This window comes from Mesorhizobium sp. M5C.F.Ca.ET.164.01.1.1, assembly GCF_004792125.1.
In the GTDB taxonomy this organism is placed as follows: Bacteria; Pseudomonadota; Alphaproteobacteria; order Rhizobiales; family Rhizobiaceae; genus Mesorhizobium; species Mesorhizobium wenxiniae.
Window position 1 is genome coordinate 1632814 of the sequence record NZ_SRTG01000001.1, and the last position, 97973, is coordinate 1730786.

98 protein-coding genes, 1 tRNA gene and 1 riboswitch (1 of these 100 running past the window's edge) are annotated in these 97973 nt (G+C 63.2%); of the genes, 57 read left to right on the forward strand and 42 right to left on the reverse strand.

Annotated features, from left to right (window positions below; all coding sequences use genetic code 11):
* The 3 genes in view from EN807_RS08030 to EN807_RS08040 are tightly spaced (at most 28 nt apart) and all read left to right on the forward strand, a layout consistent with a single transcriptional unit that may run on beyond the window.
* A protein-coding gene (locus tag EN807_RS08030) for a DUF3108 domain-containing protein (RefSeq protein ID WP_135934526.1) crosses the window boundary here: on the forward strand, nucleotides 1–664 show its 3' portion. The gene continues 125 nt to the left of window position 1, outside the view; the window shows 664 of its 789 coding nt (coding positions 126–789); the start codon falls outside the window, past its left edge; the stop codon is at nucleotides 662–664.
* A gap of 28 nt (nucleotides 665–692) precedes the next feature.
* Complete coding sequence (locus tag EN807_RS08035) at nucleotides 693–1580, forward strand: EamA family transporter (protein ID WP_135934527.1); 888 nt, start codon at nucleotides 693–695, stop codon at nucleotides 1578–1580.
* Entirely contained in the window at nucleotides 1580–2248 is a 669-nt protein-coding gene (locus tag EN807_RS08040) for a lysoplasmalogenase family protein (protein ID WP_135934528.1), read from the forward strand. The genes EN807_RS08035 and EN807_RS08040 overlap by 1 nt, the downstream gene beginning before the upstream one ends.
* A gap of 43 nt (nucleotides 2249–2291) precedes the next feature.
* Here EN807_RS08040 and EN807_RS08045 read toward each other — a convergent pair whose 3' ends face one another.
* Nucleotides 2292–2720 (reverse strand): cupin domain-containing protein, encoded by a 429-nt coding sequence (locus EN807_RS08045; RefSeq protein ID WP_127319976.1) that lies wholly within the window; start codon nucleotides 2718–2720, stop codon nucleotides 2292–2294.
* A gap of 40 nt (nucleotides 2721–2760) precedes the next feature.
* The gene (gene gloB / locus EN807_RS08050; RefSeq protein WP_135934529.1) at nucleotides 2761–3528 is read right to left on the reverse strand and encodes a hydroxyacylglutathione hydrolase; all 768 of its coding nucleotides are present in this window, start codon (nucleotides 3526–3528) and stop codon (nucleotides 2761–2763) included.
* Between the two features lie 289 nt (nucleotides 3529–3817).
* Here gloB and EN807_RS08055 point away from each other — a divergent pair, with 289 nt between their 5' ends.
* The 3 genes from EN807_RS08055 (at nucleotide 3818) to EN807_RS08065 (ending at nucleotide 7542) form a co-directional block, all read left to right on the forward strand.
* A complete protein-coding gene (locus EN807_RS08055) occupies nucleotides 3818–4594 on the forward strand; it encodes a methyltransferase domain-containing protein (protein ID WP_127319986.1) in 777 nt (258 codons plus the stop codon).
* Between the two features lie 120 nt (nucleotides 4595–4714).
* A complete protein-coding gene (locus EN807_RS08060) occupies nucleotides 4715–6541 on the forward strand; it encodes an ABC transporter ATP-binding protein/permease (RefSeq protein ID WP_135934530.1) in 1827 nt (608 codons plus the stop codon).
* 200 nt (nucleotides 6542–6741) lie between these two features.
* Complete coding sequence (locus EN807_RS08065; protein ID WP_281405201.1) at nucleotides 6742–7542, forward strand: DUF1194 domain-containing protein; 801 nt, start codon at nucleotides 6742–6744, stop codon at nucleotides 7540–7542.
* A gap of 47 nt (nucleotides 7543–7589) precedes the next feature.
* Here the strand turns inward: EN807_RS08065 and metW are convergent, their stop codons facing one another.
* Together metW and EN807_RS08075 are read right to left on the reverse strand one after the other, a co-directional pair.
* Entirely contained in the window at nucleotides 7590–8204 is a 615-nt protein-coding gene (gene metW, locus EN807_RS08070) for a methionine biosynthesis protein MetW (RefSeq protein ID WP_065008548.1), read from the reverse strand.
* Between the two features lie 115 nt (nucleotides 8205–8319).
* Nucleotides 8320–9489, reverse strand: a complete 1170-nt coding sequence (locus EN807_RS08075; protein ID WP_135934532.1) for a homoserine O-acetyltransferase — start codon at nucleotides 9487–9489, stop codon at nucleotides 8320–8322.
* Between the two features lie 119 nt (nucleotides 9490–9608).
* Nucleotides 9609–9686: riboswitch (SAM riboswitch) on the reverse strand.
* Between the two features lie 139 nt (nucleotides 9687–9825).
* On the opposite strand from EN807_RS08075, the gene hisC reads away from it, so the two are divergent.
* A complete protein-coding gene (hisC, locus tag EN807_RS08080; RefSeq protein WP_135934533.1) occupies nucleotides 9826–10935 on the forward strand; it encodes a histidinol-phosphate transaminase in 1110 nt (369 codons plus the stop codon).
* 19 nt (nucleotides 10936–10954) lie between these two features.
* Entirely contained in the window at nucleotides 10955–11890 is a 936-nt protein-coding gene (locus EN807_RS08085; protein WP_189522370.1) for a prephenate/arogenate dehydrogenase family protein, read from the forward strand.
* A 100-nt stretch (nucleotides 11891–11990) separates the two neighbouring features.
* Here the strand turns inward: EN807_RS08085 and EN807_RS08090 are convergent, their stop codons facing one another.
* Nucleotides 11991–12914, reverse strand: a complete 924-nt coding sequence (locus EN807_RS08090) for a sugar kinase (RefSeq protein WP_135934534.1) — start codon at nucleotides 12912–12914, stop codon at nucleotides 11991–11993.
* A gap of 54 nt (nucleotides 12915–12968) precedes the next feature.
* Nucleotides 12969–13967, reverse strand: coding sequence for a DUF2125 domain-containing protein (locus EN807_RS08095; RefSeq protein WP_135934535.1), 999 nt, complete (start codon nucleotides 13965–13967; stop codon nucleotides 12969–12971).
* A 119-nt stretch (nucleotides 13968–14086) separates the two neighbouring features.
* Here EN807_RS08095 and EN807_RS08100 point away from each other — a divergent pair, with 119 nt between their 5' ends.
* Nucleotides 14087–14620 carry a gamma-glutamylcyclotransferase gene (locus EN807_RS08100; protein WP_135934536.1) on the forward strand — a complete coding sequence of 178 codons (534 nt, stop codon included), beginning with the start codon at nucleotides 14087–14089 and terminating at the stop codon, nucleotides 14618–14620.
* An 87-nt stretch (nucleotides 14621–14707) separates the two neighbouring features.
* Here EN807_RS08100 and EN807_RS08105 read toward each other — a convergent pair whose 3' ends face one another.
* Complete coding sequence (locus EN807_RS08105) at nucleotides 14708–15688, reverse strand: zinc-binding dehydrogenase (RefSeq protein WP_135934537.1); 981 nt, start codon at nucleotides 15686–15688, stop codon at nucleotides 14708–14710.
* A gap of 170 nt (nucleotides 15689–15858) precedes the next feature.
* Between EN807_RS08105 and EN807_RS08110 the strand changes: the two genes are divergently transcribed.
* From EN807_RS08110 to EN807_RS08120, 3 genes are all read left to right on the forward strand, one after another.
* Entirely contained in the window at nucleotides 15859–16827 is a 969-nt protein-coding gene (locus EN807_RS08110; protein WP_135934538.1) for a helix-turn-helix domain-containing protein, read from the forward strand.
* Between the two features lie 158 nt (nucleotides 16828–16985).
* The gene (locus EN807_RS08115) at nucleotides 16986–17933 is read left to right on the forward strand and encodes an aldo/keto reductase (protein ID WP_135934539.1); all 948 of its coding nucleotides are present in this window, start codon (nucleotides 16986–16988) and stop codon (nucleotides 17931–17933) included.
* A gap of 145 nt (nucleotides 17934–18078) precedes the next feature.
* Entirely contained in the window at nucleotides 18079–18696 is a 618-nt protein-coding gene (locus EN807_RS08120; protein ID WP_135934540.1) for a LysE family translocator, read from the forward strand.
* Between the two features lie 26 nt (nucleotides 18697–18722).
* Here the strand turns inward: EN807_RS08120 and EN807_RS08125 are convergent, their stop codons facing one another.
* Both EN807_RS08125 and EN807_RS08130 read right to left on the reverse strand, forming a co-directional pair.
* On the reverse strand, nucleotides 18723–19517 hold the full coding sequence (locus EN807_RS08125; RefSeq protein ID WP_127316013.1) for a 1-acyl-sn-glycerol-3-phosphate acyltransferase: 795 nt from the start codon (nucleotides 19515–19517) through the stop codon (nucleotides 18723–18725).
* Between the two features lie 100 nt (nucleotides 19518–19617).
* On the reverse strand, nucleotides 19618–20529 hold the full coding sequence (locus EN807_RS08130; protein WP_135934541.1) for a LysR family transcriptional regulator: 912 nt from the start codon (nucleotides 20527–20529) through the stop codon (nucleotides 19618–19620).
* 107 nt (nucleotides 20530–20636) lie between these two features.
* Between EN807_RS08130 and EN807_RS08135 the strand changes: the two genes are divergently transcribed.
* The 3 genes from EN807_RS08135 to EN807_RS08145 are packed head-to-tail and all read left to right on the forward strand — an operon-like array spanning nucleotide 20637 to nucleotide 22338.
* Entirely contained in the window at nucleotides 20637–21230 is a 594-nt protein-coding gene (locus EN807_RS08135) for a carboxymuconolactone decarboxylase family protein (RefSeq protein ID WP_135935811.1), read from the forward strand.
* Nucleotides 21223–21693: a DUF1348 family protein gene (locus EN807_RS08140; RefSeq protein ID WP_065009936.1), complete on the forward strand. Its 471-nt coding sequence runs from the start codon at nucleotides 21223–21225 to the stop codon at nucleotides 21691–21693. Before EN807_RS08135 ends, EN807_RS08140 begins: the two co-directional genes overlap by 8 nt.
* Nucleotides 21694–21705: 12 nt before the next feature.
* The gene (locus EN807_RS08145) at nucleotides 21706–22338 is read left to right on the forward strand and encodes a pyridoxamine 5'-phosphate oxidase family protein (RefSeq protein ID WP_135934542.1); all 633 of its coding nucleotides are present in this window, start codon (nucleotides 21706–21708) and stop codon (nucleotides 22336–22338) included.
* Nucleotides 22339–22356: 18 nt separating this feature from the next.
* Here EN807_RS08145 and EN807_RS08150 read toward each other — a convergent pair whose 3' ends face one another.
* From EN807_RS08150 to ftsE, 3 genes are all read right to left on the reverse strand, one after another.
* On the reverse strand, nucleotides 22357–23076 hold the full coding sequence (locus tag EN807_RS08150; RefSeq protein WP_127316018.1) for a YdcF family protein: 720 nt from the start codon (nucleotides 23074–23076) through the stop codon (nucleotides 22357–22359).
* Between the two features lie 81 nt (nucleotides 23077–23157).
* A complete protein-coding gene (locus EN807_RS08155; RefSeq protein WP_135934543.1) occupies nucleotides 23158–24147 on the reverse strand; it encodes an ABC transporter permease in 990 nt (329 codons plus the stop codon).
* Nucleotides 24140–24799 (reverse strand): cell division ATP-binding protein FtsE, encoded by a 660-nt coding sequence (gene ftsE / locus EN807_RS08160; RefSeq protein WP_010911739.1) that lies wholly within the window; start codon nucleotides 24797–24799, stop codon nucleotides 24140–24142. Before ftsE ends, EN807_RS08155 begins: the two co-directional genes overlap by 8 nt.
* Nucleotides 24800–24990: 191 nt before the next feature.
* Between ftsE and EN807_RS08165 the strand changes: the two genes are divergently transcribed.
* The 3 genes from EN807_RS08165 (at nucleotide 24991) to EN807_RS08175 (ending at nucleotide 26645) form a co-directional block, all read left to right on the forward strand.
* The gene (locus EN807_RS08165; protein ID WP_135934544.1) at nucleotides 24991–25641 is read left to right on the forward strand and encodes a hypothetical protein; all 651 of its coding nucleotides are present in this window, start codon (nucleotides 24991–24993) and stop codon (nucleotides 25639–25641) included.
* Between the two features lie 27 nt (nucleotides 25642–25668).
* Nucleotides 25669–26211 (forward strand): hypoxanthine phosphoribosyltransferase, encoded by a 543-nt coding sequence (gene hpt / locus EN807_RS08170; RefSeq protein WP_127316021.1) that lies wholly within the window; start codon nucleotides 25669–25671, stop codon nucleotides 26209–26211.
* Nucleotides 26212–26273: 62 nt separating this feature from the next.
* On the forward strand, nucleotides 26274–26645 hold the full coding sequence (locus EN807_RS08175; protein ID WP_135934545.1) for a response regulator: 372 nt from the start codon (nucleotides 26274–26276) through the stop codon (nucleotides 26643–26645).
* Between the two features lie 20 nt (nucleotides 26646–26665).
* Here EN807_RS08175 and EN807_RS08180 read toward each other — a convergent pair whose 3' ends face one another.
* A complete protein-coding gene (locus EN807_RS08180) occupies nucleotides 26666–27616 on the reverse strand; it encodes a DMT family transporter (RefSeq protein ID WP_135935812.1) in 951 nt (316 codons plus the stop codon).
* A 279-nt stretch (nucleotides 27617–27895) separates the two neighbouring features.
* Here EN807_RS08180 and EN807_RS08185 point away from each other — a divergent pair, with 279 nt between their 5' ends.
* Nucleotides 27896–28753 carry a LysR substrate-binding domain-containing protein gene (locus EN807_RS08185; protein WP_135934546.1) on the forward strand — a complete coding sequence of 286 codons (858 nt, stop codon included), beginning with the start codon at nucleotides 27896–27898 and terminating at the stop codon, nucleotides 28751–28753.
* A 12-nt stretch (nucleotides 28754–28765) separates the two neighbouring features.
* Here EN807_RS08185 and EN807_RS08190 read toward each other — a convergent pair whose 3' ends face one another.
* Together EN807_RS08190 and EN807_RS08195 are read right to left on the reverse strand one after the other, a co-directional pair.
* Nucleotides 28766–31408 (reverse strand): TIGR02302 family protein, encoded by a 2643-nt coding sequence (locus tag EN807_RS08190; RefSeq protein ID WP_135934547.1) that lies wholly within the window; start codon nucleotides 31406–31408, stop codon nucleotides 28766–28768.
* A 188-nt stretch (nucleotides 31409–31596) separates the two neighbouring features.
* Complete coding sequence (locus EN807_RS08195) at nucleotides 31597–32544, reverse strand: threonine/serine dehydratase (protein WP_135934548.1); 948 nt, start codon at nucleotides 32542–32544, stop codon at nucleotides 31597–31599.
* A 50-nt stretch (nucleotides 32545–32594) separates the two neighbouring features.
* Between EN807_RS08195 and EN807_RS08200 the strand changes: the two genes are divergently transcribed.
* Complete coding sequence (locus EN807_RS08200) at nucleotides 32595–32897, forward strand: metalloregulator ArsR/SmtB family transcription factor (RefSeq protein ID WP_126104748.1); 303 nt, start codon at nucleotides 32595–32597, stop codon at nucleotides 32895–32897.
* A 92-nt stretch (nucleotides 32898–32989) separates the two neighbouring features.
* On the opposite strand, the gene lysA is transcribed toward EN807_RS08200, so the two are convergent.
* The 3 genes from lysA to argH form a co-directional block, all read right to left on the reverse strand.
* Entirely contained in the window at nucleotides 32990–34258 is a 1269-nt protein-coding gene (gene lysA, locus EN807_RS08205; RefSeq protein WP_135934549.1) for a diaminopimelate decarboxylase, read from the reverse strand.
* 52 nt (nucleotides 34259–34310) lie between these two features.
* Nucleotides 34311–34517: a hypothetical protein gene (locus EN807_RS08210; RefSeq protein WP_127316026.1), complete on the reverse strand. Its 207-nt coding sequence runs from the start codon at nucleotides 34515–34517 to the stop codon at nucleotides 34311–34313.
* Nucleotides 34518–34744: 227 nt separating this feature from the next.
* Nucleotides 34745–36145 carry an argininosuccinate lyase gene (gene argH / locus EN807_RS08215; protein WP_135934550.1) on the reverse strand — a complete coding sequence of 467 codons (1401 nt, stop codon included), beginning with the start codon at nucleotides 36143–36145 and terminating at the stop codon, nucleotides 34745–34747.
* 35 nt (nucleotides 36146–36180) lie between these two features.
* Between argH and EN807_RS08220 the strand changes: the two genes are divergently transcribed.
* The 5 genes from EN807_RS08220 (at nucleotide 36181) to EN807_RS08240 (ending at nucleotide 41288) form a co-directional block, all read left to right on the forward strand.
* Complete coding sequence (locus EN807_RS08220; protein WP_135934551.1) at nucleotides 36181–36867, forward strand: TlpA disulfide reductase family protein; 687 nt, start codon at nucleotides 36181–36183, stop codon at nucleotides 36865–36867.
* 212 nt (nucleotides 36868–37079) lie between these two features.
* Nucleotides 37080–38390 carry a sn-glycerol-3-phosphate ABC transporter substrate-binding protein UgpB gene (gene ugpB / locus EN807_RS08225; RefSeq protein WP_135934552.1) on the forward strand — a complete coding sequence of 437 codons (1311 nt, stop codon included), beginning with the start codon at nucleotides 37080–37082 and terminating at the stop codon, nucleotides 38388–38390.
* Nucleotides 38391–38471: 81 nt separating this feature from the next.
* The gene (gene ugpA / locus EN807_RS08230; protein WP_135935813.1) at nucleotides 38472–39356 is read left to right on the forward strand and encodes a sn-glycerol-3-phosphate ABC transporter permease UgpA; all 885 of its coding nucleotides are present in this window, start codon (nucleotides 38472–38474) and stop codon (nucleotides 39354–39356) included.
* Between the two features lie 8 nt (nucleotides 39357–39364).
* Nucleotides 39365–40213 (forward strand): sn-glycerol-3-phosphate ABC transporter permease UgpE, encoded by an 849-nt coding sequence (gene ugpE / locus EN807_RS08235; protein ID WP_135934553.1) that lies wholly within the window; start codon nucleotides 39365–39367, stop codon nucleotides 40211–40213.
* A gap of 7 nt (nucleotides 40214–40220) precedes the next feature.
* Nucleotides 40221–41288 (forward strand): sn-glycerol-3-phosphate import ATP-binding protein UgpC, encoded by a 1068-nt coding sequence (locus tag EN807_RS08240; RefSeq protein WP_135934554.1) that lies wholly within the window; start codon nucleotides 40221–40223, stop codon nucleotides 41286–41288.
* 48 nt (nucleotides 41289–41336) lie between these two features.
* Here EN807_RS08240 and EN807_RS08245 read toward each other — a convergent pair whose 3' ends face one another.
* From EN807_RS08245 to EN807_RS08255, 3 genes are all read right to left on the reverse strand, one after another.
* A complete protein-coding gene (locus EN807_RS08245; RefSeq protein ID WP_135934555.1) occupies nucleotides 41337–42419 on the reverse strand; it encodes an ABC transporter ATP-binding protein in 1083 nt (360 codons plus the stop codon).
* Nucleotides 42416–44002, reverse strand: coding sequence for an iron ABC transporter permease (locus EN807_RS08250; protein WP_189522371.1), 1587 nt, complete (start codon nucleotides 44000–44002; stop codon nucleotides 42416–42418). The genes EN807_RS08245 and EN807_RS08250 overlap by 4 nt, the downstream gene beginning before the upstream one ends.
* A gap of 176 nt (nucleotides 44003–44178) precedes the next feature.
* Nucleotides 44179–45186, reverse strand: coding sequence for an iron ABC transporter substrate-binding protein (locus tag EN807_RS08255; RefSeq protein ID WP_135934557.1), 1008 nt, complete (start codon nucleotides 45184–45186; stop codon nucleotides 44179–44181).
* Between the two features lie 200 nt (nucleotides 45187–45386).
* Between EN807_RS08255 and EN807_RS08260 the strand changes: the two genes are divergently transcribed.
* Both EN807_RS08260 and EN807_RS08265 read left to right on the forward strand, forming a co-directional pair.
* Nucleotides 45387–45956 (forward strand): sigma-70 family RNA polymerase sigma factor, encoded by a 570-nt coding sequence (locus EN807_RS08260; protein WP_135934558.1) that lies wholly within the window; start codon nucleotides 45387–45389, stop codon nucleotides 45954–45956.
* A 1-nt stretch (nucleotide 45957) separates the two neighbouring features.
* The gene (locus EN807_RS08265; RefSeq protein ID WP_135934559.1) at nucleotides 45958–46596 is read left to right on the forward strand and encodes an NrsF family protein; all 639 of its coding nucleotides are present in this window, start codon (nucleotides 45958–45960) and stop codon (nucleotides 46594–46596) included.
* A gap of 125 nt (nucleotides 46597–46721) precedes the next feature.
* On the opposite strand, the gene EN807_RS08270 is transcribed toward EN807_RS08265, so the two are convergent.
* From EN807_RS08270 to EN807_RS08300, 7 genes are all read right to left on the reverse strand, one after another.
* Nucleotides 46722–47600, reverse strand: coding sequence for a 3-hydroxybutyryl-CoA dehydrogenase (locus EN807_RS08270; protein WP_029348585.1), 879 nt, complete (start codon nucleotides 47598–47600; stop codon nucleotides 46722–46724).
* A 117-nt stretch (nucleotides 47601–47717) separates the two neighbouring features.
* The gene (locus EN807_RS08275) at nucleotides 47718–48647 is read right to left on the reverse strand and encodes an electron transfer flavoprotein subunit alpha/FixB family protein (protein WP_127316036.1); all 930 of its coding nucleotides are present in this window, start codon (nucleotides 48645–48647) and stop codon (nucleotides 47718–47720) included.
* A gap of 24 nt (nucleotides 48648–48671) precedes the next feature.
* Nucleotides 48672–49421, reverse strand: a complete 750-nt coding sequence (locus tag EN807_RS08280) for an electron transfer flavoprotein subunit beta/FixA family protein (protein WP_135934560.1) — start codon at nucleotides 49419–49421, stop codon at nucleotides 48672–48674.
* A gap of 212 nt (nucleotides 49422–49633) precedes the next feature.
* The gene (locus EN807_RS08285) at nucleotides 49634–50437 is read right to left on the reverse strand and encodes a rhomboid family intramembrane serine protease (protein ID WP_135934561.1); all 804 of its coding nucleotides are present in this window, start codon (nucleotides 50435–50437) and stop codon (nucleotides 49634–49636) included.
* Nucleotides 50438–50462: 25 nt separating this feature from the next.
* The gene (locus EN807_RS08290; RefSeq protein WP_135934562.1) at nucleotides 50463–51044 is read right to left on the reverse strand and encodes a cob(I)yrinic acid a,c-diamide adenosyltransferase; all 582 of its coding nucleotides are present in this window, start codon (nucleotides 51042–51044) and stop codon (nucleotides 50463–50465) included.
* A gap of 28 nt (nucleotides 51045–51072) precedes the next feature.
* Nucleotides 51073–51264, reverse strand: coding sequence for a twin transmembrane helix small protein (locus EN807_RS08295; RefSeq protein WP_127316040.1), 192 nt, complete (start codon nucleotides 51262–51264; stop codon nucleotides 51073–51075).
* 23 nt (nucleotides 51265–51287) lie between these two features.
* Nucleotides 51288–52154: an SDR family oxidoreductase gene (locus tag EN807_RS08300; RefSeq protein WP_135934563.1), complete on the reverse strand. Its 867-nt coding sequence runs from the start codon at nucleotides 52152–52154 to the stop codon at nucleotides 51288–51290.
* Nucleotides 52155–52211: 57 nt separating this feature from the next.
* Between EN807_RS08300 and EN807_RS08305 the strand changes: the two genes are divergently transcribed.
* Nucleotides 52212–53063, forward strand: a complete 852-nt coding sequence (locus EN807_RS08305; RefSeq protein ID WP_135934564.1) for a YihY/virulence factor BrkB family protein — start codon at nucleotides 52212–52214, stop codon at nucleotides 53061–53063.
* Here the strand turns inward: EN807_RS08305 and EN807_RS08310 are convergent.
* Together EN807_RS08310 and gluQRS are read right to left on the reverse strand one after the other, a co-directional pair.
* Nucleotides 53033–53935 carry an EamA family transporter gene (locus tag EN807_RS08310; RefSeq protein WP_135934565.1) on the reverse strand — a complete coding sequence of 301 codons (903 nt, stop codon included), beginning with the start codon at nucleotides 53933–53935 and terminating at the stop codon, nucleotides 53033–53035. The two genes, EN807_RS08305 and EN807_RS08310, sit on opposite strands and share 31 nt — an antisense overlap.
* Before the next feature lie 756 nt (nucleotides 53936–54691).
* A complete protein-coding gene (gene gluQRS / locus EN807_RS08320; RefSeq protein ID WP_135934566.1) occupies nucleotides 54692–55567 on the reverse strand; it encodes a tRNA glutamyl-Q(34) synthetase GluQRS in 876 nt (291 codons plus the stop codon).
* Between the two features lie 91 nt (nucleotides 55568–55658).
* Here gluQRS and EN807_RS08325 point away from each other — a divergent pair, with 91 nt between their 5' ends.
* Together EN807_RS08325 and EN807_RS08330 are read left to right on the forward strand one after the other, a co-directional pair.
* The gene (locus EN807_RS08325) at nucleotides 55659–56300 is read left to right on the forward strand and encodes a DNA-3-methyladenine glycosylase (RefSeq protein WP_135934567.1); all 642 of its coding nucleotides are present in this window, start codon (nucleotides 55659–55661) and stop codon (nucleotides 56298–56300) included.
* Nucleotides 56301–56517: 217 nt separating this feature from the next.
* Complete coding sequence (locus EN807_RS08330; protein WP_029348574.1) at nucleotides 56518–57075, forward strand: HNH endonuclease; 558 nt, start codon at nucleotides 56518–56520, stop codon at nucleotides 57073–57075.
* 250 nt (nucleotides 57076–57325) lie between these two features.
* On the opposite strand, the gene betI is transcribed toward EN807_RS08330, so the two are convergent.
* Entirely contained in the window at nucleotides 57326–57946 is a 621-nt protein-coding gene (gene betI / locus EN807_RS08335; RefSeq protein ID WP_065007974.1) for a transcriptional regulator BetI, read from the reverse strand.
* Between the two features lie 115 nt (nucleotides 57947–58061).
* Between betI and choX the strand changes: the two genes are divergently transcribed.
* Together choX and EN807_RS08345 are read left to right on the forward strand one after the other, a co-directional pair.
* Complete coding sequence (choX, locus tag EN807_RS08340) at nucleotides 58062–59003, forward strand: choline ABC transporter substrate-binding protein (protein ID WP_135934568.1); 942 nt, start codon at nucleotides 58062–58064, stop codon at nucleotides 59001–59003.
* Nucleotides 59000–59848, forward strand: a complete 849-nt coding sequence (locus EN807_RS08345; protein ID WP_189522372.1) for an alpha/beta hydrolase — start codon at nucleotides 59000–59002, stop codon at nucleotides 59846–59848. The genes choX and EN807_RS08345 overlap by 4 nt, the downstream gene beginning before the upstream one ends.
* A 410-nt stretch (nucleotides 59849–60258) precedes the next feature.
* On the opposite strand, the gene EN807_RS08350 is transcribed toward EN807_RS08345, so the two are convergent.
* Nucleotides 60259–60777, reverse strand: coding sequence for a disulfide bond formation protein B (locus tag EN807_RS08350; RefSeq protein WP_135934570.1), 519 nt, complete (start codon nucleotides 60775–60777; stop codon nucleotides 60259–60261).
* 57 nt (nucleotides 60778–60834) lie between these two features.
* Nucleotides 60835–61422, reverse strand: a complete 588-nt coding sequence (locus tag EN807_RS08355; RefSeq protein WP_065008472.1) for a YqaA family protein — start codon at nucleotides 61420–61422, stop codon at nucleotides 60835–60837.
* Nucleotides 61423–61696: 274 nt separating this feature from the next.
* On the opposite strand from EN807_RS08355, the gene EN807_RS08360 reads away from it, so the two are divergent.
* Nucleotides 61697–61781, forward strand: a tRNA-Leu gene (locus EN807_RS08360).
* A 140-nt stretch (nucleotides 61782–61921) separates the two neighbouring features.
* Here EN807_RS08360 and EN807_RS08365 read toward each other — a convergent pair.
* The 4 genes from EN807_RS08365 to secA all read right to left on the reverse strand — a co-directional run bounded on the left by EN807_RS08365 (nucleotide 61922) and on the right by secA (nucleotide 68705).
* On the reverse strand, nucleotides 61922–62530 hold the full coding sequence (locus EN807_RS08365) for a hypothetical protein (protein ID WP_135934571.1): 609 nt from the start codon (nucleotides 62528–62530) through the stop codon (nucleotides 61922–61924).
* A 190-nt stretch (nucleotides 62531–62720) separates the two neighbouring features.
* A complete protein-coding gene (locus EN807_RS08370; RefSeq protein WP_135934572.1) occupies nucleotides 62721–64001 on the reverse strand; it encodes a GNAT family N-acetyltransferase in 1281 nt (426 codons plus the stop codon).
* On the reverse strand, nucleotides 64001–65401 hold the full coding sequence (locus EN807_RS08375) for a lipopolysaccharide biosynthesis protein (protein ID WP_135934573.1): 1401 nt from the start codon (nucleotides 65399–65401) through the stop codon (nucleotides 64001–64003). Before EN807_RS08375 ends, EN807_RS08370 begins: the two co-directional genes overlap by 1 nt.
* A gap of 571 nt (nucleotides 65402–65972) precedes the next feature.
* Nucleotides 65973–68705 carry a preprotein translocase subunit SecA gene (gene secA, locus EN807_RS08380; RefSeq protein ID WP_135934574.1) on the reverse strand — a complete coding sequence of 911 codons (2733 nt, stop codon included), beginning with the start codon at nucleotides 68703–68705 and terminating at the stop codon, nucleotides 65973–65975.
* A gap of 250 nt (nucleotides 68706–68955) precedes the next feature.
* Here secA and EN807_RS08385 point away from each other — a divergent pair, with 250 nt between their 5' ends.
* The gene (locus EN807_RS08385; protein ID WP_135934575.1) at nucleotides 68956–69888 is read left to right on the forward strand and encodes a peptidylprolyl isomerase; all 933 of its coding nucleotides are present in this window, start codon (nucleotides 68956–68958) and stop codon (nucleotides 69886–69888) included.
* 205 nt (nucleotides 69889–70093) lie between these two features.
* Here the strand turns inward: EN807_RS08385 and EN807_RS08390 are convergent, their stop codons facing one another.
* A complete protein-coding gene (locus EN807_RS08390) occupies nucleotides 70094–70741 on the reverse strand; it encodes a TetR/AcrR family transcriptional regulator (RefSeq protein WP_135934576.1) in 648 nt (215 codons plus the stop codon).
* A 112-nt stretch (nucleotides 70742–70853) separates the two neighbouring features.
* On the opposite strand from EN807_RS08390, the gene EN807_RS08395 reads away from it, so the two are divergent.
* The 6 genes from EN807_RS08395 (at nucleotide 70854) to EN807_RS08420 (ending at nucleotide 74364) form a co-directional block, all read left to right on the forward strand.
* Entirely contained in the window at nucleotides 70854–71084 is a 231-nt protein-coding gene (locus EN807_RS08395; protein ID WP_065008468.1) for a hypothetical protein, read from the forward strand.
* A 119-nt stretch (nucleotides 71085–71203) separates the two neighbouring features.
* Nucleotides 71204–72445: a bifunctional glutamate N-acetyltransferase/amino-acid acetyltransferase ArgJ gene (gene argJ, locus EN807_RS08400; protein WP_135934577.1), complete on the forward strand. Its 1242-nt coding sequence runs from the start codon at nucleotides 71204–71206 to the stop codon at nucleotides 72443–72445.
* Nucleotides 72445–73224 (forward strand): GNAT family N-acetyltransferase, encoded by a 780-nt coding sequence (locus tag EN807_RS08405; RefSeq protein WP_189522373.1) that lies wholly within the window; start codon nucleotides 72445–72447, stop codon nucleotides 73222–73224. Before argJ ends, EN807_RS08405 begins: the two co-directional genes overlap by 1 nt.
* Nucleotides 73221–73643 carry a (deoxy)nucleoside triphosphate pyrophosphohydrolase gene (locus tag EN807_RS08410; RefSeq protein WP_127320173.1) on the forward strand — a complete coding sequence of 141 codons (423 nt, stop codon included), beginning with the start codon at nucleotides 73221–73223 and terminating at the stop codon, nucleotides 73641–73643. The genes EN807_RS08405 and EN807_RS08410 overlap by 4 nt, the downstream gene beginning before the upstream one ends.
* Nucleotides 73644–73756: 113 nt before the next feature.
* The gene (locus EN807_RS08415; protein ID WP_127320175.1) at nucleotides 73757–74086 is read left to right on the forward strand and encodes a hypothetical protein; all 330 of its coding nucleotides are present in this window, start codon (nucleotides 73757–73759) and stop codon (nucleotides 74084–74086) included.
* A gap of 98 nt (nucleotides 74087–74184) precedes the next feature.
* On the forward strand, nucleotides 74185–74364 hold the full coding sequence (locus EN807_RS08420; protein WP_135934578.1) for a Flp family type IVb pilin: 180 nt from the start codon (nucleotides 74185–74187) through the stop codon (nucleotides 74362–74364).
* Nucleotides 74365–74412: 48 nt separating this feature from the next.
* On the opposite strand, the gene EN807_RS08425 is transcribed toward EN807_RS08420, so the two are convergent.
* Nucleotides 74413–75285, reverse strand: a complete 873-nt coding sequence (locus EN807_RS08425; RefSeq protein WP_135934579.1) for a methyltransferase domain-containing protein — start codon at nucleotides 75283–75285, stop codon at nucleotides 74413–74415.
* Nucleotides 75286–75338: 53 nt separating this feature from the next.
* On the opposite strand from EN807_RS08425, the gene EN807_RS08430 reads away from it, so the two are divergent.
* From EN807_RS08430 to EN807_RS08445, 4 genes are read left to right on the forward strand one after another with little or no spacing between them, the layout of a single operon-like run.
* Complete coding sequence (locus EN807_RS08430) at nucleotides 75339–76124, forward strand: ComF family protein (RefSeq protein WP_135934580.1); 786 nt, start codon at nucleotides 75339–75341, stop codon at nucleotides 76122–76124.
* A gap of 27 nt (nucleotides 76125–76151) precedes the next feature.
* On the forward strand, nucleotides 76152–76421 hold the full coding sequence (gene grxC, locus EN807_RS08435; protein WP_127318257.1) for a glutaredoxin 3: 270 nt from the start codon (nucleotides 76152–76154) through the stop codon (nucleotides 76419–76421).
* Nucleotides 76422–76431: 10 nt separating this feature from the next.
* On the forward strand, nucleotides 76432–77313 hold the full coding sequence (locus EN807_RS08440; RefSeq protein ID WP_135934581.1) for a carbon-nitrogen hydrolase family protein: 882 nt from the start codon (nucleotides 76432–76434) through the stop codon (nucleotides 77311–77313).
* The gene (locus EN807_RS08445; RefSeq protein ID WP_135934582.1) at nucleotides 77310–77735 is read left to right on the forward strand and encodes a DUF1178 family protein; all 426 of its coding nucleotides are present in this window, start codon (nucleotides 77310–77312) and stop codon (nucleotides 77733–77735) included. The genes EN807_RS08440 and EN807_RS08445 overlap by 4 nt, the downstream gene beginning before the upstream one ends.
* Nucleotides 77736–77739: 4 nt before the next feature.
* Here the strand turns inward: EN807_RS08445 and EN807_RS08450 are convergent, their stop codons facing one another.
* On the reverse strand, nucleotides 77740–78225 hold the full coding sequence (locus EN807_RS08450; RefSeq protein ID WP_135934583.1) for a MarR family transcriptional regulator: 486 nt from the start codon (nucleotides 78223–78225) through the stop codon (nucleotides 77740–77742).
* A 104-nt stretch (nucleotides 78226–78329) separates the two neighbouring features.
* Between EN807_RS08450 and EN807_RS08455 the strand changes: the two genes are divergently transcribed.
* The 4 genes from EN807_RS08455 to EN807_RS08470 all read left to right on the forward strand — a co-directional run bounded on the left by EN807_RS08455 (nucleotide 78330) and on the right by EN807_RS08470 (nucleotide 80594).
* The gene (locus EN807_RS08455) at nucleotides 78330–79244 is read left to right on the forward strand and encodes a DMT family transporter (protein WP_135934584.1); all 915 of its coding nucleotides are present in this window, start codon (nucleotides 78330–78332) and stop codon (nucleotides 79242–79244) included.
* A gap of 66 nt (nucleotides 79245–79310) precedes the next feature.
* Entirely contained in the window at nucleotides 79311–79628 is a 318-nt protein-coding gene (locus EN807_RS08460; RefSeq protein ID WP_189522374.1) for a metalloregulator ArsR/SmtB family transcription factor, read from the forward strand.
* Entirely contained in the window at nucleotides 79625–80113 is a 489-nt protein-coding gene (locus tag EN807_RS08465; protein ID WP_135934586.1) for an SRPBCC family protein, read from the forward strand. The genes EN807_RS08460 and EN807_RS08465 overlap by 4 nt, the downstream gene beginning before the upstream one ends.
* Before the next feature lie 67 nt (nucleotides 80114–80180).
* Nucleotides 80181–80594, forward strand: coding sequence for an MAPEG family protein (locus EN807_RS08470; RefSeq protein WP_135934587.1), 414 nt, complete (start codon nucleotides 80181–80183; stop codon nucleotides 80592–80594).
* Nucleotides 80595–80814: 220 nt separating this feature from the next.
* Here the strand turns inward: EN807_RS08470 and ubiG are convergent, their stop codons facing one another.
* Nucleotides 80815–81564: a bifunctional 2-polyprenyl-6-hydroxyphenol methylase/3-demethylubiquinol 3-O-methyltransferase UbiG gene (gene ubiG / locus EN807_RS08475; RefSeq protein ID WP_135934588.1), complete on the reverse strand. Its 750-nt coding sequence runs from the start codon at nucleotides 81562–81564 to the stop codon at nucleotides 80815–80817.
* Nucleotides 81565–81906: 342 nt separating this feature from the next.
* On the opposite strand from ubiG, the gene EN807_RS08480 reads away from it, so the two are divergent.
* The 9 genes from EN807_RS08480 (at nucleotide 81907) to EN807_RS08520 (ending at nucleotide 95595) form a co-directional block, all read left to right on the forward strand.
* Nucleotides 81907–83160 carry an aspartate kinase gene (locus tag EN807_RS08480; RefSeq protein WP_029348549.1) on the forward strand — a complete coding sequence of 418 codons (1254 nt, stop codon included), beginning with the start codon at nucleotides 81907–81909 and terminating at the stop codon, nucleotides 83158–83160.
* Between the two features lie 180 nt (nucleotides 83161–83340).
* Nucleotides 83341–85611 (forward strand): phosphoenolpyruvate--protein phosphotransferase, encoded by a 2271-nt coding sequence (gene ptsP / locus EN807_RS08485; RefSeq protein ID WP_135934589.1) that lies wholly within the window; start codon nucleotides 83341–83343, stop codon nucleotides 85609–85611.
* A 9-nt stretch (nucleotides 85612–85620) separates the two neighbouring features.
* A complete protein-coding gene (prfA, locus tag EN807_RS08490; protein WP_127318235.1) occupies nucleotides 85621–86700 on the forward strand; it encodes a peptide chain release factor 1 in 1080 nt (359 codons plus the stop codon).
* Nucleotides 86693–87571 carry a peptide chain release factor N(5)-glutamine methyltransferase gene (gene prmC, locus EN807_RS08495; protein WP_135934590.1) on the forward strand — a complete coding sequence of 293 codons (879 nt, stop codon included), beginning with the start codon at nucleotides 86693–86695 and terminating at the stop codon, nucleotides 87569–87571. Before prfA ends, prmC begins: the two co-directional genes overlap by 8 nt.
* A 304-nt stretch (nucleotides 87572–87875) precedes the next feature.
* Nucleotides 87876–88868, forward strand: coding sequence for a DUF4167 domain-containing protein (locus EN807_RS08500; RefSeq protein WP_135934591.1), 993 nt, complete (start codon nucleotides 87876–87878; stop codon nucleotides 88866–88868).
* 226 nt (nucleotides 88869–89094) lie between these two features.
* On the forward strand, nucleotides 89095–91701 hold the full coding sequence (gene clpB, locus EN807_RS08505; protein ID WP_135934592.1) for an ATP-dependent chaperone ClpB: 2607 nt from the start codon (nucleotides 89095–89097) through the stop codon (nucleotides 91699–91701).
* 43 nt (nucleotides 91702–91744) lie between these two features.
* Nucleotides 91745–92110, forward strand: coding sequence for an MmcQ/YjbR family DNA-binding protein (locus EN807_RS08510; RefSeq protein WP_127318227.1), 366 nt, complete (start codon nucleotides 91745–91747; stop codon nucleotides 92108–92110).
* Between the two features lie 251 nt (nucleotides 92111–92361).
* Nucleotides 92362–93828, forward strand: coding sequence for a L,D-transpeptidase family protein (locus tag EN807_RS08515; protein WP_135934593.1), 1467 nt, complete (start codon nucleotides 92362–92364; stop codon nucleotides 93826–93828).
* 201 nt (nucleotides 93829–94029) lie between these two features.
* On the forward strand, nucleotides 94030–95595 hold the full coding sequence (locus EN807_RS08520; protein ID WP_135934594.1) for an MFS transporter: 1566 nt from the start codon (nucleotides 94030–94032) through the stop codon (nucleotides 95593–95595).
* A 26-nt stretch (nucleotides 95596–95621) separates the two neighbouring features.
* Here EN807_RS08520 and EN807_RS08525 read toward each other — a convergent pair whose 3' ends face one another.
* Nucleotides 95622–97583 (reverse strand): M23 family metallopeptidase, encoded by a 1962-nt coding sequence (locus EN807_RS08525; RefSeq protein ID WP_189522375.1) that lies wholly within the window; start codon nucleotides 97581–97583, stop codon nucleotides 95622–95624.
* Nucleotides 97584–97973: the final 390 nt, after the last annotated feature.

A 97973-nucleotide genomic window follows, 5' to 3' on the forward strand; every position in this document is an offset into this window, starting at 1 on the left:
GAAAGCAACCTTTTCTAGCAGTTACGAAGGCGATACCTATTCGATCGACGGTAGCGTCTCCAGCGCCGGCCTCGCCACAATCTTCGACGACACACGCGGCACGATCTCGTCAAAAGGCACGATTTCGGGCAAGCAATTGCAGCCACAAGCGTTCCGCGCCGACTACAAGTCGGGCGAGAAGGCGTCGATGATCGATATCCAGTTCGCCAATGGCACTGTTATCGCGACGAAGGTCGTGCCTGCGCCGAAGAAGCGCAATCCCAAAAATTGGATACCGCTGGGCGCCAGCCATCTCGCGTCGGTGCTCGATCCCATGGCTGCCACTGTCATCCATGCCGACAATCTCGACAAGGTCTGCGGGCGCACGGTGAAACTCTATGACGGCGAGATGCGCGCCAATCTGACGCTGACCTACGATTCGAAAGGCTCGACCTCGGTGCGCGGCTACAAGGGCGAGACCGTCACCTGCAGGCTGGGCTTTGAGCCGGTGGCGGGGTACCGCAAGAACCGCAAAGCTTTGAAGTACCTGAAGGATCGCAGCCGCATCATGGTGACATTTGCGCCGGTCGGCCAAACTGGCGTATATGCGCCGATCCACGCCACGGTCAGCACGAAAATCGGCACTCTCACCGTCAGCGCGGAGCGGTTCGAAGCAACAGAATAGGCGCGATTGCGCGCCGCCGGAGACGGACATGGCGCGCGCAACACTGATCGGCTTCTCGGCGGTCGCCATGTGGGCGCTGCTGGCGCTGCTTACGGACGCCTCCGGCGCGGTGCCGCCGTTCCTGCTTTCGGCGATCACCTTCACGATCGGCACCGGCGTCGGGCTCGTCGCGCGGCTTATCATGCCGGCCACCGACAGCCGGGAGAAAATACCGCCGCAAGTGTGGGTGATCGGTATTGCCGGCCTATTCGGCTATCACTTCTTCTACTTCACTGCGCTGCGCAACGCGCCGGCGGTGGAGGCGAGCCTCATCGCCTACCTGTGGCCGCTGCTGATCGTGCTCGGATCGGCGCTGATGCCGGGCGAGCGGCTGGCCTGGAACCATGTCGTCGGCGCACTGCTCGGGCTTGCCGGCACTTTCCTGATCGTCACCAAGGGCGGCGGGCTTGCCTTCGACGCGCGCTATGCATTCGGCTATGCGATGGCTGGCGTCTGCGCCGTGCTGTGGTCGGCCTATTCGCTGCTGTCGCGGCGTTTCCCGTCGGTGCCGACCAGCATCGTCACCTGGTTTTGTGCGGCCACGGCAGCACTTTCCCTTGTCTGCCATCTGATGCTGGAAGAGACGGTGCTGCCTGTCGGCGCCGGCCAGTGGCTGGCCGTGCTCGGCCTCGGCCTGATGCCGGTGGGCGCGGCCTTCTACGCCTGGGACATAGGCGTCAAGCGCGGCAACATCCAGGTGCTGGGCTCGGCGAGCTATGCCGCGCCGCTGCTGTCGACGCTGGTGCTGATATCAGCCGGTTTCGCCGAGCCGTCCCTGCGCATTCTCGCCGCCTGCGTGCTGATCACCGGCGGGGCAGCGCTGGCGGCGAAATCGCTGTTCTTGCGCAAGCAGGCAACGAGCGGGGCCGAGGCGTGATGCCGTTTCCCGGCGGTATCGAAGCCAACGCCAATGCGACGCTGCTGTTTTCGCTGGTGGCGGCGGTGATCTACGCCTTCATCATCGACATGCCGCCGACGCTTGCGCGTTCTGCGGTCAAGACGCTGGCCGTGGCAATGCTTGCCGTGCTGGCCTCGCTGCAGGACGGTCCGTGGCTGCTCGTAGCGGCACTGGCGCTCAGCGCCGTCGGCGACGCGTTCTTGTCGCGCGACGGTGAAACGGTTTTTCTCGGCGGGCTGGCCAGTTTTCTCGTCGCGCATGGGCTTTACATCGCGCTGTTCCTGCGTTCCGGCGGTGGGATCGGGCTGCTCTCGGCCGAGCCGTGGCGCGCGGCGATTGCCCTGGCAATGGCCGTGTTCGCGCTCGCCATGCTTTTTGCGCTCTGGCGCCGTGTCGGCCCCGCCTTGCGCCTTCCGGTCAGCGTCTATATCGCGGCAATCCTCGCCATGGCGATTTCAGCCCTGACGCTGAGCAATATCTGGGTCGTCGGCGGCGCCGTGCTGTTCATGGCGTCCGACGGGCTGCTCGCCTCGGAAAAGTTCCTGCTGACCGCCATTTCGCCACACCGCGCCTTGATGCGCCATGCGGTCTGGATTCTGTATTACGCCGCCCAGCTGGGGATCACGATGGGTTTCCTGTTGGGTTAGGTATGTCGACTTCAGGGTGATGCCGGCTGGAATCTCAACATACCTACGTCGTTCCCGGCTGCCAGCCCGGTTCGGCCAGCTCGAAGGCGGCGAAATCGAAGCCCGGAGCCACGGTGCAGCCGACCAGCGTCCACTCGCCCAGGCTGCGTGCCGACTGCCACCAACCTGCCGGCACGACGATCTGCGGCCGCTCGCCCGCCCCCAATGCCGTGCCGAGCACCTTCTCGATCACCGGCCCGTTTTCCCCATGTATCGACAGCGCCAGCGGGGCGCCGGCATAGAAGTGCCAGACCTCGGCCGCGTCCTTGACGCGGTGCCAGGCCGACACTTGCTCCTGCTCCAAAAGGAAATAGATCGCGGTCGAATGGCCGCGCGCGCCTTCCGCGCCATCGCGGAAGGTTTCGGCATACCAGCCGCCTTCCGGATGCGGTTTCAGGCCGAGCGTTGCGATGATTTCGGCGGAACTGGTCATTGGCTCCAGAACGTCACGGTTTCCAGACCATCAATGGTGCTCAGAAATTGTCCTTGCGCTTGCGAATTTCGGCGAACACTTCGGCGTCGGAGGCGTTCTCCATGCCGAGATGCTTGCGGATTGCCGGATCGTGCCAGCGCAGGAACGGATTGGTCGACAGTTCCTCGCCGATCGTGGTCGGCAGCGTCGGCTTGCCGTCGGCGCGCAGCGCCTCGATTTTCGCAGCGCGCTCCTTTAACGCCGAATTGGTCGGGTCGACGGTCAGCGCGAAGCGGGCGTTGGAAAGCGTGTATTCATGGCCGCAATAAACGACCGTCTCGGCCGGAAGTGCCGCGAGCTTTTTCAGCGAATCGTACATCACCGGCGGCTTGCATTCGAACAGCCGGCCGCAGCCGAGCGCGAACAGCGTATCGGCGGTGAACGCCACTTTCGATCCCGGCAGGTGATAGGAGACATGGCCTGCCGTGTGGCCTGGCGTGGCGATCACGTCGATCCTCTCCTCGCCGAGGTGGATGACCGAACCTTGCTCGACGGTTTCGTCGATGCCGGGGATCTTGGCCTTTTCCGCTTCCGGTCCGACGATGCGCAGCTTGAAGCGCTCCTTCAGCGCCAGATTGGCCTCGACATGGTCGACATGGTGATGGGTGGTCAGGATCATCGTCGGCGTCCAGCCGGTACGCTCGATCGCAGCCAGGATCGGCGCCTCCTCGGGCGCGTCGATGATCGCGGTCTGGCCGCTTTTGGGGTCATGCACCAGCACGCCGAAATTGTCGCTGCGGCACATGAACTGTTCGATTTCAACCGGCATAGCATCTCTCCACTAGAGCGGTTCGTCGTTTCACGGAAACGCCGAACCGCTTTATGTCTTTGTTTTTGCGCAATTCCGGACGGAAAACCGTTTCACACTTTTCCTAGAATTGCTCTAGCGCGCCGTACGTCCAGTTGGACGCACAAAGAACGCTCTAACACTTTTTATCTGCTGCATCCTGCTTTCGATTTCGGGCCGATGCAGTAGTCGCCGCAGACATAGGGCGCTTGCCCGCGGATGTCATCCGCCTTTGTTGAACTTGGACAGCATCGAAGATAGCGTGCCGCGCATGCATTCCGATATAGTCGACATTCGCTCCTTCTATTCGACCACGCTCGGGCGCTTGGCCGAACGCTCGATCACTATGGCGTTGTCCTCGATTTGGGCTGTCGTGCCCAATGAGCGGCTGGTCGGCCTGGGTTACACCTTGCCGTGGCTGGAGCGGTTCGGCACCGACGCAGAGCGTGTCTTTGCCTTCATGCCGGCGACGCAAGGCGCGGTGGTCTGGCCGGCCACGGGGCCGACCGCAACCGCGCTGGTCTTCGATGAGGAATTGCCGCTGGTCGATGCCTCCATCGACCGCATGCTGCTTGTCCATTCACTCGAACATGCCGAGAACCCGCGCGAGACGCTGAACGAAATCTGGCGGGTGCTGTCGCCCGCCGGCCGCGTCGTCATCGTCGTGCCCAACCGGCGCGGTGTCTGGGCCCGTTTCGAGCATACGCCGTTCGGCAGCGGCCGGCCCTTTTCGCGCGGCCAGCTCACCGAATTGCTGCGCGAAGCGAATTTCACGCCCGCCGCCTGGTCCGACGCCCTGTTCTTCCCGCCATCGCGGCGACGCTTCATGATGCAGTTCCACAATGTGCTGGAGCGCGCCGGCCGCAGGTTCTGGCCGATCTTTTCCGGCGTCATCGTGGTCGAGGCGCAGAAGCGGCTCTATCAGGGCGTGCCCGTCGTCCAGCGCGCCTCTCGCCGCGTCTTCGTGCCGGTTTTCTCGCCGCATGGCGCCACAAGGCTCGGCCGGATATCGCCGACCGGGAACGCGACATTGCCGAGCCGTCGATGACATTTTCGTGATCGGGATCGGGCTTTTCCTCACCTATCTGTCGAAAGCGGGTTTGCTACCCGAATGTGTCGACATGTTCACCGGTTTCAGCACCGCTTGCCAATTTCAAGGACTTCACCAATGGCTGATCATCCGGATGCAGAGGCCAGCGCCAAGCCGGTTGCCGCGTCGATCGAGGCCAGCAGCTTGCGCGACCAATTGGCGACGATCAAGCTGGCGCTGGGGACCTCGCCGATCCGCAAACACCTGCTCTGGGCCTGCGTCGGCATAGTCGCCGTCATTGTGGCAACCTCGATCGGGCAGGTTCTGCTCAATCGCTGGAACGAGCCCTTCTACGACGCGCTGGCTCGGCGCGACATGCAGGGCTTCCTGCACCAGCTTCTGGTCTTTGCCGCCATCGCCGGCGGACTTGTGGTGCTCAATGTCGGCCAGACCTGGCTCGACCAGAGGATCCGGCTGAAGCTGCGTGAGGCGTTGACCCTCGATCTGATCGGTGAATGGATGCGGCCGGCGCGCGCCTTCCGGCTCGCCAACGCCGGCGCCATCGGCGTCAACCCCGACCAGCGCCTGCAGCAGGATGCCGGACATCTCTCCGATCTTTCCACAGGCCTCGGCATAGGGCTATTGCAGTCGTTGATTCTGCTTGTTTCGTTCGTCGGCGTCTTATGGTCGCTGTCTTCTGGCTTCGTCTTCCATATCGGCGGCTATTCGCTGGCCATTCCGGGCTACATGGTGTGGGCCGCGATCCTCTATGCCGGTACCGCCTCCTGGCTGAGCTGGCTGGTCGGTCGGCCGCTCATCCGCTTCAACAGCGACCGCTACACGCGTGAAGCGGAGCTGCGCTCCTCGGTGGTCCGCGTCAACGAGAATGTCGATGCCATCGCGCTTGCGCACGGCGAAGCCGACGCGAGACGACGGCTCGAGCTCGACCTCGGCACGGTGCTGGGCGCGATGCGGCGCATCTACAGCGCCCAGATCAATCTTTCCTGGGTGACCGATACCTATGGCTGGATCACTGTCGTCGCGCCGATCCTCGTCGCCTCACCCGTCTATTTTGCCGGCGATATCAGCTTCGGCGGGCTCATGATGGCTGTCGGCGCCTTCAACCAGGTACATGCCTCGTTGCGCTGGTTCATCAACAATATCGGCGGCATCGCCGATTGGCGCGCCACGCTGATGCGCGTCGCCGATTTCCGCATAGCGCTCGTTGAAACGGACGCGCTGCACGACACCGAAGAACGCATCACGATCGGCGAAAACCCGAATGGCAGGCTGACATTCGAGAACCTCGAGGTTGCGTCGCGGGATGGATGTGCGAAGTTCGCCATGCCCCATGTCGAAATCCGCGCCGGCGAGCGCGTCATGATCACCGGAGATGCGCGCGCCGGCAAGACGCTGTTCTTTCGCGCCATTGCCGGTCTGTGGCCGTGGGGAAGCGGGCGGATCGGCATGCCGGCCGGAGAGGTGCCCGCCTTCGTGCCCCGCAAGCCCTATTTCCCGCTCGGCACGCTGCGCGAGGTGCTCAACCACGCCGATGCCGCGGTCAGCGACGCCGAGATCTCGGCGGTGCTTGCCGAGGTCGGTCTTGGGCGTCTGTCGTCCTCGCTCGACCGCTCGGCGCGCTGGGAGCGCGAATTGAGCGATGACGAGCAGCGCCTGCTTGCCGTTGCCCGGCTGGTTTTGCGGCAGCCGAAATGGGTGATCATCGACGAGGCTTTGGACACGTTCGACGGCGCGACGCTGAGTCGGGTGCTGTCGATGCTGGAGGCGCGTCTCGCCGGCGCCGCGATCCTCAACATCGGCCGGAGCCAGCAGAACATCGAATTCTTTCCGCGCTCGTTGGCGATCGTGAAAGACGTCGAGCGACCGGCTCTCAAGCCAGTCCGTGTCAGGGCCGGCGCGATCGAACCACCCCCGGCCGTCGCCGCAGCCTACCAAGAGACGTAGCCGGCGATACTCAGCCAAGCTTTATTTCGCCGTGATCGCGGCGAAAGATTGCCGGCATCGTGCCAAAGTTCGCGGCGTTGGACCCATGCTTGACGCGCTTAAAACGCGTCCCGTTGAAGAGATTCATGCGACACGCTTTAAGCCTTTGTTTCTATGCCTGTCGTTACCTCAAAACCGCTTCGCACCTTTGGGCGACATGCATCAGCCTGCTTGCCTGCCTTGACTGCGCTCAGGCAGCACCACTGGCCGCGCCTGCCGATACCATTGCAGTGGACGTCGAACTGGTGCTGGCGGTCGACATTTCGCACTCGATGAACGAAAGGGAATTCGCCCTGCAGCGCGCCGGCTACGTCGAGGCGCTGCGCCACCCCGACTTCATCAATGCGGTGCGTTCGGGTGTGACCGGCCGCATCGCGCTGGCCTATTTCGAATGGGCAGGCACCGTCCGCGACGATGCGGTCATTGCCTGGCAGGTCATCGATAACGCTGAGAGCGCCGACGCATTCGCCGACAAGATCGAGGCGCGCCCGTTCAGGAGCTTTCGCGGCACCTCCATTTCCGGTGCGCTCGGCTTCGGCGCCAAGCTTTTGGATGGAGCCGCTTTCGAGGCGACGCGCAGCGTCATCGACATTTCAGGCGATGGCCCCAACAATACCGGGATTCCCGTCACCACGACACGCGACGCCGCGGTGGCAAAGGGTATCGTCATCAACGGCCTGCCGATCCTGGTCAGCCCGTCGCCCAGCTTCAGCCATCTCGACCAATACTATGCCGATTGCGTTACCGGCGGGCCAGGCTCCTTCGTGCTGCCGGTCTATGCCGCTTCCGAATTCGTGACCGCCATACGCCGCAAGCTGATCCTAGAGGTCAGCGGTGTTGCCGGTCCCGGGGCCGATCGCGGGCCGATCCGGGTCGATGCGGCAGCACCGGTCGACTGTTTGCAAGGCGAGCGCGACCGGCGGTTTTTCTCCGATCCGTATTTTCCGGAACTTAATCGCTAGCTGGTCGGGCAGGCCGAGCGCCATATTGGCCGAAGAAGCGACGGCCGTTATCGCCTCAGCAGGAACACCGCTTGCTGGCCAAAGAAATTCCAGAACCACCATGGCATCGAGAGGCCGATTTTCTGGCCATTGGCGTCGAGCGCGGTTGCCCTTTCCACCGTTGCGCCGAGCTCCTCGCAGAGATTGACGAAGTCGCGGATGGTGCAGAAATGGATGTTGGGTGTGTCGTACCAGGAATAGGGCAGGTCCTTGGTCACCGGCATCCGCCCTTCGAGGAACAGCGAAAGGCGCACCCGCCAGTGGCCGAAATTGGGGAAGGAAACGATGGCGTGCTTGCCGATCCTGAGCAACTCGTCGAGCACCAGCTTCGGGTTGCGGGTCGCCTGCAAGGTCTGCGACAGGACGACGAAATCGAAACCCTTGTCAGGATAGAATTTGAGGTCCTTGTCGGCGTCGCCCTGGATGACGGACAGGCCGCGCGCCACGCATTCGTTGACGCCGCGCTGCGACAGTTCCATCCCGCGGCCGTCGACCTGCTTCGTCGCCTGCAGCAATTCGAGCAGCAGGCCATCGCCGGAACCGACGTCCAGCACCCGCGACTGCGGCGGGATGAGATCGGCGACGACTTCGAGGTCGACGCGCTGGGCGTGGTTGACACTCATGATCTCGCCTTTTGCCTGGCGCATGATCCTGATCCGAAAAGTCTGCAACTTTTCGGTGTCATGCGCTGATGCCTGGCTAATGATGCCGGTCCGGAAAGCCTGCAATCTTCAGGGGTCATGCGCTGAGCCCCCTGGCGCGGGCCGCCGAGGCGATGAAGCCGTTGATGGCCGCGAACAGCTCCGGCTCGTCGAGCAGGAAGGCGTCGTGGCCGCGATCGGTCTCGATCTCGACGAAGGACACCGAGGCGCCGGCTGCATTCAGCGCGTGAACGACCGAGCGGCTCTCCTCGGTCGGGAACAGCCAATCGCTTGTGAAGGAGACCAGGCAGAAACGGGTCCTGGTGCCCGCAAAGGCGTCGGCCAGTCGGCCGCCATGGTCGGCGGCGAGGTCGAAATAATCCATCGCCCGGGTCATGTAGAGATAGGAGTTGGCGTCGAAGCGGTCGACGAAGGTCATGCCCTGATGGCGCAGATAGCTCTCAATCTGGAAGTCGGCGTCGAAGCCGAAGGTGAGCGCTTCACGGTCCTGCAGGTTGCGGCCGAATTTCCGGTGCAGGGCCGCTTCCGACAGGTAGGTGATGTGAGCGGCCATACGCGCCACCGCCAGCCCCTTTTCCGGGCGCTTGCCCTGCTCGAAATATTTGCCGCCATTCCAGTCCGGATCGGCCATCACCGCTTGCCGGCCGACTTCATGGAAGGCGATGTTCTGCGAGGAATGGCGCGCGCCGGTGGCGATCGGCAGCGCCGAGAAAACGCGCTCCGGATAGCTCGACGCCCATTGCAGCACCTGCATGCCGCCCATCGAGCCGCCGAGCACTGAGAACAGTTTTTCGATGCCGAAATGGTCGACCAGCATCAACTGCGCCCGCACCATGTCGCGGATGGTGATGATCGGCAGGTCAAGCCCGTAGGGCTTGCCGGTGGCTGGATTGGTCGAGGCGGGGCCGGTCGAGCCGAGACAGCCGCCGATGACGTTTGAGCAGATTACAAAGAAGCGGCTGGTGTCGATGATCTTGCCGGGGCCGATCAGCACTTCCCACCAGCCCGGCTTGCCGGTCACCGGATTGGTGCTGGCGACATGCTGGTCGCCGGTCAGCGCATGGCAGACGAGGATGGCGTTGGAGCGGGCGTCGTTGAGCGTGCCGTAAGTCTTGTAGGCGATCTGGAACGGTGACAGCAGTGTGCCGGCGTCGAGCTTGAGCGGCTTGTCGGCACCGAAACGCAACACCGGGCTCGACGGCTCGTCGGCCTCGTTGTTGGTTTTTTTAGTGCGCAGCGCGACCATCGCATCCTCTTACATTAACCCATCGCGTTTTCCGAAAACCGATTCCGGTTTTCGGGTCGATGCGATATCCGGCCGGCTACGGATAGCAAAAAAACCGGCATTGCCCTCGCAAAGCCGGTTACAGAATGCAAACGGCCCTTTAGCGAGTTGTTTAACGTGGCTGCAAGCCGACCGGCCAAATCACCACGGGATTTCGCCTTTCTTCTAGGACCGGCGCGCCTCGGCGTCAACGGCCAGTCGCTCACCCATGATCGCCGCCTCTCGACATTCCAGGCCGCGGCTTGTATTTCCGCTGCGGCTTCCCGGGCGGAAGCGTTCTCGACGGATTTTTGCAATATGAACCAGGCATCGGATCAGGCACGTCCAACGCCCCGCGCGGGGATCATGGACATCGAAGCCTATGTGCCGGGCAAAAGCACGGCGCCGGCCGGCATCGCCAAGATCTATAAATTGTCGTCGAACGAGAACCCGCTCGGCCCCTCGCCGAAGGCGATAGAAGCCGCGCGTGACGTTGCGGCCAAACTCGACATATATCCCGACGGCACTGCCAGGCGCCTGCGGGAGGCAATCGCCGAGGTGCATGGCCTCAACCCGGCGAACATCGTCTGTTCGAATGGTTCCGACGAGATTCTGGGCCTGCTTGCGCAGACCTATCTCGCGCCCGGCGATGAAGCTGTCATCACCGAACACGCCTTCATGGTCTACAAGATCTACATCCAGTCGGCAGGTGCTGTCCCGGTGTCGATCAAGGAAACCAATGAGCGCGCCGACGTCGATGCGATCCTCGCTGCGGTGACGCCGCGGACCAGGATCATCTTCCTCGCCAATCCGAACAACCCGACCGGTACCTATCTGCCATTCCAGGAGGTGCGCCGCCTGCATGCCGGCCTGCCTGGGAACGTGCTTCTGGTGCTGGATGCAGCCTATGCCGAATATGTCCGCCGCAACGACTATGAAGCCGGCGTCGAACTGGTGGCTGGCGCAGAAAACGTGGTCATGACCCGCACCTTCTCCAAGCTCGGCCTCGGCGGCGCGCGGATCGGCTGGATGTACGCACCGATGCATATCATCGACGCGATCAACCGCGTGCGAGGTCCCTTCAACGTCAACGCGACGGCGATCGAGGCCGGCATTGCCGCGATCCGCGACCGCGCCCATGTCGAGCGCAGCGTGGCGCATAACGAGACCTGGCTGCGATGGGTGAGCGAGGAGTTGACTAAGCTCGGACTGCGGGTGACGCCGAGCGTCGGCAATTTCGTGCTCATCCACTTTCCCGAGGACCAAAAGCATTCGGCGGCGGCTGCGGACGATTACCTCTCAGCGCGCGGCTACATATTGCGGCGCGTTTCCGGCTACGGCTTCCCGAATGCACTGCGCATGAGCATCGGCACCGGAGAGGCCAATCGCGGCGTTGTCGCCGCCCTCGCGACATTTCTGAAAAGCTGAACCCCGAAAAGCTGAAACAATGACATCACCGATGTTCGAAAAGATCGCGCTGGTCGGCATCGGCCTTATCGGCTCGTCGCTGGCCCGCGTCATCCGTCGCGAAGGCCTTGCCCGCCACATTGCCATCTCGACACGCAGCGAAACGACGCTAGCGCGGGCGAGGGAACTTGGCCTCGGCTCCTCCTACACGATGGACGCGAAAGAGGCGGTCCGCAATGCCGACTTGGTCATCGTTTCGGTGCCGGTCGGCTCTTCGGGCGAGGTCGCCGCCGAAATCGCACCGGCGCTGAAGCAGGGCGCCATCCTCACCGACGTCGGCTCGACCAAGGCGTCGGTCATTGCGCAGATGCAGCCGCATGTGCCTGCCGGCGTGCATTTCATTCCCGGCCATCCGTTGGCCGGCACTGAAAAATCGGGTCCGGACGCTGGCTTTGCCGAACTGTTCGAAAACCGCTGGTGCATCTTCACGCCGTTGCCCGGCACCGATCCGGCAGCATTGGAAAATCTCTCGGAATTCTGGCGCCGCTGCGGTTCCAATATCGATACGATGGACCCCCAGCATCATGACATGACATTGGCCATCGTCTCGCATCTGCCGCACATCATCGCCTACAACATCGTCGGCACCGCCGACGACCTGGAGTCAGTGACCAAGTCCGAGGTCATCAAATATTCGGCCTCCGGCTTTCGCGACTTCACTCGCCTTGCCGCGTCCGACCCGACGATGTGGCGGGATGTCTGCCTGCACAACAAGGATGCCATCCTCGAAATGCTGGCGCGGTTCTCGGAAGATCTGGCCTCGCTGCAGCGGGCGATCCGCTGGGGCGACGGCGAAAAGCTGTTCGACCTGTTCACCCGCACCCGCGCCGTCCGCCGCTCGATCATTGAGGCCGGCCAGGACATCGATGTGCCGGACTTTGGCCGGCAGGCGGTCGAGCACCCATCCAAGGCATAGAGCATCGGACCCAAAAGTGGGTACCGGCTTTGGGGAATCCGATGCTCAAACAAAGGCAGAGCGGCGGTGGTACGATTCGATTTGAAAGCCCGCCGCTTTCTCAGGCCGGCCAATGAGCCGCCATCATCGCCAGTGTCTCGGCCCTGTCCGGCGCGCCCAGCCTGCCGCCGAACCGCAGGCATTTGAGCGCGGCGGCGGCGCTGGCAAACCGCAAGGTCTGTTCGACCGGCATCGCCTCCGCCAGCCCGACGGCAAAGGCGCCGTGAAACACGTCGCCAGCGGCAAGCGTGTCCACTGCCTTGATCCTTGGCGCCGCGACATGGCGCACGGACGCGACCGAGCGGTCGAACCACCAGCTTCCCGCCGAGCCGCCGGTCACCGCTACGAATGCATCGGTGCGTCCGGCCAACGCTTCACAGGCCTTTTGCGGGCCTTGCTCCTCGCCGCAGAGGATGAATGCCGCTGGCTCCGACGCGACGATGTGCGAGGCGAGCGGAAACAGGCGTTCCAGCACGTCTCGTGGAGCGGTGTCGGCGTCCAGTATGGCTGGACGGCCGATTGCGCGCGCCGCCGCCATGGCCAGAGCTGCTGCGCCCGGCCAGCGCACATCGACCAGGACGGCGTCGAATGGGGTGAGGTCCTGGGTGGGGAGGGCCTCGGGGTCGGCCTGGGCGAGCTTGTCATAAAAAGGAACGATGATGCGCTCGCCATGCGTATCGACCAAGATGGCCGACAGTGCCGAACGCGCGCCGGTGACGCGCCGGACAAAGCTGCAATTGACGCCTTCGGCCTCGATCCCGGCGACCAGCTGATCGCCGACGGGGTCGTCTCCCGCGCTCGCCCACAGCGATACGTCCGCGCCGAGCCGGCGTGCGGCGCAGGCCGCGCTCGAAGCCATGCCCGAGGCGATCTGGACGCCGTCGGCCGCGATGAACTTGCCCTGACGTGTCGGAAGCGTGTCGACGCGTAGGATCGTATCGAGCGTCAGCGCGCCAACACTCAGGATCTTCACCGGGCGGTTCATTTATCTTCCTGTTTGACCATGATCTTTTCCGAACTGGAGGTTCGCAATCTTGGTCTAATCGACCGGCTTGATCCTGCCCAGCGGGATAAAACCGAGCGAGGCCTTGCCCTTAACGACCTTGAGCGGCATCGACGGTTCGTTGCCTAGCAGCGCCAGCCCGGCAAAGCCTGTTTTGATCTGGCTCTTCTGCTCGGGAATGGCCTTGCCGAGGATTGCCGCCACCGCCTTCGGATCGCTGAGCTTGATCATCAAATCGGCGTCGATCAGCCCGTCGGCATCGACCGAAACCGGTCCGGAAACGGTGATACGCGCAGTTCCCGACGACAGATCGAGCTTGCCGATATCGACCGCCTGGCCGCGCAGGCTCCTTGACTGCGTGTTGATCAGCGCCACGCCGTTCTTCAGCGTCACGTCGCCGCTGCCGTCGAGCGGCGGCAGCACGCGACCATCGATGGCGTCCGGGTCGATTTGGAGATCAGTAAAACTCCCGGCATAGTCGATGTCCTGGCCGTTCGGACGCAATTGTCCGGCCGCCGTCCCGGCGCTGAACAGCTCGACCGGGTCTGTGCCATCCGCCGGATCGGTCTGGCCGGACAGGCCCTCTGCCTCCAGCGAAATGCTCCGGGGCAGCGGCCAGGACAATTTCAAGTTCGCTCGCAGATTATCCCAGTCGATCCATAGCGGGGTCATCCCCGGAACGGAGGTCCTGAGCGGTCCCCGCAGGTCGACGCCAGGCGACAGGATCTGGGTGATGTGCGTAGCCGCGTGGAGGCTGCCGAGCGAGGCGGCGACGTTCCTTGTGTCGTCTTGATAAGCCAGCCTGTCGCAGGAAACGGCGAAGCTCGAGGGATAGCCGCTGACCGTGAGATTGGCGCAGTCCGCCTCGATGCCATTGCCGTCGAGCTCGGCCACCGCTTTGCCGGCTTCGCTCTTGACCTTGTCTGCCAGGTAGAACCAGCCGGCGCTGTAGAGGCCGAACAGCACGACAATGAAAGCGCCGAGCCAGAGCAGCCGGCGGAGAAAATTCGGCGGGCGTTCGTCACTTGACGTCATGCTGCGGCTCTCGTTGGCGCGTGTTGCAGAGGGGACTGTCGTTTCCGGCAACATCAGGTAGACGGAGGAGGATCGAAAAAACACCGATTCCAGTGCGGTGCCGCAACAGGCTTGGCGATATGGGCGATTTTTGGGTTTTTGGCTACGGTTCGCTGATCTGGCGGCCGGGATTTGCGCATGTCGAGACGCGGCGCGCCCGCCTTCACGGCTACCGCCGGTCGCTGTGCGTCTACTCCTTCGTGCATCGCGGCACGCGCGAACGGCCCGGCCTGGTGCTCGGCCTCGACCGTGGGGGCTCCTGCATCGGGCTGGCTTTCCGCGTCCCCGGCGATCTGCGCAACGAGGTCATTACCTATCTGCGCGAGCGCGAGCTGGTCACCAATGTCTATCGCGAGCGCATGCTTAGCATTCGCCTCGACAGTGACGGTATGAACGGGGGCGAGATTGTCCCGGCGGTCGCCTATGTCGTCGACCGTACCCACGAGCAATATGCCGGTGCGCTCGATGCGGCCGATGCGGCGACCGTCGTTCGCGGCGCCGTCGGCCAGTCGGGAAAGAACGAGGACTACGTGCTCAGCACGCTGGAGCACCTCGAAGCGCTTGGGATCCGCGACCACTGGCTGGAAGAAGTGGCGAAACGGATTGGGTCGTGATCTTCTTTCGTTGTTTGACCATGATCTTTCCGAAAACCGGTTCCACTTTTTGCTTCGCTGACCTTCGGTTCGGGATCATGGTCCGGGCTACATCCTGAAAATCTGCTTCCCGAGATCGGCGCGATCCAGGCTGTTTGTCACGGCGAGCTCGAACTCCGCCAGCGGATGGATGCCGCCGACAGGGACATGGAAATCGGGTTGGCCGAAGATGTCAACAATCTCGCGCAACACCGGCCGGTCGGCTTCGACAGGCGGCGAAAAGAAGTAGCGGTAGATATTTGCCCTGATCTCGATGCCGCTCAGCAGCACGTCGAAATTGTGCAGTTCGAAAAGCTCGCTGCTCATGCCGCCATTGATGACCATCTGCCCGCCCATCGCGAGGGTGCGGATCAATTCGCCACTGGCGGGTCCGCCGACATTATCGATGATCCCGTTCAACCCGGCGCCGCCGGTCATGTCCATGACCGCTTCCCTGATACGGACCTTCAAATCCGACAGATCGAGGATGGCGGTGGCACCAAGCCCCTTCAGGTCCAGCCTGTCGTGAGAGCGTCGCACGACCGCGATCACGTTGATGCCGCGCCGTTGGGCGAACTGCATCACAATCGTCGAAACCGATGAATAGCCGGCCGTGACGGCCAGCCACTGTCCAGGCTGCACACGGGAATCCGCCAGCAGGTCCCAGGCGGTGATGGGGTTCACCATCTGCCCGGCGCGTTCGACCGGATAGTTGGCGGGCAGCGGGATCAGCCATTCGGCCGGAACGGCCGCATATTCGGCCCAGCTGTTGTAGTAGCTGAATGCGACAAGCGTGCCCGGTTTCAAAGCGACGTTGGCGCCCACGGCCTCGACAATGCCGGCGCCATGGTTTCCGGCGATCTGCCGGGGCAAATGCGGCTTCTTCGGTTCGGGATAGAGGTTCTGGATGAACAGGAAGTCGCCAGGGTTGACCGAGGCGGAGATCATCCTGACCAGCACCTCGCCGTCGCCAATTCGCGGCATGGGCACGTCGTGCAGATAGAGCACGTCCCGCGGCGAGCCGATTGCGTCGAACACGATTGCTTTCATCTCGGCCTCCAATAACGGGCGATCTGGTCATGCAATCTGGACGCGGCCAGATCGCAGGCACCGATGTTTGCATCGGCGTCGAGGAATCTAAGCTCGCTGGCAAAAATCGGAATTGGCAGATTTGACAATCTATGTGCTAAACTTGCCATAGCTGTTCAAAAGGAGGCATCTTGGACAATCGTTCCGTCCACGCCGTGATCTGGCTGCCGTCGACCTTTTATTCCGCCGTCGCCGCGACACTTGTCGAAATGTTCGAACTGGTGAACACCATTCGCGGCGCGCCGGCGATTTCGTTCGAATTCGTGGCGCGGCAGGCCGACGCCACTACGGCGCCTGGGATTTCCTTCGTTACCAGACGCGAACCCTCGCAGCGCATGAACCTGCTGATCCTGCTGGCCATGCCCGGCATGCAAATCCCGGAGCTGGTTGCCGCGCTGGAGGAAGAGAGCCGCCACGCCGCGCCGCTTATCGCAAGCGCGCAACGCGACGGTGCCATCATCGCCGCGCATTGCGGGGCCGGTTTCTTCCTGGCAGACGCCGGTCTTCTCGACAGAAAGCGCGCGACGATCTCCTGGTGGCTGAAAACCGATGCCCAGCGCCGCTTTCCGAAGGTGCGTTGGGACGCATCACGTGTGCTGATCGGGGACGGACGAATCTACACCTGCGGCGGCGGTTTTTCAGGCCTGGAGCTCGGCAAGGCGCTTCTGCGGGATCTTGGCTTCGCCAGGGAGGAGCGCCTGGTTCGCAAATTGCTGGTGCTGCCGCCGTCGCGGCAGATCCAGACACCCTACGAGTTCCCGCTCACCGATCTGCTGCCTTCGCAAGAACCGTTCCGCGACCGGCTCGAAGCTTTATCCAGGAAACAGCTCGGAGCGCTCGACCTTGCCTTCCTCGGCGCGCAACTAGGTCTGTCACCGCGAACGCTGGCGCGCCGGTTTTCCGATGAATTGCACACCACTCCCGGTCGATGGATCCAGGACCGGCGCCTTGAGGCCGCGAAAACACTTCTTGAAAGCACCAAACTCGGTATTTCGGAAATATGCTACCAGGTCGGCTACCGGGATACGGCCTCATTCAGCCGGCTTTTCAACCGCGTGGTCGGGCTGCCGCCTGGTGAATACCGGCGCCAGAGCCAGTAGCTCACCGGCCGGAACGTGGATCGCGCCCCCGGATCGCGCCCTTGTGAAGCACTGGTCCGTCGGAAAGGATGGCGAGGCCTTTGACCTCGGCGCGGTAAGACCTAGGTTAAGCCAGGGCCTTTCGCCCGCTCCTTTCCATTCCCCCACGGAGATCAATCGTGCAGAAACGTCGTCTCGGTCAAACCGACCTGTCCATCGCGCCGCTAGTCCTGGGCGGCAACGTCTTCGGCTGGACCGCCGACGAGAAAACCTCTTTCGACCTGCTCGACCGCTTCGTCGATGCCGGTCTCAACGCCATCGACACCGCCGATTCCTATTCCCGCTGGGTTCCCGGCAACAAAGGCGGCGAATCCGAAACCATCATCGGCAAATGGATGAAGAGCCGCGGCAACCGCGACAAGGTCGTGGTGATCACCAAGGTCGGGTCGGATATGGGTCAGGGCAGGAAAGACCTCTCCGCCGCCTATGTCGAAAAGGCCATCGATGCGTCGCTGAAGCGGCTGCAGACCGATGTCGTCGATCTCTATCTGTCGCACTGGCCGGATCCGACGACCCCCTACGAGGAAACGCTCGGCGCCTATGAAAAGCTGCTCGCCGAGGGCAAGATCCGCTACGTCGGCGCCTCCAACCTCGATGCCGGCCAGGTGCGCGCCGCGCTCGATGTGGCAAGCCTGCGGGGCCTGCCGCGCTATGCGGTGCTGCAGCCGGAGTACAACCTTTATGACCGCGCCTCCTTCGATGGGCCGCTCCGCGATCTGTGCATGGCCGAGGATATCGGCGTCATCACCTATTTCAGCCTCGCCAAGGGGTTTTTGAGCGGCAAATACCGAAGCGAGGCCGATCTTGGCCAAAGCGAGCGCGGCGAGGATGTGAAGGACTACCTTAACGCACGCGGCATGTGCATCCTGGCGGCACTCGACGCCGTGTCGGCACGTCACTCGGCCAAGCAGGCGGAAGTAGCGCTCGCCTGGATCATCGCACGGCCCGGCGTCACCGCGCCGATCGCCAGCGCCACGACACCGGACCAGGTCGACAGCCTAATCCGCGCCGCATCATTGAAGCTCAGTCCAGACGATATCGCCGAGCTCGACAGCGCGAGTGCATAGAGGCCAGCGCGAAGCGGCGGCTTGCTCAAACAGCAGCCAACGATCGTGCGCGGCCTGCCCGGAAGGCTGCCGCACGATCGTTCAAGACGCCCTGCTCTGCCCTGCCATACCATTGATCGCATCGCGTCGGGATACTGGTATACAGATGGCCGAGCAGGTCTTTTCCCATCCGGAACTATGGCGGCAATTGCTGGCGCTTATCCTGGCATCGGCGGTCGTGATGGGCAGTCCGGGGCCGGCGACGATAAGCGTCACCGCCATTGGCGCCGCCTTCGGCCTGCGCGGTTCGCTTCGCTACGCCTCGGGCATCATTCTTGGTACGGTTGCCGTGCTTTTGGTCGTGACGACCGGCATCACGGCCATGCTTTCCTCTGTGCCCAAGCTCACACCGCTCCTGGCGGTCGCGTCGGCGACCTACATCCTCTACCTCGCCTTCAAAATAGCAACGGCTCCGCCTTTGGCTGCGCGTACCGGCGGGGCGGCACGTCCCACATTCCTGGGTGGGTTTGTTCTGGCCGTCGCCAACCCCAAAGCCTATGTGGCGATCGCCGCCGTCTTCGCCGGCACGTCGTCGACCGATGAGCTCGATGCAGGACTCAAGCTTGCGGTCCTCGCCTCGATGATCGTCGCCATCCATGCCCTTTGGCTTCTCGCCGGGGCCGCGTTTGCGCGCTTTCTGCGCAAACCGCTGGCTTCGCGGATCATCAATCTGACGTTCGCGGCGATACTGGTTTTGACCACGGCGTTGGCTGTGATTCCCTAGGGGGCCCTACCGGTCAGACGGGCGGCTCAGGCCCGGGTATCGGAGGCCAATTCCCTTAGCCGCTTCACCGCCGTCGGCGGCAAGGGCGGCGGGTTCGGCGCACGGGACGCCTCGACAAGCAGCTGGTCGCAGGCGGCTTCCGTCTCGCCGATCAGCCGTTCCATGAATTCCTGTTTGTCCAACCCGGGTGGGATCGGCGGCAGGAAGCGGGCCTTGATCGTCCCGGGATAACGCAGGAATTTCCGGCGCGGCCAGTAGAGGCCGGCGACATGGGCGACCGGCACCACCGGAATGCCAAGCTGCGCATAGATCTCGACGATGCCGTATTTGTAGGCCGGCTCGTCGCCCGGCGCTCGGCGCGTACCCTCGGGATAGATGATCAGCTGGCGGGGATTGCGCGCCAGCTCCTGTTTGGTCGCGGCGACGACTGCCTTCAATGCTTTCGAGCGGCTGCCGCGGTCGACCGGGATCATCCGCATTTTCAAGATGTACCAGCCGAAGAACGGGATCCAGGTCAGTTCCCGCTTCAGGATGTAGATCGGATCCTGCAGGAGGGGGAAAAAGGCAATCGCATCCCAGAAGGATTGATGCTTGGGCGCCAGGATGAAGGAGCCTTCGGGCAGGTTTTCCTGGCCGGTGATCTCGCTTTTGGTGCCGGCGATCTTGTCATAGAGCCACATGCTTGTGCGCGACCAGAATTTCGGCACGAACCAGGCGCGGTGGCGCGGTGACAGGAAATAGTACGGGGTCCAGAGGATCATCTGGACGATCAGATTGACATAGAAGACGAAGTTGAACGCCAGCGAGCGGATAAGGAGCATGGGAGAAGTGCCCGGTGAGGAGGTGTGCGTTGGTTACACCAAGCGCGGGCAAAAAGGAAACGATGCGAAATCGATCCGACTTTGACCCGCTATCCGTTCGTCAGGCCTGCCACGTCGCTTGCATCAGCCGCTTCTTCAGGCGAGGGGCGGCGAAATCGACGAACGCACGCAGTTTCACTGGCAGCAGACCCTGGCCGGCATGCACGAGACTGACCGGCCATGGCTGCGGCTCGAATGCCTCCAGCACGGTGCAGAGTGTGCCCGCCCGCACCGCAGCTGTGATCTGGTAGGAAAGCACCCTCGTCATCCCGGCGCCGGCAACCGCGGCATCGACCGCCGCTTCCGCGGTGTTGACCCGAAGCCGTGAGCGGATCGGAACAGCGAGCTCGGTCTTGCCGGTGGCAAAAGTCCATGCGGCGGGAGCGGTGAGCCCTTCGAAGGTGATGCAGCTGTGTGCCGCGAGGTCTCTCGGGGTCTCCGGCATGCCGTGCTCGGCCAGATAGGCCGGGCTCGCGCAAACAACGCGCCGGATCGAGCCGATACGGGTGGCCACCAGGCTCGAGTCGGGAAGCTCGCCTATGCGGACGGCGAGATCGATGTGCTCCTCGCTCAACTGGGTTATCCGGTCCGCGAGCATCAGGCGGATAGCCACGTCGGGGTAGGCGGCGAGGAAGCCGGTGACGACCGGCAGCACATGCAGGCGGCCAAAGACGATCGGTGCGGTGATGATCAGTTCGCCGGTAGGGGCGATGTATTCGCCGGCGGCGGTCCGCTCGGCCTCGCCGACCTCGTCGAGAATGCGACGGCAGGCAGCGAGGTAGGCGTGACCCGCGTCGGTCAGCGTCAGCTGCCGCGTCGAGCGGTTCAGGAGACGCGCCTTCAGATGCCGCTCCAAGTCGGAGACCTTGCGGCTGACCGTTGCAAGTGGGATGCCGAAACGGCGACCGGCGGCCGAAAGGCTGCCGGCCTCCACCGCGGCGACGAAAAGCGACATGGCCTCGAGGCGATCCATGGTTCTCCCGAAAAATGGAAGGATCAATTGCAAATATGACAGCTACATCCGAAACATGGAAGGGGGCATGTTTGGTGGCGAAGCTGATCGACGAGAAGGAAGTGCCCATGCCCCGTATCTCTACACCTGCGTCCATAGAGGCGGCGCCAGCTGCGTCGCAGCCGATGTTGCATGCCGTCGAGAAGCAACTCGGCGTCGTCCCAAATCTCTTCAGGCTCGTTTCCAATAGCCCGGCTGCGCTGGAAGGCTATCTCAGTCTGTCCGGAGCGCTTGCCAAGGGCCGCCTTCCCGCGCCGACGCGCGAGCGCATCGCTCTGGCGGTCGCCGAGATCAATGGCTGCAGCTACTGCCTTTCCGCCCACACCTATCTCGGCAAGAACCTCGCCAAGCTTGACGATGCCGAGATGGTCGCCAATCGCGGCGGCGGGTCCAACGACCCCAAGGCCGCCGCAGCGGTGCGTTTCGCCGCTAAGATTGCGCGCGACCGTGGACATATCGGTGACGAGGATCTCAGCGCCGTCAGGCTCGCAGGCTACGACGATGCGCAGATTATCGAGATCGTCCAGCATGTCGCTCTCAATGTCTGGACCAATTATATCAATGAGGTTGCCAGGACGGAGATCGACTTTCCGGTCGTTTCTGCCCGCAGGGCAGCTGAATTCAGCAACCGTGAGCCCATCGCAAGGAGTTCCCATGGCTGAAAGCCGCCCGCCGCTCCCGCCATTCACCGCCGAGACCGCCGCACAGAAGGCACGCATGGCGGAGGATGCCTGGAACTCCCGTGATCCGGCACGGGTCGCGCTTGCGTACACAATCGACAGTCGCTGGCGCAACCGGGCCGAGTTCCTGCAAGGGCGCGACGCCATCCAGACCTTCCTCACACGCAAATGGGGTCGCGAACGCGACTACCGGCTCATCAAGGAGGTTTGGGCCTTCCGCGACAATCGTATCGCCGTACGTTTCGCATATGAATGGCACGACGACAGCGGCTCGTGGTTTCGCAGCTACGGCAACGAGAACTGGGAGTTCGATGAACATGGATTGATGCGCTTGCGCATCGCCAGCATCAACGACCTGCCGATCCGCGAGGCCGACCGCAAATATCATTGGCCGCTCGGCCGCCGGCCGGACGACCATCCCTCTCTGACGGAACTCGGCCTTTGAAGGAGGCTTTCCATGAACGCTCACGTCTTCACCAGCGATGTCGCCTTTACGCCAACCGTCAAGGCGATCCAGGCCCGAAAAGGCTCACGCGTGGCCTATGCCCGCGTCGAGGAGCGCGGCGGCTGGCAAGCTGATATAACGCCCGATCTCGCCGCCTTCATCGAGGCGCAGACCAGCGTCTTCCTGTCGACGGCCAATGGTGACGGCCAGCCCTACATCCAGCATCGCGGCGGGCCGGCCGGCTTTCTCAAGGTGCTCGACGAGCGGACGATCGGCTTCGCCGATTTCTCCGGCAACAGGCAATTCATCACCCAGGGCAATCTGGACGACAACCCCCGCGCTTTCCTGTTCCTGATCGACTATGCGCACCGGCAGCGCATCAAGATCTGGGGCAGTGCGCGTGTCGTCGAGGACGACGCCGAACTGATGGCGAAGCTGATGCCGGAAGGCTACAAGGCGCGCCCCGAGCAAATCATCCTGTTCACGGTTTCCGCCTGGGATTCCAATTGCCCGCAGCACATACCACAGCGGTTCGAAGCGGCCGATGTGGCGGCGGCGCTGGCCGAGAGGGACAAGCGTATCGAACGTCTCGAACAGGAGATCGCGCGCCTGCGCAGCGCCTCATGCGCCACGGTCAAGGAATGATACAGGTTCCAGATCGGCTCAGTTCGGCGCAGCAGCGTCTGCCAGCGCGATGCCGGTCGGCGTTGGCTTCACCGGCACGATGCCGCGCGCCAGCGCCAGCAGATATTTGTTATATTCGGTGAACAGCACGCGCAGCGCCCTGGGCTTGGTCAGCCAGCCGCCATTGCCGAGGTTGCTGTTGACAACCGGATAGGGCTCGAGCTTGGCCTTGTGCAGCAGCCGGCCCATTTCCAGCAGGCTGCGCGGCATGTGATAGTTGTTGGTGACGAGGATCACGGTGCCATAGGCGTGGTCTTCCACCCACTTGGCACTTTCCTCGGCATTGCCGATCGTGTCGAGCGCGGCGCGGTCGATGTCGACGCAGCAGGAAAACAATTTCTTGTCGCCGCGGGTCGCGACCTGAAGCTGGCGGCGGCTGGCGGAAGGATGCACGCCGCTGATCAGCAGCCGCTCGCCCTTGCCGGACGCAAGCAGACCCATAGCGGCATCGAGACGTGAATGGCCGCCGGTCAGCACGATGATGGCATCGGCTTTTGCCGGATTGATAGGAGTCGCGAGACGGCTGACAGTGTTGGCGAACCAACCGAAGCCGCCGGCAAACAGCGTCGCCAGCACGAGCAGAAAGAAAGCGGAGATGCGCAATGCGCCCGCCAATCGGCCGGGCTTGACGCGCTCGCTGGAAGGCGCAATCACCAAGGGTAACTGTCCAGCCGTTCCGGTCGACTCGCGCGCGTCCATCGTCTCTATCGTTAACCCCGAAATGCGGCGTTTAGTAGGTCAAAACGCACACATTACGTTACGCTAATTCTCTATTCGTGATCACCCCGCGTCCGGTTGGCGGACATCGATGTCGCTGAGATAGGTGACGACGGTGACATGGGAGGTTGCCGCCGTCAGCGCACCGATGACCAGCACCATGAGGACCACGCCGAGATAGCCCGCCGAACCGATAGCGAAATTGCCGAACAAGGCGGTCGCCTGATCGGCCTCCGGCGTTGCCATGTTGCGCGACGACCACCATGAGAAGACGATGAAGACGAGCACCGCCGCCGCACCCCCGGCGGCTGCGCCCTTCATGCCGGTGACCAGAAAGTGGTGGCGGAATTCGCGCGCGATAAAGCGCGCTTCGGCGCCGACGAAATGCAGCACCTCGATGATGTGGCCGTTGCCGGCCATGGCGCCGCGCGTTGCAAACACCACGGTCAGCACGGTTGCCGACAGCATCAGCGCCAGCACGGCAATGCCGATTGTCACCGTGGTACGGGCCATGGCCACCAGCCGGTCGACCCAGGTGCGATGGTCGTCAAGGGCTGCACTGGGCAGCTTCGGCGTGATCGCGGCGCGCATTGCGGCGAAGTCGGGCGGGTTGTTCTCGTCTATGGTGACGATGATCAGACGCGGCACCGGCAGCTCGTCGATGTTGAGACCCGAACCCAGCCACGGCTCCAGTAGCCGCGCCGTGGCATCGCGGTCGACGATCCTGGCGCTCTTCACGCCAGGAAATTCGCCGGCGATCTGCGAGGCCTGGGCAAGTGCTGCCTCCATGTCGAGGCCGTCTATCGGCTTGATCTGGATGGTTGCCTCGCGTGAGATCTGGTTCTCCCAGACCGAGGCGGTGTCGCGCACCAGCGTCACCGCGCCGAAGGTCAGGCAGGAGAGGAACGTCATGATGGCGATGACCAGGACCAGCGCCCGGCCGGCGATGTTCTGCGCCGGCACGATCGGCGCCATCTTGCGTTGAACGCGCTGCGTCGTCGCAGCCTTACCGGCGTGCTGGTCTTCGACATGGTGAACGGAAAGGTCAGTCATAGATATCCAGCCTTCCGCCGGCCAGGATCATGCGCCGTGCGTCGACCTGTTCCATCAGGCCGAGGTCGTGCGTTGCAATCACCACCGCAGTGCCCAGCCGGTTGAGTTCGATGAACAGCCGCAACAGGCGTCGCGCCAGCGGCGGATCGACATTGCCGGTCGGCTCGTCGGCAAGCAGGATCTCGGGCTGCTCGATCAGCGCCCTGGCAATTGCGGCGCGCTGCTTCTCGCCACCCGACAGCACCGGCGGCAGCACATGCATGCGCTCGCCAAGGCCGACCCATTTCAGTAACTCGGTGACGTCGGTGCGGTAGCTCGCCTCCTCGCGCCCGCGCACGCGCAGCGGCAAGGCCACATTCTCATAGGTCGTCATGTGGTCGAGCAGGCGAAAGTCCTGGAACACCACGCCGATGCGCCGCCTCAGATGCGGCAGCTCGGTGCGCGAGATGCGCGAGCGGTCCTTGCCGAAGATGGTGATCAGCCCGCGCGTCGGCTTGAGTGACATGAACAAAAGCCGCAGCAGCGTCGTCTTGCCGGCGCCCGAAGGGCCGCTCAGGAACTGAAAGGAGCGCTCCGGTATGTGCAAGGAAATGTCGCGGAGGATTTCCGGACCCATGCCATAGCGGAGGCCGACATTTTCGAAGCGGATCACGTTCGACGACCTGAAACTTGCGGCGGCGACGAGCCAGCCTTCTCTGAGAAGAGACCATCGGCCGGCATGGTTAACCGGCAGTTAATTCGGAGGTTTTTTAGGCGCGTCACAAGGGTTCCGGTGGGGAAGCGTTAACCATTTCCGTTTACGCAAAAGAAACGAAGACGAACAAGTGCCGTAGTGCTGGGGCCGTGATGGCTGACGATCGAACCGCGCGCCCGGTTTTCGGCGAATTCATGACCGATTCGGCCGCAAATCCTGCGCCGGAACGCATCTTGCGTGATCCAGCCGACGACGTCGTCGATGCCGAGTACGAGGTGCTGCCGCGCCTCACCGGCGGCATGGACCCTTCACAACCGCTTTCGCGGGTGATCGCCACGCCCTCAATCGAAGGCATGGACATGCTGCGCAAGCCCAAAGCCGCGATGGAACGGCTGCGGGCGTCGCGCGGCGGGCCGATCTTCTGGATCGCCGGCCTCAGCGCGGCGTTTGCAGCCTTCTGGATCTCGGGCGGGCACGCGCTGCTGCGCCAGGCGCCGCTTCTTCTTGCGGCACAGGAAACGGGCGCCGCCCTCACCATTTCAGGCGTCACGTCGCGTATCGATGCGTCCGGGCCGGAACCTGTCCTGTTCGTCGGTGGCGAGGCCGCGAACGACGGCGCCAGCCCGTCGCCATTGCCGCCGCTGGAAATCCGGATCACCGGCAATGACAGGCGCACAACCCGCTATAGGCTGGGGACATTCAATCGTTCGCTGGCGCCCGGCGAAAGATTTGGCTTTTCCAGCCGGCTCGACGTGCCTAGAAACGGAGTCAAGACCGTCTCGGTCACGTTCGCCAATTAGGGACGATCATTTCTGGAAAGGCAGCCAATGCCAATCGTGCGCGGCAAGGATATCGAGGTCCTGTTTTCGGCGTCGGCGATTGCCCGCCGCAATCTGGAGCTCGCCAAGGAGATCGCCGGGCACGATTATCAGGACCTTCTGGTGATTTCGGTGCTGAAAGGATCGTTCATCTTCGCCGCCGATCTTATCCGCGCCATGCACGATGTCGGCCTGTCGCCCGAGGTCGAGTTCATCTTCATTTCCAGCTACGGCGCCGGTACCACCAGCGGCGAGGTGAGGGTGCTGCGTGACATCGACAATGAAGTCGCCGGCCGCGACGTGCTGTTGATCGACGACATTCTCGAATCCGGCAAGACGCTGTCCTTCACCCGCGATCTGATGCTGTCGCGCGGCGCCAAAAGCTGCGCCATCGCCGTGCTGCTCGACAAGCGCATGCGCCGCCAGACTGCGCTCAACGCCGACTATGTCGGCTTCGACTGCCCCGACTATTTCGTCGTCGGCTACGGCATGGATGTCGCCCACGCTTTTCGCGAACTGCCGTTTGTCGGCATCGTCAAGGGCGACGCATAGATCTATCTTCGATACCGTTTGCGGTTCAGGAAAAGTCAACTTTTCCCCGCCAACATTCCGCTATGGCAAAGCTCCTGATCGTCGAGGACGATGAGTCCGTCCGCACCCTCGCCGCCCGCGCGCTCGAACGCGCCGGGCATATGATCGACATCGCCGCCGACGGCGCGCAAGGGCTTGCCCTGATCCGCGCAGCACGTGGCGGCTATGATCTTGTCGTCTCCGATATCCGGATGCCGGAAATGGACGGCATCCAAATGGCCAAAGCGGCGGCGTCGCTTTTTCCGGCGATGAAGATCTTGCTGATGACCGGCTATGCCGACCAGCGCGAACGCGCCGAGGAATTGAACGGTGTCATTGTGGACGTCGTGCAAAAGCCGTTCACGCTGGCCGAAATCCGCGCCCGTGTCGAACAGACGCTCGCCTGTTTTGTCTAGAGGCCAAAGCCTGATTGCAGTCAGGCCGGATCGCAGGTTGCCGCGATTGCCGGCGTGCTGCCCCGGCGCCGACTGGAATGGAGCGCGAACAGACCGGCGCCGATGATCAGGGCGGCGCCGATGATGGCGGTCGATCGCGGCACTTCGGCAAAGAACAGGAAACCCCACAGCGGCGACCAGATGATGCCGGTGTATTCGAAAGTGGCGACGCTGTTGGCGGGCGCCAGCCGATAGGCCTGCGACAACAGGATCATCCCGGCCGAAGCGACGAAGCCGCAGGCGGCCATCGTCAGAAAATCGATCCGCGTCGGGCAGATCCATGGCCTGACCAGGAATTCGAGGCTCGGATGCGTGGCGTGAGCTATTCCTGCCAGCCAGAACAGCACGGCGACCGCTGCAGCGCCCAGGAGGTAGACGGCGTTTTGATAGAACGCCATGACCGTGGATGATTCGGTGTCGCCGATCTTGCGGGCCATCAACTGCGAAAACCCGTACAGCACCGCCGACCCCAGCGACAGCAGTGCCGCCCAGTCGAACAGCCCGGCACCGGGCCGCAGCATTACCAGCACGCCCAGCATCCCGACCATCACTGTGACCAGCGTCTGCCACGCCACCCGTTCGCCGAGATAAGGGCCGGCAAGCGCCATGATGAACAGCGGTGCCATGAAATAGAGCGCCACCGCGTCGGCAAGCGGAAGGGCGGCGATCGCCAGATAGTAGACCGTGTAGGAGGTGAACAGGATGAAGGCGCGCGTCGTCAGCATGCGAAATCGCTTTGAAAAGATCGCCCTGAGCCCGACATCGGCATGAACCAGCACGAGAAGAATGGGCAGGGAGACGATCGAGCGGATCGCCATCACCTCGGTCACCGGATAGGTGTCCGATACGGCCTTGATCAGCGGATCCTGGAGCGAGAACACCAGAACGCCGAGGCAAAGACTTGCCATCCCGAAAACGATCCGGTTCTGCATGTCGTTCGACGGCTCCTTGCGTGCGGCCCGAGAGCCGGGCCTGATAATTTTTGGTTTATGCACGTCGTTGTCCCAAAACCGCTGCGCACTTCTGGGCGACATGCATTAAAAAGAACCCGCCACCGTTTCGGGCAGCGGGTACGAGTGAGGACTTTTGATTGGTCCGCAGCCGATTTCGCAGCCGCATATCCAATGGGTGAAGCGACTATTATCCGCCGTTTGACATGTTGCAAACGAATTGGAATGATACCAGTAATCAGAATTTCTTATGGCGGACAAATGAAGCCCACGCTCGACAGCGATCTGCTGCGCACCTTCGTAGCGGTTGCCGATACCGGCAATTTCACCAAGGCAGCGGAGCAGGCCGGCCGTACCCAATCGGCGGTTTCGATGCAGATGAAGAAGCTCGAAGATGTGGTCGGCGACAGCCTGTTCGAGCGCGGCTCGCGCGGTGTGGCGCTGACGCGCCGCGGCGGCGAACTCATCGTCAACGCCCGCCGGATCGTGTCGCTGCTGGACGAGACGGCGGCATCCATGGTCGCGGCGCCGCTTGGCGGGCCGGTTCGCATCGGCATTCCGGAGGAATATGGCCACGCGATCCTGTCGCGCGCGCTCGGCGCCTTTGCCAAGCGCCATCCTCAGGTCGACATCACCGTCCGCTACGCGCATTCCGGTGCGCAGATCGCGGCGCTCGCCGCCGGCGAGCTCGACCTGGCGGTGGTGTTCGAATGGCAGGATCTCTCCGGCGGCGAGGTGCTGATGCATGACCCGACCGTATGGGTGACGTCGGAGCTGCATCACATGCATGAGGAGCGGCCGGTGCCGATCGCGCTCTACAACCGTGCCGGCTGGTGCAAGGATTTCGCCATCAAGTCGCTGGAGCAGCGCGGTCTCGCCTATCGTGTCGCTTATACTAGCGACACCAATGGCGGCCTGCGGCTCGCCGTCACCTCCGGGCTGGCGATCGCGCCGATCTCGCGCAGCAACATCCCGGCCGGCTGCCGCGAACTTACGGCCGCCGATGGGTTCGGCGACATCGATTCCTCGAACGTGGTGCTGCGCCGCAATCCGAACGCTTCCGGCGCGGCCATCGACGGCATGGAAGAGGCGATCCGCGAGGCGTTCACCAACCGCTAGAGCGGAGCGGCTTTACTTCAGCTCCAGCAGCCGCTCCAGATAGCTGCGCTCGATATCGGGGCTGAGCGCGTTGCCGAGCCGCTTGCGGATCGCTTCTAGGATCTGGCGGGCGCGCTGCACGTCGATTTCGTCCGGCACCTTCACCGAATCGCCGAAGTCAGGGCCCTCGGTGGCGCGTGGCCGGCCAAGCGGATCGCGGTCGGCATTCTGCTGGCGGCCGCCCCGCTCGCCGTCGCCCTCGTCGCCCTGCATGGCCTGCAATTGCTTCATCATGTCCTTGGCGCCCCTGCGCAACGCTTCCAGCGCGCGGCCCTGGTGACCGACGGCCTGGTCGCCATCGCTGTCGCCAAGCGCCTGTTCGGCATTGCCCATGGATTTGCCGGCCTCGCCAAATCCTTCATTGGGCTCGAGACCCATGCCTTCGAGGCCTTTCCTCAGCTGGTCGAGGTCGCCTTGCAGCTTGCCTTGGCCTTCCTGCAACCGCTTCAGCGCGTCGGCGAATTCCTGCGGCGTCATCGGCCGGCCGAGCGGATCGCGGTCTTCACCTGGGCCGGGCTGCTCGCCCTGTTGGCCCATTTGGCCCTGCTCACCGTTCTCGCCGAGCTGCTGGTCGCGATTCTGCCCGCGCTGTTGCTGGCCGCGCTGCATCTGGTCCATGCGGAACGTCTCGTTCATCATCTCCTGCTGGCGCCGCATGATCTCGCCGAGCTTGTCCATCTGCTGGCGCATTTCGCTGTTCTGCTGGCCGCCCTGTTGCTGACGTCCGGCCTGGAGATTGTTCATCATATCCTGCAGTTGCGAAAGCAATTGCTGCGCGCTGTCGCGATCGCCTGATTTCGCCAGGTTCTCGATCTGGTCCATCATGCGTTCGATGTCGCTCTGGCGCAGTTCCTGGCCATTCTGCTGCATCTGCGGCGCGTTCGGATTCTGCTGCGCACGCTGGGCGAATTCCTGCAGGAACTGGTTCATCGCCTCGCGCAGTTCCTTCATCGCCTTGTCGATTTCTTCGTCGCTGGCGCCGTTCTTGATCGCGTCCTGCAGCGCCTGCTGCGCCTGGCGCAGCCGCCGCTCGGCCTCCGAAAGATTGCCTTCCTCGATGCCGAGCGCGATCTCCCACAGATAGGCGACCTCGTCGCGCAGCTTGTCGTCGCTGTCAGCCATCTTCAACCGGGTGCGGGCGCTCATGATGGCGAGGTAGTGCGCCATGTTGTCGAACGTATCTTCGGGCCTGAGCGTGATCGCGTCCATCAGGTCGAGCACGCGGCTCTTGGAGTTGGCGTCGAGCGCCAGCACGCGGCGCTGCTCGATCACGGCCCTCGCCAGCGGGTTGGAGAAAGGCCGCTCCGGCATCACCAGCGTCTTAGTCTCGCTGGTTGCCGTATGTCCGGCGTCGTCGGTGGCGACAAGCGTGAGCTTGATGTTGCCGCCGGCCCAGACATGCTCGGTCAGGTCCTTCGTGGTCTTGGCGGCGTTCCCCTTGGCGCCGCGGCGCGGCAGCGTCAGCGGCATTTCGGGCGGGCCATAGAGCGGATGCGCATTCGGCGCCGGTGGATCGGCCAATGCGAAATCCGCCTTGGCGGAGGCCGCGCCATAGTCGTCGTCGATCTGGTAGTTGAGTTCGAAGGAGCCGTTGACGGCGCGTTTCGGCTCGCCGACGAAGCGGATCTGTGGCGGCTTGTCCGGGATCACCGCGAAGGCCCAGTTGCCGAGTTCGTCATTGCCCGATTGCAGCGTCAGCGTGCCGTTGGTCGTCAGCTTTCCTGTGAACTGGCGCACCGTGGAGGGCGTTGCCGTCGAGGGCGTTGCCGCCGCCGGTTTGGCCGCGTCGGCCTTCTGCCCGGTCGGTTCCATGGTGCGGGCGTTGCCGTCGGCGTCGGCGTAGCTCAGCGTTTCCTCGCCCGAACCGCCGGTGACGCGCAGGGACACATCGCTGCCTTCCGGAACGGTGAAGGTGGACGCAGCCTGATTGCCATTGTCGGCGAGGGCTGGGTTGGCGAGGGCGGGGGAAGTGAGGAAGACCGGCGGCCTGCCGGTGTAGGCCGGCGGCGTCACCCAGGCGTCGATGCGCGGCGGCACAGCGTCGCGCGCCGCGTGGGCACTGAACCCGTCTGCGATGCGGCCGCCCGACGGTCCAAAGGAGAAGGCAAAGGCGGTGACCAACAAAAGCGCCGCCACGGCGCGCAGCCCCCACGGGTCGCGCTCCGGCACCCGGGTGCGGGGCAGGTCGCCGCCGAGGTTGCCGAGTTTTTCGGCCATGCGTTTCTGGTGCTCACGCCACAGCGCTTGCGAAAAAATGCTCTCCCTGCCGCTCGGCCGGTCGGTCTGCACCAGCACCGGGCTGTGCAGCAATTGGTTGGCAGCCTCGATGCGCCGGTCGATCTCGGCGCTGGTCGGCACCCGGAAGAAACGCAGGGGATAGAGCGCGGCAAGGGCTGCGATGCCGAACACTGCCATGAGGCTCATGCGCGCCGTGTCGGGCAGCAGAAGGAAGAGGCCGAGCCACGAGACGCTGAGGAACAGGCTGGCGACAATGACCAGCGGAAGCAGCAACGGCCAGCCACGCTCGACCGTCATCGAGACCCGTGTCGCCAGCCGGCTCAGAGCAAGGCGCCCGGCCAGGCTGCGATCGCTGGTGAAGGTGGGTCGTTGCGTCATCGGCCCTTCCTGATTCAGGCGGGATAACCCGAACCTCACAAATCTATCGCACCGGCCCGAAAACCGGATTCGATTTTCGGAAAGTACGATGCGAAGACTCAAAGTCGTAAATGCACGTCACTCGAAGCATAACAACAAACACGGCGAAGGCGAGGCGGTTCCCGAAAACGTGAACAGGACTGCCCCCGTTATCGTCCGAATTTAGCCGGATTGGCGTTTGCACCGCAGACCAGTACCGCGACACGCTCGCCCGCAGCCGGCGCGTAGCGGCCGGACAGGATCGCCGCGAAGGCCGCAGCGCCGCCCGGCTCGGAGATGATTCGCAGCCGGTCCCAAAGCGCCGCCTGCGCGGCGATAATCTCGTCGTCGCTGACCAGTATGGAACGCTCGACGAAGGCCTCGGCGATTGGAAACATCATTTCGCCGACGCGCTTCGGCGCCAGCGAATCGGCGGCGATGCCCTCAGTCGGCGCATCGACGGGTCGGCCGGCCTCGAAGGCGCGATGAAGCGTCGGCGCTCCCTCGGGCTCGACGGCGATGATTCTGATGCGGCCGGCGAACCAGGCGGCGATGCCGCCGATCAGGCCGCCGCCACCGACGGCGACCAGCAGCGTGTCGAGCTCAGGCAGGTCGGCCTCGATCTCGAGGCCAAGCGTGCCTTGCCCGACAAGCGTTTCCTCCTGGTTGAAGGCGTGGATCTGCAGGGCACCGGACTTTTCGGCAAAGTCTTCGCTGGCGACCAGCGCCTCGGCATAGCGCGCGCCACCGACGACCAGCTCGGCGCCGTAGCCGCGGATGCGTTCCAGCTTGGCCGGCGGGCTCACTTCGGGAACGAAGATGGTCGCCTTATGACCGAGCCGCATGGCGGCATACGCGACCGCAGCCCCGTGATTGCCGCCCGATGCCGCGACGACGCCAGCCTTGGGAACCGGCCGCTCGAGAAGATTGGTGAAGGCGCCGCGCGCCTTGAACGAGCCGGAATGCTGCAGGCATTCGAGCTTCAGGTCGACGGCAAGAGGCGGACAGCCGAAATCGGCCATGTCGACGCGCAGCACCGGCGTGTGGCGCACGAATGGCCGGATGCGCGGTTCCATTGCGGCGATGCGTTCGCGTGTGATGCTATTGCCGTTAAGCATGGCCTACTCCCAAGGATTGACATCAATTAGTAACTTAGCAAAATGGCTAAATGCAAGAGGTCGATGTCTTCAAGGCGATTGCCAACGAGCGCAGGCTGCAAATCCTCGACTGGCTGAAGGACCCGCGCGCGCATTTTCCACGCCAAGCGGATGGCGACCTGGTCGAGGACGGCGTCTGCGCGCTGCTGATCGCCGAAAAGCTGGGGATCACCCAGGCGACGCTCAGCGAGCATATGCGGGTGCTCACCCAGGCCGGCCTTCTCAGCAGCAAGCGTATCAAGCAGTGGACGTTCTATCGCCGCGACGAAGGCAGGATCGCCGAGACGAGGGCGCTCATTCAGCACCGGCTGTAGCGGTGCCGGCGATCTTTATTATTGACCATGATCGTTTCCGAAAACCGGTTGCCACTTTTCGCTGACGCGGACGTTCGGTTCGGGATCATGGTCTATCTCAGCCAATCGGGCAGCGAATCCAGTCCGATCAGCTCGTCATAGGTCTGGCGCGGGCGCACTACATGGAAACGGTCGCCGTCGACCAGCACTTCGGGCACCAGCGGCCTGGTGTTGTAGGTGCCGGCCTGCACCGCGCCATAGGCGCCGGCAGTGGCGATTGCGATAAGGTCGCCGGCCTTCAGCCGGGGCAGGTCACGGTCGAGGCCGAGATAATCGCCGGTCTCGCAGACTGGGCCGACCACGTCGACCGTCATGCGCGGCGCTGCTGCCAGCTGCTGCACCACCGGCTTGATGTCATGGAAGGCGTCGTAAAGTGTCGGCCGGATCAGATCGTTCATCGCGGCGTCGACGACCAGGAAATTCTTGGCGTCGCCCTCCTTCACGAAGATCACTTGCGAGACGAGGATGCCGGCATTGCCGACGATCAGCCGGCCCGGCTCGAACATCACCTTCAATCCAAGCTTGGCGACGTGCTTCCTGACGATCTGGGCATAAGCGTCGGGCAAGGGAGGCGGGCTGTTGTCGACGCGGTAGGGAATGCCGAGGCCGCCGCCGAGATCGATGTGCTCGATGGCGTGCCCGTCGGCACGCAGCACGCCGACCAGCTCCACCAGCAGCGCGAAGGCGTCGTCGAAGGGCTGCAATTCGGTGATCTGGCTGCCGATATGGGTGTCGATGCCGGTGATCTTGATGCCAGGCAGTTCAGCTGCGCGGGCATAGACCTTTCGCGCCTTCTGCCAGGGAATGCCGAACTTGTTCTCGGCCTTGCCGGTGGAGATCTTCTTGTGGGTCTTGGCATCGACATCCGGATTGATGCGCAGCGAGATCGGCGCCACCTTGCCAAGTGCCGTGGCGCGGGCCGACAGCAATTCAAGTTCCGGTTCGGATTCGACGTTGAAGCAGAGAATGCCGACCGAGAGCGCAAAATCCATTTCGCGGGCGGTCTTGCCGACGCCTGAAAACAGGATCTTGTTGGCCGGAATGCCGGCGGCCAGCGCGCGACGCAATTCGCCTTCCGAGACCACGTCGGCGCCGGCGCCGAGATTGGCCAGGATTGTTAGTACAGCCTGGTTGGAATTCGCCTTCATGGCGTAGCAGACCAGCGCGTCGAGCCCGGCAAAGGCCTGCGCAAACACGCGGAAATGTCGGGTCAGCGTCGACGTCGAATAGCAATAGAACGGCGTGCCGACGCTTGCGGCGATGCCTGATATCGCCACGTCCTCGGCATACAGCATGCCGTCACGGTAGTCGAAATGGTTCACAACAGTGGTTCCGGAAGTTGGAGGACGATGAGATCGACCGATCTCATCGGCTCTAGATCAGCGGGTCGAGAATAAACTTCTTGTCCTTGACCGGTTTTTCCGGCTCCGGCGGCACGGGCTGCTCGGCCTTTTGTGCGTCCTTACGCGCCTGCACGGCCGCCTCATAGGGCGTCTCGAGGCCGGCTTTCCTGCCGCAGGCCGTTACGGTTGCCAGCGCCGCCAGCAGCGTCAGCGTCACCAAAATCCTGCTTGCGGTCATCGATCCATCCATCTGAACTTTTTGCCCGCCGCTTTTAGCCGAGTTTTGCTGGCATTGCACCTAGTGTGGTGGATTTGAAGTTCCTGTCATTGATGACATTCGCGGCAAGGAACTTCAAATCCAAAACCACACTAGAATTCGTCAATTAACTCGTGCGGCTTTTGAATCCGAAATTCGCTCGCCGCGCTGCTCCAACGTGAGCGAATTTCGGATTCGCCGCACGAGCATCACGCCTTGGCGATGTGCTTTTTCCAGTACCGGATCTGCTTCCTCACCTCCGACGGCGCGGTGCCGCCGAAGCTCGTGCGGCTCCTCACCGATTTCTGTACGGCAAGCACCGAAAACACGTCCGCCGTGATGCCGGGGTGAATGGACTGCAAGTTTTCCAGCGGCAGCCTGTCGAGCCTGATTTTCTTCTCCTCGGCCAGCGCCACCGCGCGGCCGGTGACGTGGTGCGCCTCGCGGAACGGCAGGCCGAGCGTGCGCACCAGCCAGTCGGCAAGGTCGGTCGCGGTCGAATAGCCTGACCCGGCGGCCTTCTTCATGGCGGCGGCGTTCACCGTCATGTCGCGCACCATGCCGGTCATCGCCGCCAGCATCAGATCGAGCGTCTCGGCGGCGTCGAACACGGATTCCTTGTCCTCCTGCATGTCCTTGCCGTAGGTCAGCGGCATGCCCTTCATCACCGTCAGCAGGCCGACGAGATGGCCGGTGACGCGACCGGTCTTGCCGCGCACCAGCTCGGCGGCGTCGGGGTTCTTCTTCTGCGGCATGATCGAGGAGCCGGTGGAGAATGAGTCCGACAGCCTGACGAAGCCGAATTGCGGCGTCGACCAGATGATGATCTCTTCGGCCAGCCGCGACAGATGCGTCGCGCAGATCGCCGCCAGCCCCAAGAATTCCAGTGCGAAATCGCGATCCGAAACGCTGTCCAGCGAGTTGCGCATCGGTTCGCGGAAGCCGAGCGCCTTGGCAGTCTGGTGCCGGTCGATCGGAAAGCTGGTGCCGGCAAGGGCGGCCGCACCGAGCGGGTTTTCGTCCATCCGCCCGATGGCGTCGCGAACACGCGACAGGTCGCGCGAAAACATCTCGACATAAGCCATGCAGTGGTGGCCGAAGGTCACCGGCTGCGCCGCCTGCATGTGGGTAAAGCCCGGCATCACCGTCGCCGCATGCTCCTCGGCCCGCTCCAGGAACGCCGCGATCAGGCCCTTCAGCGCCTCGGCGATGCGAAAGCACTCATCCTTGACCCAAAGCCTGAGATCGACCGCCACCTGATCGTTGCGCGAACGAGCGGTGTGCAGGCGGCCGGCGGCCGCGCCGATCAGCTCGGCAAGGCGAGCTTCGACGTTCATGTGGATGTCTTCCAGCCTGGTCGAGAACTCGAACTTTCCCGCTTCGATCTCTGCCAGGATCGTGTTCAGCCCGTGAGCGATTTTTTCTTGATCGGCCGCCGAAATAATGCCCGTTTGCGCCAGCATCTCGCTATGGGCGATCGAGCCTCTGATATCCTGCGCATAGAGTTTGCGGTCGAACGAGATCGACGCGTTGATCGCTTCCATGATCGCGGCCGGACCCGAGGCAAAACGTCCGCCCCACATCTGGTTGCTGGCCTTCTTGTCGCTCATCGCTATAACCCGTGCTCCGGAGCAGTTTTTAGAAAATGGCAGACGGCAATCGATTTTTCCCGGCCCCGCGCCTCATCCTCGCCGCTTTGGTGGCGGGCGTGCTTGCGGGCGCGGTCGCGGTATATGTCAGCGAGAGCGGTTCTGGCAACAACGCGCCCGCGCCAGTCGCCGTTGGCGACAGCAAAGACGATGTCGCCTGCGCCGCCAAGGCCGACCGCGCCAAGACGGTCGCGGCGGCTGCCACCGGCCAGGTCGCAGCACTTTTGCCGGCCGATCCGCCGCAATCGCTGAAGGGCCTTGCCTTCAACGACCCTGGCGGCAAGCCGATGACGCTCGCCGACCATGCCGGCAAGACGTTGCTGCTCAATCTGTGGGCGACATGGTGCGCCCCCTGCCGCGCCGAAATGCCGGCGCTCGACGCGCTGCAGAAAGAAATGGGCAGCGACGCCTTCGAGGTCGTCGCGGTCAATGTCGATGCCGGCGATGACACCAAACCGAAGAAGTTCCTCGAGGAAACCGGCGTCGAGGCGCTCGGCTATTACCGTGATTCGACCATGGCGCTGTTCAACGATCTCAAGACGCGCGGCCTGGCGCTCGGCCTGCCGGTCACCATGCTGATCGACGGTGAAGGCTGCCTGATCGCTCACATGAACGGCCCGGCCGAGTGGTCGAGCCCCGATGCCAAGCGGCTGGTCGAGACGGCGCTCGGCAAGTCGGACTAGGCACCCGGCGATTGCCGGCCCCGTCGCTTTTGTTCGAGTGGTAAGCCGGCTTGGTAATTGCTTTCCATCTACTCTCATACCGAAGCGTGCACCACTTTACGGGGAGATCAAGTTCATCGATCCGCAACAAAACCGTTGTCCAATTGTCATGGGCGGCACATATTGGCCTTTGCGAGAGTGCCCTTTCGCCAATGACAAACGGGAGATGAAACATGAAGTTCTTCGGCTTCGCGGCCGGTGTCGCCGCCACCTTGACCCTGCTTTCCACCACGTCCGCTTTCGCCGTCACGCAGATCAGCTGGTGGCACGCCATGACCGGCGCCAACGCCGAAGTCGTCGACAAGATCTCCAAGGATTTCAACGCCAGCCAGAGCGACTATGAGCTGGTTCCGGTGTTCAAGGGCACCTACCCCGAGACGCTGAATGCCGGCATCGCTGCCTTCCGCGCTGGACAGGCGCCCGATATTCTCCAGGTGTTCGATGTCGGCACCGGCGTGATGATGGCGGCCGAGGGTGCGATCAAGCCGGTGGCCGAGGTGATGACCGGTGCCGGGATGACCTTCGACAAGAGCCAGTATCTGCCCGGCATCGTCGGCTATTATTCGAAGCCGGACGGCACCATGCTGTCCTTCCCCTACAACTCCTCCTCGCCGATCCTCTATTACAACAAGGACATCTTCCAGAAGGCGGGCCTCGATGTGAACAACCCGCCCAAGACCTGGAATGAGGTGTGGGAAGCTGCCAAGAAGATCAAGGCAAGTGGCGCCGCCTCATGCGGCTACACCTCGACCTGGCTGACCTGGATCCATCTCGAGAATTTTGCGGCGTGGAATGATGTATCGTGGGCCACCCAGCAGAACGGCCTGGCCGGCGGTGATGTCGAGCTCAAAATCAACGCGCCGATTTTCGTCAACCACTTCCAGGCGCTCGCGGACCTCGCCAAGGACGGCACCTTCAAATATGGCGGGCGCACCTCCGAAGCCAAGCAGATCTTCCTTGCCGGCGAATGCGGCATCTTCACCGAATCGTCGGGCGGTCTCGGCGATATCGTCAAGTCCGGCATGAACTATGGCATCGGCCAGCTTCCCTACGACACCGACGCCAAGGGCGCACCGCAGAACACCACGCCGGGCGGCGCCAGCCTGTGGGTCTTCGGCAACAAGTCGGACGAGCAATACAAGGGCGTCGCGACCTTCTTCGCCTATCTGTCCAAGACCGATGTGCAGGAATATCTGCACCAGAAGTCGGGATACTTGCCGGTGACGCTCGCCGCCTACGAAGCGACCAAGAAATCAGGCTTCTATGACAAGAACCCCGGCCGCGAGACGCCCATCCTGCAGATGACGGGCAAGGCGCCGACCGACAACTCGAAGGGCGTGCGCCTGCCGAATCTGCCGCAGGTGCGCGATATCCAGAACGAGGAGTTCGAGAAGATGCTGGCCGGCCAGCAAACCGCTCAACAGGCGCTCGACAATGCGGTCACGCGCGGCAACGCCGCGATCGAGGAAGCGCTAGAGAACTGACGAGATTATCTCGGTTGGTCGATTGGAATATCGCCCACGCGAGCTCGCGTGGGCGATTCCTGGATAGCGAGGGAAATCAGCCTGTCTCCACGCATCGTCTTTCCCAACAAGATCCTGCCCTACCTGCTGGTGGCGCCACAACTCGCCATAACACTGGTTTTCTTCTACTGGCCGGCCGGCCAGGCGCTTTACCAGTCGATGCTCAGGCAAGACCCGTTCGGGCTGAGGACCAGGTTCGTCTGGTTCGCCAATTTCGGCAAGGTGCTGGCCGATCCGGCCTACCTTAACTCGATCAAGGTCACCGTGGTGTTTTCGCTTGCGACCGCGATCGTTGCGATGGGCGTGGCGCTTTTGCTTGCGGTCATGGCCGAGAAGGCCGTGCGCGGCAAAGGCCTCTACCGCACACTGTTGATATGGCCCTATGCCGTGGCGCCGGCGATTGCCGGCATGCTGTGGCTGTTTCTGTTCAATCCTTCGATCGGCGCGTTGGCGTATTTGCTGAGAAGCCTCGGCATCGCATGGGACCCGCTGCTCAACGGCACCCACGCCATGATCCTGCTGGTGTCGGCGGCTGCCTGGAAGCAGATCAGCTACAATTTCCTGTTCTTCGTCGCCGGCCTGCAGGCGGTGCCGAAAACCCTGATCGAGGCGGCGGCCATGGATGGCGCCGGCGAGACCAAGCGCTTCTGGACTATCGTCTTCCCGCTGCTTGCGCCGACGACGTTTTTCCTGCTGGTCGTCAATACTGTCTATGCGCTGTTCGACACGTTCGGCATCGTTCATGCCGTCACCGGCGGCGGGCCGGGCAAGGCGACCGAGACGCTGGTCTACAAGGTCTACAATGACGGATTCGTTAATCTGATCCTGGGTGACTCGGCGGCGCAGTCGGTCATCCTGATGGCCATCGTCATTGCGCTCACCGCCATCCAGTTCCGCTACGTGGAACGCAAAGTCCATTACGGTTGAGGGCAGCGATGATCGGCCAATCCCCGCTCCGCACCTTCATCGCCCATGCCGTGCTCATCCTTGGCATATTGATCGTAGCTTTTCCGATCTACTACACTTTCGTTGCCTCGACACACACGCTGCAAACGATCCTCAGGCCGCCGCTGCCGCTCTTGCCCGGCGGCCAGCTCTGGAACAATTACAGCGAGGCGCTGTTCGGCGGTATTGGCCGCATCGGCGGTGTCAGCGTCGGCCAACTGCTCCTCAACACCACGGTCATGGCGCTCGGCGTTGCGGTGGGAAAGATATTCATCTCGATCCTGTCGGCCTACGCGATCGTGTTCTTCCGCTTTCCCCTGCGCATGATCTTCTTCTGGCTGATCTTCATCACCTTGATGCTTCCCGTGGAGGTGCGCATCCTGCCGACCTACAAGGTGATGGTCGATCTCGGCATGATCGACACCTATGCCGGCCTGATCATCCCGCTGATTGCCTCGGCCACCGCGACGCTGCTGTTCCGCCAGTTTTTCATGACCATACCGGGCGAATTGGTCGAGGCGGCACGTGTCGATGGTGCCGGGCCATGGCGCTTCTTCTTCGATATCCTCTTGCCACTGTCGCGCACCAACATCGCGGCGCTTTTCGTGATCCTCTTCATCTACGGCTGGACGCAGTATCTTTGGCCGCTGCTCGTCACCAACAGCAACGATATGAACACCATCGTCATCGCGCTGAGAAAGATGGTTTCCTTCGCCGATGCCGACACCCAATGGCACCTGGTCATGGTCACGGCGATGCTGGCCATCGTGCCGCCGATCCTGGTGGTCGTGCTGATGCAACGCTGGTTCGTGCGCGGCCTGGTCGAATCCGAAAAGTGAGAAGCCGATGGCGACCGTCGATCTGAAGGACGTGAAGAAGGTCTATCCCGGCGGCGTCGAAGCCGTGAAGGGGGTCTCCATCGCCATTCCCGACAGGGAGCTTTGCGTTCTGGTCGGCCCCTCCGGCTGCGGCAAGTCCACGCTGCTGAGGATGATCGCCGGGTTGGAGACGATTTCTGCCGGTACAGTCGCCATCGACGGCAAGGTGGTGAACGCCATTGGCCCGACCGAGCGCGACATCGCCATGGTGTTCCAGAACTACGCGCTTTACCCGCATATGAAGGTCTACGACAACATGGCCTATGGCCTGCGCAATCGCGGCACGCCGAAGGACGAGATCGACAGCAGGGTGCGCTCGACCGCCAAGGTGCTGGAGCTTTCGGCCCTGCTCGACCGGCGCCCGCGCGAGCTTTCCGGCGGCCAGCGCCAGCGCGTCGCCATGGGCCGCGCCATCGTGCGCAATCCGAAAGTCTTCCTGTTCGACGAGCCGCTCAGCAATCTTGATGCCAAATTGCGCGGTCAGATGCGGGTCGAGATCAAGAATTTGCAGCGCACGCTTGGCGTCACCTCGGTCTATGTCACCCACGACCAGCTGGAGGCGATGACGCTGGCCGACATTCTTGTTGTCATGAACGCCGGACTGGTCGAGCAAACGGGCGCGCCGCTCGACATCTACGAAAAGCCGGCCTCGATCTTCGTCGCTTCCTTCATCGGCGCGCCGCCGATGAATCTTCTGACGCTGACCGGAAGTTCCTCGGGCCCGCTGCTGCCCGACGGGACGGCGATCGGCTTTGCGGCTCGCGAAACACCAGCCGTGACACTGGGTTTTCGACCGGAAGATGCCGACGTGACCTTCAATGCGGAGGCGCTGGCCGGTGCGCTCGTCCTGCCGGCGACAGTCGAGGCAGTCGAACCGGTCGGCGCCGAAAGCTTTCTTCACTGCGCCGCAGGCGGTAGCCGTATCGTCGTGCGCGTCTCAGGGCGCGCCGCCGCAAAGCCTGGTGATCAGTTGCGTGTCGTGGCCAAAGCCGAAAAGCTGCATTGGTTCGATCAGGCCGGAAAACGGGTCGATTGAAGCCAGCCTGTCGTCCTGACTGGCGAACCGCGCGAGGCGCAACGCCGTTCAGGCAAACACATGCGCCTTGCCCGACACCGTCAGCCGGACGATCTCGCCAACCACCGGTGTGTCCATGCCCGGCTTGCGCAGAATCAACGGCGTGTTGCCGATCGCGGCTGCGTCCGGTGGATCGGGACTGTTCAAGAGCCGCACCGCGATGGTGCACATCGAACCGGCGAATTCGGACTCCGTCACTTCGCCGAACAGCATGTCCGGCGTGCCCGACATGCCTTCGCGCGATGTCCGTTTCAGCAGCACCTGTTCCGGCCGCAGCATGATGCGGACGATATCGCGCCGCTCGGTGCTGTCGACGGGGATGCGGCCGAGCGGCGAGCTGGCAAAACCGTCCGCGATCTTTGCCGGCAGGATGATGGCGTCGCCGAGGAATTCGGCGACCATCCTGTCCTTCGGTTTGAGATAGAGTTCGTGCGGCGTGCCGACCTGCGCGAATTTGCCGTCGCGCATCACCGCGACCTGGCTGGCAAAGGACAGCGCCTCGGCCTGATCGTGCGTGACCAGGATCGTGGTTATGCCGGCGGTCTCCAGAAGCTCGGCCACCGCCTTGCGCATCGAGGCGCGCAGACCGGTGTCGAGCGCCGAGAACGGCTCGTCGAGCAGCATCAGCCGCGGCTTCATGGCCATGGCGCGGGCCAGCGCCACACGCTGCTGCTGGCCGCCGGAGAGCTCGTGCGGCCGCCGTTTCAGGATCGCCTTGTCGAGCCCGACGATATAGGCGAGCTCGACGATGCGCTCGCTGCGCTTGTCCTCGTGATGTCGCAAGCCGAAGCCGATATTGGCGGCGATGGTCAGATGCGGGAACAGGGCGCCGTCCTGCGCCACCACGCCGATGCCGCGCCGATATGCGGGCACGGCGGCGCCGCCATTGGCCAATACCTCGCCGTCGAGCACGATGCGACCCCGATCCGGCGGCTCGAAGCCGGCGATCAGCCGCAGCAAGGTCGTCTTGCCGCAGCCGGACGGCCCGACGATCGCGGTGCGGCTGCCGCTGGCCACGCTGAGGTCGACACCGGCCAGTGCGGCCACCGGGCCGTAGTGCTTGTGCACACCGGTGAGTTCGAGGAAGCTCATCGTCCGGCCATCCGCTTCGACTGGACATAGAGCAGCCAGGTCAGCGGCAGCGAGATCGCCACCATGATAAGGGCGTAAGGTGCGGCGGACGCATAGTCGATCTCGCCGCTGTGGGCCCAGAACGCCATCGCCAGCGTGCGGGTGCCGTTGGGCGCCAGCATCTGCGTTGCGGTCAATTCGTTCATGATGCCGAGCGCCACCAGCGCCATGCCCGCCGCTGCCCCCGGCGCCGACAGGCGGATCGTCGTCGACCATAGCGCCTTGAGCGGCGATCGGCCGAGACTGGCGGCGGCGCGTTCGAGCTCGACCGGCGCCTGCGCGATTGAAGCCCTCAGGCTAATCAGGGCGCGCGGCAGGAACATCAGTGCATAAGCGACGAGGATCGTGAACAGGGTCTGGTAGAGTGGCAGAGCGATGCGCACGGTGATGGTGACCAGCGCCAGCGCTACGACGACGCCGGGCAGCGATCCGACGATGTAGTTGCAACCCTCCAGAAGACGCTGCAGCGGTCCCGGCGCTCGGATTGAGATCCAGGCCATCGGCATGGCGGCGATGGTGGCTAGCAGGGCGCCGGCGAGCGCCAGGAACAGGGTCTGGCCGAGCGCCAGGCCGATCTCATCGAGGCGCCAGACATCGGCACCGCCGGCCACTAGCCAGCGGCTGATGGTGACGAACGGCACGCCCAGCGCCAGCAGGGTGGTGACGATCGGCAGCAGCAGACACGGAATCGTGGCGCGGCCAAGCCTTGTGCGTTGCTGCTGCCGCGCGGCGCCCGAGCCGACGCGGGCATAACGCTCCTCGCCGCGCACGATCACTTCGATCCCGAGTAGCACGAAACAACATGTCACCAGCACCGCCGCCAGCATGTTGGCGGCGGGGCCGTTGAAGGTCGACTGGAACTGGTCGACGATCGCCGTGGTGAAGGTGTCGAAGCGGATGAACACGTAGAGGCCATACTCGGCCAGGAGATGCAGGCCAACCAGCAGCGAGCCACCGCAGATGGCGAGCCTGAGCTGCGGCAGCACGACCCGCCGGAACACGCGCCAGGGCCCGAGGCCGACGGCTGCCGCGGCATCTTCGAGAGCAGGATCAAGCCGGCGCAAAGCTGCCGCCACCGGCAGATAGAGGAACGGGAAATAGGCGACGACGGAGACCAGGACGCCGGCCCACAGGCCATGTAGTTCCGGCACCAGGGTGATCCAGGCGTAGCTGTGCACGAAGGCGGGGATGGCAAGCGGCGCCACCGACAGCCAGGCCCACAGGCGGGCACCGGGAAGATCGCTGCGTTCGGTCAGCCAGGCCAGCGCCACCGAGAGCACGATGCAGATCGGTACGGCCAGCATCACCAAAAGCAGCGTGTTGACCAGGAGCCCGCCGACGCGCGGCCGGAACACCAGTGCCGATACGGTTTCCCAGCCGATCTGCACGGCAATCCAAATGATGAAGGCGAGCGGCAGCAGGGAGAAAAGTGAGACCAGGATGGCGGCAAGCGAAATCCAGGATATGGGCCGCCGGCGCGTCCATTGCCCAGCCGCCACGCCGGTCGGCGAGCCTGAACGTGCAAGGTCGGCCGCAGATTGCATCAGCTCAGACGCCGCGCCGTTGCCGCCCGGTGGCGGAAACGATCCAAGGGCCGCAAACACGGCCAAAAACGCAGTCTGTCGTCATGGACAAATGCCATCTCGAAAAACAGAGCGCTCCTGCGGAAAGCGAATTCCCGCAGAAGCGCAGTCGGTTGCCCTTTTAGGACGAACGCCGACTAAAGCAAGCCGGCTGCCGTCATCAGGTCGGTCACTTTCTTGGAGTTCAGCGTCGTCGCATCGACCTTCGGCGCCTGCAGATCGGCCAGCGGCACGAGCGCCGGATTGGAATCCGCGCCCTTGCCGACCGCGTATTCGAAGGAATTGCCGGTCTTCAGCACGTCCTGACCACCTTTGCCGGTCACCCATTTCAGGAATGCCTGGGCTTCCTTCGGATGCTTGCTGGAGGCCAGAACGCCACCGCCGGAAACCGAGACGAATGCGCCCGGATCCTGGTTCTTGAAATAATGGAGCCCGATGTTCTTGCTGTTCTCGCCGGTCTTGGCCTGGTCGCCGTAGTAGTAATAGTGATAGATCACGCCGCCTTCGACCTCACCGGCATTGACCGCCTTCATCACCGTGCTGTTGCCCTTGTAGGCGGTGAAGTTCTCTTTCATCGCCTTCAGCCAGTCGGCCGTCGCGGCCTCACCCTTGAGCTGCACAAGCGCGCTGACGATCGCCTGGAAATCGGCGCCGGAGGGCGAAGCGGCCCAGCGTCCCTTCCAGCTCGGATCGGCGAGATCAAGCAGTGACTTGGGCAATTGCTCGGCGGTCAGCTTGGTCTTGTCGTAAACAAAGACGGTGCTGCGCGCGGCGATGCCCACCCATTTTCCGCTGGCCGGCTGGTATTCCTGCGGGACCTGCGCTTGCGTATCGGCGTCGACCGGCGCGAACAGGCCTGATGACTCGACCAGCGCCATGGCGGGTGAGTTTTCCGTCAGGAACACGTCGGCCGGCGAGGCGGCGCCTTCGGCGACGATCTGGTTGGAGAGATCGCTGTCACCGCCGTGGCGAACGGTGACCTTGATGCCGGTTTCCTTGGTGAAACCTTCAACCCAGGCCTCGGTCAGGCTCTCGTGCTGGGCATTGTAGACGACGATGCCGCCGTCCTGGGCCATCGCCGGGCCGGCGATCAGGCTGATTGCAAGTGCCGTGGCACCGGCAAGGGCGGAAAGAGCATATTTCATGGATGTCATCCCTCTCGATCTCTTTGATTTAGCACGGCTGCACCTATCAAATCCTGATCCATGTAGTCAACATTGATGAGCGGCGCAATCGGGCGCTGGAGGTGAAACCTTCGTGATATTCCCATATTTTGGCTTGGACATTATTCGCCGGCCACGTAACAAATCAGCGCCGAGGCGCGAATATCGGGGAGTGAACTCTTGTGACCGGCAACGACGAGGCCGAGCTTTCCCGGCTGATGCGGTCCGCAATCGCGGGAGATGAAAGGGCTTACGCCGACTTCCTGCGCCGGACGGCTGCTCTCGTTCGGGGCTTTATCAGGCGCAGGATCGTTCAGGGCGGTGTCGATCCCGAGGATGTCGTGCAGGAAACTTTGCTGGCCATTCATGTGAAACGGCATACCTGGCGCCAGGACTTGGCCGTGCTGCCCTGGGTCTACGCCATAGCGCGTTTCAAGCTGATCGACGCGTTCCGGCGGCGCGGGCGGCGCATCGAGATCGAGATCGATGAGATCGCCGAGACCTTTGCCGAACCGGAGGCCGAGACGGTCAGCGAGCGCGACATCAATCGGGCATTGGACGGCCTGCCGCCGGCGCAGCGTTCCGTGGTCTCGTCGGTGTCGGTCGAAGGCCGTTCCATTGGCGAGACGGCAGCGAAGTTCGGCATCAGCGAGACGGCGGTGCGGGTGTCGCTGCATCGTGGGCTCGCAACCATCGCCAAACGGTTCGGGGCCAAACAATTCGGGCGGGCCAAACAGTTCAAGCGGGAATGACATGAGGACCGACGATCTCATCAAGGCGCTCGACGCCGATGCCCGCAGCAGGGCGATGCCGCTTGGCTCGGCCTGGTGGGTGGCCGCCGGTGCGGCCACGGTGATCGCGGCGGTGGTTTTCTGGCTGGCGATCGGCCCACGCACCGATATCGCGACCGCCATGCATACGACGCGCTTCCTCGCCAAGTTCGTCTTCACGATTGCTCTGGCCGTCAGCGCCTTCGCCTTGATCCGCGCCCTGTCGACACCCGGTGCATCGACGAGCAGGGAGGCGGCCTGGATGATTGCGGCACCGCTGCTGGTGGTCATTGCGGTGGTTCTGGAACTCCTTTCCGTGCCTGCGGCCGACTGGGGCACGCGGCTGGTCGGCAGCAATCTGGTGATCTGTCTGACGTTCATTCCGCTGATCGGCATCGGTCCGCTTGCCGTCTTCCTAGCGGTGCTGCGCTATGGCGCCCCGACGCGGCCGGTGCTTGCCGGAACGGTGGCGGGCCTGCTCGCCGGTGGGCTGGCGGCAACTTTCTATGCCGCACACTGCTTCGACGACTCGCCGCTTTTCGTCGCCACCTGGTACACGATCGCGGTTGCCATCCTCGCCGCGCTCGGTGCGATCGGCGGGCGGCTTTTCGTGCGCTGGTAGTCGCGATCGGAACAATAGACCCACGGTAAGAGCATCGGCCGAAAATCGGATTCGATTTCGGAAAGCACCGATGCCTGGATAATCGTATACGAAGGTCAGCGCGTACTTTGGGCGCCAAAAATGCTCTAACGCGTCGGAACGGGATGCTCGCCGCGATAATCATAGAAGCCGCGTCCGGTCTTGCGGCCGAGCCAACCGGCCTCGACATATTTCACCAGCAGCGGGCAGGGGCGGTATTTCGAATCGGACAGGCCGTCATGCAGCACCTGCATGATCGACAGGCAGGTATCGAGGCCGATGAAATCGGCAAGCTGCAGCGGTCCCATCGGATGGTTGGCGCCGAGCCGCATGGCGGTGTCGATCGCGTCGACCGAGCCGACCCCCTCATAGAGCGTATAGATCGCCTCGTTGATCATCGGCAGCAGGATGCGGTTGACGATGAAGGCCGGAAAATCCTCCGAGACGGTGATCGTCTTGTCGAGATGGTTCACATAGGCCTTTGCCGCTTCGAAGGTCTGGTCCTCGGTGGCGATGCCGCGTACCAGTTCGACCAGCTTCATCAGTGGAACCGGATTCATGAAATGGATGCCGATGAAACGCTCCGGCCTGTCGGTCTGCGCGGCGAGACGGGTGATCGAGATAGACGAGGTGTTCGTCGCCAGGATGGCTTCCGGATTGAGCTGTGGGCAGAGCTGGGCGTAGATCTTGCGCTTGACCGTCTCGTCCTCGGTCGCCGCTTCGATCACCAGATCGGCACCCGCAAGGTCGGCCATGGTGGGCGCTGCCGAAATGCGCGCCATCGCCTCGTTGCGCAGCTTTTCCTCGAGTTTGCCGGAGCCGACCTGGCGGGCCATGTTGCCGCTGATCGTGGCGATGCCCTTTTCGATGCGGTCGGGTGAGATGTCGTAGACCAGCACCTTGTAACCCGCAAGCGCGGACACATGGGCGATGCCGCCGCCCATCTGGCCCGCGCCGATGATGCCGATCGTCTCGATCTTGTTCATTACACCGATCCCGTCAAAAGGCCTTTGCGGCCTGCTTTTTGTGCGGTGCAAACTAAGAGGGCGGGGCGACTTCGTCTACCCCGCCCTTCACAATTTAATACGCTTTGGCAGAAGGCGTCAAAGCGCCTTTTGCAGTTCCGGCAGAATGACGAAAAGGTCGCCGACGAGGCCGTAATCGGCGACCTGGAAGATCGGCGCTTCCTCGTCCTTGTTGATGGCGACGATGACCTTGGAATCCTTCATGCCGGCAAGATGCTGGATGGCACCGGAGATGCCGACGGCGATGTAAAGATCGGGTGCCACCACCTTGCCGGTCTGGCCGACCTGCCAATCGTTCGGCGCGTAGCCGGCGTCGACGGCGGCACGCGAGGCGCCGACGGCCGCACCGAGCTTGTCGGCGATCGGCAGGATGACCTCCTGGAATTTCTCCGAAGAGCCGAGCGCGCGGCCGCCCGAGATGATGATCTTGGCCGAAGTCAGCTCAGGACGATCGGTCTCGGAAAGCTTGTTCTCGACGAAGCTCGACAGGCCGGGATTGGCTGCCGCCTGAACCGCCTCGACCGGGGCGGAACCGCCCTCGGGGGCAGCCTGGAAGGATGCGGTGCGCACGGTGATGACCTTCTTGGCGTCGCTCGACTGCACCGTCTGGATGGCGTTGCCGGCATAGATCGGCCGCTTGAAGGTGTCGGGCGATACCACTTCGATGATCTCCGATACCTGCGCGACATCGAGCAGGGCTGCCACGCGCGGCGCGACATTCTTGCCCGACGAGGTCGCCGGCGCGATGATCGTGTCATAGGCATCGGCTATGCCGACGACGAGTGCCGCCAGCGGCTCGGCGAGGCGCTCGGTGAGTTCGTCGGCTTCGGCGAGCAGCACCTTGCTCACGCCCTTGAGCTTGGCGGCAGCACCGGCAGCGCCGTTTGCGCCCTTGCCGGCGACCAGCACATGCACGTCCGAGCCGATCTGCAGTGCCGCCGAAAGCGCCTTGGCGGTCTGGTCGGAAAGGGTCGCATTGTCGTGTTCTGCGATGAGGAGAATAGCCATTGTTCTTGTTCCTTTCCCGATCGCTTACAGCACGCCGGCTTCGTTCTTGAGCTTGTCAACCAATTCGGCGACGCTCTTGACCTTGACGCCCGCCTTGCGGCCGCCCGGCTCCTCGGTCTTGATCACCTTCAGCCGCGGCTTGACGTCGGCGCCGTAGTCGGCCGGGCTCTTCTCGTCGAGCGGCTTCTTCTTGGCTTTCATGATGTTGGGCAGCGAGGCATAGCGCGGCTGGTTGAGGCGAAGATCCGCGGTGACAATCGCCGGCATCTTCAGCTCCACCGTCTGCAGGCCGCCGTCGACCTCCCGCGTCACCTTGGCCTTGTCGCCATCGATAAGGACCTTGGAAGCAAAAGTGCCTTGCGCCCAGCCGAGAAGTGCGGCCAGCATCTGGCCGGTCTGGTTCGAATCGTCGTCGATCGCCTGCTTGCCGAGAATGACGAGACCGGGCTTTTCCGCCTCGACCACGCCCTTCAGCACCTTGGCGACACCCAGCGGCTCCGTCTGCTCGTCGGTCTTGACCAGGACGGCGCGGTCGGCGCCCATGGCGAGGGCGGTGCGCAAGGTCTCCTGCGCCTGCTGCGGCCCGATCGAGACAACGATGATCTCTTCCGCCTTGCCGGCCTCTTTCAGCCGGATCGCCTCTTCGACCGCGATCTCGTCGAACGGGTTCATCGCCATCTTGACGTTGGCGAGTTCCACCGCCGAACCGTCAGCTTTCACACGAACCTTCACATTCGCATCCACAACCCGCTTCACGGGCACAAGGATCTTCATTTGCCTGTCACCTCTTTCACGATAGCCACCTCTTTCAAGGTAATTGGGCGCGCTATAGCAGCGCACGCCTCTTCAGAGTTGTCGAAAGCCGACATTCCGGACGGAATTCTAGTCTCCGACCGCCTGGTGTGGGAAAGCTTCCGTAGTTGCGGCAACCCCGCACGTCAATATCCGAGGAGCGCCCAAATTATCCGTGACGCACTCAAATCGGTTCAGTCCGGACTGGAGGCGCTTCCCCGTCCCCAGCGCGGCGCCGCCTGCGCCGGCTGCGGGTCGCTTGCAGCAGGCTCGGCGGCAACAGGCACCTGGCCGGCGACCACCACTGCCTCTTCCTCAGCACCGGCAAGCAGTGGTACGGCGCGATTCCGCAAGATGAGCACCAGCACGGCTCCGGCGATAATGCCGCCGACATGGCAGGCCCAGGAAATCTGATCCTCGCCACCGGCGGCGAACATCACGATCTGAAACAGGATCCACAGGATGAGCGGGATGAAGGCCGGGATGCGCAGCGGAATGCGGGCGAAGGCCAGCACCCATACTTTCACCCTGGGATAGAGGATCAGATAGGCGGCGACCACGCCGGCGATGGCGCCCGAGGCGCCGATCAGCGGAACCTGCGAGTCCCACGCGATCAGGCCCTGGAAGAAGGCGCCGGCGATGGCGCAAAGCAGGTAGAACACGAGAAAGCGTACATGACCGAGCGCGTCCTCGACATTGTCGCCGAACACCCAGAGGAACAGCATGTTGCCGCCGAGGTGAAAAATGTCGGCATGCAGGAAGGAATAGGTGACGTAGCTCAGGCTCTCCGGGATCACGACAAACTGCGGAGCCAGTTCGACGCTGTCGTGGACGACCGACGGGATGAAGCCGAGGCCCAGCACAGCGGCGTTGGTGAACTGCTCGCCGCCAAGCGCGGTGGCGAAGTAGATCAGCGTGTTGAACGCGATCAGCCCGATCGTCACATATTGCTGCTTGATGTGGCGCAGCCGGTTGGTGTCATAAAGCGGGATGAACATCGGACCCCCTCCCGCCTCGGCAGATTCAGCGGTTCTCGCCGGGAACCCATAGCACGTCGGCGTTCCCATTGTCATTGACCGCGCGTGCGGCGACGAACAGAAAGTCCGATACGCGGTTGATGTATCTTATCGCCTCGCGGTTGACATTCTCGCTTGGGTCCTGCGTCAAAGCCACGATGATGCGCTCGGCCCGCCGCGCCACCGTGCGGGCAAGGTGAAGGGCCGCCGCCGCCGCCGTGCCGCCGTTGAGCACGAAGGATTTGAGCGGCTGCAGGTCCTTGTTGAGCAGGTCGATGTCCTTTTCGACACGGTCGGTCTGCGAGCTAATGATGCGCAGCGGCTCATAGCCGAGCGGCTTGCCATCGTCCGGCACGGCCAGATCGGCGCCGAGGTCGAAAAGGTCGTTCTGGATGCGGCCGAGCATCGCGTCGATCACCGGATATGTTGCTGCGGTATGGATGCGGGCCATGCCGATGCAGGCATTGGCCTCGTCGATCGTGCCATAGGCGTCGATGCGCAGATCGGATTTCAGCCGCCGTTCACCGGTGCCAAGGCCGGTGGTGCCGTCGTCGCCGGTGCGGGTGTAGATCTTGTTGAGCTTGACCACGCTTTGCCTCCCGATATCGTCCGTCCCATCACTTGCGGGTGAAATACACCGCCAGCAGGATCAGCACCAATGCCACGAACTGCAGCAGCACGCGCATCTGCATCAGCTTGTTGGAAGTCACGCCGTCGCCGCCGCGCATCATGTTGATGAGGCCGCGGACCAGCACGATCACCACGGCGACCATGACGAGGATAGCGAGGATGTTGAAGACGGTTGCCATGGTGTGATTCCAGTCGATTGCGTTCAGGCGCGTCTGGCAAGCAGGCGGTAGAACATTGATGCCGGCAGGATGCGTTTGAGGATAACGCCGATCCTGGCCGGCACCGTTACCACATAATGCGGACGCGGGCGCCGCGACAGAAGCGCATGGCGCAAGGCCGCATGAACCACCTCCGGCCCAGGCTTCAGCCGTGACGTGCTGCCGCCGGCCTGCAGCCGTTGCAGCTGCGCCTCGTAGGCAAGGCGGTGGACGGAATTCTCACGGTCGATATTCCTGAGAAACCACACAAGGCCGTTGCTGGCGATCTTCGATATCACCGGCCCCGGCTCGATCAGCGAGACATGGATGCCGCTGCCCTGGAGTTCCTGATGCATGCACAGCATCAGCCCTTCGATCGCGTGCTTGGACGCCGAATAGGCGCCGCGAAAGGGCAGCGGCGCCAGGCCGAGGATCGAGGAGCAGTGGACAAGACGGCCATGGCCCTGGCGGCGCATCACCGGCACGACACGGCGGGTGAGGTCATGCCAGCCGAAGACATTCGCCTCGAATTGCTCCCTGAGTGCTGCGACCGGCAGGTCCTCGACGGCGCCGGGCTGGGCGTAGGCGCCGTTGTTGAACAGCGCATCGAGCCGTCCGTCGGTCCGCTCCAGCACCGACGCCAGCAGCGTCTCAATGGATCCAGGTTCGCGGTAGTCCAGATAGAAAGCCTCGAGGCCATCGGCCTCAAGGGCAGCGATGTCCTCTGGCTTGCGCGCCGTCGCGAAGACCTGCCAGCCTTCCGCCTTCAGCGCCCGGGCGCAATAGGCGCCTATCCCGGAAGAAGCACCGGTGATGATGATGGTGCGCAATTCTTCTCCAGGAGGAAGCGTGGTTTGACCTAGGCTTGCCATTTGCCGCAATCCCTTCCCATATTCGCGGCGTCGAGACAATCGAAGGGAACGCGGTTCTTGTTGCGGAAGATCGTAGCCCTCAAACGCGTGCTCTATGACGCGTTCGGCCATTTCGATGCAGACGATGGCTGGGCGATGGCCAGTCATCTGGCGATCACGGCGCTGATGGCGCTTTTCCCCTTTCTGATTTTCGCCACGACACTGGCCAGCTTCCTCGGCGCACAGGCTTTTGCCGACACCGCAGTGCATCTCGTCTTCGACACCTGGCCCGAGCAGATCGCCAAGCCGATCGCGCGCGAAGTGCTCAATGTGCTCACCGTGCAGCGCACCGACCTGTTGACCTATGGCGTGCTGCTTGCCGCCTTCTTCGCCTCGAACGGCATCGAGGCGCTACGCACCTCGCTCAACCGCGCCTACCGCGTTTCCGAAACGCGCGGCATCATCTATCGCCGGGTGCAGAGCATCGCCTTCGTTCTGATCGCCACGGCAGGTTTTCTGGTGATCAGCGTGCTCGTGGTTTTCGCGCCCTTACTGGGGCGGCTGGCCGAGGCCAATTTCGAATCGATAAAGCCCTATATGGGCACGATCACGCTGTGGCGTTACATCATCGCCTCCGCCGTCATCGTCGGCGGGCTGTTCGCGGTGCATTACTGGCTGCCTGCGGGCAAGCGCCGCTTCGTCTCGATCATACCGGGCATCATCTTCACGCTGATTGCCTGGCTCATCGGGTCGACCATCTTCGCCGCCTATCTCGACCGTTTCTCGTCCTATGTGACGACCTATGCCGGCCTTGCCTCGATCATGGTCGCGGTCGTCTTCCTCTACATCGTCTCGGCGATCTTCATCCTCGGCGGTGAGCTCAATGCCGCGATCAGCCGCTATCTGGAGGCGCGCGCCCGCGTTGGCTGATTCTTGGTCGGCTGAGCGGTTGCCAGCCCGACGCCGAGCGTCGCGATCGCCATGCCGACGATCTGGACCAGGTTCAACTGTTCGCCGAACAATATCCAGGCGATGACCGCGGTGACCGCCGGGACCAGATAGAACAGCGAAGCGACTTTCGACATCTCGCCGCCGCGGATCATCAGCATCAACAGGAAGATGGCGCCGATCGACAGCACCAGCACCAACCATGCCATGGCGAAGATCAACTCGCCGTTGACGACGACCGTTCGCGTCTCGAAGGCGAGCGAGGCCAGGACCATCACCGATGCGCCGCCGACATATTGCCATTTGGTGGCCGCCACGAGATCGCCGCCGGAGGCGAAGCGCTTCTGCCAGATCGTGCCGGCGCTCATGCCGAGCACCGAGACAAGCGAGGCGGCCAGCGTCTCGGCCGTCACGCCGCCGCCGAGGGCACCAAGTTTCGGCCAGAGCACAATGACCACACCGACCAGGCCGATGCCGAGACCGGCCCAATGGCGCGGCAGGATGGCCTCGCCGAGAAATCGGCCGGCCATCACCGCCGTGATCAGCGGCTGCAGCCCGACGATCAGGGCCGAAAGCCCGGCCGGCATGCCCCTGTGGATGGCCCAGAACACGCCGCCGAGATAGACGCCATGCATCAGGATGCCGGCGCCGGTCGCGTGGAGCGCCTCGGCGCGGGTGGCTCTCTTCGAGCCGAGCACGATCATCAGAACGGCCAACAGGATGGCGGCCAAGACGAAACGTGCGGCGAGAAAGGTGAAGGGTTCCGCCCACGGCATGGCGTATCGCGCACCGATGAAGCCGGTCGCCCACAGGACGACAAAGGAGGCGGGGATGAACCGCTTGATGCTGTGCATTTTCGGGAGGTTGCCGCGTGATCGGTGAGGGTTGAGTGTCGCGACTGCTGTAATGCGGTTCAACCTGGCAAGCAAAACCAAACGGTTGATCCATAGGCTCATCCGAATTGAAGGGTGCGTCTGGGTCAGGGAGGTTTCAAGGCCAAAGCATGATCCAGTTCCTCTGCACAGAGGATTTGGTTCCTAGACTGAGCCTGAAAGCGACTGTGGACGGTCGCTGTCGGCGGGCCTCCAGCCGCCATCTCTGACGCTGGCGATTAGCCGTAGCCCCTGCGCCTTCGTCATCCCAGGGCGGAGCAAGGAGCGAAGCGACGCGGCGCAGACCCTGGGATCCATTCCGTTACCTCAGCCGAAGAATGCAACGGCTCAGAACTGCGCTTGCATCCGCAACGGTGCCAGCTACTCTTCCACCATGACCGGCTATGCTTATATGACCGCGAGCCAGAAGCATGGCACGATCTACATCGGTGTCACCAATGATCTTGGCCGCCGCATGCCGGAGCTTAAATCTGACGACGGCTCGCGCTTCGCCAGCGGGTGGTAGGCGTTCGGTTCTGGTCCGCTGGAGCACTGCCGCAAGGCAACGGCATGGATCCCAGGGTCTGCGCCGCGTCGCTGCGCTCCTTGCTCCGCCCTGGGATGACGAAGCAAGAGGTGTTTCGGCTAATCTGCTAGGTTTGCGATCTGCCAGTGAGATTGGCCGCTGAAAGGGGCTGTGGACGGTCGCTGACCTGTCAAAACTACTGTGTCGAGGAACTAAATCCCAATCAGCCGCCTGACGTCGGCCGGCGATGCGCCGGCCTCGCGCAAGGCGACAAGGCCGGTATCCCCAAGACTCTTCGACAGCTTTCTTCCGTCCGGGCCGAGGACGAGACGATGGTGGAAATAGCTCGGTTGCGGCAGGCCAAGAATCTCCTGGAGCAGGCGCTGCACGCCGGTGGCGGAATAGAGGTCCTGGCCGCGTACGACATGGCTGACGCCCTGCAGCGCGTCGTCGAGGACGACGGCGAGATGATAGCTGGTCGGGATTTCACGGCGCGCCACGATAACGTCGCCCCAGTCCTGCGGCCGGGCGTCTACCGTGCGCGTTGCGGAAAGCCCCTCATCCGAAAATTCCAGCCATGACAGGTCTGTGCCGACGCGCGCCATCGCAGCGCCAACGTCCAGCCGCCAGGCGAAAGGCGCATTCTCGGCGATCCGTCGCATGCGTTGCCTGGTCGGCAACGCCTTGTCGACGGCGGGATAGAGCGGCACGCCATCCGGGTCGCGCGGCCAGTCGCGCCCGCGCTTTTCGCTGTCGGCAATGAAGGCGCGGATTTCGCCACGGCTCATGAAGGCCGGGTAGACGAGTTCTTCCCTGATCAGCCGGTCGAGCACCGCCTGATAGTCCGCGAAATGCTCGGACTGGCGGCGCACCGGTTCTTCCCAGCCAAGCCCGAGCCATTTCAGATCGCGAAAAATGCCGGCCTCGAATTCCGGCGTGCAGCGCGTCGTGTCGATGTCCTCGATGCGCAGCAACAGGCGCCCGCCTGTTGCCCACGCCAATTTTTGATTGAGCAGCGCCGAATAGGCATGGCCGAGATGCAGTTCGCCATTCGGGCTCGGTGCGAAGCGGAATGTCAGGAGTATCATCGTTCGGCGGCAATCGGGTTGTGCGGCGCTTTCGCCAGTTGCTACTTTGCGCCTGATTACATCTGCCATTTTGCGCCGGGAACAAGCAGACATGCAACGCATCGCCACGCTCGACGACATCTCGCGAGGGCTCGATGCGCTTTGCCTACTCGACCCGCGTCTTGAAAAGGTGCGCGGCATGGCCGGCGAGGTACCGCTGAGGCTCTCTGAGCCGGGGTTCAGAAGCCTTGCCTCGATCATCGTTTCGCAGCAGGTTTCCCGTGCCAGCGCCGACGCCATCTTCGGGCGGCTGACAAAGCTCGTCGATCCGCTGACGCCGCAAGCGATCCTTGCCGCCGACGAAGCCATCTTTCGCGAGGCCGGACTGTCGCGGCCGAAGCAGCGCGGCCTGATCGCCGTGGCCCAGGCGGTGGTCGACGGCCTCGACCTCGATCATCTCTGCTTGCTCGATGCCGCGGAGGCGATCATGGCGATGACCAAGGTGTCGGGCATCGGCCCGTGGACGGCGGAAGTCTATCTTTTGTTCGCCGCCGGCCACCCCGACGTCTTCCCGGCACGCGACGTTGCCCTGCAGAGCGCGGTCGGCCACGCGCTCGGCATCGACCCGCGTCCGCCCGAGAAAACACTGATCCAGCTCGCCGAATCATGGAGCCCATGGCGAGGTGTCGCATCGCGGCTTTTCTGGGCCTATTATCGCGAATTGAAGGGCAGGGACGCCGCGCCTCCGGCCTGAATTCGCAAAAAAGCATTGAAATCAGGCGCCTTTGGCGTGGCGTTTGATCGACAAGCCGCTTCACATCCCTGTCATGTCGGGCTTACAGTATCCACGCCGACTGTGCATCCAACTGGATGCGCAATGGACGCAGTAGGACTTTTGAAGCTGCGCATGATCCTATCCGAAAATCGATCCGATTTTCGGGGTCATGCGCTGAACCAAGGAGGTCAATGACGTGACGGTTGCCGTATCTCCGGATGGGCTTCCAGCACTGGTGCTGAACGCGGATTACCGTCCGCTCAGCTATTATCCCCTGTCGCTCTGGTCTTGGCAGGACGCCATCAAGGCGGTGTTCCTCGAGCGGGTGAACATCGTCGCCGAATACGAGCACGCCGTGTCGTCGCCGACCTTCTCGATGAAGCTGCCGAGCGTCGTCAGCCTGAAGGCCTATGTGAAGCCATCGCGGCATCCGGCCTTCACCCGCTTCAATGTCTTCCTGCGCGACCGTTTCCAGTGCCAGTATTGCGGCACGCCGGAGGATCTGACCTTCGACCATGTCGTTCCCCGCCATCGCGGCGGCGCGACGACGTGGGAGAATGTCGTCGCCGCCTGCTCGCCGTGCAATCTGAGAAAGGGCGGCATGATGCCGGCGCACGCCAAGATGTGGCCGTTGCAGAAGCCCTATCAGCCGACGGTCCATGATCTGCACAACAATGGCCGCCTGTTCCCGCCCAACCATTTGCATGAAAGCTGGATGGATTATCTGTACTGGGATGTCGAACTCGAGCCGTAGGGTCGGCGTCAAACATTGAGCTGCTTGGCCGACGCGCCAGGTTCAGGTCCGCAAGCTGCCATCGACATAGAGCAAGAGTTTCGCATCCACCGGACTTGGCACGAGCGGCCTAGTGGTGAAAATCTGACGCTTGGTACCCGTGACAAAGGACTTGATCGGGTGGAAAGTTCACATTGCGACACAGCAGCCAAAGCCGACATTGGTGCTTCTCCGTATTGAGGGTTGGGCAAGGTGTTTGTCGGCCGGTCCCCTAGCTGGCAGCGATCTCCCTGCGCGCCGCGGCTCGACCGGAAGCAATCGCCAGCCGGCCAGCAACAAAATCCTTCACCTGCTGAATGGCCTGTTCGCCCGAAATACCACGCTTTTGTAAGCCCAGTCGCAGCCACAGCCCGTCGATCAGCGACGTAATGCCGAGCGCGATGTCTGCGGCTTCATCCGTCGCCACCATGCTTTTGAGTGCAGACATCAGATTCGAATTCATCCGCGCGTGAATGACTTCCTGAATGCGCGCAAGCTTGGCATCACGAGGCACCTCGGCACATAGCGACAGCCAAGCGTGACAGATCGACGGCCGATAGAATGCCGGCTCAAAGTTGCCTTCGATGATGGCCTCCAGCCTCTCGCGAGGCGTGCGCGCGTGTTTGAGGCGGGCGACCACGGCATCGCGCAGCGCGGTGTTGGCCTCGCGCATCGCATGCTCGAAAAGCTCCTGCTTGTTACGGAAGTAATGCAGCACGATCCCCTTCGAGGCGCCAGCCTCCGCCGCTACCTTCTCCAGCGTTGCCCCGGCAACACCTTCCCGCTGCAGGACAGCAAAAGCCGCCCGGCGCAGTTCCTTCCGCCTTATCTCGCTCAGTCGCGTGAGTTTCATCTGTAGGTGGCTTTCCGAGAGGGTTTCGTAGATATTGACAATTTTGTCTGATTAGATCAATGATTGACCGAGTGGTCAATTAGCATTCTTATTGGTCAAACACAAAGGGAACACAATGCCTCGTATCCTAAGCTGCGGTATCTCCGCCATTGCCTGCCTCATCTCCCTTTCGGCCGCAGCCGGCACCGGCGAGGCCGAAAGCTGCCGAAAAGTCCGGATGGCCGAACCGGGCTGGAACGATCTGGCATTCACGACTGGCGTTGCCACCACGCTCCTCGACGCGTTGGGCTATCACGCCGAAAGCGACCTGCTCGGCCTCGATGTCATTTATCAGAGTCTAAAGAACGGCGACCTTGACGCGTTCCTTGGGTATTGGGACCCCGCGATGACGGCCTACTACGAGCCCTACAAGGCCGATGGCTCGGTCGAGCAAGTGCGCGTCAATCTCAAGGGTGCTAAATACACATTCGCGGTGCCGACCTATGTCTGGGAAGCCGGCGTGAAGGATTTCCGCGATCTCCAGAAGTTCGCGGACCAATTCGAGAAGAAGATGTATGGCATCGAGCCTGGCTCCAATCAGCTGATGTTCGACGCGATCGCCGATCCCGAGCTTGGTCTTGAAGGCTGGGAAGTGGTCGAGTCGAGCGAAGTCGGCATGGTTTCGGAGGTCGGCCGCAAGATCAGGAATAAGGGGTTCATACTCTTCCAGGGATGGGCGCCGCATCCGATGAACGCAATGTTCGAGTTCGAATATTTGACCGGCGGCGACAAGTTCTACGGCCCGAATTTCGGCGCGGCGACGGTGAGCACGCAAGTGCGGAGAGGCTATCTGGAGGAGTGCCCGAATGTCGCGCAGTTTCTGCAGAACCTGGTCTTCGACATCAACTTCGAGAACAAGGGCATGGGCTATCTGGTCAACGATGGAATGCAGCCGGGTGAGGCAGCTCTCGAAGCGCTCAAGGCCGAATCGCAGCATCTCGACGCATGGCTCGCCAATGTAACGACCTTCGACGGAAAACCGGCGCTCGACGCGGTCAGGGCGAAACTGGGACTATGAGACTTGTCGACTGGGACGCGCGCAAGCGGAAGATCGAGACAGGCGATGGGCGCACCATCGCCTATATCGATACCGATACCCCTGGGTCGGCCGTGGTGCTTATTCACGGCTTCACGGATTCGAGCCTGAGTTTCGCGCTGCTTGAGCCCTACCTGCCCGACGTGCGTCTGATCATGCCCGATCTGCGCGGGCACGGCGCCTCGCATCGTCCGGACGACGCTTACCGGCTCGCGGACTTCGCGGAGGATATCGCGTGCCTTATGGATGGTCTTGGCCTGCGCGAGGCGTTCGTCGTGGGACACTCGCTGGGCGCCTTGACGGCGATGCAACTCGCGGCAACCCGCCCAGAGCTTGTCGGGGCGTTAGCGGTGATTTCGGGGACGTTGAGGCCTAACACCGACGAGAACGATCCGATCTGCGCAGCCATGGCAATGCTGCGGGATCCGATTGATCCCGCGCACGAATTCTTCGCCACATGGCACGCATGCGCCAGCCCCGTCGACGCGGCCTTTCTGACGATGCTCGCGCGGGACGCAGCAGCTATTCCCGCACGATTGTGGAGCCGGATCTTTCAAGAAATCCGAAGCTGTGATCTTCGCGGCATCGCTTCAAGAATTCAGCAGCCGGCGCTGATCGTCCACGGCAGCGCCGATCCACTGTTCAGCGTCTCGCAGGCCTACGCATTGAGGGCGTACCTGCGCTCCGGCGACATGATCGAACTTCCCGGCTGCGGGCACAATCCACATTGGGAACGGCCGGGCCGTGTTGCCGGTAGCCTCCAAGGATTTTTGGCGCGCCATCTCAGGCAATCCGCGTCGCGGTCAATCGCGGGCCTCTTTGAGTAATCCTTGCCCCTAAGATGGCCACCACGCAGGGTGTTTATCCGAGGAGGCCCCGAAAGTCAGGCCGCAGCGCTGGAGATGATCCTTGCGGGGCCTGCTCTTTTTTGTTCCAGCAATGAGATCGAAAGCCGAAATGTCGAATTCCAACCTCTACGAGACATTCGATTTAGGCCGGCAATGGCTGAATTGGGTCCGACTCCGGCCGTTCGATGCTGGGTACCAAGCGTCAGATTTTCACCACTAGCTGCACTTATGCCAATGGGAAACTTCCACTAATCGCACGAAATGACTTTGACGCCACGGCAAGGCCTGCTCGACGAATTCTGGGACTGTCTGGCCGCATATCTCGGAGAGCCCGGATCGATGCACATCCTTGGTGTCGAGCAGGTCTGAGGCAGCCCGAACCTGTTTGCTCAGCCGCGCGCAAACGCACCACGGAAGGCGACCACAGCCAGGACAAAGCTGGCGATGGCGTTCCAGCCGGCCAGCGACAGGCCGAGGATGCGCACAGCCGCCTTGTCGCAGGAGGGCGGGACGAATTGGTCGAGCGCGTCGAGCACGCCCTTGCCGCCGGTGTCCACCGGTCCTGCCGCCGCCGCACAATCGGTCGGCCCCGGCCACCACGCCCATTCGACGCCGGAATGATAGACGCCGAGATAGACGCCGTAGGCCATCAGCAGGCCGCCGACGGCCAGCAGGCCGCGTGTCAGCCAAGTAGGCCAGCGCAGCGCCGACGACAGCACCGCCAGCAGCATCAGCGGCACGCCGATGTAGTAGGGGGTGCGCTGCTCCAGGCAGAGCTTGCACGGGATGTAGCCGCCCAGGTGCTGGAAGGCCAGCGCCGAGCCGACGGTGGCGGCCATGGCGACGGCGAGAAACACAGCCGTCCGCATACGCTGGCGTCGAGTGTCGGCACTCACGGTCGCTGTCATCGATCTACCGTCCATTCCCGTCAGAGCAAAGGATGGGTCAATTTGAACATCCTTGCTCTAGAAGGCGTATTTGACGACGATATAGAGCGAAATCAGGGCAGCGGCGGCGGCGCCTGCGATCATGCCAAGGCGCTTTTCGATGAATTCGCGGATCGGTTCGCCATAGCGGCGCAGCAGCCAGGCCAGGAACAGGAAACGGGCGCCGCGCGCCACGATGGCCAGCACGATGAACAGCAGCAAAGGCGTTCCGATGACGCCGGACAGGATCGTCACCACCTTGATCGGCGGCAGATGGGCAAGGCCGGAGGTGATCAGCATCAGGATGATGAAGCCGGTGCCCGTCGAGACGCGCAGCGACTCGAAGTCGTCATACTTGCCGTAGAATTCGAGGATCGGCCGCGCCACCGTGTCGTAGGCATAGTGGCCGATATACCAGCCGGCGATGCCGCCCAGAACGGAGGCCAGCGTGGCGACCAGCGCGTAGCGATAGGCGCGATCCGGCCGCGACAGCGCCATCGGCAGGTAGAGCACATCGGCCGGCACCAGGAACACCGAGCTTTCGACGAAAGCGATGAAGGCCAGCCACCATTCGGCGGATTTCTTTGCCGCCAGCGACAAGGTCCAGTCGTAAAGTCCGCGAAGCATCGGCACTCCTAATGCACGTCGCCCAAAATGCGCAGCGGTTTTGGGATAACAATGCATAAAAACAAAGACCAAAAAGCGCGCCACATGAATCTCTCGAGACGCGACGCGCTTCAATGCGCTGCCTGTCTAGAAAGATTTTTCGCGCCGCACAATGGCCGTAGCTTCACGAAATCGGAAGGCTGGGGTTGAGCGAAGGCCGCATGCCGGGAATTGGCCAGTTGACGAACAGGCCTCCAACCGTATAGTCCGCGCCCATCCAGGCCGCCCGGCCTGAGCCCCTATGGCGGAATTGGTAGACGCGCTCGACTCAAAATCGAGTTCCGCAAGGAGTGCTGGTTCGATCCCGGCTAGGGGCACCATTTTCCACCCGAGACGTCTTGGAAGCTCGGCCGGGATGTGTCCCGGGAGCATCCTGGGATAATCACAATCGAGGCCGGTCCTTCCTGACAACGCGGCCGGTCCTTCCTGATTAGATCGGACTCCGTAGCTCAGGTCGCCATCACATCGGCCCCGGGACCATCTTCGTCGGCTGCTCCGGCATCGGAAACGCGTAATTGTCGCATTTCACGTCAGGGTTCGTCGGGCTGAACATTCCGAGCGGGTTGTCCTTGAACAGCCAGGCGTGAAGATCGTAGTGGTAGAACTCCGTCGGAATAAGCGGATAATGCCCCTCCATCGGCCCCTGGAACGTCTGTCCAAAGAGTTTCGGCGGCTCCTTGGTGTCAGGCGTCAACGGTGCAAGCCATTCCACGGCCACCAGGCGCAAGCCGCCGTCGACCGGCTCATAGATAAGGACATTGGGGCGCGTCGGATCTGGTGTCGGGCTGACGCTCGCGACGTTGACGAAATGAATGCCCATCGCGCCCTTAGGGTAATCCATAGCGCCAGCCACTTTTTCGCCGCTGTAATAAACGCATCCGACCGTCGACAGATAGAGGTCGCGGATGGCGGCCTTATAGTCTTCGTACTTGGATAGCGATTTTTTCAGGGCATCGATCTCGGCCTTGTCGGGCTCGGCGGCCTGACCTGCAGCCGCAGTCAGGCAGACGCCGATGAGGCCAGTCAAAGCGAGAATGCTGCGGCGCCTGAAGTAAGTTGTTTTCGTCATGCATTCCTCCCAGATTTTTTGTTCTGGCCGTGCAAGGCGGCAATGATGCTGGTTGCGCGGCCGAGATTATCGCCGATGCTAATCCTTTCCGCTGGTCGGGAGAATTAAGCCTCATGACCTAGGCCTCGACTGTGCCTTCGTCATCCTAGGGTCTGCGCCGCTGGGTCGAGGAACTAGCAGCACCACCAGCCTACCGCCGTCCCAGCAAGCTCTTCATCCGGTTGCGCAGCAGGCGCGCCATGTTGCGGGTTTCGCGGTAGAGGTGAAGCTGCGACGCCGCCTGGCGGGCGAGGCGGTCGGCGTCCGGCGTCAGGCCGATGACCAGGGTGCCGATCGGCCTGCGCTCCGTCCATAGCCGGCTCATCACCGGATGGTCGGGCACGGCACAGGAATCGGTCATCATGACGTTGGGGTCGTCGAGATGCTGCCTGGTCACCTCGATCATCAACAGCGTGCCCGGCGAATAGGCGGCGAGCGTCTCGTCATAGGCCGTCTTCCAGGTGTAGGCGACGCCGGCCTCGACGAAGACGATCAGGCTGGCGATGGTGCGGTCGTCGAGCGTCAGCGAATGGATGCGGCACAGATCCTGTTCGGCCAGCCGGTGCACGGCCTCGCGGGCGAAGGCGGCGCGGTAACGGTCGATGGCCATGGCGGTGCGCTCGCGGCCTTTCCAGCCTGCTGCTTCCAGCGTCAGGAAGCGTTCAATGGCATGGCGGATATTTGCCGGTCCGCGCGCCACGACATGCTCCAGCCTGCCGAGGTCGGCGAGGCGGCGCTTCAGGCGGCGGAACTCGCGATAATGGTGCGAGCGCAGCGAGGCCTTCAGATACTCATCGCCGTCGATCTCGCTTTCGAGCATCGGGCGTTCGGCCTTGCCGGTGGTGACCAGCGTCAGGCCGCGCGTCTCGGCGACGGTGGCCAGCAGGCTGGCCACCGGGCCGTCGAGCCTGATGTCGGGCAGGACGAAGACCTTCGGCAATTTGAGATGCGGCCGCGACAGCATCGCGAAGAAATCCTCGATGACGCCGACGGGATCGTCGTGGTCGACCAGCGGCGTGCCGATCGGGCCGAACGGGCTCGACCATGTGCGCATGACCGGGACGCCGATCGGCACGCCCGGCCGCTCCACCGAGAACGGCACCAGCAGGCGCAGCCGGTTGCGGTATTCGTCGCCGTCGCGGATGACCGCCAGCCGCACCTCGCGGTCTTCCAGCCGCGGCATGGCGGGCGCCAGGAAGCGCGGATTGAAGAAGACGTTGGGCTCGATCGTGCGGGTGCAGAGATAGTCGAGTTCCTCGACCAGATCGAAGCCGGCGGAAGCCGGGTAGACGGCCAGTTTGCGCTCGGGCCGGTCGTTGGCCAAGAGCTCGATATGGGCGGGGTCGGCTTCGCGGGCGAGCCCGGCGAGGCCGGACACCATGGCGCCGGCCGGGCCGCCGCTGGTTTCCTCGAGCAACGGGATGGCAGCCATCATGCGGCTCCTTCGGCGGCTACGAAAATGGCCATGACGATGCCGAGCTTGCGCCAGACCGTGAAGGACAGCGCGCCGGCCTCGAAGATCATGGCGAAGGCGGTGGCCATCGCCGCGCCCCACAGGCCGAAAAGCGGGATCAGCACCAGATTGAGGCCGATGTTGAAGGCCAGCGTCATGGCGTAGACGGCGGCGCAGATGTTCTGGTTGCCGCTCATTGTGAGCAGGCTTTCGCAGGGGCCGACGGCGGCGCGGGCGACGACGCCGAAGACCAGCAGGAACAACAGCGGATAGCCGGCAACGAATTCGGCGCCGAACAAGCTCAGCATCGGCTCGCCCAGCACCAGCACCAGCAGCGCCATCGCCAGCGACGGCCAGAACGTCCACGACACCGTTTCGCGGGCGAAGGCGGCGAGCTTTTCCGGCTCGCCATGGGTGAACTGCGCGTAGCGCTGGGCGACGCCCGCCTTGACCGCGAAATAGACGAAATGCACCAGCGCCAGCGTTTTCACGGTGGCGAAATAGACGGCGACGTCGTCGGGCTTCATATAGGCGCCGACCATCAGCACGTCGGCATTGGTGAGCAGGAAGAAGAAGCCTTCGACCAGGAAGATCGGCAGCGACACGAGGAACCACTGCGCGAAATGAACCTTCTTCGGCCCGGCCGGGATATTCCTGTCCATCCGCGTCGTGACGCCGATGAGCTGACCGAGCGTGGTGGCATAGGCGGCGGCGATCGAGGCGAAAATCGCGGTTGTGGCGTCCGGCGCAAAGCCGACCAGAAGCATCAGCGCCATCAGCGCCAGGATCAGCACCGGCCGCACAAGATAGGTCGGCGCCAGTGCAAACAGCGCCCATGAGTTGGCCCGCGCCAGCCCCTGCAGCAGATCGGACATGGCGATCATCGGCACGCAGATGAGGCCGAGAATGAACGGCACGACATAGTAGTTTTCGATGAAGGGCGAGAGCAGCCAGACGCCGAGCGCGCCCAGCCCGGCGATCAGCGTCGAGGCAACCAGCACGAACAGGCGGCTGGTCAGCACGATGCCGCGCAGTTCGGCCAGCATGTTGCGCTCGCGGTATTCGGGAATGAAGCGGATGACCGAGGTGTGGAAGCCGAGGCAGGCGAGATTGCCGACGATGACCATCGTCACCCAGACGAGGACGAAAATGCCGTATTCGAACGAGCCCATCCAGCGCGCCATCAGCACCTGGCTGACGAAGGCGATGACGGCGCTGACGATGCGGATGGAAAAGGCGATGAGCGACATGCGGCCGGCTTCGCCACGCTCGTCGGCAGTGAACAGCACGGCATCGATGCGGCCAAGCAGCGGCTTTACGCGCAGCGCAAGGCGCTGCGGCAGGAACCGCCCGGCTGTCGTCGCCGCGGAAAAGCGCACCCAATACTCTCCGTTTTCCGCCTCTTTTCTGGCTATGCGTCTAACGAAAACACATTAAGAAACGGTTGGGTGGGAGCTTTCTTCTCCCCGTCACTATACGGGAGAAGGTGCCGGCAGGCGGATGAGGGGCGGCGGCGACTTTCGAGAATTTTACGCTGCCCAATATTGCCTGACGTGGGTCGCGGTATCAGACAATCATGCGTTCAAGTTCATCGACGAGCGCCATTCTGCCGTAGAAACTCTGGACTATCGCCGATAGAAAAGCCTCGCAGTTCGACTGCTTCCGACCGAAATAGGTGCCTCAACCGCAAGCCGAGCAGACGGACGAAATACAGCTGCGTTCGTCCGTTCCCCTCACAATGGGTGAAGTCGGTGAAGATGGTTTGAGAAAGTGACTGTGGACGAAGTCGCTTTCGCGGGATACTAGCGGATCAAGCTGGCGGGACAGCGCCCCCTGGCCGCCTGATATCTCCCCCTCAGGTGGGGAGATTGGCTTATCGCGAAGGCCGGCGCTGCCCCTCATCCGCCTGCCGGCACCTTCTCCCCGTATAGTGACGGGGAGAAGGCAAGCTTACGCAAACGCGCCGTGGCAATGCTTGTACTTCTTGCCCGAACCACACGGGCAGGCTTCGTTGCGGCCGACCTTGCCCCAGGTCGCGGGGTTTTTCGGGTCGCGGTTTTCGGGGGCGACGATGGCATTCGTCTCCTGGCGGACCAGAAGCCCGGTCTCGCCGCCGTTAAAATCGTCCTCGCCGGTGGTGCCGTCGAGATGGCTGCCGAACATGTCGGGCGCCTCGGGCGGCGGGGCTTCAGCAGCCTGGCGGACCAGCTCGACGCGCATCAATTGCGCGGTGACGGCCTGGCGCAGATTGCCGAGCATCGCCTGGAACAGCTCGAACGCCTCGCCCTTGTATTCCTGCAGCGGGTCGCGCTGGGCGTAGCCGCGGAAGCCGACGACCGAGCGCAGATGGTCGAGGTTGACGATGTGCTCGCGCCACAGATGGTCGAGCGTCTGCAGCACCACTGAGCGCTCGACATAGGTCATCACGTCGGGGCCGAAGCGCTCGGCACGCTCTTTCGCGGCAGTCTCGGCGGCCTGGGTGATGCGCTCGCGGATGTCGTCCTCGGCAATGCCCTCTTCCTTGACCCAGTCCTCGACGGGCAGGTCGAGGTTGAGAAATTCGGCGACCTCGGCCTTGAGGCTGGCGACGTTCCACTGCTCGGCATAGGCGTTTTCGGGAATGTTCTTGGCGACGATCTCCTCGATGACGCCCTCGCGCATCTCGGCGATGGTCTCGGACAGGCCTTCACCGTCCATCAGCTCGAGGCGCTGCTCGAACACCACCTTGCGCTGATCGTTGGAGACGTCGTCATATTTCAGCAGGTTCTTGCGAATGTCGAAGTTGCGCGCCTCGACCTTCTTCTGCGCTTTTTCCAGCGCCTTGTTGATCCAGGGGTGGATGATCGCCTCGTCTTCCTTGAGGCCGAGCTTCTGCAGCATGCCGTCCATGCGCTCGGAACCGAAGATGCGCATCAGATCGTCCTGCAGCGACAGGAAGAATTTTGAGCGGCCGGGATCGCCCTGGCGGCCTGAGCGGCCGCGCAACTGGTTGTCGATGCGGCGCGACTCGTGGCGTTCGGTGGCGAGCACGTAGAGGCCGCCGGCGGCCAGCGCCTTTTCCTTCAGCCGGGCGACGTCGTCGCGGATTGCCTTTTCCCTGGCTTCGCGCTCGGGGCCGGCCGGCATATCGCCAAGCTCCTCGGCGATGCGCATGTCAGCATTGCCGCCGAGCTGGATGTCGGTGCCGCGGCCGGCCATGTTGGTGGCGATGGTGATGGCGCCGGGTTTTCCCGCCTGGGCAACGATCGCCGCCTCACGCTCGTGGTGGCGGGCGTTCAGCACCTCGAAATCCGTAAAACCTTCCTTGCGCAGACGCGCGGCCAGCTGCTCGGATTTCTCGATCGACGTGGTGCCGACCAGCGTCGGCTGGCCTTTTTCGCGCGCTTCCTTGATCTCCTTGACGATCGCCTTGTACTTCTCCTCGACGGTCCGGTAGACCTCGTCGTCCTCGTCGACACGGACCACCGGCAGATTGGTCGGGATCTCGGTGACTTCGAGGCCGTAGATATTGCCGAACTCCTCGGCCTCGGTCAGCGCTGTGCCGGTCATGCCGGCGAGCTTCTTGTAGAGGCGGAAATAGTTCTGGAAGGTGACGGAGGCGAGCGTCTGGTTCTCCGGCTGGATCGCCACATGCTCCTTGGCTTCGAGTGCCTGGTGCAGGCCTTCCGAATAGCGGCGGCCCGGCATCATGCGGCCGGTGAATTCGTCGATGATGACGATCTCGCCGTTGCGCACGATATAGTCCTTGTCCTTCTGGAACAGCTGGTGCGCCTTCAGGGCATTGTTGACGTGGTGGACGATGGCGACGTTCTCGACGTCGTAGAGCGACTCGCCCTTGAGCAGGCCGGCGTCGCGCAGAAGGTTTTCCAGCTTCTCGGTGCCCTCCTCGGTGAAGATCGAGGTCTTCTGCTTCTCATCGATCTCGTAGTCGGCCGGCTCGAGCTTCAGCATGAAGGCATCGATGGTGTTGTACATTTCCGAACGGTCCTCGAGCGGACCGGAAATGATCAGCGGCGTGCGCGCCTCGTCGACCAGGATGGAGTCGACCTCGTCGACGATCGCGTAGCTGTGGCCGCGCTGCACCATCTGGGCGCGCTCGAATTTCATGTTGTCGCGCAGATAGTCGAAGCCGAGCTCGTTGTTGGTGGCGTAGGTGACGTCGGCGGCATAGGCGGCGGCGCGTTGCTCGTCCGACAGGCCATGGACGATGACGCCGACGGTAAGGCCGAGGAATTTGTAGACGCGGCCCATCCATTCGGAGTCGCGCGTGGCAAGATAGTCGTTCACGGTGACGACATGGACGCCCTTGCCGGCGAGCGCGTTGAGATAGACCGGCAGCGTGGCGACCAGCGTCTTGCCCTCGCCGGTGCGCATCTCGGCGATGCCGCCATTATGCAGCACCATGCCGCCGATCAGCTGGACGTCGAACGGGCGCATGCCGAGCACGCGGCGCGCCGCCTCGCGCACGGTGGCGAAGGCCGGCACCAGGAGATCATCGAGGGTGGCGCCGTTGGCGACGTCCTGGCGGAATTTTTCCGTGCGGGCCGTCAGCTCGGCGTCGGAGACCGACCGCATCTCGTTTTCCATGGCGTTGATCGCTTCGACACGCGGGCGGGTCGACTTGATCCGACGATCGTTGGAGGAGCCGAAAACCTTACGGGCGAGACCGCCAAAACTGACCATTCAATGGTCCTTTCGATAGCATTCCAAGTCGTTGCGACGGGTGCCGACGGCCCCGTCAAATCCACGTGAAACGCGGATAAACGCAAAAAGCGCCCGGAAAACGGTTCTGGACGCAAAGTCGTTGGACAGATAAGAGGGGGCTCAATCGATGTCAACGGCGCGCTCGCCCTGTGGACCGTGCCAAATTCCGCCACAATCCGGCTGGTCTGGAAGCCATCCCGCTCTAGCTATCCCCATTGGAGTTAATCGTATGTCCTCATTGTTCCGCCGCGCGTCGCTCGCCAGCCTCGGCCTGGCATTCGGGCTGTCGGCTCTGTCGCTGTCGCCGCTGATGGCGCAGGACACCGCCCCCGCCCAACCAGCCCCGGCCCAACCGGCCGCCCCCGCCCAACCGGCCGCGCCGGTTGATCCGAACGCCGTGGTCGCCACGATTAACGGCCAGACGCTGACCGAGGCAGACCTTGCCCTTGCCGAAGGCGAGCTGTCGCAGCAGTTTGCGCAGATGCCGCCCGAACAGCGCCGCGCCGCAGCACTTTCGGCGGCGATCGAGATCAAGGTCATGGCTGCCCAGGCGATCACCACCGGCCTCGACAAGGATCCCGACTTCCAGCGCCGCATGGCATTCCTGCAGCAGCGCGCCCTGCATGGCGAAATGGTCGAGAAGGATATCATCGGCAAGGTCACGGATGCCGAAATTCGCGCCCGCTACGACCAGGAAATCGCCAACACGCCGCCGACCAACGAGGTGCATGCCCGTCACATCCTCGTGACGACGAAGGAAGAGGCCGAAACGATCATCAAGCAACTCGACGGCGGCGCCGATTTCCAGAAGCTCGCCAACGAGCACACCAGCGATCCGAGCGGCAAGACCAGCGGCGGCGATCTCGGCTGGTTCGGACCCGGCCAGATGGTGCCGGAGTTCGACAAGGCGGTCTTCGCGCTGGCGGTGGGCAAATACACCGAGCAGCCGGTGCAGTCGCAGTTCGGCTGGCACGTCATCCAGGTCGAGGACAAGCGCGCCAAGCAGCCGCCGGCCTTCGACCAGGTCAAGGACCAGGCCCGCCAGGCGGTTATCCGCGACAAGTACATCGCTCTGGTCAAGTCGCTGCGCGCCGAGGCCAAAGTCGAGATCCCGGACGAGAAGCTGAAGAAGACGGTCGACGCGCTGGAAAACGCCAAGTAGGCGAGGGCGAGGCTAGGGCAAGCGCGGTCGTCGATTCTTCCCTTCTCCCCTTGTGGGAGAAGGTGGCCGAGCGAAGCTCGGTCGGATGGGGGGGTTCGCTTGGCACCGACCGCACTCCGTCCAGCACCCCTCTTCCGTCTTGGCGCCGCGCTTCTTTCCTTCTCCCACAAGGGGAGAAGGAAAGAAGCGCGGCGCCGAGATCGCCCTATCCTACAATGCGTCGACGCCTTGAACGCTGCCGGATCGCCGGCGGCGAGTTTGCCGTTGGAGCGATGCCTTTTACCACATAGCCAACCGCCCTGCGCAGCGTCGCTTCGTCTTCGTCGAGGCGATTGGTCAAAAGATGAGTCCAGGCAAAGGAGGCGACCAGGTCGGCGACGAGCGTGGAATCGACGTCGGCCGCCACTTCGCCTCTTGCCTTGGCGCGTTCGATCATCTGGGCGGTATGGGCATGGCGTCCTTTCGTGTATTCGACAAGCACGGCGGCTACGGTCGCATCCGACTGGGCCTCGGCGATCAGCGATCTGAAGACGCTGCCTGAGGACGTTTCATGCCAGTGCGAGAACAGGTTCTTCAGGAAGCCGACGAGATCATCCTCGAGGTTTCCGGTATCGGGGTTGTCGACGCGCTTTAGCCGCTGATAGACGTCGAAGAGCAAAGCGGCCTTGCTCGGCCACCAGCGATAGATCGTAGGCTTTCCAGCACGCGCCCGCCGCGCCACCGCTTCGATCGAGAAGCCGGAATAACCGGCCTCGACCAGCACCGCCTCGGCGGCGTCGAGAATGGCGTCGGCGCTGTCGGGGTTGCGCCGCGCGCCAATTGATTTGCGGGCCTGATCTGCGTCCTCACCCATCTGCTTTTTTCCTTATCGGCCAAGTTTCCTCAGCATGCATATACGACATCTTGACGAAACGAAACGGTCCGTTTTATATAACGGTACGTTTCGTAACGATAAGGAGAGACCAATGACCTCGACCGCCGCCCGCTTCTCGCGCCTCCGCTTTGCGCTGCTGGTGCTTGCCGGCGTTTATCCGCTGATCACCGCCATCCTCTATGTCGTGTTCCCGCTGACCGAACAGTGGGAGATCTGGCAGCGCACGCTGGTCATCGCCCCGCTGATGGTCGCGATCATGATCTGGGGCCTCATTCCGGGCGTGCAGAAGATGTTCCGGAGGTTCCTCAATCCTGCCCAATGACGCAAGCGTGCTGCCGGCAGTTTGATATCGTCCGCAACGGTCGGGAAAACGCCCTTGCACCGGCGCCCGCTATCGGGCAAACCGGCGTTCCCCTTGCGATTTTCCCGCCCGAGGTCTTCATGTCAGCCACCATTTCGCCGCTCGCGCCGAAGAAGTACCCCAAAATGCCTGATATCGAGGGCGTCCGCATCGCCACCGCCGAGGCCGGGATAAAGTACAAGAACCGTACAGACCTGCTGACCATGGTCTTCGATGCCGGCACCAGGGTCGCCGGAGTGTTCACCAAGTCGAAATGCCCGTCGGCGCCGGTCGATTTCTGCCGGCAGAATCTCGGGCAGGGCAAGGCGCGCGTCCTGGTCGTCAATTCCGGCAACGCCAATGCCTTCACCGGCAAGAAGGGCCGTACCTCCACGGCAATGACCGGGGAGGCTGCAGCCAAGGCTGCGGGCTGCACGCCGGGCGAGGTGTTTCTGGCCTCGACCGGCGTCATCGGCGAGCCGCTGGATGCCGGCAAGTTCAGCTATCTGCTCGCCGGACTGGTCAAGGACGGCAGGCCGGACCTGTGGACCGAAGCCGCCAAGGCGATCATGACCACGGACACCTATCCGAAACTGGCAACCGCGACGGTAAAACTCGGCGACACCGACGTCACCATCAACGGTATTGCCAAGGGCGCCGGCATGATCGCGCCCGACATGGCGACGATGCTCTCCTTCATCGCCACCGACGCGCCGATCGCACCACCTGTGCTGCAGGATCTTTTGTCACGCGGCACGGCCAAAACCTTCAATGCGGTCACCGTCGACAGCGACACCTCGACCAGCGACACGCTGCTGATGTTCGCCACCGGCACGGCCGCCAGGCGCGGCGCGCCTGATATCACGGATACCGGGGATGCGCGCCTCGGCGCCTTCCGCCGCGCGCTCGGCAAGGTGCTGAAATCGCTGGCGCTGCAAGTTGTGCGCGACGGCGAGGGCGCGCGCAAGCAGGTCGAGGTCACCGTCACCGGCGCGAAATCGGCCCGCTCGGCCAAGCGCATCGCGCTGTCGATCGCCAATTCGCCGCTGGTCAAGACGGCGGTCGCCGGCGAGGATGCCAATTGGGGCCGCGTCGTCATGGCCATCGGCAAGGCCGGCGAACCGGCCGACCGTGACCTTCTGTCGATCTGGTTCGGCGATATCAGGCTGGCGCATGAGGGCGAGCGCGATGTCGCCTACTCCGAGGAGGCGACATCGGCCTACATGAAGCGCGACGAGATCCGCATCCATGCCGATATCGGCATCGGCCGCGGCAAGGCGACGGTGTGGACTTGCGACCTCACCAAGGAGTATGTCGCCATCAACGGCGATTATCGGAGCTGATGGCGTTGGTTTCCAGACATCCGGCAAGCGTGCTTGCCATCGTGCGCCGCTATGAGGCGGCCGGCTTTCGCGCCTGGCCGGCGGCGGCGGTGCATTATGACGGCACCTGGGTGGTGCGGCTGACGGCGGGCCATCCGGCCAAGCGGCTGAATTCGGTCAATCCGCTCGATCCCGGCGACATCCAGCACATCGCCGAGCGCATCGGCCGCGCCAGCCGCCGTTTCGACGCCTATGGCCGGCCGCTGACCTTCCGCATATCGCCGCTGTCGGGCCCGGTCCTTTCCAAACATCTCGACAGCGAAGGCTGGAGCACGTTCGACGAATCGCTGGTCATGCGGCTGCCGCTGGCGGACGCCCAGCTCGATGCCGCCATGGACCAGATCCCGCTGAAGGACATCAGCCGCTTCATCGGCGCGTCGCTCAAAGTAAGCGGCTCGGATGTGTCGCTGCGGCCGGGCCTGTCGGAGATCATCGGCGCCATCCAGCCGGAAGCCGGGCTGTTCGCGCTCGAAAAGGGCACCGAACCGCTGGCGACGCTGATCTGCGTCCACGATGGCGATCTTGCCGGGCTGTTCGAGATCGCCACCGACAGATCGGTACGCAACCAGGGCCACGCCCGCCACCTCATCCTGTCAGCGCTGAAATGGGCCCGGCTGCGCGGCGCCCGGGAAGCCTGGCTGCAGGTCGAGGACGACAATGCGCCGGCGCTGGCGCTTTATCGTTCGCTCGGGTTCGACGAAGTCTATCGTTACCATTATCGCCGGCCGCCTGGCGCATGACCGGCCCGAACCCTGTCGGCAAGCGCCTGCTCCTGGTCGCAGCCTGCGCGCTGGTCGATACCGACGGCCGCGTGCTGCTGGCACAGCGGCCGGAAGGCAAGCAACTCGCCGGCCTGTGGGAGTTTCCGGGCGGCAAGGTCGAGCCCGGCGAGACGCCGGAAGAATGCCTCATCCGGGAGTTGTACGAGGAGATCGGCATCGAAACCGATATTCCCTGCCTGGCGCCGTTCACCTTCGCCAGCCATTCCTACGATGATTTTCACCTGCTGATGCCGCTGTTCGTCTGCCGTCGCTTCCGCGGCATCGCGCAGCCGAAGGAAGGGCAGGTGCTGAAATGGGTGCGGCCGCGCCAGATGCGCGATTTTCCGATGCCGCCGGCCGACGCGCCGCTGATCCAGTTCCTCATCGATCTTCTCTGATTGTACCGTCCGAGACTTAGCCAACGTTAATGGAAGATTTATCTTGCCGTGAAAAATTGACGGCATGGAAATCGTGGGAAGGCGTGTTCAGGCCTTCGCCGGAGGGCGGTTGCATGAGCCTCGACAGGGACTGGGATTCGATCCGACCCGACCGCAGCTTTAGCGCTGTCCATGCCGGCATGGGCATATTGCGGATCACGCTGCTGTTCGGCTCGGCCGCGGTGGCGCTGGCCTTGATCGCGACGCCCTTGCTCGACAGCCGGACGCGATCCGCCCGCGACCATTTTGTCGGCGGCCTCGACGGAATGAGCACAGGCTCGGTCGGGAGCACGAGGTCGACCGGCCATCGTGGGACCTACACGCTGCGCAAGAGCGTGCTGCAGCCGCTGCCCAGTTCGGTCTGCGTGATACGCGACAATGGCAAACGCAGCGGCGACTGCTGAGATGGTTTAGAGCAGCCGTTTCACCGCCTGTTAAGCCTGTGCCATTAACCTTTCTTAACAAGTCGGCGCTAGGGTTCCGGCAAGCGGGATCGACGGCCATGAAAACATTGCTGCAACGATTTTGGGAAGACAAGACCGGCGCGACGGCCATCGAATATGGGCTGATCGTGACCGTGCTGTCGCTTGCCATCATAGGCGGCATCGGCCAGGCGGCTGACGCAATCTCGTGGCTGTTCAGCGACAATTCCAGCAGGCTTGTGAACGCTTTCGCGCAGTGATCGCGACCGGCCACCAGCATCCATAGAAATCCGGTCGACAGAATCCGGTCAACGCCCGCCGGGATTTTCCAGTATCGTCTTCAGCGATATTTTCGCCGAGCCCGGCTTCAGCGGTTTTTGCTGCGAGGCGTCGGGCGCCCAGCCAGACATCCAGACGATCGGAAAACTCGCCCTGATGCGACCATCGGCATCCGAAAACCGCTCGGCGTAGATTTCGGCGACGCGGGCAAACAACCTTCGTGTGCCGGGTCGCCTGCTGCGGTCGATGAGCGCGCTGGTCTCGCCCATCGCCCGCAGGTCCGCCATCAGACCGAACAGGGAATCGTAGCGCACCGTCACCGTCTCGACATCGGCGACGGGCAAGGCCAGGCCGGCGCGTTGCAAAAGCGCGCCGGCGTCGCGCACGTCGGTGAACGGGATGACGCGCGGGCTGGCGCCGCCGTAAAGCTCGGTCTCGGCGGCGAGCAGGCTTTCGCGCAGCTCGGAAAGCGTACCGGCGCCGGCAAAAGCGCCGAGGAAAAGACCGTCCGGCTTCAGCGCGCGGCGGATCTGCACCAGCATGCCGGGAATGTCGTTCATTGCCTGAAGGGACAAAAGTGACACGGCGAGGTCGAGGCTTTCCGGCTCGAACGGCACGGTCTCCAGCGGCGCCACCAGTCCTGCTGCATTGTCGAGGAACGCAGCGTCCGCCTCCACGCGTATGATGTCCGCCACCTTGCCGCTTGTCGCGAGCACGTCGACCGCCGCCGGCGTCTGGCAAAACAGCACGGCCGCTCTGTCGAATTTGCGCTCGACGGCGCCCAGCCGCTCGGCAAGCTCCTCGGCCGCCCGCCGCATCAGGAAATCCGCGCCGGCAGTGGGATAGGCGAGCGCCCGGCGCTTGTGCGCCAGCCAGAGAGAAGTGTCGACTATAGGTTGCAACTGACGGTTCCTGGTTTCCGCTGTCTGATATAGGGTGGCGGAGGAGCAACCACGTGGCCGATCCAATGCCATTTATCAAGACTATCGCTCGAAAGGCATTGGACTGGCCGGCGCGCATCCTGTTTCCGCCGGTTTGCGCCGGCTGCCGACGGCATGTCTCGCAGCCCGGCGTGCTGTGCGGCGCCTGCTGGCCGAAGCTCAGGCTTCTGGAGCGGCCATGGTGCCCGGTGATGGGCACGCCGTTCATCCATCACATGGGCGATGGGTTCCTGTCGGCCGAGGCGATCGCCGACCCGCCGCCGTTCGAGCGCGCGCGGGCCGCGGTCGCTTATTCCGGTGTCGCCCGCCAGATGGTGCAAGGGCTGAAATACCAGGATCGCACCGACCTGGCGCCGTGGATGGCGCGCTGGATGCTGCGCGCCGGTGCCGAACTGATCGCGGAAGCCGATGTGGTCGTGCCGGTGCCGCTGCACTGGCGGCGTTTTTTCAGGCGCCAGTTCAACCAGTCGGCGGAACTGGCAAGGGCGGTATCGCAACTTGGCGGCCTGCCTTTTGCGCCCTCCGCGGTCAGGCGCGTCAAACTCACCCGCCAGCAGGTCGGGCTGGAGCGGCGGGAACGCGAGGAGAATGTGCGTGCCGCATTCAGAGTGCCCGAGGAGGCCGAGATCGAGATCGCCGGCCGCCGGGTGCTCTTGATCGACGATGTCTATACCACCGGCGCCACTGTCCGCGCGGTCGCCAAGGCGCTGAAGAAGGGCGGTGCCGGGACCGTCGACGTGCTGACCTTTGCGCGCGTGCTGCCGGGGGACTTTCGGGCCGACGAGTCCGCGACTATATAGATCTGAGAAAGGCAGGATTGCTGACCGATGGTCGACGTGACGATTTATACACGGATGATGTGCGGCTATTGCACGGCGGCCAAGCGGCTGCTCGAGCGCAAGGGCGTTGCCTACACCGAGCACGACGCCTCCTTCTCGCCGGAACTGCGCCGGGAAATGATCTCCCGCGCCCATGGCCGCTCGACTTTTCCGCAGATATTCATCGGCGATACGCATGTCGGCGGCTGCGACGATCTCCATGAACTGGAGGCGGAGGGCCGGCTGGACCGTCTGCTCGCCAACGGCTCGGCGAATTAAGGATGTGACGATGGGTGCTTTCAAGGCGGCGGCGATCCAGATGCGTTCGGGCACCAGTCCCGAGCGCAATACGGTCGATCTGGAGCGGCTGGTGCGCGAGGCCGCAGGCCAGGGTGCGACCTATATCCAGTCACCGGAAATGACCGGTGCGCTGATCCGCGACAGCCAAGCGCGGGCCGCCTCCTTCACTTCCGAGGACAAGGACATCATCGTCTCGACCTCGCGCAAGCTGGCGAAAGAACTTGGCGTCTTCCTGCATATCGGCTCGACCGCCATCCTGCGCGCCGACGGCAAGCTCGCCAACCGCGCGCTTCTGTTCGGACCGGATGGCGCGACGATTGCCACCTACGACAAGATCCACATGTTCGACGTCGATCTCGACAATGGCGAAAGCTGGCGCGAATCGTCCGCCTACGAGCCGGGCACCGAGGCCGTCGTCACGAAGATAAGCGGCGCCGGGATAGATGGTGCGAGGCTGGGTTTCGCCGTCTGCTACGATCTGCGCTTTCCGCAGCTCTTCCGCGCCGAGGCGCTGGCCGGCGCCGACCTGCTTTCGGTCCCCGCCGCCTTCACCCGCCAGACCGGCGAGGCGCACTGGCATGTGCTGCTGCGGGCGCGCGCCATCGAGAACGGCGCCTATGTCGTTGCCGCGGCGCAAGGCGGACTGCACGAGGACGGCCGCGAGACCTATGGCCATTCGCTGATCGTCGATCCCTGGGGCCGCATCGTCGCCGAAGCGGCACATGACGAACCGGCGATGATCATCGCCGAGATCGACCCGGCGCAGTCGGTCGCCGCGCGCAAGAAGATCCCAAACCTGAAGAATGCGCGGGATTTTGCCGTAAACGGCGGACAGGCTGAGGCACTGCCACTCAGGGGTGCAGCATCTTGATCCGGTTTTCCCTGATCTGCGAGCACGAGCACGAATTCGAGGGCTGGTTTCGCAGCAACGACGATTTCGACACCCAGAAGAAGCGTGGCTTCGTCGATTGCCCGACCTGCGGCTCGCACAGGATAGAGAAGGCGTTGATGGCGCCGGCCGTCTCCACCGGTCGCAAGCAGGAGAAGATCGCGCTCGCCATGGGCGAGGCCCAGAAGCAGGCGCTGGCGCAATTGAAGGCGATGGGCGAGAAGGTGCGCGAGAACGCCGACTATGTCGGCGACAAGTTTGCCGAGGAAGCGCGCAAGATCCATTTCGGCGAGAGCGATCCGCGCGGCATCTATGGCGAGGCGACGCTGGAGGAGGCGAAGAGCCTGGCCGAGGACGGCGTCGAATTCATGCCGATTCCAAGCTTCCCGGACGAGCGGAACTGACAGGCTAGCTAACGCTCCCTATCAATTTCTCCAGCAGGCGAGCAAGCGTCTCTTGTTCGGTGCGCGTCAGACCGGAAAGTATCTCGTGCTCGTTGGCGACGTGGGCGGCGACCGCCTCATCGACCAATGTGAGACCTTTTCCGGTCAGCTGCACGACAATCCCGCGCCGATCGTTGGGGTGCGGACCGCGCAGGATCAAACCGGCCTTCTCCAGCCGATCGAGCCGGTTGGTCATGGCGCCCGACGTCACCATCGTCGCTTCGTAGAGGGCAGTTGGCGTCAGCGCGTAAGGCGACCCGGAACGGCGCAGCGTCGCCAGCACATCGAATTCCCCGGATTGCAGTCCGAAGCGGGCAAACAGCGGAGCGAGGCGTTCTCGTGCAATTAGCGACGAGGCTTCGTTCAACCGTCCAAGCACGGCCATCGGAGAAACATCCAGATCCGGCCGTTCTTTTTTCCACTGCTCGATGGCTTTCGCGGCGCGATCCATCTATCTCACCGTTAAATATCTTGACGTTAAGAATCTTTCTATTATCTTATCTCAAGACACATTGCTGGCCAAGAGCTGCAAAGACATAAGGTGCAAGGTTCGTTATGAAATTTCTCTGGGATTCAGCGCCCGGCCTTTTGGTCGTCACCGGCGGCCTGCTCGGCCTGACGCTGCCGTTCGGCAAGATCGCCACGGCGGCCGGCGTTTCGGCCATGATCTGGGCCCTCGTTATCTCGCTCGGCGCCGGCGGTGTGCTTTTGTGCGCCTTGCTTCTGCGCGGGCAACGCATCCGGCTCACCCCGCACAGGCTGCGCTACTTCGTCGTCACCGCGGCGGTGTCCTATGCATTCCCCAATCTCTTGATGTTCTCGGCCATTCCGCATCTCGGTGCCGGCTATACCGGTATCATGTTCACACTGTCGCCAGTGGTTACCCTGGTGTTTTCGATCCTGCTCGGCGTTCGGCGCCCCAATCTGCTTGGTGTCGTCGGCATTGCCGTCGGCTTCCTCGGTGCGGTGATGGTGGCGGGGACGCGCGGCGAGGCCGGCCAGCCGGCCGAATTTTTCTGGGTGGCAGTAGGGCTGCTCATCCCGGTCAGCCTTGCCGCCGGCAACATCTACCGCACGGTCGACTGGCCGGAAGGGACCGGACCGATCGAGCTTGCCGTCGGCAGCCATCTGGCATCGGCTGCGCTGCTTCTTTGCGGTATCTTCACGCTGCAGGGCAGCGGTTCGCTCGCCCTGGTCGGCGGCGTGCCAATGGTGGTCGTCGGGCAGGTCGCGTCAGCCGCGGCGATGTTCGTCTTCTTCTTCCGGCTGCAGGCGATCGGCGGTCCCGTCTATCTCAGCCAGATCGGCTATGTCGCGGCTGCGGTCGGGCTGTTTGCCGGGACGGTCTTTCTCGGCGAGCACTATCGATTGCTGACCTGGGCGGGTGCCGTCATCATCACCGCCGGCGTCTTCATCACCACGAAAGCGCAAAGCCAGATCACCACAAAGGCGCAAAGCCAGGCGGCGTGATGTTCTTGTTCGGATCGCAGCCGGTGAATGTTGACAGCGCCATGACGCCTGCATAGTTTCGCGTTAGTGGTGACTAACGCGAATAGCTGGACAGCGCTGGGCGATCCGACCCGGCGCACGATCTTCGAACTGTTGGTCGAACACCCTAGTTCGGTCGGCGAATTGGCTCGCGACCTGCCGGTGACCCGGTCAGCTGTCTCGCAGCACCTGAAAGTACTCAAGGATGCTGGGCTGGTGGCCGATACCCGGTCCGGCAAGCAACGAATCTACCGGGTCGATGAGGCTGGGCTGGCGAGCCTGCGCGCCGAAATTGACCAATTCTGGAGCAAGACCCTGGCCGCCTACAAGTTGGCCGTCGAGCAACCATCGAAGGAGCAAAAATGAGCACGCATCCGGCCCCCGCGCCCGTGAGACACTCCATCGTTGTCCACGCGCCCATTGCACATGCATTCAAGGTGTTCACCGAGGAGTTCGGCAGTTTCAAGCCCCGCGAGCACAACATGCTCGCCGTTCCGATTGCCGAAACGGTCTTCGAGCCTCGAGTTGGCGGTCACATCTATGACCGCGGCGTCGACGGCAGCGAGTGCCGATGGGCCCGCTTGCTGGCCTACGAGCCGCCCAACAGGGTGCTCCTGAGCTGGGACATCAGCCCGCAATGGCAGGTCGAGGCTGACCACGACAAGACCAGTGAGTGGGAAGTCCGGTTCACGGCCGAGACGGAGAACCGGACCCGGGTCGAGATCGAGCACCGTAACCTGGAGCGGCATGGCGAAGGCTGGGAAGGCGTGCGTGATGGCGTTGCCGGCGATCAAGGCTGGCCGTTGTACCTGCATCGATTCCACGATCTGTTCTCCCGCCAGGGAGCCTGACGGTCGCATCGCGTGGGCACGGATCACCGTCTCGCCTTGACGTAATCCGAGGCAACGGAGGTCAAGCATGGAAGCCTACAACCTCAGCATTATCGGCATTCTCGCGCTCTGCCTTCTGTCAGTCCTTTTGGCGGTCTATTCGGGTTCGTCGAAGGGGCGCGCGGGAGCGCTCTCAGGTCCGATAGTCCCGGCAGATGACGACAACCTCCTCTACCGGATCGACTGGGTGCACATGAACTCGGTCGAGGCGCTGGCGCCCTTCGTCGTGCCTGCCGTGCTGGCGATGTTGGTCGGTGTCGAGCCGACTACGCTGGCGGCGCTGGTCTGGCTGCACATCGCTATCCGGCTGGTTCACCTGGTGATCTACCTTCGCGGCGGCGACGCGGCCAAAGGTGGCAGCGTCAGGACGGTCCTTTACGTCTCGGGAGCCCTTGTCACCTTAGTTCTTGTCATCGTGACCGGCTGGGCCGCCATGCGTTAAGGCGCTTATGCGGCGGACGCCTGCATGTCACGGATAACCGGGATGTCGCATATTCGGTCTGGAGGAGGGGCGAGGCGACCCTCCCATGAAGCCCCACAGCAGACTGCATACGGTTTGCCGACTAGCCATCGTTTAACGCGCGGCCCTCGTACATAGTGAGAAGACCATTGGCCTTGGCCCGTTTGAGACGGATGCCAGCATCTGATCCGAACGCGCCGTTTCAGACCGGTGCCTTCTCCGCCAGCACCATGTAGTTGACGTCCATATCCTTCGACCGCTGCCAGCGGTCGGCGAGCGGATGGTAGGCGACGCCGGTGCGGTCGATGATGGTCAGGCCAGCGCCGGCAAGCGCCTTTTCCAGCTCGTCGGGCCGCACCAGCTTGCCGAACTGGTGGGTGCCGCGCGGCAACCAGCGCAGCACATATTCGGCGCCGATAATGGCCAGGCCCAGCGCCTTCAGCGTGCGGTTGATGGTGGCGACGAACATGATGCCGCCGGGCTTGAGCATCTCGCCGCATTTGGCCACGAACAGGTCGATGTCGGCAACATGCTCGACCACTTCCATGTTGAGGATGACGTCGAATTTCTCGCCGGCGTCAGCCAGATCCTCTGCTGTAGTGGCACGGTAATCCACCGTCACGCCGACTTCCGCCGCATGCAGCTTGGCCACTTCGATGTTGGTGGCGGATGCGTCGGCGCCGACCACTTCGGCGCCAAGCCGCGCCATCGGCTCGCACAACAGCCCGCCGCCGCAGCCGATGTCGAGGAAGCGCAGGCCCTCGAACGGCCGCGCCGCACGCGGATCGCGGCCGAAGCGCGCCGCCACCTGGTCGCGTATATAGGCAAGCCGGATCGGATTGAACTTGTGCAGCGGGCGGAATTTGCCGTTCGGATTCCACCATTCGGCGGCAAGGGCGGAAAAGCGCTCCACTTCTCCGGCATCGATCGTCGATCGTCGGGGTTCTGGCATCGTGTGGTCTCCCGCAGACAAAAGTTCAGAGCGCGATCGGGCGCAAAACCGGATACCACTTTTGCTGATCGCGCTCTGGTGCGTTAGGAAGTCGGTCGAGAGCCAGCGAATGTCAAGGCAGCAAATTTCGACTGTTGCCCGATGCGCCTATGCGACGGGTATGCGGGTACGCGCGTTGCGCTCGTGTGTCGCCTTCGTCGCCCAGGGCAAGCGGCGGCACGCCTTGCGAAACCCGTAGCATTTGGCTAAGGAGGCCGCGAATTCGGCGACCGGCCCAGGCGGGCGCTCCATTTCCGTTATTCGGCCGCCGGTCCGGCACCCAGTCAAAGGCATTTCGCTTCCATGGCGCGCATCGTGATGAAATTCGGCGGAACCTCCGTCGCCGACATCGCCCGCATCCGCAATGTGGCGCGCCATGTCAAACGCGAGGTCGATGCCGGCCATGAGGTTGCGGTGGTAGTTTCGGCGATGGCCGGCAAGACCAACGAGCTCGTGCAGTGGACGCGCGAAGCCTCGCCCATGCACGATGCGCGCGAATATGACGTCGTCGTCGCCTCCGGCGAGCAGGTGACCGCCGGCCTGCTGGCGATCGCGCTGCAGAACATGGGCGTCCATGCCCGCTCCTGGCAAGGCTGGCAGATCCCGATCAAGACCGACAATGCGCATGGCGCTGCGCGCATTCTCGACATCGATGGCGCGTTCCTGATCAAGCGCTTCGGCGAGGGCCAGGTGGCGGTAGTCGCCGGCTTCCAGGGCATCGGGCCGGACAATCGCATCGCCACGCTCGGCCGCGGCGGTTCCGACACCAGTGCTGTCGCCATCGCGGCGGCGGTCAAGGCCGACCGCTGCGACATCTACACCGATGTCGATGGGGTCTACACCACAGACCCGCGCATCGAACCGAAAGCGCGGCGGCTGGCCAAGATTTCCTTCGAGGAAATGCTTGAAATGGCCTCTCTCGGCGCCAAGGTCCTGCAGGTACGCTCGGTCGAGCTTGCCATGGTGCACAGGGTGCGTACTTTCGTGCGGTCGTCCTTCGACGATCCCGACGCGCCCGGAATGGGGGATTTGCTCAATCCGCCCGGAACGCTTATTTGCGACGAGGAAGAGATCGTGGAACAGCAGGTCGTCACCGGAATTGCCTATGCCAAGGACGAAGCGCAGATTTCATTGCGCCGTGTCGGCGACCGGCCGGGCGTCGCCGCCGGCATTTTCGGGCCGCTGGCCGAGGCCAACATCAATGTCGACATGATCGTCCAGAACATTTCCGAGGACGGCAAGTTCACCGACATGACCTTCACCGTGCCGTCCGGCGATGTCGACAAGGCGCTTGCCGTGCTCGAGCGGCTGAAGACCACGATCGGCTACGACGTCGTGCAGTCGGAAGCCGGCATGTCGAAGGTCTCGGTCATCGGCATCGGCATGAGGAGCCATGCGGGCGTCGCCGCCACCGCTTTCAAGGCGCTGGCCGACAAGGCGATCAACATCCGTGCGATCACCACCTCCGAGATCAAGATTTCGATCCTGATCGACGGTCCCTACACCGAACTTGCGGTTCGCACTTTGCATTCCGTCTACGGTCTGGATAAGCAGTAGCAGACTGCATCGGCCCGAGAATCGGAGTCGATTTCGGAAAGCACGATGCAGCAGATCGAAAGTCTTAGAGCGTCCTTTGGCGTCCAACTGGACGCATGGCGCTCTAATTGAGTTGTTGCGTGAGCGCCGGCCGCGGGAGAAACTGCGGCGGGCAAAATGTCCATTGGAGAACAAGCCGCGATGCGTGATACGGCCAGTGGCCCGCGCGTTTTGCTGAAACGGCTCCGCGAGCTCATGCAGGAGCCGCTGGAGCCGCAGGAGCGGCTCGACCGCATCGTGCGCGATATTGCCGCCAACATGGTCGCCGAAGTGTGCTCGCTTTATGTGCTGCGCGCCGATTCGGTGCTCGAACTCTATGGCACCGAGGGTCTGAACCCGACCGCCGTCCATTTGGCGCAGCTCAGGCTGGGGGAAGGCCTCGTCGGCACGATCGCGGCCTCAGCACGGCCGCTCAATCTCTCCAATGCGCAGGAACATCCAGCCTTCGCCTACCTGCCGGAGACGGGGGAAGAGATCTACAATTCCTTCCTCGGCGTGCCGGTGCTTAGGGCAGGGCGCACGCTCGGTGTGCTGGTCGTCCAAAACAAAACCATGCGCCACTATCGCGACGACGAGGTCGAGGCGCTGGAAACGACGGCGATGGTGATCGCCGAGATGATCGCCACCGGCGACCTTGCCCGGCTGACCCGGCCCGGGCTCGAACTCGACCTGCGCCGCCCGGTGAGCTTTACCGGCCTGTCCTTCAACGAAGGCGTCGGGCTTGGTCATGTCGTGCTGCACGAGCCGCGCATCGTCGTCACCAATCTGTTCAACGAGGATAGCGATGAGGAGATCAGGCGGCTCGATACATCCCTCGGTTCGCTCAGGCTCTCCATCGACGACATGCTGGAACGCCGCGAAGTCGCCTTCGAGGGTGAACACCGCCAGGTGCTCGAAGCCTATCGCATGTTCGCCAACGACAGCGGCTGGGTGCGCCGGCTGGAAGAGGCGATCCGCAACGGCCTGACGGCGGAAGCAGCGGTGGAAAAAGTGCAGAGCGACATGCGTGCCCGCATGCTGCACATGACCGATCCGTATCTGCGCGAGCGAATGAGCGATTTCGACGATCTCGCCAATCGGTTGCTACGCCAGTTGATGGGGCGCGGGCCGGACGATGTCGCGGCCGCGCTGCCGAAGGACGCCATCATCGTCGCCCGCTCGATGGGGGCTGCCGAACTGCTCGATTATCCCAGAGACAAGCTGCGCGGGCTGGTGCTCGAGGACGGCGCGGCGACCAGCCACGTCGTTATCGTGGCGCGGGCCATGGGCATACCGGTAGCGGGCCAGATGAGGGGCGCCGTTTCCATGGCGGAAAACGGCGACGCGATCATTGTCGACGGCGAAGAAGGTGCGATCCATCTGCGCCCTCAGCCCGACCTCGAAGCCGCCTATGCCGAAAAGGTCCGCTTCCGGGCGCGGCGGCAGGAGGTCTATCGCGAACTGCGCAAGAAGCCGTCGGTGACCAAGGACGGCGTCCAAGTCGACCTTTTGATGAATGCGGGCCTGGCCGTCGATCTGCCGCAGCTTGCCGAGGCGGGCGCCGCCGGCATCGGCCTATTCCGTACCGAGCTGCAATTCATGGTCGCCTCGACCTTTCCGCGTGCGGAAGCCCAGGAACGGCTCTACCGCGACGTGCTCGACGCGGCGCGCGGCAAGCCGGTGACCTTCCGCACCATCGATATCGGCGGCGACAAGGTGCTACCCTACTTCAAGGACACGATCCAGGAAGAGAACCCGGCGCTTGGCTGGCGCGCCATCCGCCTGACGCTCGACCGGCCGGGCCTGTTGCGCACCCAGATCCGCGCGCTTCTAAAGGCCTGCGGTGGGCGTGAACTGAAGCTGATGCTGCCTATGGTGACGGAGCTCGGCGAGATCGCACAGGCGCGCGAAATCATCGATCGCGAGGTGCGGCATCTGTCGCGTTTTGCCCATCATCTGCCGACCAGCCTGAAGCTCGGGGCCATGCTGGAAGTGCCGTCGCTGCTGTTCCAGCTCGACGAGCTGATGAAGGCCGTCGATTTCGTCTCGGTCGGCTCGAACGATCTGTTCCAGTTCGTTATGGCGGTCGATCGCGGCAACACGCAGCTCTCCGACCGTTTCGATGCGCTGTCGACGCCGTTCCTGCGCGTTCTGAAGCAGATTGCCGACGCCGGGGTGCGCAATCAAACCTCGGTGACCTTGTGCGGCGAACTGGCCGGCAAGCCGATCTCGGCGATGGCGCTGATCGGCCTTGGCTACCGGTCGATCTCGATGTCGCCGGCTTCGATCGGTCCGGTCAAGGCGATGCTGACGGAACTGCCGCTGGCCGAGCTGGAGACGTTCTTCGACGACAATCTCATGGCGCCGGCCCACGGGTTGCCGATGCGGGCGCTGCTGCAAGCCTTTGCCGACGACCGCTCCATTCCGTTGTAGACCTTCGCCATGATCAACCTGCCCCGCGACCGTATGGATCAAGTCGTCAAGCGTTTCGATATGCTCGAAGCGCAGATGTCGGCCGGGCCGGCGGCGGACGCCTATGTCAAGATGGCGTCGGAATATGCCGACATGCAGGAGATGGTGGCAAAGATCAGGGAGCTGCGTACCGCCGAGCATGAACAGGCCGACTTGCAGGCGATGCTCGCCGACAAAAGCACCGATGCCGAAATGCGGGCATTGGCCGAGGCCGATCTGCCCGAGGTCAGGGAACGCATCGAGGCGCTGCAGAGGGACATCCAGATCCTGCTTCTGCCCAAGGATGCCGCAGACGACAAGAACGCCATCCTCGAAATCCGCGCCGGCACCGGCGGCGACGAGGCGGCTCTCTTTGCTGGCGACCTGTTCCGCATGTACGAACGCTATGCTGCGGCACGCGGCTGGCGTTTCGAGACGGTGTCGGCCAGCGAGGGCGAGGTCGGCGGCTACAAGGAAATTATCGCCACCATTTCGGGCAAGGGGGTCTTCGCCCATCTGAAATTCGAGTCCGGTGTGCACCGTGTGCAGCGCGTGCCGGCGACCGAGGCCGGCGGGCGTATCCATACGTCGGCCGCGACGGTTGCGGTGCTGCCCGAAGCGGAAGAGGTCGACATCGACATCAGGGCCGAAGACATCCGCATCGACACGATGCGCGCCTCGGGTTCGGGTGGCCAGCACGTCAACACCACCGATTCGGCGGTGCGCATCACCCATCTGCCGACCGGCATCATGGTGGTGCAGGCGGAGAAGTCGCAGCACCAGAACCGGGCGAAAGCCATGCAGATCCTGCGCGCCAGGCTTTACGACCTTGAGCGCAGCAAGGCTGACGAGGAACGCTCCGAATCACGCAAATCGCAGGTCGGTTCGGGCGATCGCTCGGAGCGCATCCGGACCTATAATTTCCCGCAGGGCCGCGTCACCGATCATCGCATCAATTTGACGCTCTATAAGCTCGACCGGGTGATGATGGGCGAACTCGACGAGATCGTCGACGCGCTGATCGCCGATCACCAGTCGAAGCTGCTCGCCGATATCGGCCTCGATGGCTGACAGTCTGCCCGGTACGCTAGGGCCACTGCTGAAAGCGGCGCGGGCACGCCTTGCGGCGGCCGCAGTCGCCGATCCGGCGCTGGATGCAAGGCTGATCGTCGAGCATCTTTCCGGCACGACCCGCACACAAACCATCGCCGATCCCGAATGCAAGGTCGATGCCGGCGCGATTGCCGCGATCGATTCAGCCCTGAGGCGGCGGATCGCCGGCGAGCCGGTGCATCGCATCCTGGGTTATCGCGAATTCTACGGCTTGCGCCTGTCGCTGTCACCGGAAACGCTTGAGCCGCGACCGGACACCGAAACGCTGGTCGAAGCGGTGCTGCCCTTCGTGAAGGCGACAGCGGAACGGCAAGGCCAATGCCGCATCCTCGATCTCGGCACCGGCACCGGCGCCATTGCGCTGGCGCTGCTCAGCGCCGTTCCGGCGGCGGTCGCTACCGGTGTCGATATTTCGCAAGGCGCGCTGGCAACCGCCATGCGCAATGCCAGGAAATTGGGGTTAGCCGACCGGTTCCAGGTGCTCAAATCCGACTGGTTCGAAAAAGTTTTTGGCCGATACCATGTAATTGCCGCTAACCCTCCCTATATACCGTCCATAGACATTGAAAATCTGCAGGACGAAGTCCGCGATTTCGATCCACGCCAAGCCCTCGACGGCGGCGTGGACGGTCTGAGTTCCTACAGGATCATCGCCGCCGAGGCGGCAGGTTTTTTGGAATCCGAGGGCAGGATTGCGGTCGAGATCGGCCACACCCAACGCAAAGAGGTCACGGGCATATTCTCCGCAGCCGGCTATGTGCCGCCGGGGGTATTCCGAGACTTTGGCGGAAACGAGAGGGTTCTGATCTTTGAACTGACAAAGCCGTGATGCAGTGCGAAAAAAAGCGCTTGGCAATGCCGGGGAATGCGGCTAGGGTCGCCTTAACCGGATGAGACGAAGCAGGCAGTGCTCTTAGCGATTCGGTTTCCTTGGAAATAGCTGCCTTCTTGCGCAAACGACGCCCAAGCTTCGTGCGGGAATCGTCCGACAAGTGATGTAACCGGAACAGGATGACACGTGGCGCCAACGCAATCGATGCGGGCGAACGCCGGTGAAGAGACGAAACGGCTGGCTGCATGAGCGCCTCCGTTCGTGAAAAAGTTTTCGAAAATTTCAAAATGAAGAGAGTCGAATGAGGCCACAACAGCAGAACAGGCGCATGCGCGGTCGCAACAACAATGGCGGCGGCAATAACAACAACAATAACCGCAAGGGCCCTAATCCCCTGACGCGCAACTACGAGAGCAACGGTCCGGATGTGAAGATCCGCGGATCGGCTCAGCAGATCGCCGAAAAATATGCAACCCTTGCCCGTGACGCGCAAAGCTCCGGCGACCGGGTGATGGCGGAAAACTATCTCCAGCATGCCGAGCACTACAATCGCATCATCGCTGCCGCGCAGGCGCAGTTGCCGATCCAGAGCGCTCAGCAGAACCGCGACGATTTCGACGATGACGGCGACGAAGATCGCGACGAGTTCGACAATGCCGGCAACAGCAATGTCGGTGAGACTGCGGCTCCGGTGGTCAACCACGGTGGCGGCCCGCAGCCGGTCATCGACGGCACGCCAGCCGAGTTGGCCTTCAACCAGGAAAACGGCCGCGACAATCGCGATACCGGTGGGCGCGATACCGGTGGGCGCGACAATAGTGGGCGCGACAATGGCGGCCGCCATCGCGACCGTCGCCCCAATGGCGGCTACGGCCAGAACGGCGGCCAGCGCGGCGAATTTGGTGCGCGCGGCGAGCAGGGCGGACAACGCGACGATCAGAACCGGCGCGACGATCAGAACCGGCGCGGCGATCAGAGTCGGCGCAACGAGACACCGGTACAGAACGAGACGCTCATACAGGCGGAAACTGTGTCTCCGGTCGAGCCGGTTTCTGTGGCCGAACCCGCGCCGCAGTTCGAAAGCTTTTCGCCGGCGGCTCTGGCTGCCCAGGCCGAGATGAACGAAGCAGCCGCCGAAAGCGGCGCTGCCCGCCGCCCCAGGCGTCCGCGCCGTCCGCGCGTCAATGCTGATCAGGTGGATGGCGGTAACGACAATGCTGGCGCCGATAACGTGAATGCAGCGCCGGCGGAAGACGCCGGTGGCGAGCCTGCCATCATCGACGTCAACAACTGATAGAGCAAGGCCTTCAGACATTCTTGGGACGGCGGAGAGAAATCTCCGCCGTTTTTGTTTTGCGTACCCCGGGCAATATTATGCACTCACCATTATTGGGACGTCTTGAGGGTCCGTGGCTTGCGCCCCATATCTCGCCTGAACAGGACCCGGCTCGAACGGGCGGGTCCGTCACCGCAATCTGATCCGGTGCCGCAAAGCGGGCCGGTGACGGAAGGAGACAGATATGAACCTTGAAAAATATTCCGAGCGCGTGCGCGGCTTCATCCAGTCCGCGCAGACCTTGGCGCTCTCGCGCAACCACCAGCAATTCACTCCCGAACATATATTGAAAGTGCTCGTCGACGACGACGAGGGCTTGGCCGCGTCGTTGATCGAGCGCGCCGGCGGCAGCGTCCGCGACGTCAAGCTTGGCGTCGAGACGGCACTTGAGGCAATGCCCAAGGTGGAAGGCGGCAACGGCCAGCTCTATCTGGCGCAGCCGCTGGCCAAGGTGTTCTCGACCGCCGAGGAACTGGCCAAGAAGGCCGGCGACAGTTTCGTTACGGTCGAGAGGCTGCTGACGGCGCTGGCGGTCGAGAAATCCGCCAAGACTGCCGACATCCTCACCAAGGCCGGCGTGACGCCACAGGCGCTGAACCAGGTGATCAACGACGTCCGCAAGGGTCGCACCGCCGATTCGGCGAGCGCCGAGCAGGGCTATGATGCGCTGAAGAAGTACGCACGCGACCTGACTGCCGACGGCCGCGCCGGCAAGCTCGACCCGGTCATCGGCCGCGACGACGAGATCCGCCGCACCATCCAGGTGCTGTCGCGCCGTACCAAGAACAATCCGGTGCTCATCGGTGAACCCGGCGTCGGCAAGACGGCGATCGCCGAAGGGCTGGCGTTGCGCATCGTCAACGGCGACGTGCCGGAATCGCTCAAGGACAAGCAGTTGATGGCGCTCGACATGGGGTCGCTGATCGCCGGTGCCAAATATCGCGGCGAATTCGAAGAGCGGCTGAAGGCGGTCCTTTCGGAAGTTACCGCTGCCGCTGGCGGCATCATCCTGTTCATCGATGAGATGCACACGCTGGTCGGCGCCGGCAAGGCGGATGGCGCCATGGATGCGTCGAACCTGTTGAAGCCGGCGCTGGCACGCGGCGAACTCCACTGTGTGGGCGCGACGACGCTCGACGAATACCGGAAGCATGTCGAGAAGGACGCCGCCCTTGCCCGCCGCTTCCAGCCGGTCTTCGTCAATGAACCGACCGTCGAAGACACCGTCTCCATCCTGCGCGGCCTGAAGGAAAAATACGAGCAGCACCACAAGGTGCGCATCTCGGATTCGGCGCTGGTCGCTGCAGCGTCGCTGTCCAACCGCTATATCGCCGACCGGTTCCTGCCGGACAAGGCCATCGACCTTGTCGACGAGGCCGCGTCGCGGCTCCGGATGCAGGTCGATTCGAAGCCCGAAGCGCTAGACGAGATCGACCGCCGAATCATGCAGCTCAAGATCGAGCGTGAGGCGCTGAAGGTCGAGAAGGACGACGCGTCAAAGGACCGGCTCGCCCGCCTCGAAAAGGATCTTTCCGCTCTGGAAGAAGAATCGACCGAACTGACCTCGAAGTGGCAGGCCGAGAAGCAGAAGCTCGGGCTCGCCGCCGACCTGAAGAAACAGCTCGACGAGGCGCGAAACGAGCTCGCCATTGCCCAGCGCAAGGGTGAATTCCAGCGCGCCGGCGAGCTTGCCTATGGCAAGATTCCGGAACTCGAAAAAAAGCTGACGCAGGCCGAGGCGCAGGACGGCAAGGTCGGCATGGTCGAAGAGGTGGTCACCCCCGATCACGTCGCCCATATCGTGTCGCGCTGGACCGGCATTCCGGTCGACAAGATGCTGCAGGGCGAGCGTGACAAGCTGCTGCGCATGGAAGACGAGATCGGCAAGCGCGTCGTCGGCCAGGGCGAGGCGGTGCAGGCCGTGTCGAAAGCCGTTCGCCGTGCCCGCGCCGGCCTGCAGGATCCGAACCGGCCGATCGGCTCGTTCATGTTTCTCGGACCGACGGGCGTCGGCAAGACCGAGTTGACCAAGGCGCTCGCCAGCTTCCTGTTCGACGACGAGAGCGCCATGGTGCGCATCGACATGTCGGAATTCATGGAGAAACACTCGGTCGCCCGGCTGATCGGCGCGCCTCCCGGCTATGTCGGCTATGAGGAAGGCGGGGCGCTGACCGAAGCGGTGCGGCGCCGGCCCTACCAGGTCGTGCTGTTCGACGAAATCGAAAAGGCGCATCCGGACGTGTTCAACGTGCTGCTGCAGGTGCTCGATGACGGCCGCCTGACCGACGGGCAGGGCCGCACGGTCGATTTCCGCAACACGCTGATCATCATGACGTCGAACCTCGGCGCCGAATATCTGGTCAATCTCAACGAGAACCAAGACGTCGATGCCGTACGTGACGAGGTGATGAGCGTGGTGCGGGTATCGTTCCGGCCGGAGTTCCTTAACCGCGTCGATGAAGTGATCCTGTTCCACCGGCTGCGCCGGCAGGATATGGGCCGCATCGTCGAGATCCAACTCAAGCGACTGGAAAACCTGCTCGTCGATCGCAAGATCACGCTTTCGCTGGACCAGGAGGCGATCGAGTGGCTGGCGGCCAAGGGCTACGATCCGGCCTATGGCGCGCGGCCGCTGAAGCGAGCGATGCAAAAGGAACTGCAGGACCCGCTGGCGGAGAAGATACTGCTCGGCGACATCCTCGACGGCTCGACCGTCAAGGTCACCGCAGGTTCCGACCGGTTGAACTTCCGCTCGAAGCCGACGGTCGTGGCGACCGAGGCGGCGGCCTGATTCGAGGCCGCCTCATGATTAAACACTAAACGGCGGGGCGCAGATGACGCTGGATGACTACAACAGCTTCTGCGCCTCGCTGCCGTCGACGAGCCATGTCGTCCAGTGGGGCGGCGCCCATGTCTGGAAGGTCGGAGCCAAGGTCTTTGCGATCGGCGGTTGGAGTGAGGGCAAGGAGCCGTTCGTCACCTTCAAATGCTCCGACATCGCTTATGACATCTTGAAGGAACAGCCGGGCCTTCGGCCCGCGCCCTATCTTGCGTCACGCGGCATGAAATGGATCCAGCGCCAGACAAACCAAAGCATGGACGATGACGCGCTGAAGGACTATCTGCGCGAAAGCCATCGCCTTGTCGTGCTCAAGCTGCCGAAGCAGGCGCGCAAGGAACTGGGACTCGCCGCCAGCTAGCTATGTTGCTCTCATCGCCAGAAATCCGCCATCTTCATGCCCGGTTCATGTTGGAACCTTATGGTCGGCAACTGATTTGCTGGCGAAGGGGTTCGCCTGCCGCATAGGCCCGAACATCGAATTCGATTTTCGGAAAGCTTGGTGCGAAGATTTTAACTATTAGAGCGTCCTTGCGCGTCCGAAGGGACGCGCGGCGCTCTAAAGAGACAACGCCGGGCGGCGGCAATTACGGACCGGAGAATTTGGCCAACATGTTCCGCACGATCTTCACCCTTTCGGCGCTCGCCGCCGGGCTGCTTTCTTCGAGCGCGATGGCCGCGCCGACGGAGGACATCGCGCCGCGATCTGCCCGTGCGGCCAATGCCGGTGGTGTGCTGGTCGTCCAGAACGGCGATTTCGACGTCTATTACGACGCCAGGGGGAACCGCGTCATCGTCGATGCGGAAACCGGCCAGGTCCTCGCCATCCAGCCGCCGCAGACCAGGTTCGACCGCCGCGCGCTCCGCCGCGAGCGCCTGCGCAATCTCGGACCGGTCGAGGACGACCGTTATTATCTCGACGACCCGGAAGACACGGCGCGCTTGCGCCGCTGGCAATTGGAAGAGGAAGGCCTGATCGTCGTGCCGCCGGTCGACGAATACGATCCCTACAGCGACAATTGGGTGGAAACTTTTCCCGAAGCGCCGCGCGATGACGGCAGCTATGGCAACGATTATCCGGAAGCGCCACAGCCGATAAAGCCGCGCACCGTCAAGCGCCAGCCGCTTGACGAGGCTTCGATCGAACCGGTCGAGCCGACGGCCCCAGGCGACCAGGCGGCATTGCCCCCAAAGATCGGCGGCAAGACTGCCACTGATCCGTCGCTTTCACTCGGTGCACGCCAGGATGTCGCCGCGTTGCAAGTGCTGCTCGACCGCGCCGGCGCCTCGCCCGGCGTCGTCGACGGACGCTTCGGCTCGAATGTCGACAAGGCGCTCGCCGCCTACAACGAGATCACCGGCAGCAATCTGCGGTCGACCGATGTGGTTGGCATCCAGGCAGCCCTTGAGCAGTCCGGCGGCGATGCCTTCGCCTCCTACAGCATCACGCCCGAGGATGCGGCCGGCCCCTATGTCGCCTCGGTGCCGGAAGACTACGGCCAGAAGGCGCAGCTCGACCGGCTGAGTTACACCTCCGTCACCGAAGCGCTGGCCGAGCGGTTCCATATGGACGAGAACTATCTGAAGGCGCTCAATCCGGAAGCCAATTTCAACCGTCCAGGCACGATCATCAAGGTCGCCAATTTCGGCAGGCTGGTGGCGGAGCCGGTTGCGCGCATCATCGCCGACAAGGGCAAGAAGCAGGTCCGCGCCTATGACGCGTCGGGCAAGCTAATCGCGGCCTATCCAGCCACCATCGGCTCGGCGGACACGCCTTCGCCCACCGGCACGCATGCGGTGTCGCGGGTCGCGTTAGATCCGAACTACACCTACAATCCGAACATCAATTTCAAGCAGGGCGAAAACAACAAGATCCTGACCATCCCGCCGGGTCCGAACGGCCCCGTCGGCTCGGTCTGGATTGCGCTGGACAAACCGACCTACGGCATTCACGGCACGCCTGACCCCTCCAAGATCGGCAAAACCGAAAGCCATGGCTGCGTGCGGCTGACCAATTGGGACGCGCGCGAACTGGCAAAAATCGTCTCGCCGGGCGTCACGGTGGAATTCATCGACTGAGCGCCTTATCGCAAATCACTGCACACCCCTGGGCGGCTCGGGGGGCAGGATTTTTTTGGCACGTGCATTAATCAGCCGATGATCTTCGCAAGTGAAGGAGCCGCGGTCCAACGGCATCGAAGTGCCGATCCTGTTCTGGTTTCAACGACAGCAGTCCTCTGGCCGGTTGTTGCCAGCGCATAGGAGGGCTAAGCAGGCTTAATGCGTTCTCCAAGCGAAGTCGGCGCCGACGCCGTCCCCCTGGCCAGGCCGCTGCCGGCCGATACGTTTTGCCCGCAATCGCGGCGCAGCTTCGTGCTGATCGCGGCGATCCTGGCTTCCGCGCTCGGCTTCATCGACGGTTCGATCCTGGCCATCGCCACACCGGCGATCCGCGTCGATCTTGGCGCCAGTTTCGCCGAGGCGCAGTGGATTTCAAACTCCTATGCGCTGACGCTTTCGGCACTCATCCTTGTCGGCGGCGCCGCCGGCGACCGTTTTGGCCTGCGGCATGCTTTTGTGGCAGGCATCGCGCTGTTCATTGCCGCCTCGCTTGCCTGCGCGGTGGCGCCGAACCCGCCGGTGCTCATTGCGTTTCGCGCCATTCAGGGCATCGGTGCTGCCATCATGGTGCCGGGCAGCCTCGCCATTATCGCCAAGGCCTATCCGAAGAAGGAGCGCGGCAGGGCGATCGGCACCTGGGCGGCGGCCTCGGCGCTGACGACGGCGCTTGGCCCGGTGCTGGGCGGCGTTGTCTTGTCGGCCTTCGGCGACGGCATCTGGCGGGCGATCTTCGCGATCAATCTGCCGCTTGGTCTTGTCTCGATCTACCTCCTGCTCGCCAAGGTCCCGGCCGACGCACCGACGGAAAAGCGCAGCCTCGATCTCGGCGGCGCTGCCCTCGCCATCTTGGCGTTCGGAGCGCTTGCCTACGGCTTGACCTCGATGAGCGCAGAGGGCGAGGGGCAAATGTCCGGCCCGAGCATCGCCGCCGGCGCGCTGCTGCTCATCATGTTCATTGTCTTCGAGCGCCGGCAGCGCGAACCGATGATCGATCTCTCGCTGTTTCGGGTCGGCGCCTTCGCCGGCGCCAATGTGGCGACCTTCTTCCTCTATTTCGCACTGTCGGCCAACCTGTTCTATCTGCCGATGCTGCTGATCGCCGGATGGGGGCTGAGCGCGGCTGAGGTCGGCTTCATCTTCCTGCCGCTGTCGGTCTTGATCGCGCTGTTGTCGGGGCCGGTCGGCCAGTGGTCCGACCGGATCGGCCCGCGTTTTCCGATCGCCAGCGGCAGTCTCGTCGTCGCTGTCGGCTTTGCCGGGCTTGCCTTGCTGGCCTATGCCGGCATCCACAGTTTCTGGTGGGGAGTGTTTCCGCTGATGGCGCTGATGGGGCTCGGCATGGCGCTGGTCGTGTCGCCGCTGTCGACGGCGGTGATGACGGCAGTCGAGGACAAGGATACGGGTGCTGCTTCGGGAATCAACAATGCCGTCTCGCGCATTGGCGGCCTGATCGCAGTGGCGGCGATGGGGTCACTGGCGGCCTGGGTCTATGCGGCAGTTCTGAATAGCGGTGCCGCATCCGGCATTCCGGGTTTCGGCGAACCGGCGCCGGCGGGCCTGGCACCGGATCTCGATGCAGCAAGGCTTGCCGCCAGCGATGCAGCTTTCGCAGCCGTCGCCTTGGCGACCGCGCTGCTTTGCCTGCTCTCGGCGATCGTGGCGTGGACGACCGTCTCCGGCGAACGACTGCCATGGTCGCGTGTATCTGAGACTCCGCAGAGCTGAGGAGCCCGGAAGGCTTCAAGGTCAGCTCAGCCTTCGATCTTGGCGCTCGCGACCTTCAGCGAATCACTGTCTTCCTGCTTGAGCAGATCATCGATGCGCCCGCGCTCACGCTTGAAGGCGACGAGGTCGTCGCCCTTCAGCACCTTGCCGACCGGCAGGCGAACGCGCATCGGATCGACCTTGGTGCCGTTGACGATCAGTTCGTAGTGGAGATGCGGACCGGTGGCGAGGCCGGTCTGGCCGAGAAAGCCGATGGTCTGGCCTTGGCGGACGCGCACGCCCGGCGCGATGCCTTTGGCAAAGGCGCTCTGGTGATTGTAGGAGGTCTCGTAGCCATTGGCGTGGCGGATGATGATCTGTTTGCCATAGCCGCCGGCCCAGCCGGCCTTCTCGACGACACCGTTGCCGGCGGCGATGATCGGCATGCCGATGGCGGCTGACCAATCGACGCCGGTATGCATGCGCACATAGCCGAGGATCGGATGCCTGCGGGCACCGAAGCCGGAGCGGAATTTTCCTGCGGGCAGGGGATTGCGCAGCAGGAATTGCTGGGCGCTGCGGCCGTCCTCGTCGAAATAGTCGGTACTGCCGTCCTGCATCTGAAACCGATAGAAATTGCGCGTCGTGCCGCCGAACGTCGCCGAGACATAGAGCAGCTCGGATTCGTCGGATGCCTGGTCGTCGCCATCCGGCTGCGAGAACAGCACCTCGATGCGGTCCGACGGATTGAGCCGCGATTGGAAATCGACACCGGACGCCAGAAGCTTGATCAGCCGCTTGGTCATCGCCTTGGACATGCCGTAGGAGTAGGCGGCGCGATAGATGCCGTCATAAACGTTCGGCAGATTGCCGCGCACCACCACCGGCGGCGAATCATCGAACGCGGTGAGCAATTCGGGATTGGGCTCCGGCTCCTGCGCCGGCACATATTGGCCGTGATCATCGAGCGCGATGGTGACGATATGCTGGGCCCTGTCGTAGATGCCGGTGCGAACGACCTTGGCGGCGTCGCCATGGATCTCGAGGCCGACACGCAGCACGGTTCCCGCCTTGAGCGCTGTCGCATTCAGCAATTTAGCGATCGCCTCGGCCATGCCGATGGCGTCCTCGCCGGTATAGCCGGAATCGGCGAACGCCTCGACGATGTTGCGGTCTCTGGTGAAGGGGATGATCTCCTCGGCGAAGGCTGGCGCCTGATCGTCGGGGGCAGCACGCGGCGACACCGAGACGTTTTCCGGGACGATCCTGACGTCGTAGGAGCCGGCCATGCTCTCGGCGAATGCATCGCCGAATCGCTGCGGGTCGACATAATGCAGCGACGCGACCTGCACGGCGCCGTCGCTCAGGCCCGTGCCGGCCTGGCGCACCACCTTTTCCACCTCGTCGGCGGACAAGTCACTCTTTTCGTCGAAGGCCGCCTTCTCGATCGGGAAATCGACCGTCTTCAAGCTCATCTCGCTTTCGACCTTGGCGCCATAGATCTGGCCGGCGGCGGCGGTCGCCGGCTGACCGGCACTGCCGTCGCGGTCGTCGCCAAACACCTGCATCGGGTTGAAAGGCGGATAGGCGCGGCTGGTCGTGTGCCCGGCGGCAAGCGCCATCTTGATCTGCACGAAAGGCATGGTGTGGATGACATCGCGGTCGCCGACCTTGGTCACCATCGACACTTCCATGCGCCGGCGGTCCTTGGCCTTGGCGATCTGGCGCGGCGCCACCAGCCTGGTGGTCTTGGCGATCTCGCCGGAATCATCGCCTCTTGCAAGGCTGATCAGTTCCGCGATCTCGGGCGGTGTTGCCAATTGCTGACGGCCGTCGAGGGCTGCGAACAGCGCCACGCCCATCAGCACGCTCGACGTCACGCCAGTCAGAAAAGTGCCCGACAGCCAGCGCGCCGAAACCTCGCGCCGGTCGGGCGGGCCACTGCGACCGTCCGCAATCAGCGGCGGCTCGTTGCCGAGTTCGGCTATGACATTTTCCGTATCTGGCATCCAGAAAGGCTGCTTCTTCCCCGGGCGGGACGGCTTGTCGCTTTTGTTGTGGCCATGACATTTGCCTGTCACGGCGGGCGAAGTCAACGAAGCGCCTGGCTTCGGCCGAGATCCCCAGTCATACTTCTCTCTTAGTGGCTCTCTTACAGTCGCTTATAAGGGCGCCGCGCCGGTGGTGCATGCGCCGGCTTCGTTGAGCCTTGGTGTCAAACCGCAATGCGGCGGCAATAGGGCTCCGTGGTGGCGGTCGGCTTTGTTATCCCCATGCCGCCGCGGAAGTCGGCTAGCGAAAATCGGCGCCGCAATCTTTCGTCGCAAAAAATTCAAAAAAGACCGAAATCGTTGTTGACACTTTGGACGCCTGCCGACTATATACGCCTCACCAACGAG

Excerpts from the sequence above, each read along its gene's own strand:
- EN807_RS08180 (WP_135935812.1), bottom strand. The coding sequence starts at position 27,616 with ATGCAGAACCGGATCGTTTTCGGGATGGCAAGTCTTTGCCTCGGCGTT.
- EN807_RS08345 (WP_189522372.1), top strand. The coding sequence starts at position 59,000 with ATGAGACTTGTCGACTGGGACGCGCGCAAGCGGAAGATCGAGACAGGC.
- EN807_RS08510 (WP_127318227.1), top strand. The coding sequence starts at position 91,745 with ATGACGCTGGATGACTACAACAGCTTCTGCGCCTCGCTGCCGTCGACG.
- ugpB (WP_135934552.1), top strand. The coding sequence starts at position 37,080 with ATGAAGTTCTTCGGCTTCGCGGCCGGTGTCGCCGCCACCTTGACCCTG.
- ptsP (WP_135934589.1), top strand. The coding sequence starts at position 83,341 with ATGCGTGATACGGCCAGTGGCCCGCGCGTTTTGCTGAAACGGCTCCGC.
- ubiG (WP_135934588.1), bottom strand. The coding sequence starts at position 81,564 with ATGCCAGAACCCCGACGATCGACGATCGATGCCGGAGAAGTGGAGCGC.
- EN807_RS08275 (WP_127316036.1), bottom strand. The coding sequence starts at position 48,647 with ATGGCTATTCTCCTCATCGCAGAACACGACAATGCGACCCTTTCCGAC.
- prmC (WP_135934590.1), top strand. The coding sequence starts at position 86,693 with ATGGCTGACAGTCTGCCCGGTACGCTAGGGCCACTGCTGAAAGCGGCG.
- EN807_RS08265 (WP_135934559.1), top strand. The coding sequence starts at position 45,958 with ATGAGGACCGACGATCTCATCAAGGCGCTCGACGCCGATGCCCGCAGC.
- EN807_RS08135 (WP_135935811.1), top strand. The coding sequence starts at position 20,637 with ATGCCCCGTATCTCTACACCTGCGTCCATAGAGGCGGCGCCAGCTGCG.
- EN807_RS08395 (WP_065008468.1), top strand. The coding sequence starts at position 70,854 with ATGACCTCGACCGCCGCCCGCTTCTCGCGCCTCCGCTTTGCGCTGCTG.
- EN807_RS08190 (WP_135934547.1), bottom strand. The coding sequence starts at position 31,408 with ATGACGCAACGACCCACCTTCACCAGCGATCGCAGCCTGGCCGGGCGC.
- EN807_RS08280 (WP_135934560.1), bottom strand. The coding sequence starts at position 49,421 with ATGAAGATCCTTGTGCCCGTGAAGCGGGTTGTGGATGCGAATGTGAAG.
- EN807_RS08120 (WP_135934540.1), top strand. The coding sequence starts at position 18,079 with ATGGCCGAGCAGGTCTTTTCCCATCCGGAACTATGGCGGCAATTGCTG.
- EN807_RS08300 (WP_135934563.1), bottom strand. The coding sequence starts at position 52,154 with ATGGCAAGCCTAGGTCAAACCACGCTTCCTCCTGGAGAAGAATTGCGC.
- EN807_RS08075 (WP_135934532.1), bottom strand. The coding sequence starts at position 9,489 with ATGGTCGCGCTGCGCACTAAAAAAACCAACAACGAGGCCGACGAGCCG.
- EN807_RS08035 (WP_135934527.1), top strand. The coding sequence starts at position 693 with ATGGCGCGCGCAACACTGATCGGCTTCTCGGCGGTCGCCATGTGGGCG.
- gluQRS (WP_135934566.1), bottom strand. The coding sequence starts at position 55,567 with ATGATACTCCTGACATTCCGCTTCGCACCGAGCCCGAATGGCGAACTG.
- EN807_RS08525 (WP_189522375.1), bottom strand. The coding sequence starts at position 97,583 with ATGCCAGATACGGAAAATGTCATAGCCGAACTCGGCAACGAGCCGCCG.
- EN807_RS08480 (WP_029348549.1), top strand. The coding sequence starts at position 81,907 with ATGGCGCGCATCGTGATGAAATTCGGCGGAACCTCCGTCGCCGACATC.
- EN807_RS08405 (WP_189522373.1), top strand. The coding sequence starts at position 72,445 with ATGGCGTTGGTTTCCAGACATCCGGCAAGCGTGCTTGCCATCGTGCGC.
- EN807_RS08220 (WP_135934551.1), top strand. The coding sequence starts at position 36,181 with ATGGCAGACGGCAATCGATTTTTCCCGGCCCCGCGCCTCATCCTCGCC.
- EN807_RS08040 (WP_135934528.1), top strand. The coding sequence starts at position 1,580 with ATGCCGTTTCCCGGCGGTATCGAAGCCAACGCCAATGCGACGCTGCTG.
- EN807_RS08420 (WP_135934578.1), top strand. The coding sequence starts at position 74,185 with ATGAAAACATTGCTGCAACGATTTTGGGAAGACAAGACCGGCGCGACG.
- EN807_RS08325 (WP_135934567.1), top strand. The coding sequence starts at position 55,659 with ATGCAACGCATCGCCACGCTCGACGACATCTCGCGAGGGCTCGATGCG.
- EN807_RS08500 (WP_135934591.1), top strand. The coding sequence starts at position 87,876 with ATGAGGCCACAACAGCAGAACAGGCGCATGCGCGGTCGCAACAACAAT.
- EN807_RS08415 (WP_127320175.1), top strand. The coding sequence starts at position 73,757 with ATGAGCCTCGACAGGGACTGGGATTCGATCCGACCCGACCGCAGCTTT.
- choX (WP_135934568.1), top strand. The coding sequence starts at position 58,062 with ATGCCTCGTATCCTAAGCTGCGGTATCTCCGCCATTGCCTGCCTCATC.
- EN807_RS08355 (WP_065008472.1), bottom strand. The coding sequence starts at position 61,422 with ATGCTTCGCGGACTTTACGACTGGACCTTGTCGCTGGCGGCAAAGAAA.
- clpB (WP_135934592.1), top strand. The coding sequence starts at position 89,095 with ATGAACCTTGAAAAATATTCCGAGCGCGTGCGCGGCTTCATCCAGTCC.
- EN807_RS08150 (WP_127316018.1), bottom strand. The coding sequence starts at position 23,076 with ATGGACGCGCGCGAGTCGACCGGAACGGCTGGACAGTTACCCTTGGTG.
- EN807_RS08240 (WP_135934554.1), top strand. The coding sequence starts at position 40,221 with ATGGCGACCGTCGATCTGAAGGACGTGAAGAAGGTCTATCCCGGCGGC.
- EN807_RS08200 (WP_126104748.1), top strand. The coding sequence starts at position 32,595 with ATGCAAGAGGTCGATGTCTTCAAGGCGATTGCCAACGAGCGCAGGCTG.
- EN807_RS08255 (WP_135934557.1), bottom strand. The coding sequence starts at position 45,186 with ATGAAATATGCTCTTTCCGCCCTTGCCGGTGCCACGGCACTTGCAATC.
- EN807_RS08455 (WP_135934584.1), top strand. The coding sequence starts at position 78,330 with ATGAAATTTCTCTGGGATTCAGCGCCCGGCCTTTTGGTCGTCACCGGC.
- EN807_RS08090 (WP_135934534.1), bottom strand. The coding sequence starts at position 12,914 with ATGAACCGCCCGGTGAAGATCCTGAGTGTTGGCGCGCTGACGCTCGAT.
- EN807_RS08145 (WP_135934542.1), top strand. The coding sequence starts at position 21,706 with ATGAACGCTCACGTCTTCACCAGCGATGTCGCCTTTACGCCAACCGTC.
- EN807_RS08060 (WP_135934530.1), top strand. The coding sequence starts at position 4,715 with ATGGCTGATCATCCGGATGCAGAGGCCAGCGCCAAGCCGGTTGCCGCG.
- EN807_RS08365 (WP_135934571.1), bottom strand. The coding sequence starts at position 62,530 with ATGACGAAAACAACTTACTTCAGGCGCCGCAGCATTCTCGCTTTGACT.
- hisC (WP_135934533.1), top strand. The coding sequence starts at position 9,826 with ATGAACCAGGCATCGGATCAGGCACGTCCAACGCCCCGCGCGGGGATC.
- grxC (WP_127318257.1), top strand. The coding sequence starts at position 76,152 with ATGGTCGACGTGACGATTTATACACGGATGATGTGCGGCTATTGCACG.
- EN807_RS08100 (WP_135934536.1), top strand. The coding sequence starts at position 14,087 with ATGGGCGATTTTTGGGTTTTTGGCTACGGTTCGCTGATCTGGCGGCCG.
- EN807_RS08105 (WP_135934537.1), bottom strand. The coding sequence starts at position 15,688 with ATGAAAGCAATCGTGTTCGACGCAATCGGCTCGCCGCGGGACGTGCTC.
- betI (WP_065007974.1), bottom strand. The coding sequence starts at position 57,946 with ATGAAACTCACGCGACTGAGCGAGATAAGGCGGAAGGAACTGCGCCGG.
- EN807_RS08195 (WP_135934548.1), bottom strand. The coding sequence starts at position 32,544 with ATGCTTAACGGCAATAGCATCACACGCGAACGCATCGCCGCAATGGAA.
- EN807_RS08410 (WP_127320173.1), top strand. The coding sequence starts at position 73,221 with ATGACCGGCCCGAACCCTGTCGGCAAGCGCCTGCTCCTGGTCGCAGCC.
- EN807_RS08440 (WP_135934581.1), top strand. The coding sequence starts at position 76,432 with ATGGGTGCTTTCAAGGCGGCGGCGATCCAGATGCGTTCGGGCACCAGT.
- EN807_RS08450 (WP_135934583.1), bottom strand. The coding sequence starts at position 78,225 with ATGGATCGCGCCGCGAAAGCCATCGAGCAGTGGAAAAAAGAACGGCCG.
- metW (WP_065008548.1), bottom strand. The coding sequence starts at position 8,204 with ATGAGTGTCAACCACGCCCAGCGCGTCGACCTCGAAGTCGTCGCCGAT.
- EN807_RS08250 (WP_189522371.1), bottom strand. The coding sequence starts at position 44,002 with ATGCAATCTGCGGCCGACCTTGCACGTTCAGGCTCGCCGACCGGCGTG.
- EN807_RS08310 (WP_135934565.1), bottom strand. The coding sequence starts at position 53,935 with ATGCACAGCATCAAGCGGTTCATCCCCGCCTCCTTTGTCGTCCTGTGG.
- EN807_RS08370 (WP_135934572.1), bottom strand. The coding sequence starts at position 64,001 with ATGGCTGCCATCCCGTTGCTCGAGGAAACCAGCGGCGGCCCGGCCGGC.
- EN807_RS08520 (WP_135934594.1), top strand. The coding sequence starts at position 94,030 with ATGCGTTCTCCAAGCGAAGTCGGCGCCGACGCCGTCCCCCTGGCCAGG.
- prfA (WP_127318235.1), top strand. The coding sequence starts at position 85,621 with ATGATCAACCTGCCCCGCGACCGTATGGATCAAGTCGTCAAGCGTTTC.
- EN807_RS08295 (WP_127316040.1), bottom strand. The coding sequence starts at position 51,264 with ATGGCAACCGTCTTCAACATCCTCGCTATCCTCGTCATGGTCGCCGTG.
- EN807_RS08350 (WP_135934570.1), bottom strand. The coding sequence starts at position 60,777 with ATGACAGCGACCGTGAGTGCCGACACTCGACGCCAGCGTATGCGGACG.
- EN807_RS08390 (WP_135934576.1), bottom strand. The coding sequence starts at position 70,741 with ATGGGTGAGGACGCAGATCAGGCCCGCAAATCAATTGGCGCGCGGCGC.
- argH (WP_135934550.1), bottom strand. The coding sequence starts at position 36,145 with ATGAGCGACAAGAAGGCCAGCAACCAGATGTGGGGCGGACGTTTTGCC.
- EN807_RS08085 (WP_189522370.1), top strand. The coding sequence starts at position 10,955 with ATGACATCACCGATGTTCGAAAAGATCGCGCTGGTCGGCATCGGCCTT.
- EN807_RS08385 (WP_135934575.1), top strand. The coding sequence starts at position 68,956 with ATGTCCTCATTGTTCCGCCGCGCGTCGCTCGCCAGCCTCGGCCTGGCA.
- EN807_RS08095 (WP_135934535.1), bottom strand. The coding sequence starts at position 13,967 with ATGACGTCAAGTGACGAACGCCCGCCGAATTTTCTCCGCCGGCTGCTC.
- EN807_RS08045 (WP_127319976.1), bottom strand. The coding sequence starts at position 2,720 with ATGACCAGTTCCGCCGAAATCATCGCAACGCTCGGCCTGAAACCGCAT.
- EN807_RS08210 (WP_127316026.1), bottom strand. The coding sequence starts at position 34,517 with ATGACCGCAAGCAGGATTTTGGTGACGCTGACGCTGCTGGCGGCGCTG.
- EN807_RS08285 (WP_135934561.1), bottom strand. The coding sequence starts at position 50,437 with ATGTTCATCCCGCTTTATGACACCAACCGGCTGCGCCACATCAAGCAG.
- EN807_RS08270 (WP_029348585.1), bottom strand. The coding sequence starts at position 47,600 with ATGAACAAGATCGAGACGATCGGCATCATCGGCGCGGGCCAGATGGGC.
- gloB (WP_135934529.1), bottom strand. The coding sequence starts at position 3,528 with ATGCCGGTTGAAATCGAACAGTTCATGTGCCGCAGCGACAATTTCGGC.
- EN807_RS08140 (WP_065009936.1), top strand. The coding sequence starts at position 21,223 with ATGGCTGAAAGCCGCCCGCCGCTCCCGCCATTCACCGCCGAGACCGCC.
- EN807_RS08055 (WP_127319986.1), top strand. The coding sequence starts at position 3,818 with ATGCATTCCGATATAGTCGACATTCGCTCCTTCTATTCGACCACGCTC.
- EN807_RS08515 (WP_135934593.1), top strand. The coding sequence starts at position 92,362 with ATGTTCCGCACGATCTTCACCCTTTCGGCGCTCGCCGCCGGGCTGCTT.
- EN807_RS08465 (WP_135934586.1), top strand. The coding sequence starts at position 79,625 with ATGAGCACGCATCCGGCCCCCGCGCCCGTGAGACACTCCATCGTTGTC.
- hpt (WP_127316021.1), top strand. The coding sequence starts at position 25,669 with ATGCCAATCGTGCGCGGCAAGGATATCGAGGTCCTGTTTTCGGCGTCG.
- EN807_RS08125 (WP_127316013.1), bottom strand. The coding sequence starts at position 19,517 with ATGCTCCTTATCCGCTCGCTGGCGTTCAACTTCGTCTTCTATGTCAAT.
- EN807_RS08130 (WP_135934541.1), bottom strand. The coding sequence starts at position 20,529 with ATGGATCGCCTCGAGGCCATGTCGCTTTTCGTCGCCGCGGTGGAGGCC.
- secA (WP_135934574.1), bottom strand. The coding sequence starts at position 68,705 with ATGGTCAGTTTTGGCGGTCTCGCCCGTAAGGTTTTCGGCTCCTCCAAC.
- EN807_RS08470 (WP_135934587.1), top strand. The coding sequence starts at position 80,181 with ATGGAAGCCTACAACCTCAGCATTATCGGCATTCTCGCGCTCTGCCTT.
- argJ (WP_135934577.1), top strand. The coding sequence starts at position 71,204 with ATGTCAGCCACCATTTCGCCGCTCGCGCCGAAGAAGTACCCCAAAATG.
- EN807_RS08185 (WP_135934546.1), top strand. The coding sequence starts at position 27,896 with ATGAAGCCCACGCTCGACAGCGATCTGCTGCGCACCTTCGTAGCGGTT.
- ugpE (WP_135934553.1), top strand. The coding sequence starts at position 39,365 with ATGATCGGCCAATCCCCGCTCCGCACCTTCATCGCCCATGCCGTGCTC.
- EN807_RS08155 (WP_135934543.1), bottom strand. The coding sequence starts at position 24,147 with ATGACTGACCTTTCCGTTCACCATGTCGAAGACCAGCACGCCGGTAAG.
- EN807_RS08175 (WP_135934545.1), top strand. The coding sequence starts at position 26,274 with ATGGCAAAGCTCCTGATCGTCGAGGACGATGAGTCCGTCCGCACCCTC.
- EN807_RS08245 (WP_135934555.1), bottom strand. The coding sequence starts at position 42,419 with ATGAGCTTCCTCGAACTCACCGGTGTGCACAAGCACTACGGCCCGGTG.